We start from the raw sequence: 110941 nt of genomic DNA, 5'->3' as shown, positions 1-110941 counted from the left end.
AGGTCCGGTCCCGGACCGCCGTCTAGTCGGGCCTTCCCGGCCGCCATGGCCCCGCCCGCGCCCTGCCGCCATGGCCCCTCACGCGCCCCGCGGCCACGGTCCCGCACGCGCCCCAGCACCGCCGTCCCCGCCACCCCGCCGCAGAGCGCAATGATCTTGGAGAGTCCTCGTATGTCGCTGCCCCCTCACCTCGTGGCCCCGGGTCTCGTGCCCGAGCAAGAGGTCAACAACGCCAGCGCCGTCTACTATCCGGTCTCCGACACCCGGATGGTGGCCGGTGAGGGCATCTACCTCTACGACTCCGACGGCCGCGGTTACATCGACTGCGCGTCCGCCACGTTCAACCTCAGTCTCGGCTACCGCCATCCCGCCGTGGTCCAGGCCATCAAGGACCAGGCCGACCAGCTCATCCACGTGACGTCGGGCTTCCAGACCGCCCCGATCAACGCCCTCGCCCACCGGCTGGTGCGGCTCGCCCCCAAGACCATCAGCAAGGCCCATCTGAAGGTGGACGGCGGCTCGGCCGCGAACGAGGGCGCCGTGAAGATGGCGCAGCGGACCACCGGCCGCCGGGACGTGATCACCCTGTTCCGCAGTCACGTCGGACAGACGGTGATGATGGCCAGCCTGTCGGGCAACGCCTTCCGCAAGCAGCCGCTGGCGCAGCTCTACCACGGTGGTCTCCAGGTGCCTGACCCGTACTGCATGCGCTGCTTCTACGGCCAGGACCCGCGCTCGTGCAAACTGATGTGCGTCGACCGGATCAACGACTTCCTGGAGTACGCCAGCAGCGGCAGCGTGGCGGCCGTGCTCGTGGAGCCCATCTCGGGCAACGGCGGCAACATCGTGCCGCCGGACGGGTACTTCGCGGCGCTGCGCGAGCTGTGCGACACGCACGGCATGAAGCTGATCTTCGACGAGGTGCAGACGGGCATCGGCCGTACGGGGCGCATGTTCGCGGCCGAGCACTTCAGTGTGGACCCGGACGCCATCACCCTCGCCAAGGGGCTCGGCGGCTCGGGCGCCCAGGTCGCGGCCATTCTGACCAGCGACGAGCTGGCCGGCCTGCCGACGAACGATCACTCCTTCACGTACGGCGCCAATCTGCTGGCCGCGGCCGCGGCGCTGGCGACGCTGGACGTCATCGACGACGCCGCCTTCCTGGCCAACGTCCGTACGACGGGCGGGCACATCCTGAAGCGTCTCGAGGCCCTGCGCGGCGCCCACCCGCAGATCGCGGACGTGCGCGGAGTGGGTCTGATGATCGGTGTCGAGATGGTCGACGAGGCGGGCCGGCCGAGCTCGGCGCTCACCAACCGGCTGGCCGAACGCGCCCTGGACCACGGGCTGGTGATCCGGACCTCGCGCTACGGGCACGGCAACGTCCTCAAGATCCGGCCGCCGCTCGTGCTGACGCTCGAAGAGGCCGACGTCATCTGCGACCGGTTCACCGAACTGCTCGTCTCGGAGGGCATCTGATGGATCCCCGCTCGGCGCAGCCCGTCGTGGACAGTGACATCGCCTTCGTCGGGGGCGGCTTCCGCACCACCACGTTCCTCTCGTCGGCCCCGGCCCTGCTGCGGCACCGTGTCCGTGTCTACGAGCGCGGTCCCGGCGTGGGTCCCGGCGGCTTCGCCCGCTACGGCATCACCACCACGTCGATCGGGTCCCGCTTCTTCAAACACCTCGACCTCAAAGGCCCGTTCGCGCCCCTGGCCGAGGCCCCGGAGCTGATGGACGTCGCCCGCGCGGAACAGCCGGTGGCCATGCGCCGGCTGGCCGCCGCTCTGAGCACGCTCGGACACACCCTCCAGAACGCCCTGGGGACGGACGGGACGCGGCTGGAGAGCACGGTCGTCGCGGTGCGCGCCGACAGCGCCGGGCACCGCGTGGAGGTCCAACTCGCAGACGGGACCACGGAGTCGGCCCGGCACGTGGTGCTCGCCACCGGCCGCACCGAGCGCCCCCATCCTGAACTGGCCTCCTGGCGGGCGAAGGTGCTGTTGTCCGGGTCCGTGATCGCCACGGCCCGCCGGTCCGAGATCAAGGACCGGCTGCTGGCGGCCGGGGGACGTCCGGTCGTCGTCGCGGGCAGTTCGCACAGCGCGATGTCCGCTCTTCAGATCCTGCTCGACCTGCGGGCCGAGCTGAGCGCCGAACACCCCGGTGCGTCGCTGCCCTCCGTGCACGTCGTCCGCCGCGGTCCTGCCCGGCTCATGCACGACAGCGCGGACCTCGCCCTGCGGGACCAAGTTCCGGGCCGGGAGAGGCCGTTCGACGCCGTGCGGGATGTCTGTCCCGCGACCGGGATCGTGTACCGCGACTCGGGTCTGCGCCACCAGTCGCGCGCCCTGTACTGCGCCCTGTGGGCGGGAGAGCTGCCCGGCGCGACTCTCGTGGACGCGGCCGTCCTCGCCGACGCGTCCGACCGGTTCGAGGAGGCCGCGCTCGTCGTGCAGGCGCTCGGGTACCACGGACAGGCCCCGGACCTCTACGTCGACGGTGTGCTGGTGCGCCCCGGCGACTCGCCGGACCGGCTCCTCGCGGACGACGACGGAGCGCTCCTGGTCTCGGGAACCGCGCATCCGCTGCTGTCCGTTCTCCGGGTGGAGCCCACCCCGCTCGACCGCCGCGACAACACCGCGTACGCGAGTGACCTCTACCGACGGCTGGCCGCCCGCCTGGACCACCTGGCCGCCCCCGTCGCGGAGGTGAGCGCATGAGCGACGAGCCCGTACTCGACGCGCTGGCCGCCCTGTTGGCCGCCCGACGTGCCACCGTGACCCGCCCGTTCGTGGTCGGCGTCACCGGTGTCGACGCCTCGGGCAAGTCCCAGCTCGCCGAACGGCTGCGCGCCGTGCTCCATGCGCGGGGCGTGCCCGTCTCCGCGGTCCACGTGGACGACTTCCACCGCCCCCGCGCCGAACGGTACGACCCGTCCCTGTCGGCACCCCGTCAGTACTACGAGCGCAGCATCGACTTCGCCCGGCTGGCCGCCGAGGTGCTGGTGCCGCTGCGGAGGGACGGCGGGCTGCACCGTTCCGTCGCCGCGCTCGACCTGCCCTCCGACACGTGGGGGACGGTCCGCCACGACATCGGTCCCGACAGCGTGGTGATCCTCGAAGGTGTCTTCCTCTACCGTGCGGAGACCCGGCCCCACGTCGACTTCTTCGTCCATCTGGACGTCGACGAGGACACGGTGCTGGAACGCGCCCGGCAGCGCGACCTGCCCACCCAGGGCGCGGAGGTCATGGTCAAGTACGCCGACAAGTACCTGCCGGCCCAGCGTGCCTACCTCGCGCAGCACCCGCCGCGGGCCATCGCCGACGTCGTGATCGACAACTCCCGCTGGGAGGAACCCGTCGTGCGGATGTGGCCGGGCGAGCCCCGGGCCGTGCTCTTCGACCTGTGGAAGACGCTGGTGCCGCTGTCCGAGGAACTCAAGCGGCGCACCTTCGAGGCCACCGCCGCGGCCCTCGGGCAGCGCCCCGAGGACCTGGCCGACGCGTGGAAGCGCACCAGGGAGGTGCGCGAGACCCGTTCGTTCGCGACGTACCTGGACTGGCTGCGCGACCACGTGGGAGGCAACTGGTCCGCGGTCCAGGGCCGGGACGCTGCGGCCACACGGCGACGGCTGCACTGCGAGGCGTTCGCCACCCCGCTGCCCGGCGCGGTCGAGGCCGTGGCGCTGGCGAGGCGGCTCGGGCTGCGGACCGCTCTGGTCTCCAACTGCACGTCCGACGTACGGGAGATGGTGCGGGACTCCGCCTTCGCGGGCCGCTTCGACGAACTGCTGCTCTCCGGAGAGGCCGGCGTCATGAAACCGGATCCCGAGCTGTTCCGCACCGCCGCCGACCGGCTCGGGGTGCCGCCGGGCGCCTGTCTCTTCGTCGGTGACGGCACCGACGGAGAACTGGCCGGCGCCGCCGCTGCGGGGATGACCGCCGTCCTGGTGGAGTGCGGCGAGCCGCGCTCGTGGGACGGGCCCCGGATCGCCTCCCTGCCCGAACTGACCGACCACCTCATCGCCGTCCTCGCCGAAGGGTGACCCTGCCGCCATGCACATACACCAGAAGGTCCTGCTCGTTCCCATGCAGCCGACGCCCAACGGCCGCATGCACATCGGCCACGGCGGCGGCACCTATCTCCGTGCCGATGTCATCGCCCGCGCGCTGCGTGCCCAGGGCCATGAGGTCGCGGTCATCACCGGCAGTGACGTGTACGAGGACTGGGTGGTGGCCGCCGCCCACCGCGAGGGCCGTTCGCCCGAGGAGACCTGCCGGGACCACCACGCGGGGATCGCGCGCGACCTCGCCCACCTCTCGGTCGAGCTGGACGCCTGGATCGACCCTTCCGGGGATGAACACCGGGACGCCTACCGGCAGTTGCACGAGGACGTCCTGAACCGGCTGCGGGCGACGGGGGCCGCCCGTCTGGAGAGCGAGCGCATCCCGTTCGCCGAGGACACCGGCCGCGCGCTGGTCGGGCCGTGGCTCGCGGGCGAGTGCCCCAACTGCGGGCGCTCGTGCGGTGGCAGCACCTGCACCTACTGCGGGGAGTACTTCGTCCCCGAGCAACTGGTGCGCGCCCGTTCCCGGATCGGCGACAGCCCGGTCCAGTGGCGTACGGAACAGAACTGGTTCGCGACGGCCGACGATCCGCACGCCATCGCCGAACGTCATCGCGCGGCGGGGCTTCGGCCGGTGTTCCTGGCTCCGCTGCTGCGCGCCCTGGACGGGCACGGTGGCCGGGTCCGGCTCACCGGTCAGGGTGAGTGGGGTATCCACAGCCGGGCGCTGCCCGCCGACAAGGTGATCAGCAACGGTTACTTCCTCTACAGCGTCTACTGCGGTGAGGTCCACCGGGCGTCGACGGGGGCCGCGGTCAACCCGTTCACGCCCGGCAGCGGTGTCACCACCGTCGGCCTGTTCGGCAGCGACAACTCCACTCCCGGGCTTCTGGTGCCGGACGTGATCGCCCAGGGTTCGAAGGGGACGCTGGCGCCGTTCGACGCCACTGTCGTCAATGGCATGTTGCAGTTCGAGGGCCACAAGTGCTCCACGAGCAAGCGGCACGGCATCTGGCTCTCCGAACTGCTGGAGGGAACGTCCGTGTCCGCCGACGAGCTGCGCTACGCCCTGCTGCACGCCCCCCTCGACCACGGCCCGGCCGACCTGTCCCTCGGGGCGCTCACGGACCACGTCAACGCGCTGCGCGCGTGGCGTACGGCGGTGCTGCACCCCGCGCTCGCCGATGTCCGGGACCAGCGCCGCCCCGTACGGCGGGCGGAGCAGGCGCTGAAGACGGCGGCCGAGCAGTACGCGCTGCTGACCCCCTACTCCCCCGACCTGACAGCGGCCGTGCGGGTCTTCGACGACTGGATCACCGGCGCCCACGCCCTGGACGCGCAGTGGCTCGTCGGCGTGGCCCTGCTGGCCCGCCCGCTGCTCCCGGAGCTGGCCGACGAAGTCTGGACCCACCTGGGCTTCGCGGCCGAGCCCACCCTGGACCAGGCCGAACACCAGGAACCACTCCCCCGCCAGTCCCCGCCCCCCACAACCCCGCCCCCGACCCCACTGGACCCGGCGACGTTGCGCTCGTACGTACACATCCAGGACCCGGAATGACCGGAGGCGGGACCCTCGACGGACGCGACCGCCCGGTACCGAAAGGCCTTTGACGCGGCGGCGGGCTCGGACAGGCCATCGCTCGCGGTCAATGATCCGAGTGCTCACTCTCGGGCTCGTGCGCGGCTTCCGGTACGAACCGGCTCAGGCGGTAGGCGGTCGGGTGGACGAGGCGGCCGCAGAGCATGTCGATGCGCATCATCGACTCGGCCGTTCCGGTCTTCCGGAGGTGGATCGCGTGCTCGCGCAGCTCTGTCTGGTCGTAGGTCTCGAAGACCACTTCCCAGTGTCCCGCGTCCGACGCGGTGCGATCGGCGATCCGTCGCCTCTCGGCCTCCTGCCGCCGCTTCCTCTTCCTCTGTCCTGGCACCGGTCCAGGATCATCGGTCGAGGTCGCGGCGGCAAGGCGATTACCACGGGCACGCGTCTCCGCTCGGAGAGCATGTGCCGTACGGGGGCTAGCGGTTGACGGACCGCATGCCCGCCTCGTCGTAGCGCTCGCCCGATGCCTCCGGCAGTTCCGCCTCGATACGGGCCAGGTCGTCCTTGGTCAGCGTGATGTCGACCGCGGCGGCGTTCTGCTCGAGGTACGTGCGGCGCTTGGTGCCCGGGATCGGCGCCAGGTGCTCGCCCTGGGCCAGCACCCAGGCGATGGCCAGCTGGGCCGGGAGCACGTCCTTCTCGGCGGCGATCTCCTTCACCTTCGCCGCGAGCCGCTGGTTCGCCTCCAGGTTGGCGTCCTGGAAGCGCGGGTTCTGGCGGCGCCAGTCGTTCGCGTCCAGATCGTCCGGCGAGGCGAACCGGCCGGCGAGGAAGCCGCGGCCGAGCGGCGAGTACGGCACGAAGCCGATGCCCAGCTCACGGCAGGCGGGCAGCACCTCGGCCTCCACGTCCCGCGACCACAGCGAGTACTCGCTCTGCACCGCGGTGACCGGGTGTACGGCGTTGGCGCGCCGAATGGTCTCCGCACTCGCCTCGCTCAGGCCGATGGCGCGCACCTTGCCCTCGGCGACCAGTTCGCCCAGCGCGCCGACCGTCTCCTCGATGGGTACGTTCGGGTCGACCCGGTGCTGGTAGTACAGGTCGATGTAGTCGGTCCCCAGCCGCTGGAGGGAGCCCTCGACCGAGCTCCGGGCGTGTTCGGCCGAGCCGTCCTGCGGGCCGACCGTGCTGATGTCGCCGGGTACGGCGTCGTCCATCCGGTAGTTGAACTTCGTCGCGATCACATACTCCTCGCGACGCCCCCGGATCGCCTCGCCGACGAGCGACTCATTGGTGAGCGGCCCGTACATCTGCGCGGTGTCGAGGAAGTTCACCCCGAGGTCGAGGGCGTGCCGGATGGTCGCGATCGCCTCCTCGTGATCCGTGGATCCGTAGAAGGCGGACATGCCCATGCATCCCAAGCCGATGGCCGATACCTGGAGGTCCCGCAGACTGCGCTTCAGCATGTCCTCTCCCAGCTCTTCTCTGCACACTCGTTCGTCGTTCACCGTTCTCGGAGAGCACGACGGCTTTCCGAGGCATCTGCGACGCTATGGCCTGGAGCGCACTCCAACGCAAGTCGACGCTCGGAGCCGCAGCCGTCCGGACCGTACGACCGGTCGGCGCCCCAGGGCGCGTTGCTAACGTGGCGGCATGGGACGTCGTCGGCATCGGCATCTGGTCATCGGCTCCGAGCGGTTCCGGTGGTGGGTCAGTCATCGGCATGTGCCGCTTCCGGACCCCGGCGGTGCGGCCGGAACCCTGTGCCAGGAGGTCCTCGTCGTCGCGCGCGAGGGATCTCCCGGAGTGATCCGCATCTTCTTCGACGCGGGTCCCGATCGCGTGGTGGGCGGCGGCGGTTGGGGGGCTCACGAAGGCGGCGTCAGCCGCGTACGGGGCGGCTACCTCAACCTCCACCGGCCCGCGGCCGTGCGCGGCCTGCTCGAAGCGGCCCTGGCGGACGGGCAGCGTTTCGGGCACGCCGCCCAGGTCGACGGGTGGCGGTTCTTCGACGCCGTGGCCGCGCGGGTGCCGGCGGAGCGGGGGGAGGCGTCGGCCGAGCCCTCGGCGTGAAGCGGTCCCCGGACCACCGGTCCTACGATCGTGCCGGTCGACGAGCCGTACCATCGGTTGAGGCCACGACGCGAAAGGCAGCGACATGGTGCAGTGGCAGGGGACCAACTTCACCGTGGACGGACACGAGCCGACCAGTGCCGAGGAGTACTACCGGATCGGCCTGCACTGCTGGAACAGCGGGCAGCACCCCGGTGCGGAGGTCCACTTCCTGGAGACCGCGGCGTCCACCGGTCACAGCGCGGCGATCGAGCTGCTGGGGCACATCGACTACACGCAGGGGCGGTACGCGAGCGCCGTACCCCGGCTGCGGCACAGCAGCGGTTCGCCGCGGGCGGCCTTCTATCTGGCCTCGCTCTACCACCGCGGCTGTCCGCAGGCGGGCATCGTCGAGTCGCTGGACGAGGCCGCCCGCTGGTACCGCGCCTCGGCCGAACTGGGCGAGCCCGAAGCCATGCTCGTCCTGGGCGACCTCTACCTGGAACGGCTCATTCCGATCACCCGGAGTCCCGCGGAACACGCCCTTGAGCAGTTCCTCGCGGCGGCCACACGCAACCACCCCTACGGCCAGTACCGCGCAGCCGAGATCTACCGCACCCTCTACCAGGACAACGAACGCGCCGCCGTGATGTACCAGTCCTGCGTGGACAACCCGATGACCAAGAACCACGCGCTGGGGTCGATGATGCTGCTCCAGAGCCAGGCGCACCTCCGCGAGATCGCGGCCTTCAGGGCCGCCCGCCGGCTCCAGCAGCGCCGTGACGACGTCAACCCGGTCCAGCGCCGGGGCGACTTCTACTGACGTCGCGGCCCTCGCACCTCATGTTCTACCGTTGATGACGCCTGCGCGACTCCCCGGTTCCGCCGCGGACGAGCGCGGAATCTCGACGAGGGAGCCGTTCATGACGGACAGCATCTGGGGCTACCACCCGACCGCCGGGCACGTCGCGGGCACGGATCTGGTCGGCTACAGGGTCGAGGCCACCGACGGCGCCATCGGCAAGGTCGACAAGCACGCGGACGACCTCGGCTCCTCGTACCTCATCGTCGACCTCGGCGTATGGATCTTCGGCAGACATGTCATGCTGCCCGCCGGAACCGTACGGCGGGTCGACCGCGCCGAGCGGAAGATCCACGTCGCGCTCACGCGGGAGCAGATCAGGGAGTCCCCCGAGTTCGACCGGGCCAGGCATGTCGGCGACGTCGACTACCACGAGCTGGTCGGCGGCTACTACCAGAGCCACCGCGGCTGACCCACCGGCACACCAGGGCAGGGGACCGCTGCCCCCCACCGGCACACCCGGGGCAGGGGACCGCTGACCCACCGGCACGCCTCGGCAGGGGGCCGTGCCGACTCCCTCCGGCCGGCCCCTGACCCGGGGAGAGTCCGGTCGGTCCACGCCCCCTCGCCGCCCCTGAGACGGGCTCAGCCCTGGGCCAGCTCCGCCACCGACTGCCACTTCTCCCAGGACGACAGGCGCTGCTCGTAGTCCGCCTTGGCGATGCCCAGCGGCGCCGCACCGAAGAAGCAGCGCAGCGGAGGTTCGTCCGCGTCCACGATCTCCAGCACCGCCGCGGCGGAGGCACGCGGGTCGCCCGGGGTGCCCACGCGCTTGCGCCGCTGTTCCTGGACCTCCTTGTGGAACTCGGCGTACGCCGGAAGCTCCTCGGACCTGCTGGACGAGGAACCGGCCCAGTCGGTGGCGAACCCGCCGGGTTCGATCAGGGTGACCTTGATGCCGAACGGCGCGACCTCCTGGGCCAGCGCCTGGCTCATTCCCTCCAGCGCCCATTTCGAGGCGTGGTAGATGCCGACCAGCGGGAAGGCGCTGATCCCTCCGATGGAGGAGACCTGGAGGATGTGTCCGCTTCCCTGCTCGCGCAGGAACGGCAATGCCGCCTGGGTGACCCACAGGGCCCCGAACAGATTGGTCTCCAACTGGGCCCGGGCCTCGTCCTCGGTGATCTCCTCGATCATCCCGAAGTGTCCGTAGCCGGCGTTGTTCACGACCACGTCGAGCCGTCCGAACCGCTCGTGCGCCAGCCGTACGGCGGCGAAGTCGGCGTCGCGGTCCGTCACGTCGAGCTGAAGGGGCAGCAGCCGCTCTCCGTACGTCTCCCGCAGATCGCCCAGGGTGGACAGATCGCGTGCCGTCGCGGCCACCGAGTCGCCCCGCTCCAGTGCGGCGATCGCCCACTCCCGTCCGAAGCCGCGGGAGGCGCCGGTGATGAACCAGGTCTTCTGTGTCATGGAGTGCTCCTCGTGGAACGTGTCGTCCGCTCGGTCACCGCGTCTCCACGGTGCCACTCCCGCCACCCAACACCTTCGAGTGCGCTTCAGGGCAAATCCCGCACCCATCCGAGGTGCCTCTACGGCCTGTTGGAGGCGTCTCGGACGGGTGTCGCGCGCGGCGGCGGGCGCAGAGCCGTCACGCCTGTACGAGCTGCGGTTCGGGCTGCTGGACGAGCGCGGGCCGCGGCTTCCACTGGTTGGTGGTCCGCACGTATCCGTAGATGACGGAGGACAGCGCCAGCAGCAGGGTCGGCCCGAACACCCAGGGGTGCCTGGCCATGTCCACCGGCAGGTAGCGGTAGGACAGCAGGAGCGCGGTGAACACCGTCGAGCCGTAGGCGACCAGCGTGAATCCGGACCGGTCCCAGCCGCGGTGGAACGAACGCATGGACGCCTCGATCGTGAGCGCGAACACCACACCCGCGATGAGATCCGCGCCGTAGTGGTAGCCGAATCCGAGGGTTGCCGTGAGCGTGCCGACGAGCCAGAACGTGCCCGCCCAGCGCAGCGGCCGCGAACCCTCCCGGGTGTGGATGAAGAGGGTGGTGGCCCAGGCCGTGTGCAGGCTGGGCATGCAGTTGCGAGGCGTTATCTCGTCGAACAGTCTGGGGTGCGGGGCGCCGATCGGCAGCGGGGTGTGGGGCCACAGATTGGCCGCCGCCCACTGACCGCCCTCGGCACCGTAGGCGAAGACCGGTCCGACGACCGGGAAGATCATGTAGATGGCGGGCCCGACCAGGCCTATGGCCAGGAAGGTGCGCACGAGGTGGTGTCCCGGGAAGCGCCGCTCCGCGGCCACGTTGCGCAGCTGGTAGAGCGCGAAGACGGCCGCCGCGAGCGGGAGCTGGCCGTAGACGAGGTGCAGGACGTGGAAGCCGATCGGGCCGGTGGCGTCGACGACCCGGCCCATCACCCACGACGGGTTGCCCAGCGCGTGATCGGCGGTGGCCACATAGGCGTCGAGGACGGACGGGCGGGTCTCCGATGTGATCATCAGCCAGGTGTCGCCGGTCTTGTGGCCGGCCACCAGGAGCAGGCCCAGCCCTACGCCCTTCAGGAGCAGGACGCGCTCCTTGCCCGTGCGACGCGTGACGGCGATGAAGGCATAGCCCAGGATCACCCACAGCGCGCCGTTGCCGAACATCAGGTCGGAGTCGAGCGTCCAGCGCACCACGAGGAAGACGACGTCGATGCCTGCGGCGATCCCCAGCGCGATGAACCGTTGCCGCCAGGGGAGAACGACCATCATCAACGCGAGGCCGGCATAGAGCAGCGGCCCCGAAGTGGGCGTGAGGATCACCTCGCCCACCTGATTGGTGATCGGCCCCGGCATGTCGTAGTGCCGCGCGACGATCTCCATCGTGACGAGGAATCCGAGGGTCACGACACCCGCTACGGCCCACAGGATCACCTGTGGCCGACGCCGCTCATCGAAGTCAATTATGTTGTTTATTCGTGAAATTACTCGGGATGCTATAGATATCAACTGTTTGGCCGATTTGTTTGGTGTTGGTCATATAGCTCACCCTTCGCGCTAGACAGCGTGTTCTTCTAGTGAAGGACGGACGATCAGGGCAATCGTCGTGAGTTCGATCATGCTATGAGCGTTACAGGTGCGTTTCAAGGGTCACAGCCGGTGCAAAGGTGGGCGGATCCTGTGTCCGGCGATCTGCCGAGGCGCCCGAAAACTGCCACTCTGGCTGTAAATCGCTCTCCGATCGTCAGGGGCTTTCATGGTGCGGACAGACAGGAGACCCATCGCGGGCTCATGGCCGGGGAGCCGGACATGAACAGCTCTCCGGCCTCCGGCGGCCATTATGGAGAAGTTCTGTTCGAACCGGAGCATCCACAGGAATCCGAACGCATCGACGCGGCCGCGCTGATCTACGATCCGGTCACCACGAGCCGTCTGCGCGCGCTGAACCCGCGACCGGGTGGCCGCTGCCTCGACGTGGGGGCCGGAACCGGGACCGTGGCCCGCTGGCTCCTGGAGGAGGCGGGAGCGGCGGAGGTGGTCGCGCTGGACCGGGACACCGGCGGCCTGGACACCCTCGCGGATCCGCGACTGCGGGTGATCACCGCCGACCTCCGGGACGAAGACCTCGATCCGGGCACCTTCGACCCCATCCATGCCCGGTTCGTCCTCATGCACCTGCCCGAACGCCGTCGGCTCGTCACCCGTCTGGCCCAATGGCTGAATCCGGGCGGCTGGCTGGTACTCGGCGACGCCGTGGAGGTCCAAAACCCCCTGGACACCTCTTCGGCCTACCGGCGCACCATGGACGCCATGTGGCAGGCGCTCCGGTCGACCATCGGCACGGACACGTCGGACATCCCGGCGTATCCACACTTCCTGCGCGAGGAGGGGCTCCGGAGCGTCGCCGGTGAACTGGTCTGCCCGCCGCTGGTCGCGGGCGGTCCGCTGGCCCGGTTCTGGTCCGAGACGTGGAACCGGATGCGACCCGCCCTGGAGGAGACCGGACGCGTGGACTCCACCATGATCGACGAGGCGCTGGACTATCTGGCCTCGCCCACGCTCGCCGAACTCGGCCCCGGGATGATGACGGCGTGGGGTCAGAGGCCCTGAGCCCGGCACGCGGCCGCCCTCACGTCTGCTGGGAGGGCTCGTACGTCTCGGCGGCGAGCCCGAACGTCCATGCCACGCCCTCACGGGCCGTACGGGTCGTCGGCGGGACGCGCAGCCAGTACGTACGGTTCGTGCCGTCGGGCTCGGGTGTGGAGTTGACGACCTCGACCATGACCACGTCCTCGTCGCCGGCCAGTTCGACCCGCCACAGCACGCCCGTCTCGTCGCGGTGGACGGGAACGGCACCCGACTCGTCCAGATACCGGTCGTAGCCGTAGTGCTCCAGCATCACCCGCCGCAGCTCGGCGTTCTCCTCGCCGCGTATCCGCTCGGGCGTCAGCGCGGTGAGCTCGTCGAGGAACGTGCTCGGGACCGGCATCCCGCGCCAGGCGTAGAGCTCGAAGCCGTCTCCGTAGCGCAGGGCCGGGCCGTCTCCCCGGTCCAGGCGTCCGGCCTCGTCGCGGTGCAGGCTCAACGGCCGCTCGCTGACGACGGCGACCTTCTCGTACGGCCACCACCAGCCCGCTTCGCGCGCCACCGCCGCTATTCCGGCCAGGGGACTCGGCTCGTCGGTGTCGAAGGCACACAGCCAGGCCGCGTCGTGCTGGCCCCGGGTCGCGTCCAGGAGCAGCAACCGCACCCGGCTCTCCTCGCGCCGGTCGCCGGCCAGGTCCTCGACGATGCCCGCGCGCACCCGCTCGGCGAGGGTGCGGACCGATTCCCACAGGGCCGCTCCCGTGGCCCGCCAGTGTCCGCTCCACCCCTCCGGTCCGAGCCGCTCGTGCGCTCGGGCGCGCTCCGTCGCCCAGGGGCCCGCGACCACGGCGTCGCGGACGCTGGGGCCCGTGTCCCCGAGTTCGGGTCCTCCGACGGGCGCCGTGCCCATGAGCATGCGTACGGCTTCATGGGGCGAGCGGGCCCAGACGACGCGCTCGGGTTCGTCCAGTCCGGCCTGCCGATAGGCGAGCCTGACGCCTTCCTCGGCCGCCGTCCCGTCGCCCGCGCCCGTCCGGGTCGCGGTGGCACGCCAACTGTTTTGCTCCATCACACCGTTCCTCTCCCATGTCCCCTGTTCCCGAGCGGCACGCCCCCTCGGTGCCACCCGGTCCTGCCGTCGAACTCGCCCTTCACGGGCCGGTGTTCACCGCGCCTCTGCCGGAGCCGGGACCGCCGGCGGACCCGTCAGTCGGCGACGATCCGCACCGAGCCCGGTACGTACTCCCGCTGGCGGATCACTCGGTACCAGCCCTTGGGCAGCGAGATCGCCGCGTGTTCCTCGTGAACGACCCGCGCTCCGTCGGGCACGTGCAGAAGCATCGGTCCGAACACCCCGCCGTCGCGTATCAGGCGTCCGGGACCGACCACCGCGTGGGCGTGCCCGGTGACCTCGCCGAGGGCCAGCACGAGCCGTCCGCGCCCGTCACGGGGCTCGGAGGCCGCGTCGACCGCGTGGTCCGGCACGGCCTTCTCGTCCAACGGCACGATGAGCACGTCTCCTTGACGGAACATGGGTCTCCCTCCCGGCACGGCACGAGGTGTGCCATGGAAAAACCGTAGAGGCGACCACTGACAATCGGCCTCGGGACCGGGCGCGTACCCCCGCTGACCAGGCGTCATGCCCGCGGTGAGCGAACGGTGCACACCGGTCCGAGCGGGTCCGGCCGGGCGCCCGCAGGCCACTCCCCCACCGGCTGTCCCCAGGTGCCGACCCCTGTTCGCCGTGATGTCAGTGGGACTTGGTAGAACTCGTCTACCGGGTGCGGTCCGCGCGCTCCGGGCTCTCCACCACGACCGTCGATCCACCGCACGAAGGAGTGGGCGCGCATGACCATCAACAGGCACCTCGAGGAGTTCCACGGCCTGCCGGCCTTCACCTTCCCGGACGCCGACGACAAGTCGCCCCGGGCCACGTCCCTCCCCTCGCCCGAGTCCGTCGCCTGGCGCGTCGCCGTGGACTCCTACGACAGCGAGGAGGAGTGGGAGGACGCCTTCGCCCGCTTCCTGTCGGCCGTCGACACCGAGCGGGTGGAGGCACTGATCGTCGGCGCGTGGAGCGAGGCGTACGACTCGTCCCCCAGCTCGGTGATCACGGCGCTGGTGGCCGCCCGCGACCGGCTGCCCGCGCTCCGGGGACTGTTCCTCGCCGACATCGTGGTGGAGGAGTGCGAGATCTCCTGGATCGTCCAGGGCGATGTCTCGCCGCTGCTGGAGGCCTTCCCCGGCCTGGAGGAGTTCGGCGTCCGGGGCGGCAACGGACTGGTGTTCCCCGCCCTGCGGCACGAGCGGCTGCGCACGCTGACCGTCGAGACCGGCGGTATGCCCGTCGCGGCGGTGCGCGGTGTCGCCGGCAGCGATCTGCCCGCCCTGGAGGCACTCGACCTGTGGCTGGGTACGTCCGAGTACGGGGGTGACGCCGATGTCGCCGACCTGGAGCCGTTCTTCGCGGGGACGCGGCTGCCCTCGCTGACCCGTCTCGGTCTGCGCAACAGCGAGATCCAGGACGACATCTGCACGGCGCTGGCCTCGGCTCCGGTCGTGGCCCGCCTCACGCACCTCGACGTCTCCATGGGTGTCCTCACCGACGACGGTGCCACGGCCCTGCTGTCGGGCCAGCCGCTGACCCACCTCACCGAACTCGACCTGCACCACAACTACCTCAGCGCGGAGGTGCGCAAGCGCCTGCTGGAGACGCTGGAGCCCGCCGGCGTCACGGTCCGCGCCGACCAGGACGACGCGGAGTCCGACGAGGAGGAGGACGGAACGGTCTGGCGTTTCGTCGCGGTCGGCGAGTAGCGGCGGAACGGAGAACGAGGAGGCGGGATGGGCGGGTTGCGGCCGAGGGGAGCGCCGGTGAAGTGGGCGGTCGTGGCCAACGGGGAGAACCGCCGGGTGGCCCTGTTCGGAGCGGCGGCCGAGGCGGCAGGCTTCGGCACGCCCAGGGTGGTCGAGTGGCGGGACGTCCTGCGCGACGGCGGGCACGACTTCGCCGACGACGAGGTCGTCCGGCTGGACTCCCCCGGCGAGGACGCCGAGGTGGACCGGCTGCTGCGCGGGATCGGCGAGCCGACCCGGGTCGAGGGCTCCGCACGCTGGTACGCGCGGTTCATGGACTGCGTGGGCTCGCTGCGCGGCGGTCTGCGGCTCGACGACCCGGCCGAACTGGCCGTGCTCTTCGACAAACGGCTGTGCCACGCCCGTCTCGACGCGGCGGGCGTGCCCGTACCCCCGTCCCCCACCTCCGGGGCCCGCGCGGCCGTGGACGGCTGGAGCGGCGTCCGGGACCTCATGGCGCGGGCCGCGCTGCGGCGCGTCTTCGTCAAGCTCGCGCACGGCTCGTCCGCGTCGGGTGTCCTGGCCGTCGAGACGACCGCCTCCGGACGGATCCGGGCCACCACCTCCGTCGAACGTACGGCGGAGGGCGACCTCCACAACTCCCTGCGGATCCGCCGCTACACGGAGGAGGCACAGATCGCCGCCATCGTGGACACGCTCGCTCCGGACGGACTGCACATCGAGCGCTGGCTGCCGAAGGCCTCGCTCGGCGGCAGATCGGCGGACCTGCGCGTGGTGGTCGTGGCCGGGCGCGCGACCCACGCGGTGGTCCGTACGAGCCGCTCTCCCCTGACCAATCTGCATCTGGGCGGGGCGCGCAGCGATCTCGCGGCCGTGCGCGCGCTGGCCGGTGACCGTTGGGCCGAAGCCCTGTCCGTCAGCGAACGGGCCGCCGCCTGCTTCCCCGGCACGCTGTGCGTGGGCGTCGACCTGCTGCCCGCCATCGGCTGGCGCCGGTTCGCCGTCGGGGAGGTCAACGCCTTCGGTGACCTCCTCCCCCGTCTCACGGGCCTGCCGGGCAGCGGCGCCGAAGGTCTGGACACCTATGCGGCGCAGATCGCGGCGTTCCGTACGCTCTCCACCGACCGGTTCCCCCCGCGGCCGTCACCCCCGCTCGACACCTCTGCCAGGACAGCACATGCACCAGCCTGACCCCGACCGCACAGCGGCCCCGACGCCCCCCGCCCCCGGACCGTCCGGGACGCCCGACATGAACGAGGTGGTGGGCCGGGACGACCTGCTCCTGCTCACCCTCGACACCCTGCGGTACGACGTGGCCGTCGAACTCGCCGCGGCCGGCAGGCTGCCGAACCTCACCGCGCATCTGCCCGGCGGCACCTGGGAGCGGCGGCACGCGCCGGGGAACTTCACCTACGCCTCCCATCAGGCCATGTTCGCGGGGTTCCTGCCCACCCCGGCGGCACCGGGACCACATCCGCGGCTGTTCGCGGCACGGTTCGCGGGCAGCGAGACGACGGCGGGCCGCACGTTCGTCTTCGACACCCCGGACCTGGTGTCCGCTCTCGCCGCGCACGGCTATCGCACGGTGTGCATCGGGGGCGTCGGCTTCTTCAACAAGCAGGGCGCGCTGGGGAGCGTGCTGCCCGGGCTGTTCCAGGAGAGCCACTGGGAGCCGGAGTTCGGGGTCGCGTCGCCCACCTCGTTCGAGGCACAGGTCGCCCGCGCGGAGAAGACGGTCGCCGAACTCCCGCCGGAGCAGCGGCTGTTCCTGTTCCTGAACGCGTCGGCGCTGCACCAGCCGAACTGGTTCCACCTGCCCGGCGCCACCCGTGACGCGGGCGACAGCCGCGCCACGCACGCGGCGGCCCTTGAGTACATCGACGCCCATGTCGGACGGCTGTTCAGCGCGATGAGCTCGCGCCGCCGCTGCTTCGCCATCGTCTGCTCCGATCACGGCACGGCCTACGGAGACGACGGCTACACCGGCCACCGTCTCGGTCACGACTGCGTGTGGACCGTGCCCTACAGCCACTTCTTCCTGGAGCCGACCGTATGACGCTCGCCCCTGCGGCCGCCCCGACCGGCCTGCCGCGCCCGTACCAGAGCTACACCTACGCCTATCCGCACAAGACCGCCTACCGGCCCCTCGACCCCCGCCCCGCGCTGAAGGACCTGTGGGCCGGCGAGTCACGGCGGTCGCTGTCCCTCTATCTGCACATCCCGTTCTGCGAGATCCGCTGCGGTTTCTGCAATCTGTTCACGCGGATCGGCGCTCCCGGCGACCTGACGGGACGCTATCTGGACGCGGTACAGCGGCAGGCCGCCGCGATGCGCGAGGCGCTGGGCGACGAGGAGACCCCGCGTTTCGCCAACGCCGCGTTCGGGGGCGGCACACCGACGTTTCTGGAGGCCGCCGAGCTGGAGCGGCTGTGCGACATCGCCGAGCGGGAGATGGGGGCCGATCTCCGCGCGATCCCGCTGTCCGTGGAGGCCTCGCCGTCCACGGCCACCGCCGACCGGCTGGCCGTGCTGGTCGACCGGGGCGCCACCCGGCTCAGCCTCGGGGTGCAGAGCTTCGTCGAGGAGGAGTCCCGTGCCGCGGTGCGGCCGCAGCGGCGCTCCGAGGTGGAGGCGGCGCTCGCGCGCATCCGCGACGCGGCCGTCCCCGTCCTCAACATCGATCTGATCTACGGCATCGACGGCCAGACCGCGGCCAGTTGGCGCCATTCGCTGGACGCGGCCCTGGCCTGGAGCCCCGAGGAGATCTACCTCTACCCCCTCTACATCCGCCCGCTCACCGGCCTCGGCCGGAACAGCGACGCGCGGACGGCCGATCTGGAGTGGGACGAGCAGCGGCTGCGCCGGTACCGGGAGGGCCGCGACCACCTGCTGGAGAACGGCTACGAACAGGTGTCGATGCGCATGTTCCGGCGCGCGGACGCACCACCGCAGGGACCGGACGACTACGCCTGCCAGACCGACGGGATGATCGGCCTCGGCTGCGGCGCCCGTTCGTACACCTCGACGCTGCACTACTCCTTCGACTACGCGGTCTCGATGCGGGAGATCCGCGGGATCATCGACGAGTACACCGCCACCGAGGACTTCTCGAACGCGCTGCACGGCCGACGGGTCGACGAGGACGAGGCACGACGGCGGCATCTGCTCCAGTCCGTCCTCCAGGCCGAGGGCCTGCCCGTGGCGGACTACCGGCTGCGCTTCGGGGCGGATCCGTACGACGACTTCCCGTCGGAGATCAGGACGCTCGCCACGCGGGGATGGCTCTCGCACCACGACGAGGACCGGCTCCGCCTCTCCGCCGAGGGACTCGCGCACTCGGACGCGATAGGCCCCGAGTTCTTCTCTCCGGTCGTGCGGGACGCCATGGCCGCCTACGAGACGAAGTGAGGCCCGGTGGACCTGACGATCCTGTACCGCGGCCCCCTGGCCTCCTGCGACTACGACTGTCCGTACTGCCCGTTCGCGAAGCGCCGTGACTCCACCGCGCAGCTGCGGGCGGACCGCGCGGCGCTGGAGCGGTTCACCGCCTGGGCCGGTGAGCAGCGGGAGGACCGGCTTTCGGTGCTGTTCACCCCGTGGGGCGAGGGGCTGGTCCGCTCCTGGTACCGCCGCGCCCTGGTGGAGCTGTCGCACCGGCCCCACGTCGAGCGTGTGGCCATCCAGACGAATCTCAGCTGCCGCACCGACTGGCTGGAGGCGGCGAACCGGGACAGCGTGGCGCTGTGGTGCACATACCACCCCGGACAGACACCGCACGAGCGGTTCGTCGCCAAGACCCGGGAGCTCGGCGAGCTGGGCGTCCGTTTCAGTGTCGGCATCGTCGGCCTGCCCGAGCACCGGGAACCCGCGATCAGGCTGCGCGCAGAGCTCCCGGAGCACGTGTACCTGTGGGTGAACGCCGCCGAGGGGCACACGTACACGGACGAACAGGCCGCCGAATGGACCGCGCTCGACCCGCTCTTCCCCTTCAGCCGCCATCCGCACCGGTCGGCGGGCCTGCCCTGCCGCACCGGCGAGTCCGTCATCTCGGTGGACGGCGACGGAAGGGTGAGCCGCTGTCACTTCGTACAGACGGAGCTGGGCCGTCTGTACGACGGTTCGTTCCGCGCCGCGCTCGCCCCGCGGCCCTGTCCCCTGACCGTGTGCGACTGCCACATCGGCTATGTGCACCTGGAGACTCTGCCGCTGTACGACGTGTTCGCCGGCGGCGTGCTGGAACGCGTGCCGCGTGAGCTGCCGGGCCGGACGTCGCTTCCCGTGGTCCCCGTGACCCGCTCCGCTTGAGAGCCGGGCCCGGTCGGTCCCGCGGTCCGGCACCCGTCCGGGTCTCGGACCGCGGGCCCCGGGTGCTGTCAGCCGTCGCGCCTTCGTGCCAGGTAGACCGTGTTGGCGGAGGTCCCGCCCTGAAGCGGATTGTCGAAGTCCACGACGTGTGCCGCGGTGTCCGTGAAGACCTCCGCGAGCACCGCGCCGAACTCCTTGTCCGGCGGGTCGTTCGACCACAGGGCGAACACACCGCCGGGCTGGAGCAGTTCGGCCAGAGCGGTCAGCCCGTCGTGTGTGTAGAGCACCGCGTGGGCGGGGTGCAGCACATGGCGGGGTGAGTGGTCGACGTCCAGGAGGATCGCGTGGAAACGGCGGCCGGGGCTGTCGGGGTCGAGGCCGCGCGGCCCGTCCCCGGTGGTCATCGCGAAGAAGTCCCCGCGCACCAGACGGCACCGGGGATCGGACGCGAGGCCCTCACCGAGGGGTACGAGCCCCCGCCGGTGCCAGTCGATCACCTCGGCCAGGGTGTCGACGACGATGAGCGAGCGCACGCGTGGGTCGTCCAGAGCCGTCCTGGCCGTGTACCCGAGACCGAGTCCGCCCACGACGACGTCGAGCGGGCCCTCGGACACCTCCGCCAGGCCGAGCCGGGCCAGTTCGATCTCCCCCGTGGTGAAGAGACTGGACATCAGGTACTCGTCGCCGAGCTTCACCTCGTACACGTCGTCGCCCGACAGCGGATCCCGCCGACGGCGCAGGCTGATCTCGCCCATGGGCGTCGGCCGCCAGTCGATCTCCTCGAAACGCGCGCTCATCCGCTGCCTTTCTCCCCGGTCTCGGCCCACCCTCGCGGTCGAGGGGGCGGTCACCGGCACCGGGCGCCCCCGCCGGGGCGATGCGGGCACGAGAGGCACCGCACCGTCCGGCTCGGGCCCGACGCTGTGGAGGATCTTCACATGGGAACGCGGTCGGCGGGTGGCCAAACGGTCGTACGGCACCAGATCGGGTCGGGGCCGGTCGGATCGGGTCCGGTCGGGGACGGTCGGATCGGGTCGGATCGGGTCGGGTCGGGTCCGGTCCGGTCCGGTCGGGGGCAGGCTCGTCGTGCGCGCGCCTCACCCCGTCAGGATTTCGCGGCGGCCTCGCCGATGTCCCGGTGCAGATGGCCCATGAGTTCGCCCATCTCGCGAACGTCGGCACTCGGCGACTCGGCGTTCTCCGCCGCGCCACGCAGCCAGTCGGCGGTCGCCAGGGAAAGTGCCACGGCGTCGTCCACACGGTCGTCGCCGAGGAGTTCCTCGACCCTGAAGGCGAGGCTGCCCAGGGTCTCGGCGTTCGTCTCCGGCACCAGATAGCCGCGCAGACCGACGGGGAAGGGGTCCTGGGCTCTGGCGTGCCGGACGGCCTCCAGAACCGCAGGGTCCTCGCTGTACTGGTCGAGATGGCCGAGCAGCACGTAGATCCGCGCGATCAGCCGCGGCCGGCCGGGGTGGTGGTCCAGCCATGCCATCAACTGCTGCTGTCCACCGAGGTGGTCGACGACCGGGGTGAGCGCCTCCACCGACTTGGTGGGCATGTCCCAGTGATGCGGAAGCAGCCGGGCGATCTCGTCGGCCAGGCTCGCCTCGTCCTCGGTGCTGAGCGTCCCGGCGACGAACCCGCTGACCTTCGCGCTGTCCAGGGTGAATCCGTCGGGCAGCCGCGCCTGGCGATCGCGGCCCGACGAACCGTGCCGTCGGCGCAGCAGCTCGCCGACGCTCTTGAGGAGCGGCATTTCGTGCACGAAACCTCCTGATGAACGCGCTCAAGGCCGCCTCAGGTCCGGGACGGCACCCGAGGCCACCGACGCGACGGTCCTGACGGTGACTCCGTCGCTGCTCCGGGCGTCGACAGGATCACCCTGCCGCCCGGCCGCCGGGTCCGCGCGCCCGGTGACCCGGACGGGTGCGGGGCCGGTACGTCCGGGCGGCGGGGTGCCGCCGTCGACCGGACCTGGCTCGGTAGGGTTGCCGCGAGGGTCAGGCGTCCGCCACCAGGAGCCGGTAGCCGACGTCGAAGGTGTCGAGCGCGAGCAGGTCGGACTGCCGGCGGTGCCAATGGCCCGTCGCGAGGTCGTCCGTGAGCGCCGCGAGGCCGGGGGCGACGGTGTCCTCTCCCGTCTGCGCGAACATGGAGATTCCGGCGCGCACCTGGGGGTCGAGGTAGGCGTGGGGTCTGCGCCAGTACGCCGCGCCGAACCCGTCCGTGCAGTCGTGCGGGACGTGAACGGCCTCCTGGTGTGCCCCTCCGAGCAGGGTGGCGAGCCGGTCCATCGGGACGGCCCGGCTGTCGTCGAAGGCCGCGGCCTGCGGGAGGTACTCGCGTACGAGCCAGAACCGCTCGCGGAATATCTCCTGGTCCCAGGTCAGGATGACGATACGGCGGCGCGCGACCCGGCGGAGTTCGGCGATGCCGGCCACGAGGTCGGTCCAGTGGTGGACGGTCAGCAGTGCCATGACGGCGTCGGCGGCGTTGTCGCGCAGAGGAAGGCGTTCGGCGACCGCGCAGACGGCGGGCGCGGACCCGCGCGGGCGCTGGTCGATCATGATCTGGCTGGGATCGACGGCCAGCACCGTCTGCCGCGGCTCGTAGGAACCGGTGCCCGCTCCCACGTTGATCACGGTCCCGGCGTCCCCGAGCGCCGCGTGCACCTGCGCTGCTATCCGCGGATCCGGCTGCCGGGTCCGGCCGTACGTCGCGCCGAGCGTGTCATAGATGGCCATGTTTCCCAGTATTACGAAGGAGCCGTCCTCCGTGGGACCGCTCCGCACGCCGGACTCGGCCGGGGCGGGATCGGCCGGAAGGTATCTTGTGCTGCCCCGGCTCCGCACGGACGAGCGGGTGCTGCCGGGCCGGCTCAGGAGGTCGTATGCGCGAGGCGTACTCGCCCGTCCCCGAACTGAACCTGCTCAAGGAGTTCGAGGACCGGCTCGGTCCCGTGTTCTACGCGGAGGGCTTCGAGCTGTACGAGTTCGGCGGGGACGCCGGCCTCCACACCTGGTCGGAGGATCCCGGGTTCCTCGGCAGGTTCATCCCCTTCGCGAAGGCCAACGGCTCGGGCTCGGACTACGCCCTGTGGCGGTGCGACGATCGCGCCGAACTCGCCACCCTGCCCGTCGTGTTCGTCGGCGACGAGGGCGACCTCTATGTGATCGCGCGTGACCTCAGGGAGCTGTTCCGGCTTCTCGCTCTCGACCGGGAGCCTGTCGCGGAGGGCTTCCTCGGCGCCGGGCAGGGCGAGGAGGACACCGGGGAACACAGCCAGGGGCACGCCGAGTTCCTCACCTGGCTGGACCGGACGTTCGGTCTGGGGCCGCCGGAGGATCCTGACGCGCTGTGGGAGGCGCGCAAGGAGCACGACGACCGCTTCAGGTCCTGGGCCGGGCGCTTCGCCGATCTGGGCGAGGGCTGACGGAGATCAGCTGTCGGCGGCCACCGGGGAATCGCCGGTGCCGTACAGGCGGGAGTAGGTGTCGTGCACGGCGGTGCGCCCGGCCTCCAGGGCGCTCTCCAGGAGGTCGCCCTCGCGCGCGAGACGGCCGACGACCGGGGACTCCGGGGCGGGGCGGACCGAGACGACGGCCGCGTGGTCGGCCAGCCGGGCGTCGTCCTCGGCCAGCCGTGTCTCACGGTCGAGGAACACCTGGCGCAGGGCCTGGGGTTCGCGCCGCAGCACCGTCCTCGCGATGAGCGCGGCGGAGCGCGACGGCCGGGCGGCGTCGATCACCCGCCGTGAACGCAGCACCATGACATGGGTCGCGCCCTGGGCCAGCGCGGTTCGGTACGGCACGGATTCGGAGACCCCGGCGTCGTAGAAGCGGCGCCCGCCCAGCGTCACGGGCCGGCCCGCGAGGAGCGGCAGAGAGGCGCTGGCCCGCAGTGCGCGACGCAGCTCGGCGGCGTCGCCGATGACGGGCCGCAGGTCGGTCGACTCCCCGGTCTCGGCGTCGGTGGCCAGCGGGTGGTACTCGATGTCGCTGGCGAGGATCGAGGCGAAGTCCATCGGCGCGCAGTCCTGGTCGCCGTAGCGGTAGAGGACCTCGTAGAAGGCGTGCAGGTCCACGAGCGGCTTGCCGCGCAGCGGGTTCGAGCGCCGGATCAGGGTCCTGGCGTACTTGGGTACCGCCCAGAAGCGCAGCGACTGCGGGCTCGTGCTCAGCAGCCAGGCGCCGGAAGCGGCGCCTGCGGAGGCGCCGTAGACGGCGTCGAAGCTGTTGGTGAGTCCGAGTTCGTGCAGGGCCAGGGCCATCCCGCCGGCGATGATGCCGCGCATCCCGCCGCCCTCGATGGCCAGGGCGACCCGGTGACCGTCGGTGCGTGCGCCGGGGCGGCTGCCGGTCCTCGCCCGCTCGGTGAGCACCCGCCAGACCGGATGCGGCTCCGCGGACTCGGGCGTGCCTGCGGAGTTCGTGGCGGTCGTCGTCATCGTGGTCAGGCTCCAGGGGACAGCTCGGGGGTGGTTTCGCACGCGGAGCCCAGCGGCGGGACACGAGCGCGCCCGCCGTCCGGGACCATGGCCTGGCTCCCGCGGGTCGGCCGGCCACCGGTGGCCGGGTGGGCGGCGAGACCTCCGGCCGGGTGCGGCACAGTGTGACGGCACCCCGCCCGCGCCGTGCCTTCAGCGGCCGCTGGTGACAAGCGACTGAAGAGTAACTTTACCCGTGCGGTCCGGCGGCGGGCGGTGCGGTCCGACGGCAGGCGGTGCGGTCCGACGGCAGGCGGTGCGATCCGGCGGCAGGCGGTGCGGTCCCCCTGGCGGGCCGGACCCGCCTCAGAGCTGGGCCGCCGGTTCGAGGGCTTCGACGGCCGCTGCCGCGGCGGCGGAGTCACGGCCGTAGAAGATGTCGATGTCGACCTCCTCGCCGCCCATGGTGAGGGTGTCCCAGGCACCGCTGAGCACCAGCATGCGAAGAGTCGTGCTCTCCAGGGTCCCGAGCCGTTCCAGGATCGCCTCGTCGTCCGGCATGCCCTCCATGCGGGTCGCCAGCCGCGTACGGATCCCGCGCAGCCGCTCCAGCAGCGTCGCGGTGTCGGCCTCGCGATCCGGTTCCTCGGCGATGCCGTCGATGCCGTGCGCGATGATGTCCTTGATGGCCCAGGTGGCGCCCGTGTCGTCGGTGGTCACCATCGCCTTCCAGGCGCGGCTCTTGTGGCGGTACTGGAGCATCGACATGGCCGCCTCGTGGCGCAGGAAGTCCGCGTCCCGGAAGGGCTTGCCGTTCCACGCCCCGTTGAGGGACCGCGCGAGCGAGATCGCCGAGGCGAGGCCGCTGTTGAGACCCCGGCCCGGCCAGAAGTGGATGGCGTTGGCGGCGTCGCCCAGGAGGAAGCCGTACGTCCCGGTGGAGTTGGCGGTGGGCGGCAGCAACTCGGCGGTGAATCGCGGGCGTTGGACCATGTCGAGGCGGAACGAGGTGACCGCGCTCAGTGCGCCCGGCTCGACGCCGAACAGCCGCAGCCCTTCGCCGACCCGCTTCCACAGGGCGGAGCCCCTGATCAGGGCCGGCAGGAACAGGGTGCTGTGCGTGGAGCAGCGGTAGTCGCCGTGCTCGTCGCGCCCCATGAGGCAGGGACGGGAGGCGATGCACTCCTCGAAGACGCGGCGCACCGGATCGATGCCGACGACCTCCGCGATCTCCGCGTCCGTGAGACGCATGTTGAGGAAGCCCTCGCCGCGCAGGGAGTTCAGCAGGAAGCGGTTCTGTCCGACGGTCAGCAGGACCGCCATGGGGTCGGCCAGACCGGATTTCACGCGCAGGCCGAGGACGACGTCCTGGAGGTGGCGGCCGTCCAGCGAGTAGATGGATTCGTCCGCCTTGCCGAACTTGGCGGCGAAGTGTTCGCGCGTGTGCGACCGTCCGCCGTCGCAGATGGCGAGGACCTGCTGATCGGCCAGGGTGTCCAGCTGCTCCTCGACGCTGAAGCGGGCGGGTACGAGCCGGATCCGGCTCCGCTTCTCGTTCGCCACCTCGAGGAGCCGGTCCTCGATGTAGGCGATCCGCAGGTTGCGCGGGTGGTGGTCGCCGATGGAGTCGGGGCCCGAGGGCCACATCTCGGTGTAGCTGTCCGGGTCGAAGAGCCGGGCCTGCACCTCCTCGGGCAGACTGAGGTACTGGCGGCTCTGTACGGTCACCACCTGCTGGCGCCGTACGTTGCCCTGGCTCTCGTCCTTCCAGACGATCTTGCGGCCCTGCTTGCGCCACCGGCCGTCGTAGACGGTGATGTTCACCTGGGCCCCGAGGAAGTGCTCCAGGAGCAGCGCGAGGGACAGGCCGACGGGGCCGCCGCCCGCTATGGTGACCCGCAGCACGGGCCCGTGTTCGGTCTCCTCCTCACCGCAGGTCAGTGACCTGGGCAAGGAGAGCGCCATGATGGTCTCCATGGCGTCCGCGACCTCGAAGCGGAACTCCTGGTCGCCGATGCTGATGTCGTCCCCGGCCTTGAGGAGCCGGGAGTCGATCTCCTCGCCGTTCACCAGCGTGCCGTTGCTGCTTCCGCAGTCGCGCAGCACATAGCCCTGGGTGTCGTCCAGGACGATCTCCGCGTGGAAGCGCGAGACGCTCGGGCTGGAGAGCACGACGGTGTTCTCGGGGTTGCGCCCGAACGTGGCCCGGGTGCCGATCACCGGTATCCGCTCTCCGGCCAGCAGTCCTTCGCGTCCAACAAGCACCGGCGCCACTGGACTTCCTCCCCAGGCTCGACGACATTGCTGCTGCCGCGGCGCCACTCCCGTGCACGCGCCCGCGCGGACGTGACCGGGCGGACGTGCGACGAAGGGGCGGGACGGCATTCGCTCGACGTACGGGAACGGTGAACGGTTCAGTCCGACAACGGTGTTGGGTCGCTCGACCGGTACGGATGCCCCATCATGCCCGATTCCGGAGGCTTTCGGGAGAGGCTGTCGGGCGTCGATCGCAGGGACAATGGCCGGGCCCGGTGGGGCCGCCCGGCAGCGTCCTCCGCGGCGTCCGGGCGACAGCGAGCCGCACATGTGTCAGGCGATGAGGAAGTCCGCTCGCCCTTCCTTGGCGGCGCCGACGAACTCGGCGAACACCGACGAGGGACAGATGAGGGCCGGGCCGTCCGGGTCCGTCGACTGTCTGACGGCCACGACGCCGCCGCCGAGATTCTTGATCTCGACGCAGCCTCCGTCACCGCCGGCGCTCCAGGGCATGCTCCACCCCTGGGTTCCCAGCTCTTCGGCGGCGTTCACGGCGTGCTTCATCGTTCCGTCTCCTTGCGGAGGTCCACCAGCGACTCCCTGGTGGACCGCGTCGTACTCACGTCTCACGCCTCATCGACCCCCTGGACGCGGAGCAGTCTGTCATGACCTTCCCCCTCGGGGACAGGTCTGCCGATCCCCCGCGCCACCATGCGCGGCCCCGAACTCCGCGCGCGCCCACGGGAGTTGTCCGGTGTGACCGGTGTTCCTCGACGCCGGCCCCGCACATCGGCCAGCTCCGCACGCCCCGGCCCGGCGGGCCGGAGATCAAGGACGACTTCCCGGTGCCGTGGCGATGAACCAGCCCGTCCCGGGAAGCGAGACCGCACCCGTGGCGGAATCGACGGAAGCATCACCCGCGACAGAGGTCCACTCGGCGGCCGGAAGTCGGGCGGCGGCCGGGGCGGGGCCGAAGTTGAGGACCACCGCGAGGGTGGGGCCGCCGTCGGGCGCGCCCAGGGTGTAGCCGAGGACGGTGTCGTCGAGCGAGTGGATCCGGGTCCTGGCCCGTACGAGCCAGGGGTGACGGCGGCGCACCCCCACCAGGGTCTGGTGCAGCCGCTGCACGTCCAGCCCCTCGGCACCGAGGTCCGACGGGGAGGCGGGAAACGCGGGACGGATGGCGTCGTCCCCGCCCGCGCGGTCCTCCTTGACTCCCTGACGGGCCCGCTCGTCCCCCGCGTAGACGGACGGTGTCCCCCCGACGGTGAACAGCACGGCGAGCGCGAGGGCCAGGTGCCGGGGCTCCTCCAGTCGGCTGGCGAGACGGGTGACGTCGTGGTTGCCGACGAACGTCTGCGGCGCGAACGTGTCGATCATGGTGTTGTGGCGCTTGAGCGCCCAGGCCAGTTCGTGCGGATTGCGGTCGTTGAGCGAGCTCCAGATCGCCTTCCACAGCTCGTACTGCGTCACGGTGTCCAGGCCGCCCTCGACGACGTACGCCGTGTAGTCGCCGTGGATCACCTCGCCGCTGAACCAGGCCCCGGGGTGACGTGTCCTGACCCGGTCCGTGACGGTGCGCCAGAAGGGCAGGGGAACCGCGTAGGCCGCGTCCAGCCGCCAGCCGTCGACGCCCCGGTCGAGCCAGTGGTCAAGGGCGTCGACGACATGATCGGCGACCGCGGGCGATGCGTGGTTCAGCGTGACGAGACGCCGGTGCCCCTCGAAGGTCCGGAAGTCGTCGCCCTCGGGGACGAACCAGTCCGCGTACGGGGAGGCCGAACCGCGCCGTTCCACGTCGGCGAACGGCGCGAAGGATCTGCCGACGTGGTTGAAGACGCCGTCGAGCAGGACGCGGACCCCGCGCGACGCGGCACGGTCGACGAGTTCGGCGAGATCGGCCTCGGTGCCCAGGCGGGGATCGACGCGGAAGTGGTCGGTCGTGTCGTAGCCGTGGGTCTCGGACGCGAAGACGGGCCCCAGGGCGAGCCCGTTGCAGCCGAGTCCGACCAGATGGTCCAGCCAGTCGCAGAGGACCGGCAGCCGGTGCCGCACGGGCTCGCCCGCGGGCAGGGCGTCCGGCTCCGCGCCGAGGAAGGTCAAGGGATGGACGTGCCACCAGATGGCGTGGTCGGGCCAGGACACGGGAGCCTCCGTCAGCGGGGTCGGGTCGTGGAGCCGGGCACGGCGGTCGGGGAGTCGGCGAGGCGGTTCATCAGGCGGGCGGCGAGCAGGAGCACCTGGCGCTCCGTCTCGGTGAGATCGACGAGGGCGATGTCGAGCCAGGCGTCGCGCTGAGCCATGTCACGGGCGAGGGCGGCGCGGCCCTCCTCGGTCAGCCGCACCACGCGCTGCCGCCCGTCCTGCGTGTCACGCGTCCTGCTGATCAGGCCTTCCTGTTCGAGGTCGGCGAAGACCCGGGTCAGGGACTGCGGCTGCTGGTGGTCGGCGGCGGCGAGGGCGCCGGCCGACATCGGGCCGTTGCGGCGCAGGTGACCGAGGATGCTGCTCTTGTTCAGGCTGAGGCCGTCCGCGGGGCGCTCCGCGCTGAGCCTGCGGGCGAGCCGGATGACGCCTTGACGGATCTCGGCCGACGCGCGGCCGTCCCGCCGCGCGGCCCCGGACGGCTCCGCCCGCTCCGCGTCCCTGTCCTCGTGCTCTGTCCACTCTCCCACCACATCGCTAAGGTATCACTTACGATTCGACGGGCGAACGAGTTTCAGGATGGCCTTTTTCAGCACCTGTTTCAGCAGCTTCTTGGCGGTGATTCTACGTGGTGCGTAGTTTTATGGGATCGACACGCCGTGCGCTGCACTTCGATCCGCGTGGCACGTACCTGCGTACGACTGCCGTCAGCATGGCGACGGTGCTGGGTGTGTACGGCCTCGCGCTGCTCGTCGAGCACGAGGCCGGGCTGCGGGTGGACAGCGTGGTGCGGGCCGTGGTGATCGCCTCGGCGCTGGGCCGCGTCCAGCGCCTCTTCGACCGGACGGACCGGCTGGTGGCCTGTGTCGTGCTGCCGGGCGCGGCAGCGGCGGGCGCGGAGCTGAGCACCCTGATCGAGCGCCACCACCTCGCGGGTGACACGGCGTTCGTCGTGGGAGTCGCGGGGGCGATCTGGGTGCGCCGGTTCGGTGCCCGCGCCGCGCGAGCGGGCACGCTCGTCGTGCTGCCGCTGATCGCGGTGCTGGTGGTGCCCGCTGGGGCGGTGCAGGTGGGCGGCCACGAGCAGACCGCCTGGGCAGCCGTGACGGCGCTCGCGGCTGTCGTCTGGGGAACCGTGGTGACCTGGGCGGCGCAGCGCGCCGGATGCGTGCCCCGGCCGCCGTCCGCGAAGGTGACCACGGCACCCGGCGCCCCTCGGCACGGCCCGGCCCCGAGCACCCGGATGGCCGCGCAGACGGCGGCGGCGCTGACCGCCGCGTTCGCGGTCGGCCGGAATCTGTGGCCGGACCACTGGACGTGGGTCGTCCTGACGGCGTTCCTGGTGTGCGGCGGCGCGCGCAGCCGGGGCGACGTCCTGGTCAAGGGGGCCTGGCGCACGCTCGGCGCCGCGGCCGGCACCGTGGTGGCGACGGCCGTCTCCGGCCAGTTCGGGCCAAGGTCGGACACCGCCGTGGTCGTCATCTTCGTCGTCCTCGCCGTGGCCACCTGGCTGCGTGAACTCAGCTACGCGTACTGGGCGGGCTGCGTCACCGCCGTGCTCTCGCTGCTCTACGACTGGTTCGGAGAGAGCCCCGGGGACCTGCTGCACACCCGGCCGGCCGGGATCGCGGTCGGCGCGGTCCTCGGCGTGGCGGCTTCCTGGCTCGTCCTGCCCATACGGACGGAGGCGGTGGTACGGGCCCGTACGGCGGCGGCGCTCTCGGGGCTCGGCGAGTTGATGGAGGCCGACTGGCACGACGGTCAGGCGGTCCGCAGGGCACGGGCCCGATTCGCCTACCGCGTCGAGCAGTTGGCGACCGCGACGGCTCCCCTGCGGATCCTGGCCGCGGCGCCCGTCCCCCGGGCGCTGTCCGACCGGTGGCATCCGGCCCCCTTCGCGTTCCGGTCCCTGACGGCGCTACGGGGCTGCGCCGACCCGGTCGACGACCTCACCGAGGCCATCGCATCGGCCCCTGCCGCGCTGACCGCCGACCCCGCCGTCACCCGGGGCCGCGCCCGGATCGCGGCGCACACCCTCACCGTACGGCGGTCGATCGGCCGTCGCCCGACACCGGCGGACGCCACGGAACCGACCGCGCGCCGGCGCTTCCGAACACCCGAGCCGCCCACCCCGGCCAACCGCTTCGTCCCACCCACCCTGGCCGCCCTCGACACCATCGAAACCCAACTGGAGCTGATCGGCGCCCTGTTCGGCCCGCCACCGGCACACACCCCGGAGACGCCGACGACGGCGGCAAGGACCGGCTGAAGGCTTTCACCCACCGGGTGGGACTTCGCCCGCGTGTTCTGCGACGTGCTCCCGCCGTCCGGCTGGAACATCGACCGGGAGGGCCGCCAGGACACCAGCGATGAGTTTCGTCGCTCGCGGTGGTCCCCGTCATGCAGGGTGGAGCGAGCGGAAGCGAGGGCGAACGTGTTTGTCTTGGTTCCAGGGGCCGGGGGTGCGGCCTGGTACTGGCATCGTGTGGTGGCCGAGCTGCGGGCGAGGGGGCACGAGGCCGTCGCGGTCGACCTGCCCGGCGCCGACGAGTCGTCGGGACTGCCCCAGTACGCCGACGCCGTGGTCGAGGCGATCGGCGATCACCCCGATGCGGTGCTGGTCGCGCAGTCGATGGGCGGTTTCACGGCGCCGATGGTGTGCGCCCGCGTTCCGGTCGGGCTGCTGGTGCTCGTCAACGCGATGGTGCCGCTGCCGGGTGAGACGCCCGGACAGTGGTGGGGCGCCACCGGCTCGGAGCGGGCCCGCGTCGCCGCCGCCGAAGCGGGCGGATACGGCACCGAGTTCGATCTCGACACCTACTTCCTGCACGACGTCCCGCCCGAGATCGCCGCCGCAGGGGCCGAGCATCAGCGGCCGGAGGCCGACGTCGCCTTCAACCAGCCCTGTGACATCGAGCGTTGGCCCGACACCACCACACGGGTGCTCGCCGCGGCCGGGGACCGGTTCTTCCCCGTGGACTTCCAGCGCCGGGTGGCCCGGGACCGCCTCGGGATCGAGGCCGAGACGATCCCCGGCGGACACCTGGCCGCGCTGTCGCACCCCTCCCAGCTCGTGGACCGGCTGGTCGAACGGCTGCCGTGAGGCCGGTAGGTTCGATCGTCCCCCGCCGCTCAGCGGGTACGGGACTCACGCACAGGGAGCTGCTCGCATGGCCTCGGTCCACCGCACGACGATGACGCCCACCAAGCTCGACCTGCTCACCCGCTGGCTGCCGAGCCGGAGTTGGTACGCGGGCGGCGCCGAGAAGCCGGAGCTGGTGAAGGCGGGCGGCTTCCGGCTCGACGATCCGGAAGGTGAGGTCGGGATCGAGTTCATGGTCGTGGTGGACACCGGCCCGGCGGACCCGGTGACGTATCTCGTGCCTATGGGCTACCGCGGGGCGCCGAGGGAAGGCGCCGCCGAAGAGACGCTGATCGGGACCTCCGAACACGGGGTGCTGGGGACCCGGTGGATCTACGACGGCGCGCACGACCCGGTGGTGACGGCCCGGCTGCACGCGCTCCTGCGCGGTGAGGCGACGCCGCAGCACCAGTCCGAGAGCGACACCCCCGACCCGACCGTCACCGTGCGCGGAAACGCACCCGGATACGCCCACGGAGCCGGTACCGCGCTCGACGTCGGCCTCGTCCGGGTCCTGCGACCGGAGGAAGAGGCGCCGTCACCGTCCTGGTGCCTGGTCGCCGGGTGGACCCGGCCCGACGGGACCTCGGTGCGCGGGGTGTTCGCGACCGCCGCGCCCCGGCACGAGGCCGTCCCGCGGGGGTAGCCGTACGGTCCCGTGGAGCCGTGGTTTCCCGGCCGAGCGGCGAAACGTATCCCCCCGGCAGGAAGCTCGTTGAAGTGGTCAGCGCGCAAACGCCCCCGACGGATGCGCGACACGTGAGGGCCCGAATCCCTGCCCGGTCTCGGGCCCTCACCCCCCTCCCCCACCTCCTGTCGCCCGCAGGGCGAGGCGTCCGCCGCCGGGACGTGCCATGATCCGGACCCATGAACTCGTCGCATCCGCCCCTGGTCCGGGCCGCCGCCCGCAACAACGCCGAGTGGTGTGCGGCGATGAGCCGATCCCACGGTGTCGAGGGCGAGTCGAGGGAGCAGGCGTGGGCCGCCCCTGCCCGCACCCCGATGTACTACCCGGACGCCGTGACGCTGGTGCCCGGCGCCGATCCGGCCGCGCTCCTCGCCCGGATCGACACCGCCGCACCCGGCGCCTCCGTCAAGGACAGCTTCGCCGACCTCGACCTGACGGACGCCGGCTTCCGGGTTCTGTTCGACGCGCGGTGGATCCACCGCCCGGCGAGCGAACCCGCCGGACCCGCCGATCTCGACTGGTCCGTGGCAGGCGACACCGACACCCTGCGGGCGTGGGCGCTCGCCTGGGACGACGGGAACGGGGACGCGCGTCTGTTCCGCCCCGAACTGCTCGACGACCCGGCCACGTTCGTGCTCGCGGGACGCTCCGCCGACGGTCGGACGGCCGCCGGAGCGGTCGCGAGCCTCGGCGATCACGTGGTCGGTGTCTCCAACGTCTTCGCGCGCGACGGGGGCCCGGACGCGGCATGGCCGGGCGTGCTGCACACGGTCCACTCGCTGTTCCCCGGCCTGCCCGTCGTCGGCTACGAGCACGGCGACGACCTGGCGGCCGCCCTGCGCCACGGCTTCGAACCCATCGGCCCGCTGCGCGTCTGGATCCGTCCGGGACAGAACTGACCCAGACGGTACGGACCTGGGCGGTACGGGCTGGCCGGTACGGGCCTGAACGCTGCGATCCTGACTGGCGGGACCCGGCTGGCCGGTACGGGCCCGAACGCTGCGATCCTGACGGCCGGACCCGGGCGGGACCCGGCCGGCCGGTACGAGTCTGGACGGTGCGAGCCGGACTGATGGGACCCGGGCGGGACAGCCGGATCGCCGCGGCTACGAAGCCTCGCCCGCCAGCCGCTGCGCCGCCCGCTCCCCGCGCCGCTCCACCGGCTCGACCCCCCAGGCCTCGCCCAGACCGGTCGGCGGCATGTCGACGTAGACCGATTCGTACGAACCCGCCGGGACGATGTACGTCTCGTGCCAGATACCGACGCTGCCGTTGCTGTTCCGCAGTCGGCGGTTGAACTCCGCCCACGCGGGACGATGCTGCCCAGCCTGGTCGGAGGCGTAGGCGAGCAGCTTCTCCCGCGACTCCCAGTACTGAACGACGGTGAACACACGCGGACCGCCGCTCAGCCCCCGGTATCCGAGGAACCCGCTGTCCTTGTCGATCGAGAGCTCCTTGATCATGCGCGGCATCGCCTTCAGCGTGGGGAGCCAGTGGCGGACGGCCCGCCAGCGGTTGATCCGCATGCCGATGAGAAAGACGACGATCTCCCCCTCGGCGGCGGCCGTCACCCGTCGCCCGGATGTCGGTGCATTACCCATGAGATTCCCCGTTCCCGTGTTGGATAGTGGCACGATCCATGCTTGGATAGTGTCACTGTCCGATGGAGGGTGCAAGAGCATGCGGCTGGCGGAGCTGAGTGAGCGCAGCGGGGTGTCCACCGCCACGATCAAGTACTACCTGCGCGAAGGACTGCTCCAGCCCGGACGCCGGATCTCCGCCACCCAGGCCGAATACGGCGAGGACCATCTGCGGCGGCTGCGCCTGGTGCGGGCGCTCATCCAGATCGGCGGGATCTCGGTGTCCGACGCCCGCGAGGTGATCGCCGCCGCGGAGGACGAGTCGCTCGACCACCACCTGCGGCTGGGCGCGGCGACCCGCTCACTGCCGTGCGCCGAGCGGCCTTCGGAGGACGATCCGGCGGTGGCGACCGCCTGCCGCTCGGTGGAGGCGCTGCTGGAGCGGCTCGGCTGGTCCTGCGACCCCGGCGTGAATCTGCTCAACCCCGCCCACCGGCGGCTCATCGACTCGGTCGCCGCGCTGGTCCGGCTCGGCTATCCCTGCGACACCGAGCAACTGCTGCCGTACGGGCGGCTGGCAGCTCAACTGGCCGTCACCGATCTGGATCTGATTGAGAGTCAGCCGACCGCGACCGAGCAGATCGAGGCGGCCGTCGCGCTCACCGTGCTGTACGAACCGGTGCTGCTGAGTCTGCGCCGGATGGCCCACGCGGAGGAATCGGCCCGGCGGTTCTGAGGGACCCCGCGACGCGAAAGGCCGCCGGGACCCCGGCCGGCCCCGCCAAGGGGCTCGGCCCGCCGGGACCCGGCGGCCTTCGACACGACGGTACGTCGGTCACTGCGCGGCGCCGTCCCGGCGCCGTCGCCCCGCGCGAGCACCGGGGCGAACGGCGGTCGGCGTGCGCTCAGTTCAGCTTGCGGCACAGCAGCGCCGCCGGGCCCTGACTGGAGCCGAAGCGGGTCGTGAAGGCGATTCCGGCGGCGTACTCGTCGTCGGCGCACTGGCCCTTGTAGTCGCCGTTCGCGAAGTCGCCTCCGGCCGCCCCGGCGGGCCGGGTGTCGGAGCGGTCGAACCAGACGGTCCGGCCGGCGCCCGCGAGCGATGCCCTCGCCGGAACACACAGGGCCGCGGACGTCCGGCCGCCACGACGGCTGTACCCGATGAGGAAGTTCCCGGCGGGACACTGCAACTTGGTGTACCCGGAGGCCCAGTCGCCGCCGGAGGGAACGTAACGCTCGTCGGTGACGACCGTCTGGGCCGTGGCGGTGGAGCGGAGGTCACCGGTCGAGACATCGGTGCACAGCGCGCGGACCCCGCTGTGGCCGAGTCCGATCAGCCGCTCCCCGTCGGGACACGCGGCCTTGGAGGCGCCCGAGTCCCAGTCGCCGCCCGAACGCACCCGCAGGGACTGCACATAGTCGCCGTGATCGGTGGCGAGCATGTTCCAGCCGGGCACGGAGGCGACGGAGCCGGTGCGGGTCGGGGCCGTCATGAGCCGGTTCCAGGCGGTGCCGCGCCAGTCGGACCCGTCGAGGATCCCGGACCGGTTGCCGGCCGTGTCGTAGCGCAGCAGCGACCAGTCGTCGTGACCTTCCCAGGCGACCAGGGGCCAGTAGGCGAAGTCGACGTCGTGGTCGGCGAAGTAGTCGGTGATGTTGCCGAACCAGGTCCGGGCCGCCGCGCCCGTCTCACCGGCGCCGATGCCGAACTCGCTGATCCAGACGGGCGCGGTGAAGTGCTGGTTGGCCTCCGAGGAGACGAAGAAGGCCTGGTCGTTGAGGACTTGGTAGAGCTGGTCGCGGGTGAGGTCCTGGTAGCGGGCGTCGTGGGTCTCGCCGATTCCGGTCGCTCCGCTGTGGTTGGGGCCGGTGTATCCGTAGAAGTGGGCGGAGTAGACCAGCTTGTGGGAGGCGACGAGGGTGTGGGACAGGTGACGGACGGGGGTGAGGGTGGGGCGGCCGTGCGGCAGGCCGTCCACGGGCAGACCGGTCCAGTTGATCCCCTCGATGACGATGAGGAGGTTCGGATTGGCCTCGGAGAGGATGCGGTCCCCGGCGAGCTGGGCGGCCGCGTACCAGTCGTGGGCGTCCCCCAGGCCCCAGTTGGGGTCGTCCAGTACGTCACGGCGTACCTCGTTGTAGAGGTCGGCGCCCACCACCCGCGGGTCACCGGCGTAGCGACGGGCCATGAAGACCCAGTCGTCCGCCCACTGCTGCGTGGACTGGCTGCTGTTCCACCGCTCGTTGCCGTCGACACCGCAGCACCAGCGTGAGGTGTTGGTGTGGTTGTTGAGGATGACGGCGAACCCGCTCCCGGTGAGGGCGGAGACCACGGCGTCGTAGACCTGAAGGGGTGTCTTGCCGCGCAGCCCTGGGTTGGCCGTGACCGCGACGTCCGGCACGGGTGTCGTCGCATGGATCATGGCGTTGGAGAAGGGCAGCCGGATGCTGTTGATGCCCAGCCGGTGGAAGTCGTCGAGGAGTTGGGGCAGCGACGCACGGTCCAGACCGAGCGGGATGCCGTAGGAGTCCTGCCCCGCGTGATGGTTGGCCGGGTCGTCGATGCTGCTGCTGCCCGTCCAGGAGCCCTGTGCGCCGTCCCAGTTGGCCGACTTGAGCCGGAACCGGTTGCCGTCGGCGTCCACGATGTACCGCCCGCGGGTGGACAGTGGCGCCCGCCATGTCTCGGCCGCGGGAGCGGCGACGGTGGCTCCCCGCGCGCCTTCGGCGGGATCGGAGGTGGCGGCGACCGCTCCGGGAGCCGTGGCCAGCAGCAGGAGAGCCGCTGTCGCTAATGTCAGGTACTTGCCAAATCTGAGGGTGGGCATCGGACCTCTGTGAGGGGTGTCGGTACGCGAACGTGCGGGTCGGTTCACGCTGACCTGCTCCGAACGGGGTGGACCCAGGGCTCGTGACCGTGACGACGCACGACGGCCGTCACGGGCGCTTCATCCCTCCCGCTGACCGCAGGCGGAGACCTGAGACTAGCGCCAAGGCGGACCCCGGGCGATGGTTCCGGTCAGGCGTGACACTCGGCACAGCCGGCACCCGCGCCGAGCCATGAACAACCCTGCCGTCAGAGGTGGTTCATGGCTCGACCGCGCGGCCGCCCGATCACACCGTCACCTGGTCACGTGGTCGGTCCAGTCCGTCAGCGGACCCGGATGAACAGCACGTCGTACCCGCTGTTCGTACTGCGCGTCTTGACGTAGACGCCGTCCGAACCGCCGTTGGGGTTGCCGGTGTTGCCCTCGACGGTGGTGAACCCGGCGCCGCCGCTGACCGTTCTCACGATGCCTATGTGCTCATGGCCGCCGGTGTAGTCGTTGCCCCCGTTCCAGTCGAACGCCACGATGTCGCCCGGCTGCGGGTTCGTCGTCACCGAGAGGTGGTAGTTGCCGGCCCTCGCCTGCTTGACCCAGCCCGAGACATAGGTGTTGCGGTAGGAACTGGCCCCGGTCTGCTTGGCCACCCAGCTCACGAAGGTCGCGCACCAGGCGTAGTTGCTGGTGGACAGCGACAGACCCACGGCAGATCCGTAGCTGTTGGCGCGAGCGCTGCCCTCGACCGTGCCGACCTCGGCGGCGGCCACATCGAGGATCTTGCCGTAACCGCCGCCGGGCGCGGGCGAGGACGGCGGGGTGACCGCACCGTACAGCGCGGCCTTCGTGTTCGGGCCCACCTGACCGTCGACGGACAGGCCCTTCTCGGCCTGGAAGTCGCGGACCGCGCTGTCGGTCAGCGTTCCGAAGTCGCCGTCGACGGCGAGATCGGCTCCGTGGTGGTTGAGCAGGCTCTGCAACTCGGTGACGCAGCCGCTGCGCTGGCCCTTCACGATGGTGCCCGGACACGAGCCGGAGTTGAGGTTGATCGGTGCCGGTGCGCCGCTGCCGCCACCCGTGCTGATGTTGGAGTACAGGGCGGCCTTGGTGTTCGGGCCCACTTCTCCGTCGACGGAAAGGCCCGCCGAGGTCTGGAACGCCCTGACGGCCGTCAGGGTCAGAGGACCGAACTGGCCGTCCACGTCGAGATGCTGCCCCTTGCCGTTGAGCAGGGCCTGGAGCGTCGCGACACAACCGCCGCTCTCCCCCTCCACGATGTCCGCCGGGCAGGAGGCGGACCGCAGATCCAGGGCGGTGGACGGCGACTCGTCGGTGTCGTACAGCTCCCGCTTGGTGTTCGTGCCGACCTGGCCGTCGACCGACAGGCCGTGCGTGGACTGGAAGTCACGGACCGCGCTGTCCGTCGCCGGACCGAAGTCGCCGTCCACGTCGATCGCATGGCCGAAGTGGCGGAGCAGTCGCTGGAGTTCGGTGACGCAGCCGCCCTTGTCACCCCGGACGATGTTCGCAGGGCACGAGGAGGAGGTGAGACGGACCGGCGCCGGGGCCGAGCCCCCGGTCGCGTACAGCTTGGCCTTGGTCTGGGGGCCGACCAGGCCGTCGACGGCGATCGCGGTGGAGGACTGGTACTCGCGCACCGCGTAGAGGGTGTTCGCCCCGAAGTCGCCGTCCACCACCAGGCCCGCGCCGTGGGCGTTGAGCAGGATCTGCAACTCGGTGACGCAGCCGCTCACTTGGCCCCGCTGGATCACGCTGGGACAGGACGCGGAGGTCAGCCTGATCGCCGCGGGTGCCGCCGACGCCGGACCGGCACCCAGCAGGATGCCCGCCGAGAGCAGCGCCGTCGTGGCGGCGAACACGCCGGTTCTCGTTCTCCAGCCGGGCCCGGCGCCGATGCCGCCTCGCCGCCGACTGGGCGCTTTGTCGGTGTGACCACGAAATGAAATCTTTCCCATGACCGCGAAACGTCTCCTTCGCTCCGTGTGCGGATTGCTCTCGGAGATCGTCCGAGCCGAAACCGCACACCGTCGTGATGTGTCATTTACGGAAGGTTTCGCCCGCCCGGAAGGCGCCTGCCTCAGGCCTTCGTCCGGCATAAGGAGGGGAAAATGGCATTTTGGCCAGGTCGACATGATTGCCGAACAACACGCCTGCTCAGCAACGCAGTTGAGGTACATCCGCACACCATGATCGGGCTGTTCATTCCGCGCATGACGGTGACAGTTCACGCCTGAGCAGACAATGCCTGATGACACAGTGGCTTGATTTAATTGCTGTCGGAGGCCGGAAAAACGCATGTGTGACAGCCTCTGAATGTTTAGTGCTTTTCGGCTGCCTGTCTCATTGAGGTGCTTCCGACCTCATTGCGGGCGGGCCAAGGGAAAGGCGAGGATCGCGGCCCGGCGAGCCATCGAGGGCACACGGAAAAGGCCCCGATGCGGCATCGGGGCCTCGTGTGTCGATCCGGCGTCTCAGGTTCCGTTCGGGCGTTCCCGTACTCGGGCGGCGAGGACGACCGGGGCGGCGCGTGCTGGGCGCACCGGCACGTGACGGCGTACAGCGGGGTCCGCTCCCCCACGACGAACAGGGCGCCCGCCACCTCCTCGGAACCTGATACGGGTTCCGGGGGCCGGACGCCCCGCCACCTGCCAGGAGGTCAGCTCGCCCGGTGCCCGACGGCAGCGGCGGTGTCCTGCGAGCGCTCGTGTTCCACACGGGCCGTCTCCAGGAGGTGCAGCCAGGACGTGACCGTCGGCCGGCGACGCAGCAGTGCGCGGCGCTCGCGCTCCGTCATGCCTCCCCAGACGCCGTGCTCGATGCGCTGGTCCAACGCGTAAGCGAGGCATTCGGTGAGGACGGGGCAGCCGATACACAGCATTTTGGCCCGGTTCTGTGCCGCGCCCTCGACGAACAGGTCGTCCGGGTCGGCCGTGCGGCACAACCCTCGATCGCTCCAGTCGGTGCTCGTCATCTCGTGATGCCGTCCTCTCCCCTGGCCCCCGCCTGCGAGTTGCCCGCCTGCCCTGGCAACAGGCATATGACACTACGCCTTTCGAGGACCGCAACTCTATCTGCCGTACGGCACCACACCTTCGAGTGAGCGCAGCTTGCCTACCGCGCGCGGCAGCGCTATGGAGGTGTCTCGACGGTTCAGGGTCCGAGGCAGCGCCATCGAAGCGCGGTGCGCCCGTCGTCCCCCGCTTCCCCGTCCCCCTTCCCCCACCCTCGCCGGAGAGCAGGAGCCATGTCACGGAACAAGCAGACCGTCGAGACCTATCTGGACGGCTTCCGGAAGAACGATCACGCACAGATCCTGAGTTGCCTCACCGACGACATCGAGTGGACGGTCTTCGGCGGCTTCCATCTGACCGGCAAGGAGGCCTACGACGCCGCCATCGAGGGCCCCGGCTTCGTCCCGCCGCCCCGGCTCGACGTCGTCCGCATGGTGGAGGAGGACGACGTGGTCATGGCCGAACTCACGGGCACGGTGAACCGGGACACGGGAGAACCGATGCGCATGTCGATGGCCGAGGTGTTCCGCATGCGCGACGGGAAGATCTGCGAGCGCCGCGCGTGGGTGGTCGAGCTCAAGCGGAACGACTATCTCTGACCGGCCGAGGCGGTTCGGCGGCGGGCGGGGCGGTTCGGCGCGGGGCGGGGCGGGGCGGGGCGGTTCGGCGGCGGGCGGGGCGGTTCGGCGCGGTTCCGGGTCAGCCGAGGCGGAGCGTGGTGGCGGCCTTGTAGGTACGCAGGACCGGCGCCGTCTCGATCCGTGTGACGGCGTCCCAGGCTACCCTCCGCGTCAGATAGTGGTGCAGGGCCGCCGCGTCGCCGCACAGGGCGTGGGCGACGAGGTTGGTCGGACCGGTCGTCGCCGCGACCACCGCGAGTTCCTCGTGGCGGGCCAACTCTGTCGCCACCGTGTCCAGATGGGCGGGGGCCACCTCCATCCACAGCAGCGCCGACACGGTCACGCCCAGCAGCGCCGGATCGATGTCGATGTCGAAGAACAGCGCGCCGCGCGCCCGCAGTTCCGCCAGCCTGCGGGCCACGGTGGACGCGGTGGTACCGGTGGCGGCGGCCAGTTCCGCGTAGCTGAGGCGTGCGTCCTTGCGCAATGCCGACAGCAGTCGGCGGTCCGCGTCCTTGAGGAGATGGGCCGCGGCGTCGGGGGCGTTCCGGGTGTCCGGCCCGTCCGCGGTGGGCGACTCGGCGCGCAGCCGTGCCTCCTGGTCCGCGTCGAGGGCGCCGATCCGACCGCGCCAGGCGGTCGGACCGCCCAGGTACATGTGCAGCATCTGGTGCGCGGACACGGCGGTGATCCCGGCGGTGCGGGGGATGTCCCGCAGCAGCAGCGCGTGCGCGTCCTGACCCGCGGGCGGGGTGTGGATGATCGCGACGATCTCCGTACCGCCGGAGGTCAGCCGCACCCAGGAGGTGTCCGGGCGCCGGGCGAGCGCCGTCGCGATGTCGTGTGCGCTGCGGGTCGCCGCGGTCAGTCGTACGAACCACTGGTTCGTGCCGGAACTCCGTGGCGTGGGGAGGGCGACGACGCGCAGGCCCGCCAGGGCGTACAGCCGGCGGTAGCGGCGGACCACCGTCTGCGTCGAGCAGCCGAGGACCTCGGCGACGAGCGTGAACGGCGCCCGCGCGTCCACATGCAGGGCATGGATCAGACCCCGGTCCAGCTCATCCAGTACGAACATGTTCGGCAAACCTAGCCGACCCCGATGGAAGAAATCACGGAAGTCCGCCGAGAAGTTGGAACCGGCCGGACGGACGGCGGCACGGTGGTCACGGGCCGCTCGCCGCGCGGCTGCCGCGCCGGACGCTGTCCGGCCGCGGCTCCTCCGCCGTCCACTTCGGCGGCCACCCGCAGATCCGTGCCGTACCTGGGGGGAGACCCATGTCCCGCGTCACGAAACCCACCGCCGGCCGCGACCGGCCCCTCGCCTTCGCCCCGCCCGACTCCCGTCGCCGCGGACTGGCGCTCGCCGCGGTGCTCACCGCGGAGGCCATGAATCTCCTCGACGCCACGATCGTCCAGGTCGCAGGACCCGTGATCCACGCCGACCTCGGCGGCGCGCGGGCGACGATCCCCTGGTTCAGCGCCGCCTACACCCTCGCGTTCGCCCTCGGGCTGCCGACGGGCGCCCGGCTCGGCGACCTCGCGGGCCGCAGGCGGGTCTTCCGCGTCGGCGTCGTCGTGTTCGCCGCCACGTCCCTGGCCTGCGCCCTGGCGCCCGGCGCCGCGGCCCTGATCGCGCTGCGTGCGGTGCAGGGCGCGGCGGCGGCCGCGATCATCCCGCAGACGTTCGGGCTGATCCGCGCGATGTACCGGGGCGGCGAACTCACCCGGGCTCTGGGCATGATCGGTCCGGTCATGGGCCTGTCCGCGGTCCTCGGCCCGGTGCTCGGCGGCGTGCTGACCCATGCCGATGTGTTCGGGTCCTCGTGGCGCGCGGTGTTCCTCGTGAACCTTCCGCCGGCCGCAGCGGTCCTGGCCGTGTCCGTGTTCCTGACCGAGGACCGCGCGCCGGTACGGCCCCGTCTCGACCCCGCGGGCACCGTTCTGGCCATGCTCGGCACCGCGCTCGTGGTGTGCCCGCTGACCGCCGGGAACCCGGGACCCGCCCGCTGGGCCGTCGCCGCCTCGGGGGCCATGGTGCTGGGCGCGTTCGTGGCCCATCAGCGGCGGGCCGGGCGCTCCGGCCGGGCCCCGCTGATCGAACCCGCCCTGCTGCGGGGGCGGGCCTTCCCTGCCGCCCTGGCCACCTCGACGCTGTTCTTCGCCGTCATGAACGGCGTCATGATCACCGTGGTCCTGCACCTCGAACTCGGCCTCCACGACGGCCCGCTCACCGCGGGTCTCACCCTGCTGCCGTGGTCCGCGGGCCTCGCGGCGGGTTCCTGGGCCGCCGGTACGCATCTGGTCACGCGGTACGGGACCCGTGTGCTGCACACCGGGATCGGCGTCCTCGCGGCCGGTCTGGTCGCCGCTTTCCTCGCCTACCGGAGCGCGGACCCGGAATCGTATCCGCGCCTGCTGCCCGCGGCGCTCGCCGTCGCGGGGCTCGGCACCGGGCTGTTCACCCCGCCGTTCTTCAGCACGGCGCTCGGCGGTGTCGGTCCGCAGGAGACCGGTTCGGCCGCCGGCCTGCTGAACGCCGTGCAGCAGCTCGGCGGCACACTCGGTGTCGCGGTCGTCGGCGGCGTCTATCTGGGCGCGGCCGGAGACGCGCGTGCGGCGGCCCAGCAGGCGCTGGGGGTCACCGCGATCGTCCTCGCCGCCGCGGCGGTGGCGGCCGGGGTCATGACCACGCGCCGCACCGGCCGCTGACCAACGGCCGCCGCGGGCCCGCCCGGCCGACCCGTCGATCGGCCGACCACCCCCGCGTCCCGCGACCGACTCCGGTCGCGGGACGTCGGTTTGGCCGGCTCAGGCCTCCGCACGCCTCGGCAGGCGCCAGTTGGGACGTACGAAGTGGCAGGTGTAGCCGTCGGGGTAGCGCTGGAGATAGTCCTGGTGCTCCGGCTCCGCCTCCCAGAACGGGCCGGCCGGCGCGACCTCGGTGACGACCTTCCCCGGCCACAGCCCGGAGGCGTCCACGTCGGCGATGGTCTCCTCGGCGACCCGCTTCTGCTCGTCGTCGACGTAGAAGATGGCGGACCGGTAGCTGAGACCGATGTCGTTGCCCTGGCGGTTCTTCGTCGACGGGTCGTGGATCTGGAAGAAGTACTCCAGGATCGTCCGGTAGTCCGTCTTCGTGGGATCGAACGTGATCTCGATCGCCTCGGCATGCGTGCCGTGATTGCGGTACGTCGCGTTCGGCACGTCGCCGCCGCTGTACCCCACCCGCGTGTCCAGAACACCCGGCAACGTCCTGATCAGATCCTGTACGCCCCAGAAGCAGCCGCCCGCCAGCAGCGCCTTCTCCTCGTTCCCGCTCATCACACGCACCCCATCTTCCTAGTCCTCGTCGGACTCGCACGGGCGGCGATTCACGCGCCGCCCGCGGTCCCTCAGCCCCGTCCTCACACGAACGTGGCACCGCCTTGCACAAGGCCGGAAGGGCCCGTCGAAATTCCCGGCCCGGGCCCCCGGACGGCACGGACATCCGGACGCCGCAGGGCCGCGGAACGCGGGCTCCGGCCCGAGATCCATAACGATCGCGCAAGTTTCAATCAACATCGGCTTGAGAATTTGCTATCGCTACCAGGAAACGTGCTCAATGTCCTTCTTAAGTCAGCAGTAAAGCGTTAGGGAGCGGATGAACGGCACGATCGACGGCTTCAGTTACGGGCTGGTCACCCCGGTGGCCGCCTACGTCATGGCCTGTGTGGGCTCGGCGCTGGGGCTGCGCTGCGTGGTGCGCACGGTGCACCACGAGCCCGGATGGAGGCTGGGCTGGCTCGCCCTGGGGGCCAGTGCCCTGGGCTGCGGCATCTGGACGATGCACTTCATCGCCATGACGGGCTTCTCCGTCGCGGAGACCCCCATCACCTACGACGTCCCGCTGACCGTGCTCAGTCTCCTCGTGGCGATCGTGGTGGTCTCCGCGGGCGTGTTCATCGTCGGGCACCGCGGTGCGACGCGCGCCGCCCTGACCGTGGGCGGGTCCATCACCGGCCTCGGCGTCGCGACGATGCACTACCTCGGCATGTTCGCGATGCAGCTCAACGGGGACCTCCGCTACAACGCGTTCACCGTGACCCTGTCCGTGGTCGTCGCCCTCGTCGCGGCGACCGCCGCGCTGTGGGCCGCCGTCTCCGTGCAGGGCTTCGTCCGCACCCTCGGCGCGAGCCTCGTCATGGGCCTGGCCGTCACCGGCATGCACTACACCGGCATGGCCGCCGTGAGCGTCCACCTCCACAACACCATCGGTTCGGCCGTCGCGGGCCAGGAGGGAAGCTCGCTCCTCCTGCCGATGCTCCTGGGCCCGATCCTCTTCTTGATCCTCGCCGCGGCCATCGTCATGTTCGACCCGGTCCTGATCCTCGGCGACAAGAACTGGGACAAGCAGACCAAGACGCGGTCCAAGGTCGTCGCACGCGGAAACACCATGCCGGTGCAGGTGTCCGGGATCCAGGACGCTCCCGCGCCGATGGCGCACAGCGCGCCGGCGGCCGGCAACTGGCAGTCGGCGCCGGCCCAGTGGCCCGCCGCCGACGAGCGCGCGCAGTACAGGGACACGGGCGCCGGTGACCCCTACGGGGCCCGGTACGAGGGGGAGTAACCCTCCCGCCCCGCTCTTCGACGGCCCGGCCGACGCGATCACCCTCGCGCTCGTGCCGGGCCGTCGCCGTCCCCGCCCCCGTTCCCTCCCCGTCGCCGTCCCCGTCCCAGGCGGGACGCCTTTGGCGGGCGGCTGCGGCGGACGGCGTCGGCGGCGGGCCTCGATGCGCGGCCTCGGCGCACGACCTCGCTTCGGACCCGTTCCGATGATCTTGTGACTAGGGTGCCTGGCATGACTTCCACAGCCGTGCGCGGTACGACGCTCCACTACGACGACACGGGCTCCCCGGCCGGGCTGCCCGTCCTGCTCGTCCACGGGCATCCCTTCAACCGGACCCTGTGGGCCCCTCAGGTCGAAGCGCTCGTCGCGGCCGGACACCGGGTCGTCACCCCGGACCTGCGCGGCTACGGAGCCAGCGGGGTGGAGCAGGGCACCGTTCATCTCTCCGGGTTCGCCGACGACCTCGTGGCGCTCCTGGACCATCTGGAGATCGAGCGTGCCGTGGTGGGCGGGGTCTCGATGGGCGGGCAGATCGCCATGGAACTCCAGCGCGGCCACGCCCACCGCGTCCGCGCGCTCGTCCTGTCGGACACCTCCGCGCCCGCCGAGACGGCCGAGGGCAAGGCCCTCCGCAACCGGATGGCAGACCGACTCCTCGCCGAGGGGATGGACGGCTACGCGGACGAGGTCATCGGCAAGATGCTCGCCGACTACAACGTCACCGCGATGCCGGACGTCGCCGAGCACGTACTGCGCATGATGCGCGCCACCGATCCCCGCGGAGCCGCCGCGGCCCTGCGCGGCCGGGCCGAGCGTCCGGACTACCGGGACACCCTCGCCGCCGTGCGGTCCCCCGTGCTGATCGTCGTCGGCGCCGACGACGTCTTCACGCCGGTGGCGGACGCCGAGGCCATCAAGGCGCTCGTCCCGCACGCGGTGCTGACCGTCGTCGACGGTGCCGGTCACCTTCCCGGCGCCGAACAGCCGGAGCGGTTCAACGCCGCGCTCCTCGACTTCCTGGCCACCCACGTGAGCACCCGGAGCTGAGCGCTCCGCCCGGTCGACGGGACGGGCGAGGTCGAAGCCGGCGTTCGGCGGCTGCTACGACGGGGTCTCCGTCGGCACCTCGAACCACATGGTCTTGCCCGTGGGCGTGCACGTGCTGCCCCAGCTCTCGGCGAGCAGGTCGAGGAGTTCGGTGCCGCGACCGCCCTCGGCGTCGGCGTCCGCCTCCCGGCGCACGGGGCAGACGGGGTCCGTGTCCTCGACCTCGCACACGAGGCGGTCGCCGCGCAGGCACAGGTTGAGCCGCAGGGGGCCGCGCGTGTGGCACAGGGCGTTGGTGACCAGCTCGCTGACCAGGAGTTCCGCGGTGTCGGCCAGCTCCTCCAGATCCCACTCGTCCAGCTGGGCCGTCACCAGACGGCGGGCCCGGCGGGCCGAGGTCAGCTCCCGGGACAGCGGCCAGGAGGCCTCCCAGGGGGTGACGCTCGCGCGGGGTGCGTCGAACGGGCGGATCGGTTGCAGGACACGCGACCAGAGAGCCATGTTCCTGGCGAGCCACGAGGTGGGTGCAGCCTCCACGAATGCCTCGGCCTCCTGATCGCGTCTCGTGACGTCCTCGCGCCCCGATACCTCGGGCCGGCGGTAGAGCCGTGCGAAGCGCCCCCGGCGAGGTGTCGCCAGGAGGTCTATGGCCCCCGGGGCCATGGGAATCAGTCCCTTCTGCACTGCCGGCGACCACACCGCCCGAGCGGCACGGACCCGTCGACGACCGGTCCGGACATGTGTCAGGTCACGCGTTCCCGTAACGCCCGTCACGATAACAAATATACATGTAGCACTTGCTACGGTAAGAATCCATCCCAAGGGTACTCATCAGACATATGGACTGTGTGAGGTGTCACACGCACCCCCGCTCGATCACGTCCGCGACCGCGTCGGCACGACGCCGCGTCCCCACCGCGGCCACCGGGAGCCTTCATGTCACGACCGTCCGACCAGGTGAAACGACGTGAGCTGACCGACCGCGTCCGCGCGTACCTGGTGCGCAACGGTCTGGCCGGGCTGTCCCTGCGCCCGCTCGCCCAGGCCCTGGGGACCAGCGACCGCATGCTCCTGTACTACTTCGGGAGCAAGGACGCCATGGTCGCCGAGGCCCTGGCCCTGGACGAGAGGCGACCGCTGCTGCGGGCCCGGGACACGCTCGCCGCCGAGGCCGCCCCGCGGGACCCGGCGGGAATCCGGCGCTTCATGGAGGAGACCTGGCGGCAGTTCGGGGCGCCCGACCTGCGCCGGGCCCTCCCCCTGTACCTCGAGATCATGGCCGCGAGCCTGATCGACCCCGACCGGTACGGGCCCGTCCTCAGTGACGTGCTGGCCGAGTGGAGGGACCTGCTCGCCTCCGCCTTCCGCGGCCTGGGCATGGCGGAGGGCCGGGCCCGTACCGAGGCGGGCCTCCTGGTCGACACGACGTTCGGCCTGGTCGTCGCCTCCTTGACCGAGGGCGGCCGGGAGCGGGCGGACGCGGTCTTCCACGCGCTCCTCGACCGGCTCGAACCCGGCTGGCACGTCACCTGAGACGCGGCCGCCCCCACGGTGCGTGCCTGAGACGTGCCGACCCCCGAGCTGCGTCCGGTCCGGCCACGAGCGGCGGCTCCCCGGCGGGGGAGGCGGCGCCCGGCCTCACAGCTTCGCCCCGAAGTCCTGGGTCCACCAAGGGCCGCCCGAACCCCGGTGCACACCGACACCGATGTTCTTGAACGAGCAGTTGAGGATGTTCGCGCGGTGCCCCGGGCTGTTCATCCAGGAGTCCATCACGGACTGCGGGGTCTGCTGCCCCATGGCGATGTTCTCGCCGTACGTGGACCACTGGTATCCGGCGGCGGTGATGCGCTGCCCCGGATCGGCGCCGTCGGGGTTGGTGTGCTCGAAGAAGTTCCGGGCGGCCATGTCGTCGGAGTGGGCCTGAGCCGCCTTCTCCAGCTGCGGGTCCTCCGTGACGGGACCGCAGCCCGCGGCCGCCCGCTCCTTGTTCACGAGCGCGACCACCTGCCCCACCGTCGTCGTCGGTGCCGACTGCGTCTGCGGCACGCCGGACGCCCTCCGCGTCGGCGCGGCCGAGGTCGCGGCGGCCGACCTGGTCGGCACGGCGGGACGACGCGACGCCCTGGACGCCTTCGGCTTTCTCGACGGGGACGCGGACGGCGAGGGGGAAGGCGAGGCGGTGGCCGTCGCGGAGGAGGTGCCGGAGGCGTCCGGTGCCGAGAGGTCCACGACGGGGGTGTCCGCGGCCCGCGTGGGACCGGCGTCGTCCGTCCGCGATCCGGGCCCGAGGTCGAAGTACCAGAGTCCGCCGCCCGCCACGCAGACCGCCACGAGGGCACCGCCCAGGGCCCGGCGTCGTGCGCGCCGGCGCCTGCGCGCCTCGCCGCGCGAGGCCGCCCGTCCGCGGGGCGCCCGGCGCCCGTGCCCCGCCGAACCCGTCTCCCCGCGCCCCGCCGCGGCCGGGGTGCGTGATGCCGAACCCGTGGCCGCCATCCCTCCCGACGCGCTCCGCAGCGCCGCGGTCAGCCCCGGCGCCACGGCGACGAGCGCCAGTCCGGCCAGCAGCCCCTCCGCGGGCATCAGTCCGCTCCACAGTCCGGAACAGCGGACACAATCGCGGGCGTGCCGGGCGATCCGCTTGCGCCACAGCGACGAGGGCCGGCCGTCCCACGAGGCGAGGACACCGCGCAGTTCCTGACAGTCCGGACCGGCGGCGAGGGCTCGTACGACCACTCGTGCGGTCTCCAACTGCGCCTTCATCCGCTGCACTTGGACCGCCGCGTGCTGTGGCGAGAGTTCCAGCGCCTCGGCCACCTCGGTCCGGGTCAGTTCACCGGCGCACTCCAGCCACCACAGGGAGAGCACGCCGCGGTCGTCGGGTTCGAGCCAGCGGGTCGCGAGCGCGGTCTCCCGGCGCTGGCCCGACAGCTGGAGCCGCACCATGGTCAGGTCCACGAAGTCGGCGCCCGGGTCCGCGAGGTCCTCCGCCTCCTCCACCCCGTCCGGGGCGAGCAGGCGCTCCCGCCAGTGCCCGCGGACCTGGTTCATCGCGATCGCCACGAGCCAGGAGCGGAAGTTCTCAGGACAGCGCAGGCCCTCAAGCCCGTCCAGGGCACGGAGCATGGTGTTCTGCACGACGTCGTCGACGTCCACGGAACCGTTCAGCGCGCGTCCGACGATGTTGTAGACCAAGGGGAGATAGGCGCTCACCAGGGCGTCCTGAGCCGCCGGGTCGCCCGACCGGGCGGCAGTCACCAGTGCCGCCGGATCCACCGGGTTCTGTCTCCTCATAAAACTTCCCTGTCCTCGACTCCGAACGATGCTGCCGTTGTCTGGGAGACCGCCCGCGGAACCTCGAATAACAGTTCTTCGGAGACTCGTTGCGCAGATGCTTGCCACACCGGGGCACCGATCGCAAGGAAGCAGGTCACATCGGCGGGGTCCGGCGGGCGGCCGGACCCCGCCGCGCCCGGGGCCGCTGGTAAAATGGGGGGCACGCTTCGAAGTCACCGGGGCCCGTGCCGAGGGGTACGGGCCCCGGGGCGTTCCCGGGCGTCCAACTGAGGAAGGTTCCCCATGAACGCGAAGCCGCCGGCCCCCGGACGATCCGACGCCGGCGGGCAGCACCCGGCGCCGCGGGGCGGCTCCCGGGCGGCGCCGTCCGGACCGGGCACCGGCCTGCCTCCCGCCGCTTCCTTCGACGCGCTCGGCCTGCCGGCGGCACTGGTGGCCGAGATGACCGGGCTCGGGGTGACGGAGCCCTTCCCGATCCAGGCCGCGACCCTGCCGAACGCCCTGGCCGGACACGACGTCCTCGGCCGGGCCAGGACCGGCTCCGGCAAGACGCTGGCCTTCGGACTTGCCCTGCTGGCCCGGACCGCCGGTCTCCGGGCCGAGGCCAAGCGGCCCCTGGCCCTGGTCCTGGTGCCGACCCGCGAGCTGGCCCAGCAGGTGAGCGACGCGCTGGAGCCGTACGCGCGGACCCTGAACGTACGGCTGGCGACGGTGGTGGGCGGTCTCTCGATCAACCGGCAGCAGGCACAGCTGCGCACCGGCGTCGAGGTGCTCATCGCGACGCCGGGGCGGCTGACCGATCTGGTGTCACGCCGGGACTGCCTCCTGAACCAGGTGCGGATCACGGTGCTGGACGAGGCAGACCAGATGTGCGACCTCGGCTTCCTGCCCCAGGTCTCGGACCTGATGGACCAGGTGCGTGCCGACGGGCAGCGGCTGCTGTTCTCGGCGACGCTCGACCACAACGTGGACCAGCTCGTCCGGAAGTACCTCCACGACCCGGTGCTCGCCTCGGTCGACCGGGTCGAGGGCTCGGTCGCCACGATGGAGCACCACGTACTGAACATCCACGGCGCCGACAAGTACGCGACGGCGACCGAGATCGCCGCCCGTGACGGCCGGGTGCTGATGTTCCTGGACACCAAGGCGGGCGTGGACCAGTTCACCCGTCACCTGCGGGCCAGCGGTATCCGCGCCTCCGCCCTGCACAGCGGGAAGTCGCAGCCGCAGCGCACGCACACGCTCGCCCAGTTCAAGAACGACGAGATCAACGTGCTGGTGGCCACCAACGTCGCCGCGCGGGGCATTCACATCGACGCGCTCGACCTCGTCGTCAACGTGGACCCGCCCGCCGACGCCAAGGACTATCTGCACCGCGGCGGGCGCACCGCCCGCGCCGGCGAGTCCGGGAAGGTGGTCACCCTGGTCACCCCCGACCAGCGCCGTGACGTGAACCGGCTGATGTCCGAGGCGGGCATCCGGCCCACCGAGACACAGGTGCGCTCGGGCGAGGCCGCGCTGAGCGCCATCACCGGGGCCAGGCGCCCGCCGACGGGACCGAAGACGAGTACGGGCAACGCGCCGTTCCGCGGTATGGGCACCCGTCCCGGACGCGCCGGCAAGGAGTCGCGCAAGACCGCGGACGCCCGCAAGGCGGCGGAGGCCCGCGCGGCGGCCCGGGTGCGCAAGGGGCGCTGAGTCCGGGCTCACGGTCCTGCGGGCAGCCGGACCGTGACGAGGAGACCGCCCTCGGGGCGGGCGAGGAGTTCGAGGGTCCCGTCGTGGGCGCGGACGACGCCCGCCACGATGGCGAGTCCGAGGCCCACGCCCGCGTGCTCGTCGGTGCGGACGCGTTCCGTGCCCCGCCGGAACGGTTCGGTCAGGGTCGGCAGCAGTTCCGGCGCGAGCGGCCGGCCGGTGTTCTCGACGCGCAGCACGCTCGTGTCACCGTGCGCCTCCGTGTGGACGGTCACGGTGCCGCCGTCGGGGATGTTGTGGACGACGGCGTTCTGGACGAGGTTCGCCACCATCCGCAGCAGGAGCTCCGCGGAACCACTGGTCCGGGCCGCCTCGCCGGTGACGTCGAGCGTGATCCGGCGTTGCTCGGCGAGCGGGAGCAGCGTTTCGGCGGCCTCCTCGGCGATGAGGGAGAGGTCGACGCTCTCGCGGGGGAAGTCCCCGCGATCGCTGCGGCTGAGCAGCAGGAGGGCCTCGGTGAGGTCGATCGCCCGTGTGTTGACGGCGTGCAGCTGCTCGATGAGTTCGTCCCGGTCCCTCGTGGGGTCCTTGCGGGCGACGTCCAGGAGCGTGCGCGAGATCGTCAGCGGGGTGCGCAGTTCATGGGAGGCGTTCGCGGCGAACCGTCTCTGCTCGGCGACATGGGACTCGAGTTGTTCGAGCATCGAGTCGAAGGCGTCGGAGAGTTCGCGGAACTCGTCCTGGCGGCCCTTCATGCGGATCCGGTGCGACAGCGATCCGTGCGCGGCCGTCCGCACCGCGCCGGTGATCCGCGCGAGCGGCGAGAGCATCCGGCCGGCGAGGATCCATCCCCCGAGCAGGCCGAACGCCAGCAGGAAGGCCAGCGCGACGCCCGCGGCCGGGGCGAAGCCGCGCAGGAGGTCGGTGCGGCTCGGCCCGACGATGATCACGGCGCCGTACGTCTTCTGGAGGAGCCGGGGGTCGGCCGTCGGCAGCCAGCGCAGCACGAACACCCACATCACGGCCAGCAGGAGGGTGCCGGCGACGAAGAGGAACCCGGCATAGCTGAGGGTGAGCCTCAGCCGGGCACTGTGCCCGGGACGTCTATTCACCGCGGGGGTCCGAGGTGCCGGTGCCGGTGTCGATCCGGTAGCCGACGCCTGGCACGGTGGCGATGATCCAGGGCTCGCCGAGTCGTTTGCGCAGTGCGGAGACGGTGATGCGGACGGCGTTGGTGAACGGGTTGGCGTTCTCGTCCCAGGCCCGCCCGAGCAGCTCTTCGGCGCTGATGACACCGCCTTCGGCGGCGACGAGGACTTCGAGCACGGCGAACTGCTTCCGGGTGAGGGCGACATGACGTCCGTCGCGGAAGACCTCCCGGCGGAACGGGTCCAGCCGCAGGCCCGCGATCTCGCGGACCGGCGGCCGGGCGTACGCGCGCCTGCGGTCGAGCGCCCTGAGCCGCATCACGAGTTCCCGCAGCTCGAAGGGCTTGGTCAGGTAGTCGTCGGCGCCGAGTTCGAAGCCGGACGCCTTGTCGTCGATCCGGTCGGCCGCGGTGAGCATGAGGATCGGGATGCCGCTGCCGGAGGCGACGATGCGCCGGGCGACCTCGTCCCCCGAGGGGCCGGGGATGTCGCGGTCGAGGACCGCGAGGTCGTAGGAGTTGACGCCGAGCAGTTCCAGGGCGGAGTCGCCGTCGCCCGCGATGTCGGCGGCGATCGCCTCCAGCCGCAGACCGTCACGGACGGCCTCCGCCAGATAGGGCTCGTCCTCCACGATCAGTACGCGCATGCCCGAAGCCTAAGCAGGACGGCATATCGCCGTCGTATGCGGCGACGCGGGCACGCCGGTCAGCGGGCCCGCACCGGCTCGGGCTGCCGGGGCCGGTCCGCGTGCGCCTGGTCCCGGGTGCGCCACCAGCGGCGCGACGCGAGTCCGGCCAGGACCGCGCCGGTGGCGTTGACCAGGACGTCGTCCACGGAGGACACCCGGTCCAGCCACAGGACGTACTGCGCGACCTCGACCAGGACCGAGCAGCCCGCCCCCAGCGCCAGGACCCTCGGCACGGACGCAAGGGACGCGAACCGCATGGGGGCGAAGAATCCCAGCGCCGCGAAGACCAGCAGGTTGCCGATGATCCCGCCCGCGCCCATCGTGACCAGATCCCGCAGGGGTACGAGACTGACGCGGCGGGGAGCGACGCCGGGCGCCAGGCCGGGCATCATCGTCAGCCACAGGAACGGCACCGTCCCGTGGACCATGCCCACCTCGGCCAGCGACCGGCGCCACGCCCAGGTCGAAGTGGCACCTCGGGCCTGCCGCCAGGACGCGAGCGCCCACGCGATCAGCACGGACAACGGCACCGCGACCAGCGCCATGAGCACCACACCGTTGAACGTGTCGTAGCAGCCGTGCCAGTGCCCGGCCACGCACCGCGGGGCGGACATCATGAGCGGCCGACGTATGACGAACAGGGCGCCCGCCAGAACGAGGACCGCGAGGCCGAGGAGCACGGTCCCGCGCGCGCGGCGGGGAGGTGCCGACAGGGGTGCGTTGTGACTCATGCGGCCAGTCAAGCGGAGCACCGGTTGCGGCGGCGTATGCGGTTTCCGATACGCCGGCGATACACGGGGTTCCGGGGGATCAGCGGCGTCGCAGCGAGGGGTCGAGGAGCGCCGGCGGGGTGTCGAACTTCTCGTGCGGGGCGAGGTCCGTGCCGGGGGCCACGATCGCGTCGACGGCGTCGAGGATGTCGGCGGGGAGCACGGTGTCGGCGGCGGCGAGCTGCGCGTGCAGGTGGTCCGTCGTGCGGGGTCCTATGAGCGCGCTCGTCACGGCCGGATGCGCGGTCACGAATCCGAGCGCGAGCTGGATCATGGTGAGCCCCGCCTGCTCGGCGACCTCCGCCAGCTTCTCCACGGCGTCGAGCCTGGCCCGGTTGAAGTCGGCGCCGATGTCGAAGCGCTGCGGCATGAGCCCCGAGCGGCTGGTGGTGATGTCACGCCCCTTCCTGACCGCGCCGGACAGCCAGCCCGAGGCCAGCGGGCTCCAGGCCAGGACACCGAGGCCGTACTCCTCGGTCACGGGCAGGACATGGGCCTCGATCCCCCGTTGCAGGATGGAGTAGCTGGGCTGTTCGGTGACGAAGGGCCTCAAGTGATGCTCGCGGGCGGTCCATTGGGCCTGCACGATGCGGTGGGCGGGGTAGGTGGACGAGCCGAAGTAGCGGATCTTTCCCGCGCGTTGGAGGTCGGTGAGGACCGCCAGGGTCTCCTCGTCGGAGGTGGCCGGGTCCCACCGGTGGATCTGGTAGAGATCGACGTGGTCGACCCCGAGCCTGCGCAGGCTGTTCTCCAGTTCGGTGATCAGCCAACGGCGTGACCCGCCGCGGTGGTTGCGCTCGTCGCCCATGGGCAGGCCGGCCTTCGTGGCCAGCACGATGTCGTCGCGGCGGCCGGCGATGGCCTTGCCGACCATCTCCTCCGACTCGCCGTCGCCGTACATGTCGGCGGTGTCGATGAGGTTGATCCCGCCGTCGAGAGCCGCGTCCACGATCGCGGTGGCCTCGTCCTGGGTGGTGCGCCCGATCCTGCCGAAGTTCATCGCGCCGAGTGCGAGGGAGCCGACCTGAACACCGGTGCGGCCGAGTGTGCGGTACTGCATGACTGTGTCTCCTTCATCGCGGGCGAGCCGCTGCGAGGGCTTCGCGGGCGAGCCGCGGGTTGGTCGCCGGGTCCCCCGTCTGCCATCATGAACAAACGGAACGGCGTCCCGTTTTACGATACGGAACAGTGTCCCGCTTCGCAAGCCGATACGGAACGGTGTCCCGTTTAGTGCTGCGAGCGGGCCGGGGCTTCGCGGCGGGTGAGCCCCGGCGGGGACGGACACGGAGGGAAGGGCGAACGATGAGCGACAGCGACGAGGCCACGGGACAGGCGGGCCGCCCCCGACGGGCCGACGCCCGGCGCAACCAGGAGATCCTGCTCGACGCAGCCGCCGCGATCTTCGCCGCGTCCGGCGTGGAGGCACCCGTGCGCGACGTCGCCGCCAGGGCCGGCGTCGGGACGGCCACGATCTACCGCCACTTCCCGACGCGGGCCGACCTCATCGTGGCCGTCTACCGCCACCAGGTCGAAGCGTGCGCCGAGGCGGGGCCGGTCCTGCTGAGCGAGAGCGGTTCCCCGTACGAGGCGCTGTCCCGGTGGATCGACCTGTTCGTCGACTTCCTCGCCACCAAGCACGGACTGGCCGCCGTACTCCAGCCCGACAACACGGCGTTCGAGTCGCTGCACACCTACTTCCTTGACCGCCTGCTCCCCGTGTGCGGCCAACTCCTGGACGCCGCGGCCGAGTCCGGCGAGATCCACCCCGGCCCGACGGCGTACGAGCTGATGCGCGGCATCGGCAACCTCTGCATCGGCGCCCACAACGACCCGCGCTACGACGCGAGACGACTGGTCGGCACGCTCGTCGCGGGCCTGCGCCGACCCGAGCAGCCGACCGCTTCCCGCTAGAGGGCCACCAACCGGCCGCTGCGGCCACGGAGTCGGACGGAGGCGACGGATCCGCAGACCAGCGCCACGCCGAGCAGCGTGCCGCAGGCTTCGGCCACCGTGGACGCGTCGCCGGACAGGGCGGCGCGTATGCCGTGAACGGCCCAGTAGCCGGGCGAGGCCGGGGCGACGTCCGAGACCCAGACCGGCAGGGCGGCCAGTGGGACGAGCGCGCCGCCGACGCTGCTCAGCAGCATCCCGCCGATGTCGAAGGCGGCCGAGAGCGCGCCCAGGCTGCCCACCAGCACGCCGAACAGGGCACCGAGTCCGAGGAGCGTGCAGCTCCAGCTGAGCAGAACGCCCAGGAGCAGGAACGGGTGCGGGACACGCAGGCCGAAGACGCACACGGCGAATCCCACGATGAGGAACTGCTGGGCGAGCAGGGCCACGAAGGCCGGGACGGCCTTGCCGACGAGCAGTTCGGCGGGACGCAGGGTGGTTCCGCGCAGCCGGTCCCAGGTCCGGCCGAGCCGTTCGGTCAGGATCGCGCCGCCGCAGATACTGAGCGCGAGCAGCGAGAAGGTGACCAGCGTGCCGACGACCGCCTGTTCCGTGCCGGCCGTACGGCCCTGCCCGGTGATGTAGAGCGGGCGCAGCAGCGTGATGAAGACGAGCGGAAGGATCATCCGGCTCAGCACCGGGCCGGGTTCGCGGGCCATGAGGAGCACGTTGTGGCGCACCAGCACCCACAGTCGGGCGGCGGACTCACGCGGCATCGCGGACCTCCGTGGGCGTCGCGGTTCCGGCGGTCTCCATGGAGCGGTAGAGGTCGTCGAGTCCGGGGCGGCGTACGTCGACGGACGCGGGGGTACGGCCGGAGGCGAGCAGGGCCGCCAGATCGGCACCGGGATCCGTGGTCGGCCGGCGCAGCTCGGGTTCGCCCGGGTCGGCGAAGGTGACCCGGAGTTCGCCGGGCAGATGACGGGTGAGTTCCTCCTGGGTGCCGCGCGCGATGATCCGGCCGGACCTCGCGAGTGCCAACGTGGCGTCGAGATCGACGAGTTCGGGCAGGTAGTGGGTCGTGTAGACGACGGCCGCACCCGCCTCGGCGCGGGCCCTGACCGCGCTCAGCAGGGCCGAGCGGGTCTCGGGGTCGGCCCCGGCGGTCGGTTCGTCCAGCAGGAGCAGCGGCGGTGATCCGACCATGGCGGTGGCCGCCTGGACCCGGCGGCGCTGCCCGCCGGACAGGGCGGCCACGGGCCGGTCCGCCACGGCGGTCAGGCACAGTTCGTCCAGGACCCGGTCGATCTCCGTGGCCCCGCGCCGCCCGCGGAAGCCCGCGAGTCCGGCGAACAGCCGCAGGTTCTCCCGCGCGGTGACGCCTCCGTAGAGGGCGAGCTCCTGCGGGGCCACTCCGAGGAAGCGCCGCGCGGCCCGGCCCTCCCGCAGCGCGTCGAGCCCCGCGATGGCGACGCGGCCCGCCTCGGGTCGTACGAGACCGGCGACGATCTCGACGAACGTCGTCTTGCCCGCTCCGTTGTGGCCGATCAGCCCCACGATCTCCCCGGCGGGCACCGTCAGGTCGAACCCGTCGAGCGCGCGGCGTGAGCCGTACCGCTTCACCAATCCCTCTGCGACCAGCATCATCCGTCCTTCACAAGGTCTACGCCGTACACGTCTACACTGTATACGTCTACACTGTAGACCCATGAGTGGGAGACGGGAAGAGATCCTGGACGCCGCCGTGGAGATCGCCGACGAGCACGGGGTCGACGCCGTCTCGATGCGCGCCCTGGCCGACCGCGTCGGGGTGACGCCGATGGCGCTGTACCGGCACGTCAAGGACAAGTCGGCACTGCTGGACGGCATGGTCGGACGGCTGCTCACCGCGTTGCTGCCGCCGGACCCCGCCGAGCACCGCGCCTGGGACGAACGGCTCCGCGCCCTGGCGCACGCGGCCCGTAAGGTGACCCAGCGGCACCCCTGGGCCGCGCAGCTGCTCTTCTCGCGGCCCGCCGTCACCCCGGACGGCCTGCGCGCGGTGGACATCATCTACACCGCGCTCATCGAGGCCGGGGTCCCCGAACCCCAGGTGCCCAGACTGGAACGCCTGATCAGCACCTTCGTCATCGGCTTCGCCGCCTCCGAGGCCTCGGGCCGCTTCGCTCCCGGCGCCGGCGACCCGCGCAGCCGCCGGGGCGGACCCGACGACACCGAACTGCCCGGCCACAGCGCGCTCGGGCCGTGGCTCGACCTGCCCCTCGACCTCACCGCCGAGTTCGAGGCCGACCTCGCCGACATCACGCGCCTGGTCGAGGCGGTCGCGCACCACGAGAAGTGATCCGTCCCCGGCACCGCGAGAGATGATCCGCACCCGGGCACCGCGCGGGAGGTTCCACGCCCGGGACGCGGGGAGCGGACGGCCCGCTCAGTCGGTGAGGCCCAGCGCCCCCGCCGCCTGGATCGCCAGCCAGACCTCGGCCAGCGCCGCCGTCGACGTCAGATCACGGTCGGCGAGCGCGCCGAAGCGGCGCAGCCGGTAGGCGAGGGTGTTGGGGTGGATGTGCAGCGCGGCGGCCGCCGTCTCGGTGCGGCGGTCGCGCTCCATCCAGGTGCGGGCGGAGACCAGGAGCTGCGAGTCGTGGCTCTCGTCGTAGCGCAGTACGCCGCCGAGCACGTGCTCGACCAGCGCCGTCAGGACGGCGGGGTCGTCGGGCAGCCACCGGCCCGCCCCGTCGTCGCCGTAGTGGACGACGGCACGGCCCGACTCGACGGCCTTGGACACCGCCCACTGGGCCTCGCGCTGGGCGACCTTCAACGCGGCCCCCGGCGCGAAGGGGCGGCTGGCCCCGGCCGCCACGGCGGGCAGCTCACCGACGGCCGCCGCCAGTTCCGGTGCCCCGAGGACATAGCGGTCCTCGCCCCGGGTGAGCAGCAGATGCGGCCGGTCCTCCAGACAGCGCAGCAGCGCCTCGTCGGTGGTGCGGCGCACGATGAGCAGCACCGCGTCGCCCTCGATCGCGTGACGGGCCAGCCGTCGGCGCGCCGCCTCCGGGTCGAGCACCTCCTGGAGCAGTTCGGCGAGCGTCTCGGCTCCCTCACGGCGCAGTGTCTCGCGTTCGTTGCGCACCATCGCCAGCCGCAGCGCCGCGACGGTGGCGATGTGCTGGACGACGGCGAGTCCCGAGGGCCGGGCGCCCGGCCGCTCGTACGCGACGAGAAAGCCCGCGGGGCCGCCGGGCGCGGGCACCGGGAGGACGAATCCGCCGGGGATGCTCGGCGGGGCGTCGACGGAGGCGGGCAGGACGGCGGGGTCCGGAACGGGGACTCCGGGCAGCAGCGGGCGCCCCTGGGGCGTGCAGAGGAACACGTCGTAGCCCGACAGCCCTTCGAGGCGCCTCAGGAGTGTCGGCGTGTCCAGGTCCTCCGTGACCAGCCAGCGCAGCGCGCCGAACACCTGGAGCTGGGCGCCGAGCCGGTGCCTGGCCTCCTCCTGGGCCGAGGCCGCGACCTCCTGGGCGACGGCGATGAAGGGGACGGCGAGCGGGACCTCCAGGACCGGGAAGTCCCGCTCCCGCGCGGCCCGGAAGAACGCGTCGTGCAGCGGCGGCATGTGCAGCTGCGCCGAGAGCGCGAGACCGGACGCCCCCGCGTCGTCCAGGCGCTCCAGATAGGCGCGCTGTTCCGCCGCGCTCCTGGGGATGGCCAGGCCCGCGGTCATGATCAGCTCGGCTCCCATGAGCCAGGGCGTCGGGTCGACGAGCTCGCTGGCGTGGGCCCAGGAGACGGACCGGTCCAGGCCGCCGCCGGCCTTCAGCGTCAGCTGGAGGGCGGGCGAGGAGAGCAGGTCCTGGATCGTCAGTTTGTTGCCGGCCACAAAAGACATCGTACGCATCTGTGATGCCCACCATTGTCGCAGGTCACCGGGGGCCTCACACTGTGGGTGCCGATATTTGAGTGGTGTACAAAAATAGATGGGAGGGGCCGTGACGACATCGGTCACCGAGATCGAGACATACGGCGTCGAGCGGATCCCTGACGAGGACCGCACGGCCCGGCCGATCGACCTGTTCCGGCTCGCGTTCGGCGGCGCCAACACCTTCGCGACCTGTGTGCTGGGCGCCTTCCCGATCCTCTTCGGCCTCTCCTTCTGGCAGGGGCTCGCGGCGACCGTCCTCGGCCTGGTCGCGGGTGCGCTGCTGCTGGCCCCGATGGCGCTGTTCGGTCCCGCCAACGGCACGAACAACGCCGTGTCCTCCTCCGCGCACCTGGGTGTGCACGGCCGGGTCGTCGGTTCCTTCCTGTCCCTGCTCACCGCGATCGCGTTCTTCTCGATCTCGGTGTGGTCCTCGGGCGACGCGCTCGTCGGCGGCGCGCACCGGCTGGTCCACGTCCCCGAGTCGGACGTCACGTACGGCATCGCGTACGCGATCTTCGCCGGGCTCGTGCTCGTCGTCTGCGTCTACGGCTTCCGTTTCATGCTGCTGGTCAACAAGATCGCGGTGATGGCGGCCTCGGCCCTGTTCGTGCTCGGCGCCTTCGCGTTCGCCGGTGACTTCGACCCCGGTTACCCGGGCGCCTTCGCCTCGACGCACGACGCGCTGTTCTGGCCCTCGTTCATCGGCGCCGCCCTGATCGTGCTCTCCAACCCGGTCTCCTTCGGCGCCTTCCTCGGTGACTGGTCGCGCTACATCCCGGCGAACACCCCGCGCCGCCGGGTGATGGGCGCCGCGTTCCTGGCCCAGATCGCCACCCTGCTGCCGTTCCTCTTCGGTCTCGCCACCGCGTCGATCATCGCCTCGAAGGCCGCGAAGTACGTCGACCCGGCCGCCCCGAACTACGTCGGCGGACTGCTGGCGATCTCCCCCGGCTGGTACTTCCTGCCGCTGTGCCTGATCGCCCTGATCGGCGGCCTGTCCACCGGCACGACGTCCCTCTACGGCACGGGCCTGGACTTCTCCAGCGTCTTCCCGCGCTTCAACCGCGTCCAGGCCACCTTCTTCATCGGCGTCCTGTCCATCGCGTTCATCTTCATCGGCCGCTTCGCGCTGAACCTCACGCAGTCCATCTCCACCTTCGCCACGCTGATCATCACCTGCACGGCACCGTGGATGGTCGTCATGGCGCTCGGCTTCGTCACCCGGCGCGGCTGGTACGACGCGGAGGACCTCCAGGTCTTCAACCGGCGTCAGCGCGGCGGCCGCTACTGGTTCGCGCACGGCTGGAACTGGCGCGGCATGGGCACCTGGCTCGTCAGCGCCGTCGTCGCCCTGCTCTTCACCAACCTGCCGGGCCAGTTCGTCGGCCCGCTGGGCAACCTGGCGAACGGCGCGGACATCTCGCTGCCGGTCGGCCTTGCCCTCGCGGTCGTCCTCTACTTCGCCGCGCTCACGCTCTTCCCCGAGCCGCGCGCCGTGTTCGGCCCCGAAGGACCCCGCTTCGTCCCGTCGACCGACGCCGCGATCACGCCGATCACCGGTGGCGCCGAGGAGAGGGCGGCCGAGCCCGCCGCGGCCGTCTGACCCTCCGCTGCCACCCCCACCGACCGGGCGCCCGGCCCTGACGCCGGGCGCCCCTGTCAGGAGCCGTGCATGAGCACCACCACCGTCCAGGAGATCGAGACGGCCGCGGACGCGCTCGTCGCCGCCTTCGCCGAGGGCCGCCTCGACGACTACTTCGGCGCCTTCGCACCCGAGGCGACGTTCGTCTTCCACACCACGCCCAAGCGTCTCGGCTCCACCGCCGAGTACCGCGCCCTGTGGCAGGAGTGGGTCGAGCAGGACGGCTTCCGCATCCTCGACTGCACCTCGTCGGCGCAGCTCGTCCAGCCCTTCGGCGACACGGCCGTCTTCAGCCACGACGTGGAGACCCGGGTCGCCACCAACTCCGGCGAGGAGACGGTGCACGAGCGGGAGACCATCGTCTTCGCCCGCTCCGAGGACGGCGCCTGGCTCGCCGTGCACGAGCACCTGTCCCCCCGTACCGCCGCCTGACCAGGAGAGACGTTCCATGAGCAGCACATTCCGCAACTACATCGACGGCTCGTTCGCGGATGCCGCCGACGGCCGGACGCTCGACGTCGTGGACCCCACCACGGGTGACGTCTACGCGACCTCCCCCCTCTCCGGGGCGGCCGACGTCGACGCGGCGATGGCGGCCGCCGCCGCCGCGTTCCCCGTCTGGCGCGACGCGACGCCGTCCGTGCGGCAGCGTGCGCTGCTCAGGATCGCCGACGCGATGGAGGCCCGCGCCGAGGAGCTGGTCGCCGCCGAGAGCCGCGACACCGGCAAGCCGCTGCACCTGACCCTCAGCGAGGAACTCGGCCCCGCGATCGACCAGGTCCGCTTCTTCGCGGGCGCGGCCCGGATGCTGGAGGGCCGCTCGGCCGGCGAGTACATGGAGGGCATGACCTCGATCATCCGCCGTGAGCCGGTCGGCGTCTGCGCCCAGGTGGCACCGTGGAACTACCCGCTGCTGATGGCGGTGTGGAAGTTCGCCCCGGCGCTCGCCGCGGGCAACGCGGTCGTCCTCAAGCCCTCGGACACCACGCCGGCCTCCACGGTGCTGATCGCGGAGATCATCGGCGGGGTCCTGGAGGAGCTCGGTCTGCCCCAGGGGATCTTCAACGTGGTCTGCGGCGACCGCGAGACCGGCCGTCTGATGGTGGAGCACCCGACCCCGGCCATGGCCTCCATCACCGGCTCGGTCCGGGCCGGCATCCAGGTCGCCCAGAGCGCGGCCAAGGACGTCAAGCGGGTCCACCTGGAGCTCGGCGGCAAGGCCCCGGCCGTGGTGTTCGAGGACGCCGACCTGACGAAGGCGGTCGAGGACCTGGTGGTCGGCGGCTTCTTCAACGCCGGCCAGGACTGCACGGCCGCGACCCGCGTCCTGGTCCACGCCTCCGTCCACGACGAGTTCGTCGCGGCGCTCGCCAAGGCCGCGGCCGGGACCAAGACCGGTCAGCCGGACGACGAGGACGTGCTGTACGGGCCGCTCAACAACGCCAACCAGCTCGCCCAGGTCAGCGGCTTCGTCGAGCGTCTGCCCGAGCACGCGCGGATCGAGGCCGGCGGTCACCGGGTCGGCGACAAGGGCTACTTCTACGCCCCGACCGTCGTCTCGGGCCTGAAGCAGGACGACGAGATCATCCAGAACGAGGTCTTCGGCCCGGTCATGACCGTCCAGTCGTTCACGGACGAGGACCAGGCCGTCGCGTACGCCAACGGCGTCGACTACGCGCTGGCCTCCTCGGTGTGGACCAAGGACCACGCGCGGGCGATGCGCATGTCGAAGAGGCTCGACTTCGGCTGTGTGTGGATCAACTCGCACATGGCACTCGTCGCCGAGATGCCGCACGGAGGGTTCAAGCAGTCCGGCTACGGCAAGGACCTCTCCGCGTACGGCTTCGAGGACTACACCCGGATCAAGCACGTCATGACGTCGCTCTGATCGGTCGCTCCACGACGGAGGGGTGGGCCCGGCATCGCGCCGGACCCACCCCTCCGTCGTGTCCGCCGGCCCCTCAGCCGTGCGTGACGTTCAGGCCGTAGAAGGCGACCCGCGCCCCCTTCGTGGTGCTCCCGGAGGACGACTGGTTGTACGAGCCGGCCTTGAAGTACTGCTTGTACGGGAAGAACGACGACGGGATCGCGTAGTGCGTGGTGCTGCCGTCGACGGTCAGGTCGATGGTGTTTCCGCCCGAGACGGCGATCGTGTACGTCCACGTCTTGCCGACCGCCACATGTCCCACCGTGTGGGTCGTCTGCCCGCCGGACGGCGCGTTCTCGGTGCCGACGACGATGTCGCCGCTCGCGCGGTAGTACAGCTCCACCAGCGGTTTGGTCGACGATCCGCCGGAGCCGAGATGGATCTGGCCGACGCACACGTTCGACGTGACCGACACGACGCGCAGGGTCGCGCTCAGCCGGTGGCTGCCGCTCAGTGACCAGTCCGCCGCGCTGCCACTGCGGTTCATCTCGCGCAGTTCGGAGCGGGCGTAGGAGGAGTTGGGCGTCGTGACGCCCTTCTCGGGTGCCCAGAACGTCATCGCGCCGTCGCGGGTGTCGGTGTAGAAGTACGCGTCCTGGTAGCCGTTCGCCCCCTGGAGGCGCGCGGAGGAGATGGTGGTGGGCGAGCCCGGCGAGCCCACCGGCTCCTGGAGTTGCCAGACCGACAGGTCGAAGTTGCCGCCGGGCGCGACCTTCGGGTCGGCCGCGTCGGCGCCGGCGGTCCCGAGGACGGTGACCGCGGCGACGAGCCCCGCGACGGTGGCCGCGGTCAGCAGGCGGGGCGCGGCAAGTCCGCGGCGCACGGCGGATGTTCGGGTATGTGGTCGCATGTTCGGCATGACGGTCACGGCCTTTCGTCTGGTCGTGCGGAGCAGACGGTGGGGGAAGGCGAGTTCACATGAATGAACGTTGAGTTCAATTGTGAACTTCGTGTGCCGTGACGCTAAAGGTCTGCACCAGCTCCGTCAAGAGGTCGCGCGGACAAGGCGGTTGAGGATCGCGGCCAGGAGGACCGGGCGGCGCGGGCGTGCGCGGGCGTCCGGCCGACGAGCCCCAGCAGGAAGCCGGCCGGAATCGTCACCAGCCCCGGTGTCTGGAGCGGGAACCAGCGGATGTCATGACCGGGGAACACCGCGAACGACGTGCCCGACACCCCGGGCGAGCCCGCGAGCAGCAGCACGATCAGCGGCAGCGTCCCGTACACGGTCCAGCGCACGCCGGTGGCCGAGTGGCCCGGCAGGAAGAGCGCGTACAGCAGGACCGGGGCGATCACCGAGGCCGCGACCGTGAACGACAGGGAGATCAGCGTCAGTCTGCCGCGGTCGCCGAGGACCGCCGACAGGGCGACGGCCGCGGCTCCGACCAGGACGATGCCCAGCCGCGCCCGGCGGATCTCCGCGGCGGGCGCACGCCCTCGGTCCCCGTGGGCGGGGCGGGCGCCGAAGTCGCGGGCGAGGCTGGAGGCGGCCGCCAGCGTGATGCCCGCGACGGCCGCGAGGGTGGTCGCGAAGACGGCGCAGGCGACGACCGCGAAGAGCATGCTGTGCCGGGCGCCCCCGGCGACCGGGTCGAGCGCGCCCGTCACCATCAGCAGGGCGGTCGCTCCCCCGGGATCGGCGGCCCGCACCGGGCCCCGGCCGATCAGGGCGCAGGCACCCAGCCCGGCCACCACGACCCCGGCGCACACGAGCGCGACCGGACCGACGGCCCAGCCGATGGCGCGCCGGGCGGTACGGGCCTCCGCGACCGGGTGCAGTCGCATGGTGAGGTGCGGCAGACAGGCCGCGCCGATCAGGAGGGTGGCCTCGAAGCCGATCAGGTCGAGTCGCCCGGCGGCCGACCGGCCGAAGTGCAATCCGGGGCGGCCGTATCCGGCGCCCGCTCCTGATCGGTCCCGGGCGGCGTCGAACAGGGCCGCCGGTGACCATCCGTACCGGGCGAGGACCACCCCGGCGAGGAGCAGCATCGCGGTGAGGGCCACCCCGACCTTGAGGATCTGTACGTACCCGATGCCGCGCATCCCGCCGAAGGCCGCGTAACAGACCATCAGAACGCCTCCAGCGACGGTGCATCCGGTGAGCGCGCCGTCAGGGAGCCCGAACATGGCCGCCATGACGCGCCCTGCGGTGGAGAGTTGCACCAGGAGCAGCGGGGTGAGCACGACCAGGGTGGCGACGCCGAGGGCCCGGCGTACGGAGGGCGCGCCGAGGCGGTCGGCGAGGAAGTCCCCGAGGGTGAACACACCTGTACGGCGCAGGGGTTCGCCGAGGATCCGCAGGACCAGGTACAGCGAGACGACGGTGGCGCAGGCGAAGAGGATGCCGTCCGCCCCGTCGAGGGCGACCGCGCCGGTGGTGCTGAGCAGGGTGGCGGCGGAGATGTAGTCACCGGCGATGGCGAGCCCGCCTCCGACCGGACCGAAGGCCGCGCTGCCACCCGCGTAGAAGTGCTCGGGGTCGTCCAGGTCGGCCGCCGCGAGCCCGCACAGCAGCAGCGATACGGCGACGAAGCCGAGGAAGACGACGACGGCGAGCGACTCCCCGTGCCCGGCGCTCATCGGCGGCACTCCGCCGGCGGAGCCGCGTACGGGCGTGTCGGTGCGCCCTGGGGACGAGGCGGCGGAGGTGCGGGTGCCGCGGGCTCGGTGGGTGCGGGTGCGGCGGGTGGTGCTGCGGGAGACATGCGGGGCATGGCATCAGCCGTGCGGGGGCGCGTACAGGGGACTCCGTGTTCGGGCGGCGGACGCACAGCGATCGGCGTCGGGGTCTGTGCGGGGGCACAACGCGTTTGATCCATTGGAATGAATCACCGGCGCGGCGGGGTGAACGCCGGACCTCCTGGGCCCGCTTGGCCGGTCACCGGTCCCCCGCGGTCACTAGCGTGGCTGCCTGTGTCGATGAGCTATGCCTTTGTGAACCTGAAACCCGGAGTGGGCAAGACGACGAGCGCGGTGTGGTTGGCCCACGCGCTGCACGAGTCGGGCTACTCACCGCTGCTGGTGGACAGCGACCCCGCGTCCTCGGCGCTGCGGTGGAGCGAACTGGCCGGAGGTTTCCCCTTCCCGGTGTTCTCCCTCCCGGTGGGCGATGTGCACCGGCGCGTGAACGACTTCCTGGGCGACCGGCAGGCGGTGGTGTTCGACGCCCCGCAGATGGAGGACCACGCCCACATCGCCCGGAGCGTCATGCGGTACGCGAGCGAGTGGATCGTGCCCGTGACCCCGTCCCCGATCGAACTGGACCGGATGGCGCCCATCGGCCGGGAGATGGGCGACGTCCAGTCGCTGCGGTCACGGCCCGCCCGCTCCGCCGTGCTGCTGAACCGTACGAACCGTCCGGACGCGACCCGCACCGGCCCCGACTCCGACGCCCGCGAAGCGCTCACGGAACGCGGCTTCGACGTGCTGTCCACGCACATTCCCCGACTCGACCTGTACTCCCAGTCGTTCGGCAGTCCTGTCACGGTCAAGGGATCGGCGTACATGGACCTCGCGGACGAACTCATCAAGCGTCAGGACGCGATGTGAACCAGCGCAAGGACACCTACCGAGCCGCCCTGCAAAGGGAACCGGTCGCCGCCGCGCCCCGTCAGGCCAAGGTCGCTCGGCTGCACACACGTTACGTCCGGGTGACCATCGAGCTGGACCCCGAGCTGCCGCGTGAGCTGACCCGGTGGGTGGGGCCGCCCGTGTCCGCGCTGCTGCGGGTGGGCGCCGCCGCACTGCGACCGCTGACGAACACCCCGTAGCAAGGGCTCAGGTGTCGAGCGGGTGACCGCCGTCGCCCTCGACGACGACCCGGTCGACGCCCGGCTCGTCGCCGCGCTCGACCATCGTCAGGTCGACCTGCCCGTCACCGGTGGTGTCGAACTGGTACAGATCGGCCTTGCCGTCACCCGTGGTGTCCGTCATCCAGACGTCCGTCTTTCCGTCGCCGTTGGTGTCGGCGCTGAGGACGACGTGGTGCTCCTCGCCCTGGGTCTCGATCACTTCGTCCGTGCCCTCGTTGGTCTCCATGACGGCCGGTTGCCCCGGCCGACCGGTCCGAAACAGGGGCCCGTCCGGCCCCGGGGGCTCCCCGGGGCCGGACGGGCGATGCCTGGCCCGCGGCCGATGCCTGCCGGGGCAGGGGGCCGGTGCCCGGTCGGCGGCCGATGCCTCGCGGGTAGGGCAGGATGGATCTCATGACCGAGATCCGCACCCCCCGCCTCCTCCTCCGCCGCTGGTACGACGACGACCTCGCCCCCATGGCGGAGATCAACGCGGATCCCGAGGTCATGCGCTGGGTCGACGACGGCTCGGTCCTCGATCTGGACGCCACGGCCGAGGCGATCGAGCGGTGGGAGGAGGACTGGGACGAGGAGGGTTTCGGACTCTTCGCCGTGGAGCTGCTGGGCTCGGGCGAGCTCGCCGGATTCACGGGACTGTCCGTGCCCGAGTTCCTGCCCGAGGTCATGCCCGCCGTCGCGATCAGCTGGCGGTTCGGCTCACAGTTCTGGGGCCAGGGCTACGCCTCCGAAGCCGCCCACGCCACACTGGAGTTCGCGCTCCAGGACCGCGGCCTCGACCGTGTCATCAGCATCGACCGACCGGGCAACGAAGCCTCTCGGAACATCGTGCAGAAGCTCGGCATGGAGCCGGCCGGCGAGGCGACCCACCCGGTCCACGGCTTCCCGCTGACCATTCACGCCATCGACCTCACCGAGTACCAGGCCTGAACTCCCCGTCCCGGCGCGTGAGCCCGCTTCGGTGGGCCTCAGCCGGACTCCGGTGACCTCAGCCGAACTTCGGTGACCTCAGCCGGACTCCGGTGGCCTCAGCGGGACTCCGGTGACCTCAGCCGGACTCCGGTGAGCCGTTCGTGCCCTCCGGCCCCTCGGGTCGGCCCGGCACGGTGCGGCGGAGGGTTTCGGCGACCGCCGTGTTCGCGACCACGACGACCGCCATGACCACGGCGGCGACGGGGTGCCCGACTCCGTACAGTGCCGCCGCGCCACCGCCGAGCACCACCGCCTTGACGACGAGCACGAGGGGCAGCCCGGGCCGCAGTCGCGCCTTCGGAGCCGCGAAGAGCGACCAGAGCACGACGGCCGCCAGGGGCACCCCCAGGCCGAACACGATGTGAGGCAGCACGCCGTGGCCGACGGTGAATCCCCACCAGCTCAGGCAGGCGAGCGCGACGAGCTCCACCACGAACGCCAGGATCTCGTTGGCCGCGAACCAGGGATGCTCGGCGAACTGACGGGTGGTGCCGGGGTCCGTGGGCATGAAGTCCTCTCGGTCTGCGTGGGCGGCCGGCCTGACGTGCACGCGGGAACACTACTGCCCCGCACGGCAGTTGACTCCGAAGTCATGGTCGCCGCGCGGTCCTTCCAGGGCTCCGGCGCCCCCGTTTCGCCCGAACGAGGAAGAGCGGTGATCACAGGATGAAGGCGGTCCGGTTCCACGAGTACGGCGGGATCGACGTGCTCCGGGTGGAGGACGTGGAGCGGCCTGCGCCCGGCCCCGGGGAGGTGCTGGTCGAGGTCCGCGCCGCAGGGATCCAGCCCGGTGAGGCGATGATCCGCGAGGGCGCGCGGCACCAGCGCTGGCCGGCCGTCTTCCCCTCGGGGCAGGGAAGCGATCTGGCCGGAGTCGTGGTGGAGACCGGTCCGTACGTCCGGGGCTTCGCGGTGGGCGACGAGGTCCTGGGCTTCACGCACGACAGGGCGAGTCACGCCGAGTTCGTCGTGGCGGAGGACGTGAAGCTGGCGGCCCGTCCGAAGGGGCTCTCCTGGGAGGTGGCCGGGTCGCTGTACGTGGCCGGCACGACCGCGTACGCGTCCGTGTTCGCGGTCGACCCCGGACCGGCCGACACCGTCGTGGTGTCCGGCGCGGCGGGCGGCGTCGGATCCCTCGCCGTGCAGCTCGCGCGGCGGCGCGGTGCCACGGTGATCGGGCTGGCGAGCGAGCGGAACCACGCCTGGCTGAAGGAGCAGGGTGTCGTCCCGGTCCACTACGGCGAGGGCGTGGCCGAGCGGATCCGGGAGGCCGCGGGCGGGACGGTCGACGCGTTCGTCGACACGTTCGGCGACGGATACGTGGACCTGGCCGTGGAGTTGGGCGTGCGGCCCGGCCGGATCAACACGATCCGCGACTGGGAGGCGGCGGCCCGGGTCGGCGCGCACACGTACGGCGAGGGCGCGGCGGCCTGCGCGGTGGTCGTCGGCGAACTGGCCCGGCTCGCGGCGCGTGGAGAACTGGTGGTGCCGATCGCCCGTACGTACCCGCTGGAGCGGGTCCGCGACGCGTTCCGCGAGCTGGAACTGCGGCGGACCCACGGGAAGATCGTGCTCCGGCCCTGAGAACCCGCCTCCGGGACCCGGCGGCCCGCCCGCGGTCAGTCGGCCGGCTTCTCCCAGACCGAGACATGCCGGCGGCTCTCGCTCGCGAAAGGGTCCCGGGTCCAGCCGTCCCACCGCTCGCGCAGCCGCAGGCCCGCGAGCTGGGCCATGAGGTCGAGTTCCGACGGCCACACGTACCGGAACGGGATCGATCGGTACGTGCCGCGGCCGTCGACGACCTCGACGTAGTTCGAACTCGTCGCCTGGGTCGCGACGTCGTAGATGTCGAACGCCCAGCGTGTGGGACTCACTTGGAAGGGCACGACGTTCTGGCCCGCCGGGAGTCTGCGCAGTTCGGGGACCGCCACCTCGATGACGAAGCAGCCCCCGGGCTCCAGATGGGCCGCCGCGTTGCGGAAGCAGGCGACCTGTTCCTCCTGCGTCGTGAGGTTCATGATCGTGTTGAAGACCAGGTAGACGACGGAGAAGGTCCCGTCCGCCTTCGTCGTGGCGAAGTCACCGATCGTGACGTCGATCGCGTCACCGTCCGGCTTGGCACGCAGCCGGGCGACCATCGCCCGTGACAGGTCGATGCCGTGGACCGCGACTCCGCGTCGCACCAGCGGCAACGCGACGCGTCCCGTCCCGATGCCCAGCTCAAGGGCCCGGCCACCGTCGGCGAGACCCGCCAGGAAGTCGGCGGTCGCGTCGATGACGCCGGGCTCGAACATCTCCCCCGACGACTCGTCGTAGGCTGCCGCGACCCGCTCCCCGAAGTATCCGTCCGCCTCGTCCATCGCCAGACCGTACTGCGGGAGCGCTTCGCGGCGCGCGCCAATTGTTCCGGCCCGATCGCGAGCGGCCCAGCAGGGCGTCACGCCTCCGCGGTCACCGCTCTCAGCCCGGCCAGTGACTCCCTTATGAACTGGGCCAGTTCCTTCTCCCCGGTCTGGTCGACCCAGCGCCGGAAGGCGAACTTGAAGACGGCGATCCCGACCTCCGCGGCGAGCCCCGCGGCGGCCTCGTCGACACCGCGCTGCCGCAGCGCGTCCCTGAGCGTCTCGGACAGCGACGCGAGTTTGATCAGCTCGCGTTCCCGCAACTCGGTGTTGGCGTCGATGACGTACTGCCGCTGCCGGGCGTGCTCCTTGCGTGCCTCCAGCACGGCTGCGGCACCTTCGAGGGCCAGCGCCACGGCATCGAGCGGGGTGGCGGACTCGGGGGCCTGCGCCACGGCACCGGCGAGCACGTCCCGCAACTCGCTCGAACCCGCGAACAGCACCTCGCGCTTGTCCGCGTAGTGCCGGAAGAACGTGCGCTCCGTCAGCCCCGCCCGCTCGGCGATCTCCGCCACCGAGGTGCGGTCGAAGCCGCGCTCGACGTAGAGCTCCAGTGCCGCCTTCGCGAGGCGGCCGCGCGCGTCCGGCTGCCATCGACCCATGCCCGGCATCGTACTCGACGGCAGTGACTGACATCGTGGCGAACGGTTCGATGACAGTCACTGACATCGCGGCTGGCGATTCGATGACAGTCACTGACATCGGGTGCTACGTTTGATGACAGTCACTGACATCGCTACGTGGCCTCCACGCGCTCTCCCGGCGCGCGGGCGGCCACTCAGGCTGGAGGCTTTCTCATGCGTGTTTTCGTCACCGGGGCATCCGGATGGATCGGCTCCGCGCTGGTACCCGAGCTCATCGGAGCCGGGCACGAGGTGGTCGGGCTCGCCCGCTCGGACGCCTCGGCCGCGGCCCTCACCAAGGCCGGGGCGGACACGGTGCCCGGCACCCTCGACGACCTCGACGTCCTGCGCGAGGCGGCGAAGGCGTCGGACGGCGTGATCCACCTCGCGTTCAAGCACGACATCGCGTTCTCCGGCGGCTTCCAGGACGCCGCAGACGCGGACCGCCGTACCGTCGAGCTGTTCGGCGACGCGCTCGCGGGTTCCGGGCGGCCGCTGCTCATCGCGTCGGGGCTGATCGGGCTGGCCACGGGCCGCCCGAGCACGGAGGACGACGGAAGGACGGCGGACGAACTGTCCGCGCTGCCGGGCGGCCCCAGGACGCGGATGGGCACCGCCCAGGTGGCCCTCGCCCTCGCCGACCGGAACGTCCGCTCGTCCGTCGTACGGCTCCCCCCGACCGTGCACGGCGACGGTGACAACGGCTTCATGACCGCCCTGATCGGCATCGCCCGCGACAAGGGCGTCTCCGGATACATCGGCGACGGCACCCAGCGCTGGACGGCCACGCACCGCGACGACGCCGCCCGTCTGTTCCGACTCGCCCTGGAGGGCGCGCCGGCGGGATCCGTCCTCCACGCGAGTGCCGAGGGCGGCGTTCCGATCCGCTCGGTCGCCGAGGTCATCGGCCGCCACCTCGACGTGCCCGCCCGCTCCGTCCCAGCCGAGGAGGCACCGGAGCACTTCACCTGGCTGTCGGGCTTCCTCGGCCTCGACAGCCCGGCCTCCAGCGAGCGGACCCGCGCCCTGCTGGGCTGGAACCCGACCGGGCCGGGCCTGATCGAGGACCTGGAGATGGGGCACTACTTCCGCTCGGGCGGGGAGTAGGCAGGCCGCTCGGGCGGGGTTTTCGGGCCGTACGTAGGGTCGTACGGGCGGGCGGGGCCGTACGCGGGGCGGGCGGGGTCGTGCGTGTGGTCGGGCGGTGCTGGACGCCCGCACGGACGGGCGGACGGCGTCGCGGGTACGCGCGGGCGGGGTCCTGCGACCGTACGGACGGGCAGGCAGGGGCGCACGGTCCGATACGGGCGGGCAGGGTCGGGTCGCACATACGGCCCCGCCCGTCCGCCAGATGCCACCCCGAACCCCTTCCGGTGCTGCCACTCTTGCGAAATCGGGGCAGATTGACCGCTATGCCCCTTTCGCTGCACCACATCGTCATCGACGCGCACGACCTGCCCTCACTGGCCCGGTTCTGGGCCGAGGCGCTGCGCTGGCGGATCCTCTCCGAGCGGGAGCGGGAGGTGGTGATCGGGCCGGACGAGACGGCGCCGGTGGGCATCTGCTTCATGCCGGTCACGGATCGGAAGGCCGTCAAGAACCGGCTGCACCTCGATCTCACGTCCGCGGCCGAGGACCGGGAGGCGGAGATCGAACGCGTCCTGGCCCTCGGGGCCCGCAGGGCGGACGTGGGGCAGAGCGGCGAGGAGTCGTGGACCGTGCTGGCCGACCCCGAGGGGAACGAGTTCTGCGTCGTACGCCCCAAGGCGACGCTCGTCAGGTGAGGCGCTCGGACGCCGAACGGTGTCGGGTATCGGGCACGCAGACTTGCCGCATGATCGCACGATCACCCGCGCCCTGAGGCACTCAACCCGCCCTCATACGTTCGGGGTCAGATGGCAAGTCCGCCCTCCGGATGATCGTCGATCCAGCACAGGCCCCCCAGATCCAAACGCTGACGGGTACGCGTGACCGCCACATAGGCGAGGCGGGCCTCGCCGTTATCGATCGGACCGGGAATGGGTCGCCCGTTGTCGTCCGTCTGATCACTGTCCTTCGGCGGGGTGAAGTCGTCCGCGATCCTCACGCGGGCCCATTCCCGCCCTTTGGCCTTGTGGGCCGTCGAAATGCTGACTTCGGCGGACTCTTCGGATACGAACTGGGCAACTGCGGCAAGGATGGCACCGGTGCCATGAGTGTCGACCAGGTCGACCAGCGGTTGCAGGTCACGTCCTTCCGGGTCGTGAAGCGTAGTCCTCCAGCTCTCCCCAGGGGGCGAAGAGGACGAGTTCCGGGTGGATGGCACGGCGTCCGTCTTTTAGATCCTGGGCTGCCAGTGCCAAGGCGCGCAAATTATCTCCTCCCCCAACCACCCCGACCTGTTGCCCTTCGGCGAGGAGGCGCATCGCCTGCGCCATGGCACCGACGTCGCGCCAGGTCAATCGGCACACATGATCTTCCGTACTACTGGTCCCTGGACCGCGAAGGGGCGGGATCCTTCGCATGGCCGCCGACACGGCGGCTGAACAGGGCTACTGCTGTCAGTGCATCAGGGAGTGCAGTCCGAATACCAGCAGAACGACACCCACGATCCCGAAGTGGATTCGCATGCCGGCAAAACTCCGCCAGGGCGTTCCGTACCGTGTCCGCCCCTTCGTGAACACCACATCAGCCCAGTCCCACACCCAGACGTCGACACCGGGGTAGCCGTACGCCACCACCATGAACGCACTGCCCACAAGCAGGGCAACCACTCCCCGAAAAACTAGCGATGTGCTTGCAGATTCTCGGCGTGATCAGTATGACCGGCAGTGATCGATCCGGACCAGCTTCGCTCCGGAGGCGGGGCCGTCAGTCGGTGGCGATCAGAAGTTCTCCTCCGTCGTCGCGCCAGCCGATGCCCACCGCGCCGTCGGTTACGTCGCCGATGACGAGCTCCTCGTAGTCGGCGGTCTCGTCCGCCGTCATGGTACGCAGGCCCGCCACGATGCGGTCCTGGGCGTCGGGCGCGACGTGCGGCGTGGTCAGCTGGGCCCGCAGGTGGTCCGAGCGGTGGTCGACGGCGATGCCGATCCCGCCGCCCAGCAGACCGAAGAACGCAGTTCCGAAGATGGTCACGCCGCGCCCTCCGGGGCGAACCTTCCCTGGTCTGTCGAATGCGTGGCGGCGGGCTGGGCGCGGGCGGCGGGCGCGGATGGTGGGCGGCCTGGCTCCACACGGGGGAAGGGACGTCAGCAGACAGGGGCGCGCTGCTTCAGAAGCAGCGCGCCTCTGTGGGTTGCTCGGGGGCCGGCCCCGTCGCTACCTCACGTCGACGGAATCGCCCGTGGCCGCGACGGCCGGTGTGGTGCTCGTGCCCGCGAAGTAGTAGCGCCAGGTGCCGTCGGTGGAGGCGGTGACCGTGGTCTTCAGGTTGCCGCTGCCGTCCGTGGTCACGGTCTTGACGGTGCTGTACGTGCTGGTGCCCGCCTTGCGGAACTGCAGCTTGACCGGCTGCCCGGCGTATCCGTGGTACTTGCGGTCATCCCAGTTCGCCCGGGTCAGCTTGCCCGTGACGGTGATCGTCCGGCCCTTGGTGACCGGCTCCGGCGAGGCGTTGACCGTGAGCTTGGAGTAGCGCTGCACGTGGAAGGTGCCGAGGTTCGTGCGCTTCGCCGAGTCGCCGTCCTTGGCCTTCGCGTACGCGCCGAAGTGCCAGGTGCCCGCGAAGGCGTTGTAGTGCAGGTCGTACTCGGGCCAGATGTTGTACGTCGACGTGCAGGTGACGGTCGTCCCCGAGGCGCACACGGTTTCGCTGGGCGAGTCCTGGGTCCAGAAGGCGTCGGGGTCGCTCCAGGTGCCGTGGTACAGGTACGTCTGCCCGGAGGCTATGCCGGCCGGGTCGGAAGCGGTGAACGTGACCTTGAAGGTCACCTTGTTCGTCGTGCCGACGACGACGTCCTTTCCGCCGTTCACCACCACGTTCGAGACCTTGGTGTCGCCCACCACCGTGTCCGCGTGAGCGGCGGGAACGGTGAGGGCCATGAGTGCCAGCGCGCCGGACGAAGCGACGCCGATGGCGAGTCTGCGCATGTGTTTCCCAACGAAATGAGGCCTGTCACCCGAGTGGGTGTCCGGCGGGTGAACGAACTGTAGAGGATGGCCTCACCCCTGCCGGACACCTGTTCCCGTACGTCGGCGGCCCGAGTGCGGCCGCCGGGCCTCAGGCCGCCGTCGCCGAGTCCTTGGAGGCTGCCCGGCGGGACGTCGTGCCGTCCAGATCGTGTCGAGGGCTGACCGACAGGGTGTTGGAGTGTGGGAGTGGTGCAGGTCAGATGGGGTGCTCCGCACGGCGCGGCAGGCGCCTTCTAAGCGCTCGTTCCAAGCCCAGTACGACACCTAGGATCCCAGCCATGGACCGAACCGTGCACTCCTTCGACTGGCTCCAGCGGTGGTACGCCGAACAGTGCGACGGTAATTGGGAGCACTCCTGGGGCATCGAGATTGGACCGCTCGACAACCCAGGGTGGACAGTTGCCATCGATCTTGAGGAAACCTCACTGGAAGACAAGGAGTACTCGGCGGAGTGCGTTCGGCGCAGCGAAACCGACTGGATCTTCACGCGTGTCCAGGAACGACGCTTCGAAGCCTCATGCGGACCAGGCAACCTCACCGAAGTGGTCACGATGTTCCGTCTATGGGCCGAAGGCTCATAGACGTACAACAGTGGAGTACCGCAACCACAGCAACCGGCCCCGACCGAAGGCGTACCTAAGGGACCTGGGTAGTGACCGGTCCGTCCCTCGCTGACCGCTCCGCATAGAGCTACGGATCAGAAGGTCACGCCGCCCACGAGGCGAGTCAGCAACTGGCCGGACCGTCTCAGTTTCCGTCTCATTCAGCGTCATTCACGGCCGTTCAGGAGGGAGCCGGCGAAGATGGCCGCCCCCACAACCGGCCGCCATGAACGCCGGCAGACGACCCTAACCGGAAATCCAAGCCCCACCAACACAGTTGGAAAGCGTGCGCATCAAGGAGATGCGCCGGATGTCCTGCCCGCGTGCGCGTGGGCCCGAGCTGCCGCCGGCCGTGCGCCCTCCCCTACATCTGCACGGTCACGCACGCTGGTTGTCGACAAGTGAGCTGGACTACCCGGGGGGGGTGGACGGTGGGCGAGTGGAAGCAAGGGAAGTGCGGCTGGCCAACGGCGGCCGGCGGACGCTGCCAGAACAAGACCGTGAAGGGCACATCGCGCTGTCACCTCCACCAAGGTGACTGGACGAAGCGCGGCCAAGCCGAACTGAAGAAGAGGGCGAGCAGGCGCCGCAAGAAGTGAGCCAGAGCCGCAGGGCCGAGTGTCTAACTGCGTGACAACGCCGACGAACACCGGTGGACGTCCGCGAACGTCTGTGGATCATCGGCGCAGGTGAGAACCACACCAGCCCAAGGCGGCACGCGCGTACAAACGACGACATGGGTGGTCCCCGGCGGCGGGGTGCTGCGACCCGGACGAACACGTAGACGGTGAAGACGAGGAAGAGCAGGCTGAGGTATCCGGCAGCCGCGTTCACCGCCACCATCAGGGCACCCGCCACCGCGGCCACCCCCGACCGCTCGCTCCACCCCGCGCTCGACCAGCAGACCACGACATCTCGATCAACAGAGCGGACCTCAAGAGGACTTCACGAAGACGAATGAAGATCGCCAACCGCATTCCAAATCAGCGACAGAGCCCACGAAGTGGGCCAGAGCCGTTGCGGCACTGGCCGTCCCCGAGCACCTGGTCGAGATCGAGCCACCGTGATCCTCGACTGAGCAGATGCCCTTCGCGCACTGAGCGCCGAATTGGCAAACTACGGCGCTCAGCGGCTGGCCAGCGGGGTGTGACGGCCCATCCGTGATGGCTATGACTGGAGGAGGACGCGGGCTCTGAGCAGAGTGAAGGAGACCACGAACAGAGCCTGTTCGAGTGGTTCGCGGTTCGTCGACGATTCCGCCGTCGCGGTCGACTCGGTGGACCTGTTCGTCGCGTCACCCGGACACCGGTTCGAGCGCCGTGGCCGAGCAGGTCCTGCTCGGCCACGGCCGCGTTCGCACGAAGACGGGCGACGCACGAGGTACCGGTAATCGGCGTGACAGCCGGTCGGTACCGCAACAGTGGGCCAGAGGGGCATCCCGTCGCGGATGGGAAGTGGAGTCGGTTGAACTGGAGGCGGAGGTTCTGGGACGGTTTCAGGCTACCGTTCGGAGGTTCCCGAGCCGGGGAAGTGGTGCTCGCCCAGGGTGGTGGTGCGTACGCGGAAGGTGCCATCGGGGGCTGTTTCGGAGCGATCCCGTACAGTCCCGGCGATCGTGCCGGGCCACTTGGTCGTGCTGGACCAGACCGCCTCCGCGAAGTCGGCACCGTCGGTGCGGGTTCCACTCAGGTCGGCGCCGACCAGGTCCGCGCCGCGCAGCCGGGCTCCGACCAGCTTGGCCCCTCTGAGGCGCGCTCCGGTCAGCTGGGCTCCGGCCAGGTCCGCGTGGGTGAGGTCGGCGCCCGTCAGCTTCGCGTTGTACAGAAAGGCCAAAGTGAGCCTGGCCCTGATCATCTGGGCCTGGGAAAAGTCCGCGGCGAAGAGGTGGGCGCAGGTCAGGTCGGCTTCGGTGAGGATGGCCTTGGTCAGGTCGGCCTCACTCAGGTCGGCGGAGGTCAGCTGGGCCCGCAGGAGCTTCGCGCCGCGCAGGTCCGCCTTGTCCAGGGCGACATCGGTGAGGTCGGAGTCGGTCAGGTCGGCCCCCGTCAACTTCGTCCCCGAGAACAGGGCGCCAGTCAGGTTCGTACAGGTCAGGCGGGCACCGGACAGGTTCGCGTCCACCAGATAGACGTCCGCCAGGTTCGCGCCGGTTAGGATCGCCCCGGTCACGTCCGCGCCCACGGTGTTCGCTCCAGCCAGGTTCGCGCCGTTCAGCTTGGCTCCCGACAGGTTCGCCTGCGTCAGTCGTGTTCGAGTCAAGTCGGTCCGGCTCAGGTCGGCGCCCGTCAGGATCGCTTTCGTGAGGTCGGCCCGGCTGAGATCCGTTCCGGCGAGGCTCACACCCACGAGATCGATACGGTGCAGCTGCGCGCCTGACAGGGAAACGGCTGTGCCGGACTTCAACGCACTCCTGAGGCCGGCCCGCCCGACCGGTCTGGCGGGCCGGAAAGCCCGCGTCTCCTTGCCGTGGCCGACGTCACCGGCGCGGAGCGGCCGGAACGCCGGGGCGGCATCGCAGAAGGCGATCAACAACCTTTGAAGGAAAGGAGGTTGACCTTTCTCCTTGGACTTGTAGGGCTCGGGCGACCAGCCGTGCAGGCGGTACACGTCATCGAAGAGCTGCTCCGAATCGTCCCGCATTCGGTCGGCCAGCCCGATGGGCCAGACAGTCTCCGAGGTCCACCGCGCCCCGGCCAGGTTCGCGCCCGTCAGCCCCGCGCCGCTCAGGTCGGCACCCGTCAGGTCGGCCCGTTCAAGACACGCCTCGGTCAGGTCGGCACTGGTGAGGTTCGCCCGAACGAGCATCGCCCCACCCAGGTCCGCTCCGCGCAGCCGTGCTCCCGCGAGGTCCGCGTCCAGCAGGTCCGCGTGCGTCAGGTCCGCTCCGGTCAGGTCGGCCTCTGTAAGCCGTGCCCGGACCAGCATCGACGAGCCCAGCTCCGCTCGGTCCAGGCGAGCCCGCGTCAGGTCGGCGCCGATCAGATTCGCCACACGGAAGAAGCTCCGGGACAGGTTCGCCTCCCGAAGGCACACGCCTGGCAGCGTGCCCAGTTGCGCGTGGACCCAGGGCAGATCTACCCCGGTCAGGTCCGCCCCGCTGAGGTGGGCGCCTTTCAGGTTGACCGGCCGGGCCACCTCCTGCGCGCGGATGCGCCGGGCCAGTTCGTCGGCCCATGGGTACGGTGCGTCGGTGGCCACGGGAGGGTGACCGGGCGGCGTGTACCAGTACCGGCGGTCGGTCAGCCGTATTTCCGTTCCCTCGTCCAGGGCATCGGGTACCAGGATCCGGAGCGCGAGCCGGCCGGCCGGCTTGAACACGATCGGGGCGACGACTCCCAGGACCAGCGCGATAAGGGACCTGACCGCATTCGCCGCCCCCGCCGTCTCGGCCAGAGTCGCCGCCGTACAGCCGACCGCCGCACCCACGAGCGCGTGCAGGCACAGGCCTGCGACGAGGGCGCCGACGCCAGGCCCGTTGGGGTAGTCCCACCGCCCGTACCGGTGCGTGAACGGGTCTTCGTCGCGCAGGAGAGCAGCCCGGACGATGAGACATCTGTACAGGGCGGCACCGACCAGCCCCCACACCGCATATGACCACATGAGGTAACGATATGGGCCGGGCGTCGATCACCAACAGGACGATTCCACAGGCTGGTTGACGCCGCACCGGGTGACGGACCGGGGTTGCTTCACGGCGCCCGGGCCGGCCGCGACGGGTCGCTCCCGATAACGTGGTCTGATTGGCGCCGTCCACGAGGCGGATCTCACCGCGTGGAACGGACGCGGCCATCGCAGTGCAGGGCATCGAACGAGCATCAGGTCTCGTACCGCTCTCTCGCAGCGGGTGGTTCGGCAGGGCTGACGTCCAGAACCGTCACGCCCAGCACGAGCATCGGCTCGACGCTGACCTCCAGCAGCACTCGCGTCATGATGAACGACGAGCCGGAACACGTGTGTTCCTCCCCGTGGGCCCTCCAGCGGATGCGGCTGGGCACCCACAGCCTGTCGTCAACCTGATAGGCCAGAGGTCTGCCGAGCCGGCCGTCAAAGGCCAGGAGCCCCGTGCCGGGCACCGGGAAGTCCGGGGCGAAAGGCCGCGCAGGCCCCGTGATCACGGCCCGCACCTGCTGCACAACCGACTCCGATCGCACCAGAAGGTCCAGGTCCTGGGCACTTACCGTCACTTTGGTACCCCATCGCTTCAACAGCGCGGGAATGCCGTCCTTAATCAGACCCAGGAAAAGTGACCTGTCGGTGCCCAGACGCTGTTCTGCTTCTGCACGCAGATCGGGGTGAAACGCGGAGCGCGCGGCGAAGTTCTGGTTACCAGAGAGAAACCAGAGCATCTGGTTCCGGTCTTCGAAAGCGGCGAGCAGGGTCAGCCAGACCACGGTGTCCCGGATGCTGTGGGCTTCGGCCTTGCCGACGTCTCCGTCGACCGATGCGGCTCGGGCGGGGAGGCGGCGTTCGGCCACTCGGTCCAAGGCCTCCTCCGCGGCGCCTTCGGGCGTCGGCAGGATCGTGAAGAACGCGTGGAGAGCCTCACGCCAGCGGCGGGCAGCGTCTTCCGATGAACGCCCTGTCAGCTGCTGGGCCTCGAAGTGGCGGTGCGCGAGGTGCTCGATCGCCACCGTCTGGGGCACCGCGAGGGTGTGCCCGTGCAGGTCGGCCGTCGTGTGCAGCATCCTGAACACGCCCCCGTCAGGGAAGCCGGCCAGTTCAAGCTGGTCGGTGTCGAGGACGATTAGTGCTCCTCGGTCCGTGTCCGGCAGATATGGGTTGGACATACGTCCCATCGACCAGATCCCCTTCCCTGCCGCAGTCGCGGCCCGTTGTCCACCAGGCCCTGCCATACGAGGACGAAGCGGGTGTCCTCCGCAGCGTCGAACGCTTGGGCAAGGTCGCCGCCGACGGCTGCCAGGAGCGCGACTCGCACGTTCCGCTTGCTTGATCGGCTAACCTCGCGCTTTCACGAAGCGGGCTGTCCAAGGCTTGATCAGAAAAGCAGAAAGCACTCCTGACCTGCAACGATAGGACTTGCTGAGGGTCCTGTTAGTTGCGATGAAGGAAACAACTCCCAGGTGAAGAAGCCTAGTACTCCAGCCGTAGATCGTGATTTTGCTAGTAGCAGCGACCACGGCCTCCATGAATCCCTGTTAGTACCAAAGAGTGAGCCCGACCGCGCCGACTCCCGTGCGCGCCGCGTGACGTAGCACCCGAAGTGGGCCGTCGATCAGCTCGTCGATGTCGCAGTTCGGGTCGTCCGCCATCTCGTCTAGCCACTGCCGGATGCGGGCGGTCACGTGGGCCCGGCGCCGCGGGGGGAAGGTGAGCGCTCGTTCGGCCGCTGGAAGGGCGGCCTGCACTTGGGCAGCATCGAATAGGAACTGCCCGCAGCAGCCTGGGATGCGAAGCGTCGTGTCGCGGCCGAGCCCCCACATGAGCGCCGCCGCGCCGTCGCCCCTGGGTACGGCGGAGCAGAACATGCCTTCGCTCTCCTGCTGCGGGACCGCGTGAAGCAGGTAGTCCTGGAACTCGTCCACCTCGGTCTCGTCGTTCCGGACTCTGTAGACCGCGTCGGCAAAGCGCACGATATCGTCAATGCGCGACGGCTCGGGTGTCCCATCGAGCAATTCCGCGGGCTCGAGAGGCTCGCACCACTGGCTTACGTCGACGGACGACGCCGGCCACGTGCCGTGGGCGCCTGCCGCGTCCGGGAATCGGCGACGCGCGTCCTCAATGGCATCGTCCGCTACTGCGCCGACCACCCAGACCCCCATCCCGCCCATCCGCGCTCCTTACATCCACGTCGCTCAAGACCGGCGATGGGGAAAGCCAGTGCCGTGACCGGGAAGGTTACCGTTGGAGGGCCTCGCGCTGGTAGTGGCTGCTGCGCGCACGGGCCTGATGTCGTCGGCGCCAACGCGACCAGCCGAGTCGGTGCGCCAGACTCCGGGGCTGTGGTGCTGTGAAAGTGGCGAAGAGGCGTTGAATCTCGCCGCAGGTCAGCGGCGCGAGCCCCGGTGTGGTCGCGGCGGTCCGTTCGATGGCGGCCGTGACCACGAGGAAGGCGTGCGCGAGCATGGCCAGGGTGGTCCAGCGGTGCCAGGAGGTCCAGCGCCGGACCTGGTGCTCGTCCAGTCCGGTCAGGCCTTCGCGGACTGGAAGATCTCCTCCACGGTCCAGCGGCGCCCGGCCACCCTGACCAGGGTGCTCAAAGGAACGGGTCCAGCCGAGTACCTGCGGTAAAAGGCGAGTTCGCCGGTGCGCCGGTGGCGTCGAATGAGCAACGACCGGTGACCGGTGTTGCCGGACGGGCTGTCGATCTCTACCTGGGCCCAGTCGTAGAAGCGGTGACCTTTGGCACCGTCTCCGGCCGAGAGTTGCTGCCAGGCAGACTTCGGGAGGCAGTGCGCCAGCATGCCGGCCGTGAAGACGCCTGCGCGGGTCGGGATCGGTCGCTTGCGTGAAACGGCCAGCACGTAGCCGACCTGACGGCGCTCCAGCTCGGCGCTCAGGTGCGGGTCGCCGCCGTAGACCTCATCGCCGGTGACCCATGAGGCCGCACATCGGCGTCCAGTGCCTGGGCGATCATCTCGGTGGCCAGGGCGGGCTTGGTGGCGAACCCCGTGCCGTCGGGGATACCGGCCGCTCGACACCGGTCGGGGTCCTGGGTCCAGGAGCGTGGGATGTAGAGGCGCCGGTCGACCGCAGCGTGCCCCACCGGGGTGGAGTAGACGAGGTAGACGGCCACCTGGGAGTTCTCGATTCGCCCCGCGGTCCCGGTGTACTGGCGTTGCACCCCGACGCTCGCAGTGCCCTTCTTCAGGTCGCCGGTCTCGTCCACCACGAGGACGGCGTCCCGGTGGCCGAGGTGCTCGACCACGAACTCCCGTATGTCGTCGCGGACTCGGTCGGCGTCCCAGGACGCACGGCTGAGCAGGTGCTGCATCCCGGCCGGACTGCTGTCACCGGCGTGCTCGGCGATCGTCCAGCAGTTCTTCCGCGGCAGCTCAGCCAGTAGGCCCAGCACGAACGCCCGTGCTCTGCGACGCGGCTCGACCCGGGCGAACCGCCCTGCCACCCTCGCCATCAGGCTGTCGAACACCGGCTGCCACCGGGCAGGTTCTACGCCGTGGCCCACGACTATCGGCTGATCTTCGTCTGTCCACACAATCGACGATGATCAACGGTGGCCGTGCCGTTTCTACGCCACCCAGCAGTACAGGCCCTCGGCTTCCTCGCCGATGGTCCGAGTCACGTTGGCCAAGCCGCTCAGGATCCACACGGCGATCTCGGGATCGAAGACCTCGCCCTCTGCCGCCCGCTCGGCCACCCACATTTGGCTGACCTCAGCGAGTCGGTCCTTGCCGGCGGCGCTCAGGGCGGCTTGAAGGGTGCGGGATACGGCGAGGACGAGCGGGCCCTCGCCGTCGTCCGGGTCGGCAACAGTCTCGGGGACATCGTCGTCAAGGACTTCCTCAAAGCTCCGACCGGTGAAGATGCTCTCCCACTCGATCAGAGCCTCCTCAACATCGAAGTTGCCGAACGTCAGCGACTCGAAGACCCCGTCGGGACCTCCCTCGGCGACACCAGCGGCGGCTTCGTGGTCCGGTGCCACGAAGAACTTGATGACGGTGCTCACCGGGGCATAGTGCCTGCCCAGCCCGTCCCGGTCTACCTGCCAGCGGCCAGCAGAAACCGAGCTACCGACCCGAGATGCTCTCCGCCCACAGACCGAGATCAAGATCTACAGCTGGAGTACTAGCTGGTCGTACCCGCCTGTCCGAGTCGAGGGCAATTGGCTCCCCGAAGACGTACTGGACGGCTGGCCCAAGGGCATGCGGCTGATGATCCGCAGGTCGCTGCGGCTCGTGGGAAGAGCGTCCGGTCGGCGTGTGATGTTCAGTCACGGCCCATGGGGGCAGGGCGGCCAGTAGAGCAAAGACGGCGGCGTCAGCCTCATGTGGCAGGTCTCGGTGCGCGCGGGTGTCAGCGTCCGCGCGGCGGTGATCTGCGAGGAGCAGGGCCAGCGGTCCGGCGGGGAGGAGGAACCGGCCGTCGTGCACGGCCTGAAGTGCCTCGGCCATCGGCCACCACGACAGCTTGAAGTCCTTTTCCGTCTCGGTGAGTTCCTGGGCGCCGAGTGTCAGGATGCGGGCCTCGTACATGTGGACGCGTGCTGAAGAGCTCAGGGTGATCGTGTGTGAGCCCAATGGCAGCCACTGCGCGGCGCTCACTCCGGCTTCCTCGCGCGCAGGGGCGGTCTGGCGGGGAGGACCCGGCCGACGTACGCGACACAACATGCCGACAGGTGCGTCGGCAACATCCGATAAGATGCTGACATTCACGTCGTCAAGTTTAGGTAAAGAGGCGACGTGGCCAGTCAGTCGTGTCCTCATTCCTTCATCGCTCGGAGAGCTCCGTGTTCCTTGCCCTACGCGATCTGCGCTTCGCCCGCGGTCGCTTCGCCCTGATGGGCGCGGTGGTCGCGCTCATCGCCGTACTCGGTGTCCTCCTGTCCGGGCTTGCCTCCGGTCTGGCGGACGCCGGCATATCCGGCCTGCGCGCGCTGCCCGTGACCCACATGGCCTTCGACGAGAAGGCGACCAGCGAGCAGTTCTCCCGCTCGACCGTGGAAGAGAAGGATTGGCAGACATGGTCCAGGGCCCCAGGCGTGGAGCGCGCGGAGCCGTTCGGGAACACCCTGGCCAATGCCCAGGTGACCCAGGGCGCCAAGAAGGGCGAGCAGCTCAACCTCGCCGTCTTCGGTATGACGCAGGACTCCTCCCTGGCGCCCCGCCCCAGCAAGGGTGAGGGCCTGAAGAAGGGCGGTGCGGGCATCCTGATCACCCGGGAGATCGCCGATCTCGGGGTGGAGATCGGCGATGTTCTGACCGCGGACCGGAGCGGGGTGCGGATGAAGGTCGTGGGCCTGGTCGACGAGACCGTCTCCTACGGTCACATCGGCGTCGTCTACGCGGACCTCGACACGTGGCGGCATCTGCATTACGGCCTGCCCGGCGACCTGCCCGAGGCCGCGAGCCGCCAGGCCACCGCGGTGGCCCTGACCCTGAAGCCGGGCGCCGACGTCGCCGTGGTCGAAAAGGCAACCGGGACCCTCGCCGAGACCAAGGAGGCCACGTTCGACGCGTCCCCCGGCTACGAGGCCGAGTCGAGCACCATGGCCCTGATCAAGGGATTCCTGTACGTCATCTCCGCACTGGTCGTCGGCGCGTTCTTCACTGTCTGGACCGTCCAGCGCAAGCCCGAGATCGCCCTGATGAAGGCACTGGGCGCTCCCACCGGGTACATCCTGCGCGACGCGCTCGCCCAGGTCGTCGCCGTGCTCGTCGGAGCCACGGCCCTCGGCACCGCCGTAGGCCTGGCCCTGGGCAGCGCGATGATCGGTAAGGCCCCCTTCTCCCTCTCCGCACCGGCCATCGCCACCTCCTCCGGCCTCCTCATCGTCCTCGGGACCGTGGGCGCCGTCGTCGCCGTCCGCCGCATCACCGCCGTCGACCCCCTCACCGCTCTGGGAGCCAACCGATGACCACACCCGCCACCGACCACCAGGCCACCGCGGACACCGACCGCTCCGGCGGGCTGCGCCTGGACGACGTCACCCTGACCCTCGGTGACGGCGATACCGCCGTCACCGCCCTCGACCACGTCGGCCTGACCGTCGCCCCCGGTGAGTTCGTCGCCGTCGTCGGCCCCTCCGGATCCGGCAAGTCCAGCCTCCTCGCCGTCGCCGGCGGCCTCCAGCGCCCCACCTCGGGGACCGTGCACATCGCCGGCACCGAGCTGACCGCCCTCTCGGACAAGGAACGCACCGCCGCCCGTCTTCGCCACATCGGCTTCGTCTTCCAGCAGTCGAACCTGCTGGCCTCCCTCACCGTCAGGGAACAGCTCCTGCTGCCCCTGCACATCGACGGACGCCTCGACACCACTGCCCGGGCCCGCGCAGACGAACTCATCGAAGCCGTCGGACTGACCCACCGCGCTGGCTCCCGTCCGCACCAGCTGTCGGGCGGCGAGCGCCAGCGCGCGGGCCTGGCCCGCGCCCTGATGACCTCCCCCGCCGTCCTGCTGGTGGACGAACCCACCTCGGCATTGGACCGGGTACGGTCCGCCCAGGCGGTGCGGCTGATCGCCGAACAGACCCATGAGCGCGGAACGGCCACGGTCATGGTTACCCACGACACGGCGATAATGGACGCTGCCGACCGGGTATACGAGATGGTCGACGGCCACCTGTCCTGACGGGGGGCCGCCAACCGGTGCCGCATTCCCGGCCCTGTCACCCCTCCAGGAGCCCGCCCGCATGCCGAAGATCAACGCCTCCACCGTCGCCGAGCACCGCGCCCAGCAACGCGAGGCGCTGATCGGGTCGGCGATCGACATCCTGGTCAACGAGGGCGCCGCCGCCGTCACACCGGCGGCGGTCGGCGCCCGCGCGGGCCTGGCCCGCTCCAGCGTCTATCAGTACTTCGACTCCTCGGCAGCCCTTCTGGCCACCATCACGGAGGAAGCCTTCAGGCGCTCCAACGAGGCACTCACCCGCGCCATAGCCACTGCGGAAGGCCCACTGGAACGCGTCGAGGCGTTCTTCGGGGAAAGCCTCCGCCTGGGCGCCGAAGGCGCACACCGGCCCGCCGTCGCCCTCATGAACGCCGGCCTTCCTCCGGCCTGCCAGCAGCGGCTGATGGAACTCCACCTGGACCAGGTCGAACCGTTCCGCGCCGCCGTCCGGGAGCTCGGCGCTCCTGAGCCCGCGCTCACGGCCGACCTGATCGCCGGAATGCTGCACACCGCCTTGGCCGCCGTCGAGAACGGCACCCCCCTCGATACGGTCACACAGCGCACCCTCGCACTCGTGCGCCGCTGCCTCACCCCGGCCGGCAGCACCGCCCGCGCACCGGAGGAAGGGGCCTGAAGCCCTCGTACCGAGGCGCCGAGACCGTCTCCAAGGCCACCCGTGGCTTTGCGCCGGGAAAAAGATCAACGGACGCAAGAGACGCCGTGCTTGGTCTGGGCGGCGCCCTGATCCTGGTGGGCATCACGCCGCAGCCGCTCACCATCACCGAGGGCCTTACCTTCAACTACCTGGGCAAGCAGGTGCGCGGGCACTACGGCGGCACCCCGGAGTCCGTCACCGAGCTGGTGCGGCTGGCCGCGGGCGGCCGTCTCGACCTGGCCCCCTCCATTACGGACCACATCCCGCTGGCCGACGCGGCCGACGCGGTCAACCGGCTGGAGAACAAGATCGGCGACCCGATCCGTCTCATCCTCGTCCCCTGACATCGGAACAGAACGTTCCGCCAAGCCACCTCGGGCAGGGGTGAGTGGGCGCCGGTGCTCGAGGGAGCACCGGCGTCCACGGCTCACCCGGATCAGGTGAGGTCGGGCAGGGGGCGCCGGGTGACCTCGTGGGCGTCGTCCGCAGGGACGCCGAGCATGCGCAGGACCATCTCGGCCAGGTCGGAGGCGGCCTCGTCGCCGTCGAGGTCGGGGCGGGCCAGTCGCAGTGCGACGAGGGACATCAAGGTCCCGCCCACGGCGGAGAGGGCGGTGGTCGCGCTGGTGCAGGTGAAGCGGCCCGAGGTGATGCCGATCTCCAGGTCGCGCAGCGCTCGTGGGGCGAGGCCCCGGTCGGAGTGAATGTGGGCCAGACCGCGATCGCGCAGGATCCGCAGGAGTTCCGGGTGGGAGTCGGCCATCCGGGCGGTCAGCCGGAAGCCCGCCGCGACGAGCTCGGCCGGGTCCTCGATCCCTCGTACACGCTCGTCGATGACCTGCCCGAACTCCTCCAGGGCGTCCGCCACCGCGGCGTCGAACAGCTCCGTCTTCGACTCGAAGTGGTTGTAGAAGGAGCCGAAACCCACGTCCGCGCGCGCGGCGATCGCCTGGATGCTGGCACTGGTGTCCCCGGTCTCCGCGAGGACCTGCCGGGCCGCGCGGACGAGCGCCTGACGGGTCTCGGCGCGGCGCCGCTCGAAGCGGTTCCTGGGCGGGGCTGACGTCGGCATACGGCGAGTCTAGCAACGGTGACGATGAGTCCCCCATGACTGATGGATTTATCAATTCTCTGACCTCAACCTATTGACGACGAGAGGCGTCAAAGTTGATGATTTCATCATTACGGCAATGTTGCTTGGAGGAAACCATGCCCCACACCCCCGTTGACAGGGCCGATCCCCAGACACCCCACCAGGACCTCCACAGCGAGCAGGGCGCCCTGCGCGGTGAGCACCCCGGGCGCGCGCGCAATCCCGTGATCAAGGTGGCCGACCTGGCCTGGCTGGAGTTCGAGAAGCCTGATCTGGACCGGGCCGCGGTGTTCGCGTGTGACTTCGGGTTCGCGATCGCCGCCCGCACCGAGCGGGAGCTGTGGCTGCGCGGCACGTTCGCAGGCTCACCCTGCATGGTCATCCGGCGCGGGCAAACGTCACGTTTCATCGGGCCGGCGTTCCGCGCGGCCGAGCGGAGCGACCTGGACCGGCTGGCCCGCGCCACCGGCAGTGCCGTCCGGGACATCGGTGTACCCGGAGGCGGACAGTCCATCGCCCTGCTCGATCCCTCGGGCTTCCCGGTCCGGGTCGTCCACGGTGCCGAACAGCTGCCCGCGCTGCCCGAGCAGCAGCCCCTGCTCCTCAACTCCGGCACGGAGCACCGCCGTACGAACGCCGCCCAGCGCCCGCCCCGTGAGCCCTCCCGCATCCAGCGGCTGGGCCACGTGGTGCTGGAGACACGGCTGTTCGCCCGCGCCCTGGACTGGTACCTGAACACCCTTGGAATGATCGTCAGCGACTTCCTGTTCCTGGACGGACAGCGCGAGCGCGGGCCGACGATGGCGTTCATCCGCTGTGACCAGGACGGCCTGGCCGTGGACCACCACACGCTGGCCATGCACCTGGGACCCGGCAACGGCTACGTCCACTCCGCCTACCAGGTCACCGACCTCGACGCGATCGCCGCCGGTGGCGAGTACCTCGCCGAGCGCGGCTACCAGCGCAGCTGGGGAATCGGCCGGCACATCCAGGGCAGCCAGCTCTTCGACTACTGGCGCGACCCCGACCGCTTCATGCTGGAGCACTTCGCCGACGGCGACCTGTTCTCCTGCGACATCGAGCCCGGCTGGGCACCGATGTCGGCGAGCGGTCTGGCCCAGTGGGGCCCGCCGGTCACCCGTGACTTCCTGGGCACGAATCCGTCCCCCGCCAAGCTCCGCGAGGTCATGACGGCCCTGCGCGGCGACAACGAACTCGACCCCGCGCGCCTGCTGGGCCTGATGAAAGCGATGAGCTCATGAGCACCAACGTTCTGCGCACCACTGGGGGCACCTCACGCTCGGGCGGAGCGGGGAGCGGGGGAGGCTGGTGGGTCGTCCGGGGCGAGCGCGCCGTCCGCATCGAGACCAAGGCGGACACCACCGCCGAACTGCTCGCCGACCGCGACGCGGTCCGCGAGGCCGCGGCCTCCGCCGAGAGCGGCACACCCGTCGCCGACCTGGTGGCCCTGCCCCCGGTCACCACCCCGTGCCGGGTGGTCGCCCAGATGGTCAACTACCGCAGTCACGCCCGCGATTCGGGATTCACCGGCGAGATCCCGCCGACCTTCTTCCGCAAGGCGTCCGGCTCGGTCAGCGGCCCGCACGAGGCGATCATCCGCCCCGCGCACGTGAAGTTCCTCGACTACGAGGTCGAACTCGGCCTCGTCATGGGCGCAACCCTGCCCGTGGGCACCGTCGTCCAGGAGCGGGACCTGCCGCGCTACGTCGCCGGACTCGTCCTGACCAACGACGTCAGCGCCCGCGACGTCCAGCTGACCAAGACCCAGTTCTACGAGAGCAAGTCCTACCCGACCTTCACACCGACCGGACCGTATCTGGCCCTGCTGGAGCCCGAGGACTTCGCCCATCTGCTCAACCTGCGCCTGCGGCTGTCGGTCAACGGCGAACCGCGCCAGGACCGCACGCTCGCCGACATGATCGTACGGCCCGCGCAGGCGCTCACCCTGCTCGCCCGCTTCCAGACCCTGGATCCGGGTGACCTGCTGCTGACCGGCACCCCCGGCGGCACGGCCCTGAAGGCCCCGCCCAAGCCGGTCGAGAAGATCGGCGCACTGCTGCCGCCCGCACTGAAGTGGAAGGCGTTCTTCAACAGCCAGGCCAAGAACCCCCATTATCTGCGCGACGGCGACCTCATCACCGCCACGATCGCCACGCCTGACGGACGGATCAACCTCGGCAAGCAGCAGACTCCTGTGACGGACGCGTCATGAACGCCCCATCCCGGATACCGGTGGTGATCATCGGTGCCGGACCTGTGGGAGTCACGGCAGCCCTCCTGCTCGCCCGCCACGGAGTGCGCAGCATCGTCCTGGAACGCCACCGGGACGTCTACCCCCTGCCGCGCGCCGTCGCCATGGACGACGAAGTCCGCCGGATCCTGCAGAGTGTCGGCGTCCACGAGGAGTTCGCCGCCCTCGCGCGCCCGGCGCGCGGGCTGCGGCTACTGGATCCCCGGCACCGCTTGATCGCCGAGTTCCCGCGCTCCCCGCACGGGCCCCACGGCTTCCCGCAGACCAGCATGTTCGACCAGCCCGAGCTGGAACGCCTGCTCCGCGAGGCACTGGCGCGCCGCCCGGAGTGCGAGCTGCGGGGCGGCGTGGAGGCCGTGTCCGTCACCCAGGACACCGACGGAGCACACGGCTCGACGGGTCCGGTCCGGGTCGAATTCCGCCGCGACGGCAGCGACGAGGTGGAGCACGTGTGGGCCGATGCCGTCCTGGGCTGCGACGGCGCGGGCAGTCTCACCCGCGACACCATCGGTGCCGTATGGGAGGACCTGCACTTCGAGGAGAGCTGGAGAGTCATCGACGTGCGCACCAGTCGCCGGGTGCGCACCTGGGAAGGCGCAGAGCAGATCTGCTGCCCGATCCGGCCGGCCACCTTCATGCGCGTCGGCGAGGACCGCTACCGCTGGGAGTTCCGGCTGGCCGACGACGAGCCCCTGGACGGCCCGGAGGGGCTGGACCGCCTGCGCGAGCTGCTCGCCCCCTGGGTGGACCTGCCGCGTGACGCCCCGCCTGGCGACGACTTCGAGGTGGTCCGGCAGGCGCAGTACACCTTCCGGGCCCGCCTGGCCGACCGGTGGCGCCGGGGCCGTGTCTTCCTGCTGGGAGACGCGGCCCACCTCACCCCACCCTTCATCGGGCAGGGTCTGTGCGCGGGACTGCGCGACGCCCACAACCTCACCTGGAAACTGGCCCGCGTTCTCCAACAGGGCGCGGACGACGCACTGCTGGACACCTACGAGCGCGAACGCAAGCCGCACGCCCGCCACCTGATCCGCGTCGCGGTCGCCGTCGGCTGGGCCATGACCGGCGGACAGGACCGCGGCGCTGCGATCCGCCGGGCCGTCGTGAGCAGGGCCTGCCGCATCCCAGGCGTGACAGCGGCGGTGGGCCGCGATCTCAGCCCTGCCCTGGCCGCCGGTCCACTGGTACGGCGCCGCTCCCGGCTGGTCGGCCGCGTGCTGGCCGGCACCTTGTGCCCGCAGCCGTGCGTGATCGTCGACGGCAGGCGAGTACGCCTGGACGACGTCCTCGGGGATTCCTTCGCCGTCCTGACCACCGTGCCGCCCACCCCGCAGGTGACGGCCGTGGCCACGGCACTCGGAGCGCGCACGATCCGCGTGGACGACCTGGGCGACGACGGCGCCCTCACCGCCTGGCTGGCACGCGGCCGGGCCGATGCCGTCCTGCTGCGTCCCGATCGCGTCGTGCTGGACACGGTCCCCGCCCGCAGCGGCGACTTCACCGGCACCGCCGTCTGGGCGCCGCTGCTGCACACGGCCCGCCGCCCCGCCGGGGGCCGGCCGGCCCCCCTGCCGAGGAGCACCACACGATGAGCACCCCGCACGCCACGCCGTATCCGGAACCCTTCCTCACTCCCGACCCGCAGGCGGCCGCAGGCAGCCGCATCGCGGACTTCGCCCGATGGGCAGCCCGGCGCCAAGGCGCCGAAGGCGTTCAGGACCCCATCGACTACCAGGCCCTGCACCGCTGGTCGGTCACCGACCTGGAGGGTTTCTGGGCTGCGGTGTGGGAGTACTTCGCCATCGACGCGGCGACGCCGTACGAGCGTGTACTGGCTCAGGAGACCATGCCGGGCGCCCGCTGGTTCCCCGGCGCCACCCTGAACTACACCCACCACGCACTGCGCAACCTTCAGCCGCACTCTCCCGCGATCACAGCGCTGGACGAGACCGGCTCCGGCTACGAGATCACGGGCCGGCAGCTGCGCGCCCTGGTCGCCTCCGTCGCCGCCACGCTGCGTGACCTGGGCGTCGAACAGGGCGACCGGGTGGTGGGCTACCTGCCCAACACCCCCCACGCCGTCATCGCCTTCCTCGCCACCGCCAGCCTGGGCGCGGTGTGGTCGGTGTGCGGCCAGGACTACGCCCCCAAGGCCGCCGCCGACCGCTTCGCCCAGCTCGAACCCACGGTCCTCATCACCGCGGACGGCTACCTCTTCAACGGCACCAGGCACGACCGCCGTGCCGCCTCGCTCGAACTGGCTGACGAGCTGCCAACACTGACGGCCACGATTCTCGTGGACCACCTGGGCCTCCCCCGGCCCGAGACCCGGCACCCGGGGCTGACGGTTCCCTGGGAGGACGCCGCAGCCCGCACCGAGTACCTCACCTTCGCGCCGGTGCCGTTCGACCACCCGCTGTGGGTCGTGTTCTCCTCCGGTACCACCGGCCTGCCCAAGGGCATCGTCCACGGCCACGGCGGCGTCCTGCTCGAACACCTCAAGATCCTCGGCCTGCACACCGATCTGGGCCTCGGGGACCGCCTGCTGTGGTACACTACCACCCACTGGATGATGTGGAACCTGGTCGTCTCCACCCTGCTGACCGGCGCCACCACCTGCACCTACGACGGCAGCCCGGCACCACTTGCGCGACCGGACATCCTGTGGGAGCTGGCGGGCCGCCACAAGGTCACCGTCTTCGGCACCAGCCCTCAATACCTGCTGGCCATGGCCAAGCTGGGCATCGAACCCTCCGCGCACGACCTGTCGGCCATCCGCGTCATCGGCTCCACCGGATCGGCTCTGCCCGCCTCCGCCTACCCATGGGTCCGCGACCACGTGGGCACCGGCGTACAGCCGGCCTCCACCAGTGGCGGCACGGACATCGTCTCCGGCTTCGCCGGCTCCGCACCCACGACCCCCGTCTGGGCGGGGGAGCTGTCCGCCCCCAACCTGGGCGTGGCGCTGGCCGCATACGATGCCCACGGCACCCCGGTCCTCGACCGGGTCGGCGAGCTGGTCGTCACCCGGCCCATGCCGTCCATGCCGCTGCACTTCTGGAACGACCCCGACGGCAGCCGCTACCGCGACGCCTACTTCGGCGCCTACCCCGGCGTGTGGCGGCACGGCGACTGGATCACCCTCACTTCCCACGGTTCGGTGATCGTCCACGGCCGCTCCGATGCCACCCTCAACCGCAACGGCGTACGCCTCGGCAGCGCCGACATCCACGAGATCGTCGAACGCTTCCCCGAGATCACCGAGGCCCTCGTCATCGGCGCGGAGGAGCCGGACGGCGGCTACTGGATGCCCCTGTTCGTGGTCCCCGCGCCCGGCGTGACCCTGGACGACGTGCTGCGCGACCGGATCCGCGACGCGATCCGCGCCGGCGCCTCACCCCGCCACGTCCCCGACGAGATCCTCTCCGTGCCGGCCATCCCGCACACAAGGACCGGCAAGAAGCTCGAAGTTCCGGTCAAGCGCCTGCTCCAAGGCGTCCCTGCCGAGCAGATCCTCACCCCCGCGGCGGTCGACAACCCCGAACTCATTGACTTCTACGCCCAGTTGGGTGCGGAGCGGAGCAAGCGGGCAGCACACCGCACATGACCGTCGGCCAGGGGCGGCCAGGCCTGAGTGACAGCACCGGGATGGGCGCCCCGCCCGGCTCCGCAAACCCCGTCCCGCCGACTGGAACCGGGCGGAGAGCCCGTCCCAACACCACACCCTCCGCACACCGGAGCAAGAGAGAAACCGTGACCATATCCGACCGCGAACCGCAGGCCCTCGATGTCCTGGACGACGCCGGGCGAAAGCTGTTGTTCACAGAGGCCCGCACCGCAAACACCTTCGCCGCGACGGCTGTAACCGACGGCGAACTCGCCATGATCTGGGAACTCGCCCGTTGGTCGCCGAGCGCCGCCAACAGCCAGCCTCTGCGTGTGCTCTTCGTGCGCACCCGCGAGGGCAAGGAGCACCTGGTCCGGCACCTGGACGAGGGCAACAGGGCCAAGACGCTCAAGGCGCCGGCCGTGGCGGTCCTGGCGTACGACACCGACTTCCACGAGCAGATGCCGACAGTCTTCCCGGCCCGCGGCGACATGCTGCGATCGGCTTTCGCCGACCAGACCGAGAAGCGCGAGAGCATCGCTGCCTACAACTCGTCACTGCAGACCGGGGTCTTCCTGCTCGCGGTGCGCGCGGCGGGGCTCGCGGCCGGTCCCATGGCGGGCTTCGACGAGACTGGCGTGAACAAGGAGTTCTTCGCCGGGACCAGCTGGCGTTCCCATCTGGTGGTCAACATCGGTCACCCCGGTGCCGACCCATGGTTCCCGCGGCTACCCCGCGTGCCCGTCGAGGCCGCCGTCGCCTGGGCCTGACGGCATTGCTGGCTCATGGTCGCGCGGGACGCGGCCACCTCTTCCAATGGTCAATGGTCACGCCGATACGGGCCACATGACAGGCGATGGCCTCGGTGATCCGGTGCCCGTGCTCGGCCGTGCCCTGGTGATCGGTGCGCAGCGCCACGGTCCGCCTGTCGGAGGCGAGCCTGCTGCAACTACTGGCGGGGTAGCGGCCGGTGAGGCTCCGAGGAGGACGAGATCGGCTACCGCCGAGGGCAGGTGCGAGAGGCCCGATGGGCCGGGCGGGTGAGAGTGCCGCCGCTGGAGGTTCGTCTGATAGGCGCTGCGTGGCACGGTGGGGTCGTCTCGCAAAGCCGTGGACGCCACCCAGGCCCGCTAAAACCACGGGCCGTTCCCGCCTGGGCCCCGACGGCGCCCACTCCCCCACTCCCGGTGCAACCGACGCTGCACGTGCACGCTTCACCCCGCAGCCGACTGCCTGAGCCCGCGGTCCGGCCCAGGCAGCACAAATCCCGGCAGCCAACAGGCTGCCGGGATCAGGAGTGCTGTGAGCCTACTTGGGCCGGACGGCGTCCTTGGCCTTCTCCTTGGCCGCGCGCAGGTCGCCCTGGGACTCCTTGGCGTGACCCTCGGCCTTCAGGGACTCGTTGCCCACCGCGCCGCCGACGACCTTCTTGACCTTGCCCTCGACCTGCTCACCCTTGGCCTGAGCCTTCTCGTCCGCAGCCACAACCACTCACTCCTGTCTCACTCGGAAACTCACGTACGCCATCCGTGTCACCACGTATTGCATCCTCAAACCAGTCGAGGACCACAACGTATTCGCAGCGCGGACCGTCTAAGAAATACATAAGGCTGGCAGGAGTGAAGATCGGACCGCCGGGCACACGAGGGTCCGGAGGTTGATAACTATGGTTCCTATTCTTCTTGTTCTTCTGCTCGCCCTGATCCTCTTCGGTGCCGGTTTCGCACTGAAGGCACTGTGGTGGATCGCCGTCATCGTCCTGATCGTGTGGGTCCTCGGCTTCGTGATCCGGCCTGCGGCAAGCGGCGGCAAGCGCGGCCGCTGGTACCGCTGGTAGACAGCCACAACAGCAGCACAATCATGGGTGGGGCCCGACACCGTGGTGTCGGGCCCCACCCATGTCCCGTCCCCGTGATCCCAGGACGGAAGTGGTGATTCCTCCGGTTCGGGGGTAGCTGGAGGTTCATGGCCGGAGGCGGCCGTGACGCCAGGAACCATGGCCCTCCAGCACGACGCCTCCGGCCATCCACGAGATTCACAGCGAGTGCGGGATCAGGGGTATGCGCACGCGCAATTCTGACGGAAGGTCACCGGATTCGATGACGCCTGAAGAGTCATCGCAGTTCGGCTGGGCAAGCACAATTCAATGAGGGAGCCGCGATGCTGCAGAATCTGCGGACTGGGAGGCGCTGCGGTATTCGTCGTTGATGCGCCGGGCTTCTTCGAGCTGGTCTTCGAGGATGACGATGCGGCAGGCGGCCTCGATCGGTGTGCCCTGGTCGACAAGTTCCCGGGCACGGGCGGCGATGCGCAGCTGGTAGCGGGAGTAGCGGCGGTGTCCGCCCGCGGAGCGCAGCGGGGTGATGAGGCGGGCTTCGCCGATCGCGCGGAGGAAGCCCTGGGTGGTGCCGAGTATCTCGGCGGCCCGGCCCATCGTGTAGGCGGGGTAGTCGTCGTCATCGAGTCGGCCGAACGAGTCGTCTGCTGTCATTGCACCTCTCTCATGAAACGCGTGGAGGGGCCCTGGCGCCATTGCGCCAGGGCCCCGAAGGAACTGCTACACCATCTGCCGGCCCTGATACTGCACCGGCCTTCTGTTTCCGCACGAGCTCACGGGGGGTGAGAGCGTGTGCGGGGATCGCGGTTGCTCGACCGGAGACCACCTCACTATCGATGTCCTGCGGTACCCGGGCTCAGCCATTTCGCCCGGGCGATCCTGATGGCGCCTCGCTCCTCCGTTCTTTCCCTCTTGACCAACCATTACCAAAGGGGGGACTGCGTAATGCTGGCACTGCTCTACTGCGTGTTGCGTAGCGACCTGTGGAAGCGTCGCTCTTCGGCAGCCAGCCCCGTCGCCCGTCCTGCATCTGCTCTGGCTTAGAACCCCGCTGCCGAACCTCCCGGTGCGCGCGCCCGCAGCCGACGCCTTCACCGAGGTACTACTCACACACCTTCACTGCTGGATACCGCGAACTGCACTTGCGAGTACTTCACCTGCGGTCCTACTCACGGCGGCCCCTGATCACTGCGGGCCACCCGGTCCGGTCGTCAGCCCCGTCGCCGACCTGCGACAACCTGGCTTCGAAACTCCACCACCGCACCGTCCTGCCAACTGCAACTACCGGTACCACTGCCCGGCAGTTCGTGTCTGCCGGGCCCTGCTGATCTCGACTACGAGAGAAACCATAACCAGGCGATCTCTCAATGTCTACTCTGACCAACACAGATTTTTGTGCGTCAGGCAGAGAGCAAGTCGACCTCGAACAACGACGATGGACGGCCCCGGCTGGGCTGGCGACTGCGGCCGGGGCACAAGCCACGTCACACGCCCGGGCGGTGGACTCCAAAGGGGCTTGCAGCGCGCCAGGTGGCCCTGGCCGCAGCCAGGGAAGGGAGCCGCCGTGCCGCGGCACACCCTGATGCCGCGGTGCCGGACGTGCCCGCCCCAGGGGGAGGCAGCACGGCATCCCGACGAGCCGGCACGTCCCCGAGCCCTATGTCGCACCTCAGGTGCGGTGGGCTAACCTCCCTTCCGCCTTCACTCCTGCGGCGGAATACCGGAGTGGCGGAACCACCGTGAAATCGTGTGGCATGCATGCCCCAAGCGGGGGTACACCGTCTCCGGCCGCCCAGGAGCAGGCTGTGAACGAGGCTGGATCACGCAGGAGGGGATGAGCATGACAGCGACCGAGACAGCCGGGGTACAGACCGTCGTGCTGCCGGAGATCAGCGACCCGTCGCAGATCACGCCGAAGGACGCCCGCGAGCTGTCGAAGCTGTTCTTCGACCGCCTCGGCGTCCTGGAAGAGGGCACGCCCGAGTACCAGTACGCGCGCAACACCCTCATCGAAATGAACATCACCCTCGTCCAGTTCGCGGCCTCGCGGTTCCGCAGCCGCGGCCAGGACGAGATGGAGGACATCGTCCAGGTCGGCACGATCGGCCTCATCAAGGCCATCGACCGGTTCGAACTCACCCGCGAAGTCGAGTTCACCTCCTTCGCCGTCCCCTACATCGTCGGCGAGATCAAGCGCTTCTTCCGCGACACCACGTGGGCCGTCCATGTCCCGCGCCGCCTACAGGAAGCCCGGGTAGCGCTCGCCAAGGCCACCGAGGAGCTCCGCAGCCGGCTCGGCCGCATGCCCACGACCCGGGAACTGTCCGAGCTGATGTCCCTGTCGGAAAGGGACGTCATCGAGGCCCGGAAGGCCGCGAACGGCTACACCTCAACCTCGCTGGACGCCGCCATCACCTCCAGTGGAGACGGTGAGGCCGCCCTCGCCGACTTCATCGGCGTCGACGACACCGCCCTCGAACTCGTCGAGGACTTCAACGCGCTCGCCCCCATGATCGCCCAGCTCGACGACCGCGAACGCCGCATCATCCACATGCGGTTCGTCGACGAACTCACCCAGGCACAGATCGGCGAACACCTCGGCATCTCCCAGATGCACGTCTCCCGCCTCCTGGGCCGCACCCTCGCCAAACTCCGCGAAGGCATGCTCACCACCAACTGAGCACACGCGTCACCACAGCGCCGGCGGCGTTCCTCTGCCGTGTGGAGCCCTGTGGCGTGAGCCGACGGTACGGGGAGTTGGCCGCCCGCTGCCCGCCTTCGACACCACCCTTCGCCGTTGAAGAGCGTTTTGTCCCGGCGGGGTTGTTTGGTTCGGGGTTCAGGTCCTTGTTATGGCGTGATCGTTCGTTGAGCCGTTCATGGCGGATTTGGTTAAGCGGCTGGTGCCGGATGAGTTGTGGGTGTTGCTCCGGCGGGTGGTGCCACCGACCGAGGTGGTACGCCCACGACCGTGCGGCCCTGGCCGCGGTCATCTTCGTGGCGACTTCCGGCTGCACGTGGAGGCAGCTTCCGCCGGTGTTCGGGCCAAGCTGGCAGACGGTTTACCGGCGTTTCGCACAGTGGAGCCGGGCCCGTGTCCGGGTGAGGCTCCACCGCGTCGTCCTCGACGAACTCGGCGCTCTCGGAGAGCTGGACTGGAACGCGGTGGCCGCGCTGGCCGCGGGCGCGGCCCTGGGCATCCCGGCCGCCGGTCAGACTGGAGCCCAAACGGTGAGGGAGCAGACCTCACCGCGGTGTCCCGCAGCGCGATGGCTCGCGACTCCAGTACCGGCCTTGCCCGCGACAACCCCACCTCACCCTGACAAGCCGAAGTGACGTCGGGTGGGTGGGCTGACCACTCCCCCGGCGAGTTCGGTCAGCGGTGGCGCAGTTCCTCAGCCCGTTTCCGGAGCTGGTCTTCCAGGACCAGGTTTCGCCGCGGGCCACGGTCTGGAGCAGTTGGGCACACAATCGCTTCGGCGGCTTGCTGCCTGGCTACACGCCTGTTGGCTGTCTTGCGTTGACGCAAGGTCTTTCAAGGACTCGCCCGGCCGGTCGGAGGGGGTGGCTGCTCGCGGGTCGGCTTGTTGCGGGGCAGGCTGGAGGCGTGACTGCCTTCTCTTGGTCGGCTGTGCTGGTCGTGGGGACTGAGCAGGCCGTGGTGGGGGTCGAGCTGGGCGAGCTGACGCCGGCCAAAAAGCCCTGAGTGGGGCGGCCTGCTACGGGGCGTGCCGGTACGGCTGGCGGCCGAGATGCGGCAGGGTGTTCCGTCCCGGCTGCGCTTGGCCGACGGGCAGGAACGCAGCGTGCGGCCGGTCGGAGTGCCGTGGATGGGCGATCAGGGATTTCCTGATCGTGGCCTTCCTGGGCGAGGGAACAGCCCCGACCGGATGATGCCGCTGACAGCCTTTGCCCAGCCATGGAAGACACACGGCTGTGAGCCGACGGGGCGGGTGACGCTTCGGGGTCGGCAGCACGGGACCAGCCGTGGGCCTGCATGGTCTCGGATTCCCATTCCTCGAACAGCTGGAGCGGCGCCTTCAGGTCGCGGCTGGGGCCGCGGTACCACTGCCGCACACGCTTGACGCGTGGCGCGTCACGACGGGGCGTAGCGCGGGTCAGTAGTACTGGGCCAGGCAAAATTCGTGCTCTTCGGGATCGGCCATCACAACGACCACACCCTCCTCGTAGTCATGCCGTTCGCCGGTGAACCGGCCGCCGAGAGAGGTGACTTGGGCAATGCCCTCGTCGATGTCGTCGACGACGACGTCGAGGTGCAGGCGTACCTTGCCGTGCTTCGGCTCGGCCACCGGCTGGAAGACGAGTCGGGGCAGCGGGTCGTCGCGGTCGCCGAGGTAGACCCAGCCAGGCCGGGACGGCCCCGGCCGACGATCCAACAGGGCGCTCCAAAAGGCCGCCACCTTTTCGACGTCGACGCAGTCGATGGTCACTCCGGCCCAACGGTTCGGCATGTTGTCTCTCTCCTGCGTCATGGCGTGGGTGGTTGACGGTCCCCAGCAGACCGATCCTCAGTCAACTACGGGGACGCGACCGCGGGTGTGGTCCGGTGAGTCCTGGCCAGGTGGAAGACCTCGCGGAGCGTGACCGCTCTGCCATCGATCCGCGCGGCCAGCCGCTCCTCGGATTCCTGACGCAGTTCGACCCCGGTGGCGTGGATGGCCTCCGGCACTGACCACCACGTCCGGCGCCCACAGGATGCCCACGCGCCGCGAGGACGAGGACGGGGTGTTCAACAACGTCGTCGCAGGTGAGGTCTACCGCGGTGAGCACCTCGGCGACCTGCTCAGCGTGATGGGGCAGCTGCTGCCATGACGTCCACCGCGAGCTGCACCGGTTCCACGTCACGGGCGACCTCGTCACGATAGAGCTGACGATCGAGGGCACCTTCGGCGGGCCGTTCCCGACGCCCGCCGGCGTCATCCCGCCCAACGGCGCCAAGCTGTCCATCCCCACCGCGGACTTCTGGTACCTCAAGGACGGCAAGATCAAGGAGTCCAACTGCTACGTCGGGGTCAGCGTCATGCTCGCCCAGCTCGGCGTCCAGCCCGACTTCGCGGGCGCCGTCGCCGCCGCGACCGCCTCGAGCTGAGGGCCAACCCCGGCGTCGTCCACCCCGGGCTCGCCCAGCGTATGAACATCGGCACCGGAATCAAGCACTCGGAGAAGAACGACTCCTGACGCCTGGGCGCACCAGTCCCACCCCAAGCTGGTGCACCTGATCCAGATGTGGGTCGTCCCCGGCGCGGTGGGGCATGAACCGCCTGGTTTCCTGCGGTCAGCCGAACAGCAGCAGCGCAAGCGCCAGCGCCGCGTTGACGACGAGCAGAGCAACGCCCACGGGCCGGCCCCTGTCTGCGGGAGCGCTGTGCCCGGTCGGCCGCAGAGCGGGATCGGCTTGCAGGGCGCGGATACCGTCGACCGCCCGCAGCGCCTCCGGTCTGCGGCGGAAACGACGGCTGAGCCAAGCCGGGGCGACCACACCAAAGATCTCCGCGCCGCGGGCGCCCTCGCCGACCCGGTCGATTCTGAATCCGCGGCCCCACAGCCAAACTTGGCTGAACTCGTCCCAGGGTATGTGCCGGACCCGGCGTACCCCGACAGCCCACAGGCCCGCACTGTCCGCCGTGACGCGCCAGCTGAACTGCGTCGCGATCAAGAGGGTGCTGCCGAGGATGAAAAGCGCAGGGAACACGCGTTGCCCGAGCGACATGCCGCCGATCACGGTCAGGTCGCCCACCACAAAGGCCATCAGGGCGCCTTGGGTGAGGACGGCGCACCATCTGCTCCCGGTTCCTGGCCCCCAGCTCAAGGGCACCACGCCGGGGGCCGGTGTCTCGGGCCGGCTGTCGGGATACTCCTGACGCGCCGGTCCGATGTCGTATTCGGTGCACGGGCGGGGTGCTTGCTGTCCGTCGGACGAGACGAGGACGAGCCCGCCGCCGGGATGCGGCGGGCCGAACAGCACGGCCTCACGCAGCCGGTTGTGCACGGGAATGCGGGACTCACCGAGGGCGACCCGGGTGTAGCAGCTCAGGAGCGGGCGGCGCCCTTCGATGTCGTCGGCCGCGAAGACGTAGGTACGCCGGTCGTTCCCCCCACCCCCTTCGCGCACGAGCACACGCAACACGGGCACGGGCCCTTGGCGGAGCGCGGCGGCACGCCGTCGGTCCCTGACGTAGTACGCCAGGCTCAGCGAGCCGATGATGGTGCCGAAGAATGCCAGCGCCTGCCAGGTCTCGGTGTCCATCCACGCGGTGACGCCGAGCGGCCCGAGAACGAAGGCGAGGACGGCGACGGCGATCATCACGATGCCACAACCGGGCCGCTCGCCCGTGTCGCCCGGGCGAGTTCTCAGCCCTTCGGGCAGCGAATGCCACCCGCGGCCGGCGACCTCCTCTGCCAGCCGACGCTGACGGCGTGCGGCGGTGAGCCTGTGCAGACAACCGAGACACGCGTAGCAGGCCGCGACCGTCAGGCTGATGCCCGCCGCGATGGGAGTGCGCGGGTCAAAGAGCGCCCAGAGGGCCACCAGAGGGAGCACCGCTGCGGTGGCCAGAGGCAGCAGTCTGACGCCCCGGTAGACAATGGCGTAGACGAGCGCACCCATGGCCGTAGCGAGCCAGTCGGGAGTGCACGACCCTTGGCCTGAGCAGAAGTAGGCGTCCTCCGGGGCCAGCCGGAGGACAGCCATGCTCGCGAGCACCAAGGCCAGACCCGTGGGGATGGGATGCGCCCAGCGCCCGGGCCGCAGCGCACGCCAGCGCTCCGCGTCGGAGGAGAGCCAGTCAGCGATATCCGCCGGAACCGACTCGGGCACCAGGGGTACGGGGGCTTGGTCCACGACCGGCATTCTCAGGCCTAGCCCCTGACGACCCACCCGCACCAGCCGACAAGAACATGAACAGATCGGAACGGTCGGGCAAAAGCCGGCAGGAGCGCAGCCGCCAGGCGTGGGTCAGCATCCTGGATGCCGGGGTGGAACTGCTGGAGGAAGGGGCTACGAGCGTTCACCATCACCGCGGTCTGCACCCGGGCCCAGGTGCCTCCCAGGGCTCTGTTGGCACGACTTTCAGGAGTCCGACTGCGCCGCCCCGGGGAGCCGTCACCGGGGTGATTGCATGACCTGGCAGCTGTCGCAAGTGGTAACGCCGGCCTGCGACAGCTGCCAAGTGACACCTGTGCCGTACTGCTCAGCGGTCCACGGTTGCGCTGCTGGCGGCAGATCCGAAGCTGCCGTCCGGTCCGATGAGGGCCTTGCCGTCGGAGTGGGTGCCCGGCTCGGCTTCAGGGAGAGTCATAGGCGTGAAGGTGTAGATGACGGGTTCCCTGTCGGTGGCGGGGTCGTCGTTCAGATGCAGGTCGGCCTGCACTGTGACCGTGCGGCCGTCGTCTGTGGTCGTGGAGGTCAGGTTGCCTGTCCGGTGCGGGCTGACCGTGTAGTAGCCGTAGGACACGCCGCCGGTGAAGCGGAGGCCGGTGGGTGCGGTGAACGTCTGTTCCACCTGGCGCGCGGTGAAGGGGGATTCTCTGGGGTCGAGCCAGATGTTGACCGTGGCGGACTGGCCCGGCTTCAGCGTGGGGACGGCTTCCTGCGTGACCGCGAGCGGCTCGCCGGTAGTGACGACATCGAGGCAGCCCGCGCCCCGTCGCGGAAGCGGCGGAATGCGCCGGTGCGGGTGACGGAACGCGGAGCGCCGGGCACGTACCGGGTGGCGCGGTGTGCGGCCGGTGTAGTCGCATACCGCGCGGTTCGCGCCGACCAACGTGCCGTGAGTGACTGACTGAGCGTTTCAGAATGGGAAACGCCGTCGTCTGGCCTCCATGGTCAATGGTCCCGGCCGTAGCCACTCCCTGGGGGCCTCGGGGGCTGACGTTGGCTCACGCCCACTCCGTCTCCAGCCCGAACCGCTGTACGTGCTCCGCGCCCAGGAACGAGGTGAGGCCTTCGACGAGCTCGCCGCGCAGGGTCAGCACCGTGATCGACCACGCGAGGTGCGGGGCCGACCGGCTCGTGCCCACGTAGAAGGCCACTGCCGGTTGGCCGTTCGCCGAAGTGAGGTGGTAGCGCCAGCTCGGGCAGCGGGTGAGCGGGACCTCAACGGCGAAGTCCATGACGGCGGCCCGGCCCCGGTACCACTGGGCCAGCGGCGGCATCGACCAGGCGACGTCCTCGGTGAGCAGGGCGACCAGGGCGTCGGCGTCGCCGCTTTCCAGGGCGGCGGCGAAGGCGGTGACGGTCTCGCGGACCCGGGCGTCGCCGAGCTTGCGCAAGGCCTGCTGCTGCGAGCGCGCGGGGACCCGCTCGGCGAGCAGTCGACGGGCGCGGGCCAGGGCGGAGTTCACCGAGGTGGTGGAGGTGTCCATCATGGTGGCGATCTCGGCGGCGGAGAAGCCGAGCACGTCGAACAGGAGCAGCGCGGCCCGCTGGTTGCCTGACAGGTGCTGCATGGCCGCGACGAAGGCGAGTTCGACGGCCTCGCGCTGCTCGTACCGCGCGGCCGGTCCGGCCGGGCCGGCAGGCAGACCCGCGTCGGGGTAGGGGCCCAGCCAGGCGACCTCGGTCAGCGGGGTGGCGTCGACCACCGCGTGGTCGCTGGCCGGGCCGAGGTCGATGGGCATCGCCCGCCTGCCGCGCCGGTCGACGGCGTCCAGGCAGGTGCGGGTGGCCACGGTGTACAGCCAGGCGCGCAGTGAACTACGCCCCTCGAAGCGGTCCAGGCCCCGCCAGGCCCGCAGCAGCGCCTCCTGTAGTGCATCGTCCGCGTCGTGGGTCGACCCGAGCATCCGGTAGCAGTGCGCGTGCAGCTCCCGGCGCAGCGGCGCCACCAGGCGGGTGAACGCGGCGTCGTCCCCCTCGCGCGCCCTGGCCAGGTCGCGCGTCGCGGATCCCGCCGAAATTTCCTCGCCCATGAGGGACGATTCTGCCCCACTCCGGGAGTCACCTCTTCGAACGATCGTTTCCGACACCCCGAGGAGACCCCGATGAGCAGTGCCGCCTGGTTCGACATCTCCACTCCCGACGCGCTGCGCGCCCGCCGCTTCTACCAGGAGCTGTTCGGCTGGCCGGTCCACGTGCTGGACGACACCTACGCCCTGGTCGGCGACGAGGACGGCCGACCGACCGGCGGGGTCGGCCAGGCGGGCCCGGACAGCCCGTACACCGGGCTCGTCGCCTACTTCCCGGTCGACGACGTGGATGCCGCGCTCGCCCGCGCCGAGCTGCTCGGCGCCACCCGAATCCTCTCCCCGACCGACACGCCCGCCAGCCGCATCGCCGTCTTCACCGATCTCGACGGCAACCACGTCGGCCTGATCAACCGTTGACCGGTCCTCTGCCCGCCCGACCACCGCACAGGAGCATCACCCCCATGACGACACCCGCCACCGGAACCTGGCCACTGATCCACACCGAGCGGACCGCCCTGGCCGCCGACCTCGCGCAGCTGACCGACCATCAGTGGGCCACCCCTTCGCTGTGCGAGGGGCTCACCGTTCGTGAGGTGCTCGCGCACCTGACCTCGGCGGCCGGCCTCAACCCGGTGCGGTGGATGGCGGGCGTGATCCGCTGCCGCTTCGACTTCGACAAGCAGGTCGCCATGCGGCTGGCCGAACAGCTGGGCGCTACCCCTGCCGAGACGCTCGACCGGTTCCGCCGAGTGGCCACCCGCACGACGAAGCCGATCCCCTCGACCGCGGCCATGCTCGGCGAGACCATCGTTCACGGCGAGGACATCCGCCGGCCGCTCGGCATCGAACGCGACTACCCCGTGCGCACGTTGACCACCCTGGCCGACTACTACCAGCGCACCGATCTGCCCGTCTTCACCAAGACCCGCATCCGCGAACTGCGCCTGACCGCCACCGACAGCCCCTTCACCACCGGCGAGGGGCCACGCGTGTCCGGCACGACCCTGGCCCTGATCATGGCGATGGCCGGTCGCGCGTCCTACCTCGATGCGCTCGATGGAGACGGCGTTGCCATCCTTCGCGAGCGCCAGGCACAACCACGGGCATGACGTCCTGTATCGAGGTGGCGGGGCTGTAGCCGGCCTTGGTGAAGGTGTGGCCGTAGGTGGTCTTCGCCCTGGGGTCGATCTTCTTCGGGGCGATCACGGCGGTCTTTGGGTCGACGCTGCCGCTGGCCGCGCTGTCGAGGGTGTGGCCCTGCGGGAAGCGGACCGTGGCTCGGGTACCGCCGCCGGAGGTGGCGGAGAACTTGACGGCGACGCCCCTGCCTTGGCCGGTGGTCGCCGCCTTGGAGAGGGTGGACTTCTCAATCCAGTTGGCGGAGTTGGTCTTGAGCGGCATCTGGTATTTGACGTTGAAGTCGGCGGTGCCCTCAAGGACCGGGCTCCCCTGGTTTCCACCCGTGACGAAGGGTCACTGGCGCACGATGACACATCCCAGTTTCACGGAAATCCAGCCGGGGCCGCGTTCACAAGTATGCCGACAGACCGGGCCCAGACCCGTCCCACGCCATGTCGGGACGTCCCAAAGACCTTTGGGACGGCTGAGACGAGGCGGCAAAAGCCGTCCCTGCTAGCTTGCGATTGCCGAGGGCGACGAGCCCCGGCCCCCCTTCATCGGCCTCGCCTATATAAACCGGAGACCACCATGTCCAGCGCCGTCCAGCGCATCACTTTCAAGCGAATGTTGGCCACACTCGGCAGCGCCGCTGTGCTCACCGCCGGACTCCTTGTAGGCGGCGCGACAACCGCGCAAGCCGCCATCCCCACCTGCACCACCTCCACCCAATACGTTGACCATGCGGGTTACTACGCCATGGTCCCCACTATCGGCCACGCCGGCACCAACTTCTGCAGCCTGCGCCGCGGCGACAGCGGCGAGGCCGTCTACCAGCTCCAGCAGACTCTCTGGCACTGCTACGGCTACCTCGTAACCGACGAGCAGTTCGGCCCTGCAACCGAGGCGCTCCTCAAGAAGGCCCAGGCATCCGCCGGTGTAACGGCCGACGGTGTCTACGGACCCAACACCCGCGACAACATCAAGCACATGTTCTGGCAGTGGGAGAGCGGCACCTGGCGCTGCCTTAAGCTGACAGACGCTCCCCAGCCCCTGGTCGTGGGCAGCTGATGAAGTGGCTTCCAGCGGTGGTGTTCGGCGATCTGCGGCTTGAGCCGGTTCAGGTCCTGCGGGCGGCCATAGGGATAGGGGCAGAAGCAGCCGGTGACGTCTCGGCTCTCAAGTAACCCGAGACCGTACGGGCCCGGTTGTTGGTCGCGATGACCAGCCACGCGCCAGGACGGGATCGGCGGATCCTCGTACGGGGCCGGCCAGACGAAGGGCACCGCCTTCAGAGCTCCTGACGAGTGAGGCGTTCCTCCAGATCGCTGTGCAGATGGCACCGATGGAGGCCGATCAGCAGGCCCGTGTGAACCCGCTCCCCCTCCGTCAGCAGTCCCGCGGGCTTTGGCGTTCGAGCTACTTTCCAGGGCCTTCACCATGTTCTCCACCAGGCACCCCGCGAACAGCGGACAGATCGACCCGTCGAAGTCGAAAAGCGCGAAGTGAGCACGTTCCATCACCTACAGCAGGTTTTCGGTCTCCGCCGCAGTTCGGCGAGGACTCGGGAACGACCACGGGCGGACGAACAAGCTGTGCCTCAGAAGAGCGGCAACCGTCCCGGGGCGCTCTCCCCCGGCACTTCGAGCTGGGCGAGAGCGCGAGCGAGCTGCGAGGAGATCGACGACCACCGCGGTGCAGGCGTGGACGGTACCGACCGCGCCCCGAACCCGGCCGCGATCTGGGCGAACGTCTCGTGCTTACGCAGGTACCCCCGGGGCGACCGGCGCACGCTGACGCGGGGGGAGCCTGCAACGACAGTCACTCGCACGGATGGCGATGAGCAGGGTGACCCACTCGACCAGAGTGTGCGGCAGGTCGAGTGCGGCAGGACAGGAGACCAACGAGGTTCCTGCGGCAACGGGTTGAGACGTCGAACACCTCCCTCGGGCACGGGAGCCCCGTGCGTTGCGGCCACTCACTCAGCCGCCGCCTGCACCTGATCGGTGGCCACGCCGATCTGCGACATAAGACCGGTCAAGGTTCGTTCACGCGGCACCAACGATTGACGGCTCGGATCCCTGCCTCGTCATACCGCTCACATGCCGCCTCGGGCAGCTCCGCCTCGATGCGGGCTCAGGGGCCAGGTCCTGCTCGGTCAGCGCGATGCCGACCGCACGGAGGCACCGCCTCAGCCGTCGACACGCGAGTCCGGGATCGGCACACCCTGACAGCCGACGACCTCCGCGCCAGGATTTCGGCGCGGAGGTCGTCGATTGCTCAGGTGGCCGCGTCATCCCGGGGAAGGCCGGCCTTGGTCGATGGCGGTCGCCGTGCAGATCATTCGGCCTGCGACGTCGACAGGTACGAGCGTGCCCGGCCGAGCCGGACCGTGGGGCCGACGACCTCAAAGGTCGCGCGTGCGCGGATGTCGTCCGACGAGGAGCCGACGAGCACGTCGACGGGGCCGGGCTCCATGACGAAGTTTCTGCCGTCGAGACCGAGGTAGGCGAGCTGGCTCATCTGCACCGAGAAGGTGACCTTCTGGACGGCGCCGGGTACGAGCGTGATCCGACGGAACCCGACGAGCTCCTGTGCAGGTCGCGCAAGGCCCGTCGCGACGTCGCTGACGTAGAGCTGCACAACCTCGTCGCCCTGTACGGTCCCGGTGTTCTCGACCGTGATGCTGATGTCGATCGAGCCGGCCGTGTCGACGGACGACTCACTCAGCGTCAGGTCGCGGTAGCCGAACGACGTGTAGCTCAGGCCGTGTCCGAACGCGAACAGCGGTGTCGCGGGCAGGTCGCGATAGCCCTTGTCATGTCGGACTCCGTGCGACGGTAGCCGCTGCCCGTGTGCTGCCCTGCATGGATCGGGACCTGCCCGGTGTGCCGCGGCATGCTGTAGGGGAGCTTGCCACCGGGGTTCGTGATCCCGAACGGCGCCTGCGCCACCGCGCGTGTTCCTTGCTGGCCGCCGCAGTAGGCGTGCACCAGGGCGGACAGCGACGGAAGGGACTCGCTGAGCGCCATCGGCCGCCCGGTCGAGAGGACACCGACGACAGGGGTGCCCGTAGCGGCCACGGCGACGTGCGAGCCGTCGATCGCCGCGTCGTCCATGTCCAGCAGGCCCGCGGCCCGCAGCTCGGCCGGCAGCACCTCGTGCAGCTGCGGCCAGACCCCCGCTTCCGTCCAGTCCCGCCAGCTCACGCTCTTGCACAGCACATAGACGATGCCACGCAGCGCAGCCCGGTCATCCACAGGCAACCGCCCGGGATACCGATGCCGCCTGGCCGGACGAGCCGGCAACAGCGGTGCCACCCGTTCCCACAGATCATCAGGCACAAGGTCAGCAGGTACCCAACAGATCCTGCCGACCCAACACTCAACTGCCAATTCTCACAACGAACTTCATTCTGAAACCATCAGTAACGCGATAGTCGCTCTCCCGGTCCGCACCCGAAGCCGTTCTGGGCTTGGACCATCCTGGGTCTGCTTGAGTAAACCAGCCGGTTCTTTGGCGTCAGGGAGTGGATCCCTTTCGTTGTCAGAGGCTCCGGGTGCTCAGACGCTTGCCATTCTCGGCGGTGACAATCAGGTTCCACGCGGTGGCGTTGTCCCCGTCGTCGCCGTCCCACCAGGCCGCGAACACGGCGGCCAACCGCTTTACGTCGAACTTGGGACTCTTGTCGGTGTACGTGGTGGCGATTTCGACGTCGTAGTCCCGGTCCCCGAGACGGACGAGAACCACTTGGCCGATATGGAGCGCGACCTGCTTCGCTCCGTTCGCACCGGCCCAGGTCCGGAACCGGGCAAGAAGGTCCGGATCAGGCGCGCGGTGAGTCACCGGCTTCCCAGGCGGATGACGGTCCGTTCCTGTTCCGACGGCCTCCTTACAGCCCAGCACCCAGGCCCCGCGGTCCTTCTCCACCACGTTCCGCGGCTCGGCGGTGAGGGACCGACGGACGCATCCTCCCCACACCACTTCGCGAACTCCCGCGCCCTTGCCGCCGTCCTTGAAGAGTTGCTTGCCTTCGCGCCATCCGGCGTCGTAGGCCATCGCGTAGCCGTGTCCGGCAGCAGGACGGGACGCCGGCGACTTTGACGCGGTGCTGCCCCCGCTGCCGCAGGACACGGTGATCAGGCCGAGCAAGGCCGCCACGAAGCCAAGCCGAACGAGCCGTGCTTGTGCAGGAGCGCACATGCCCCGTTCTTCCTTCTCGATGCCTCTGGCCCTCCGGTCAAGTAGAGCCCCTTCAAGGGCACTTGGTTGCTCCCCTTTGGTTGTTTCATTGCCTTTCCGTTGGATGGGACGAACGCCGACGGAGCTTGCGCGGAGAGGCGGATGACGCGGATCACGCGCCGTGATACCAACCGCCTCGGTAGGTATTGCCGGTAGCGTGATCGCTACCGCATGGAATGGCCATGCGTCCGGCCGCCCCATGCGAGGGATTCCGGTGGCGAGCGATGGGACCGCGATGAGCGAACTGACGAAGCCCGAAATCGAGATTCCGGAGGGTGACGCGCCCACCGAGCTCACGATCCGGGACCTCGTGGTCGGGGACGGCCCCGAGGCGAAGCCGGGCAGGGTCGTCCAGGTTCACTATGTAGGGGTCACGTTCGCGTCCGGAAGAGAGTTCGACTCCTCCTGGGAGCAGGACCGGCCGTTCAAGTTCGCCGTGGGCGGCGGCCGGGTCATCAAGGGCTGGGACCGGGGAGTAAGGGGAATGAAGCGCGGCGGCCGGCGCGAGATTATCGTTCCCCCGCATCTCGGTTACGGCAAGCAGTCGCCCTCTCCGTTGATCCCGGCGGGCTCGACGCTGATTTTCGTCGTGGACCTGCTCACAGTCGTGGGCGGGCCTGCTGGAGCAAGGCCCGGCTCGACCGGCTCGGCCTGAACCTGGCGCTCTTGAGGGACCGCTCGTCATCCCGGTCGACTCCAGACCGTCAGGCTGTGCGCACGGCCATCAGCAGTCCGCTTGCCCATGCCATGCGCACGCATCGGAAGTCCTCGCGTTCGTCCAGTTCGGCCAGAAGGCGTTTGACGGATGCTTCGTGGCCCTCCGGCCAACCGGGCTGGGGGAAGAGGTCGTCGATCAGGTAGATCCCGCCGGGAGCCACGAGTTCCAGGGCTCGGTCGAGGTGGGTGAACTTGCCTGGCCAGGTGTCCGCGAAGACGAGGTCGAAGGGGGCGTCGTCGAAATCTTCCAGCCATGCCCCGCCGTCTCCGGAGACGAACGTCACCCGCGGGTCGGCGCCCAGCTGTTCTTGGGCGAAAGATTGGAGGGCGGGGTCGAGTTCGACGGTGGTCAGACGGGCATCGAGGTCCATGCCGCTGAGGAGCCAGGCGGTGCCCTCTCCGACTCCGGTGCCGAGTTCGAGGATCCGGCCCGCGGGCCGGGCGGCGGCCAGGGCTGCCAGAAGGCTTCCTGTGCGGTCTTCACTGGACATGATGAAGCCCGCTTCGCGCGCCTTGGAGCGCAATGCGGGCAGGGCGGTCGGGATGCGGCTCGGCGTATCGTCCATGCGGAGATGATGTGGCGCTTGCGTCATCGCGGGCAAGGTCAATCCTCGTCCCGGCCGTTGGTGGCTGACCGCTCCCCGGCGTCCA

The 110941-nt window shown here is 70.5% G+C and carries 106 protein-coding genes and 6 pseudogenes (1 of these 112 cut by a window edge); 54 read left to right on the top strand and 58 right to left on the bottom strand.

Translation table 11 applies throughout. The features are described 5' to 3' along the window. From WJM95_RS31505 to WJM95_RS31485, 5 genes are all read left to right on the top strand, one after another. Nucleotides 1–26: the 3' end of a hypothetical protein gene (locus tag WJM95_RS31505; protein ID WP_339133908.1), read on the top strand. The gene continues 787 nt to the left of window position 1, outside the view; 26 of the gene's 813 nt are visible here — the last part of the coding sequence; its start codon lies off the left edge, out of view; it ends in the stop codon at nucleotides 24–26. 145 nt (nucleotides 27–171) lie between these two features. Continuing rightward, nucleotides 172–1479 (top strand): aminotransferase class III-fold pyridoxal phosphate-dependent enzyme, encoded by a 1308-nt coding sequence (locus tag WJM95_RS31500; RefSeq protein WP_339133906.1) that lies wholly within the window; start codon nucleotides 172–174, stop codon nucleotides 1477–1479. Further along, nucleotides 1479–2723 carry a hypothetical protein gene (locus WJM95_RS31495; RefSeq protein ID WP_339133904.1) on the top strand — a complete coding sequence of 415 codons (1245 nt, stop codon included), beginning with the start codon at nucleotides 1479–1481 and terminating at the stop codon, nucleotides 2721–2723. Before WJM95_RS31500 ends, WJM95_RS31495 begins: the two co-directional genes overlap by 1 nt. Further along, nucleotides 2720–4048, top strand: a complete 1329-nt coding sequence (locus WJM95_RS31490; protein WP_339133901.1) for an HAD-IA family hydrolase — start codon at nucleotides 2720–2722, stop codon at nucleotides 4046–4048. The genes WJM95_RS31495 and WJM95_RS31490 overlap by 4 nt, the downstream gene beginning before the upstream one ends. 10 nt (nucleotides 4049–4058) lie before the next feature. Further along, nucleotides 4059–5627 (top strand): class I tRNA ligase family protein, encoded by a 1569-nt coding sequence (locus WJM95_RS31485; protein WP_339133899.1) that lies wholly within the window; start codon nucleotides 4059–4061, stop codon nucleotides 5625–5627. Between the two features lie 88 nt (nucleotides 5628–5715). Here the strand turns inward: WJM95_RS31485 and WJM95_RS31480 are convergent, their stop codons facing one another. Together WJM95_RS31480 and WJM95_RS31475 are read right to left on the bottom strand one after the other, a co-directional pair. Beyond that, nucleotides 5716–5997 (bottom strand): hypothetical protein, encoded by a 282-nt coding sequence (locus WJM95_RS31480; RefSeq protein WP_339133897.1) that lies wholly within the window; start codon nucleotides 5995–5997, stop codon nucleotides 5716–5718. 88 nt (nucleotides 5998–6085) lie between these two features. Next, on the bottom strand, nucleotides 6086–7075 hold the full coding sequence (locus WJM95_RS31475) for an aldo/keto reductase (RefSeq protein WP_339133895.1): 990 nt from the start codon (nucleotides 7073–7075) through the stop codon (nucleotides 6086–6088). Between the two features lie 187 nt (nucleotides 7076–7262). Here WJM95_RS31475 and WJM95_RS31470 point away from each other — a divergent pair, with 187 nt between their 5' ends. The 3 genes from WJM95_RS31470 to WJM95_RS31460 all read left to right on the top strand — a co-directional run bounded on the left by WJM95_RS31470 (nucleotide 7263) and on the right by WJM95_RS31460 (nucleotide 8935). Then, on the top strand, nucleotides 7263–7682 hold the full coding sequence (locus tag WJM95_RS31470; RefSeq protein ID WP_339133893.1) for a hypothetical protein: 420 nt from the start codon (nucleotides 7263–7265) through the stop codon (nucleotides 7680–7682). 85 nt (nucleotides 7683–7767) lie between these two features. Then, entirely contained in the window at nucleotides 7768–8484 is a 717-nt protein-coding gene (locus tag WJM95_RS31465; protein WP_339133891.1) for a hypothetical protein, read from the top strand. A 100-nt stretch (nucleotides 8485–8584) separates the two neighbouring features. Continuing rightward, on the top strand, nucleotides 8585–8935 hold the full coding sequence (locus WJM95_RS31460; RefSeq protein ID WP_339133889.1) for a PRC-barrel domain containing protein: 351 nt from the start codon (nucleotides 8585–8587) through the stop codon (nucleotides 8933–8935). A 173-nt stretch (nucleotides 8936–9108) separates the two neighbouring features. Here the strand turns inward: WJM95_RS31460 and WJM95_RS31455 are convergent, their stop codons facing one another. Continuing rightward, nucleotides 9109–9933 carry an SDR family oxidoreductase gene (locus WJM95_RS31455; RefSeq protein WP_339133887.1) on the bottom strand — a complete coding sequence of 275 codons (825 nt, stop codon included), beginning with the start codon at nucleotides 9931–9933 and terminating at the stop codon, nucleotides 9109–9111. Nucleotides 9934–10111: 178 nt separating this feature from the next. Continuing rightward, nucleotides 10112–11383 carry a phosphatase PAP2 family protein gene (locus WJM95_RS31450; protein ID WP_339135976.1) on the bottom strand — a complete coding sequence of 424 codons (1272 nt, stop codon included), beginning with the start codon at nucleotides 11381–11383 and terminating at the stop codon, nucleotides 10112–10114. A 378-nt stretch (nucleotides 11384–11761) separates the two neighbouring features. On the opposite strand from WJM95_RS31450, the gene WJM95_RS31445 reads away from it, so the two are divergent. Continuing rightward, nucleotides 11762–12562, top strand: coding sequence for a class I SAM-dependent methyltransferase (locus tag WJM95_RS31445; RefSeq protein ID WP_339133885.1), 801 nt, complete (start codon nucleotides 11762–11764; stop codon nucleotides 12560–12562). A 19-nt stretch (nucleotides 12563–12581) separates the two neighbouring features. Here WJM95_RS31445 and WJM95_RS31440 read toward each other — a convergent pair whose 3' ends face one another. Both WJM95_RS31440 and WJM95_RS31435 read right to left on the bottom strand, forming a co-directional pair. Next, nucleotides 12582–13610 (bottom strand): DUF6745 domain-containing protein, encoded by a 1029-nt coding sequence (locus WJM95_RS31440; protein WP_339133883.1) that lies wholly within the window; start codon nucleotides 13608–13610, stop codon nucleotides 12582–12584. A 134-nt stretch (nucleotides 13611–13744) separates the two neighbouring features. Then, entirely contained in the window at nucleotides 13745–14071 is a 327-nt protein-coding gene (locus WJM95_RS31435; RefSeq protein ID WP_339133881.1) for a hypothetical protein, read from the bottom strand. Nucleotides 14072–14386: 315 nt separating this feature from the next. Between WJM95_RS31435 and WJM95_RS31430 the strand changes: the two genes are divergently transcribed. Genes WJM95_RS31430 through WJM95_RS31410 form a run of 5 tightly spaced genes read left to right on the top strand, consistent with a single transcriptional unit; the run spans nucleotide 14387 to nucleotide 19660 of the window. After that, nucleotides 14387–15355 (top strand): STM4015 family protein, encoded by a 969-nt coding sequence (locus WJM95_RS31430; RefSeq protein WP_339133879.1) that lies wholly within the window; start codon nucleotides 14387–14389, stop codon nucleotides 15353–15355. 27 nt (nucleotides 15356–15382) lie between these two features. After that, on the top strand, nucleotides 15383–16546 hold the full coding sequence (locus tag WJM95_RS31425; RefSeq protein WP_339133877.1) for an STM4014 family protein: 1164 nt from the start codon (nucleotides 15383–15385) through the stop codon (nucleotides 16544–16546). Nucleotides 16547–16604: 58 nt separating this feature from the next. Next, complete coding sequence (locus tag WJM95_RS31420; RefSeq protein ID WP_339133875.1) at nucleotides 16605–17411, top strand: STM4013/SEN3800 family hydrolase; 807 nt, start codon at nucleotides 16605–16607, stop codon at nucleotides 17409–17411. Further along, nucleotides 17408–18763: an STM4012 family radical SAM protein gene (locus WJM95_RS31415; RefSeq protein WP_339133873.1), complete on the top strand. Its 1356-nt coding sequence runs from the start codon at nucleotides 17408–17410 to the stop codon at nucleotides 18761–18763. Before WJM95_RS31420 ends, WJM95_RS31415 begins: the two co-directional genes overlap by 4 nt. 6 nt (nucleotides 18764–18769) lie before the next feature. Further along, nucleotides 18770–19660, top strand: coding sequence for an STM4011 family radical SAM protein (locus WJM95_RS31410; protein ID WP_339133871.1), 891 nt, complete (start codon nucleotides 18770–18772; stop codon nucleotides 19658–19660). 68 nt (nucleotides 19661–19728) lie between these two features. Here WJM95_RS31410 and WJM95_RS31405 read toward each other — a convergent pair whose 3' ends face one another. From WJM95_RS31405 to WJM95_RS31395, 3 genes are all read right to left on the bottom strand, one after another. Further along, complete coding sequence (locus WJM95_RS31405; RefSeq protein ID WP_339133869.1) at nucleotides 19729–20457, bottom strand: spermidine synthase; 729 nt, start codon at nucleotides 20455–20457, stop codon at nucleotides 19729–19731. A gap of 308 nt (nucleotides 20458–20765) precedes the next feature. After that, on the bottom strand, nucleotides 20766–21416 hold the full coding sequence (locus tag WJM95_RS31400; protein ID WP_339135974.1) for a hypothetical protein: 651 nt from the start codon (nucleotides 21414–21416) through the stop codon (nucleotides 20766–20768). A 244-nt stretch (nucleotides 21417–21660) separates the two neighbouring features. Continuing rightward, on the bottom strand, nucleotides 21661–22404 hold the full coding sequence (locus tag WJM95_RS31395) for a methyltransferase domain-containing protein (RefSeq protein WP_339133867.1): 744 nt from the start codon (nucleotides 22402–22404) through the stop codon (nucleotides 21661–21663). Between the two features lie 146 nt (nucleotides 22405–22550). Between WJM95_RS31395 and WJM95_RS31390 the strand changes: the two genes are divergently transcribed. Continuing rightward, nucleotides 22551–23093 carry a hypothetical protein gene (locus WJM95_RS31390; RefSeq protein ID WP_339133865.1) on the top strand — a complete coding sequence of 181 codons (543 nt, stop codon included), beginning with the start codon at nucleotides 22551–22553 and terminating at the stop codon, nucleotides 23091–23093. A gap of 6 nt (nucleotides 23094–23099) precedes the next feature. On the opposite strand, the gene WJM95_RS31385 is transcribed toward WJM95_RS31390, so the two are convergent. From WJM95_RS31385 to WJM95_RS31365, 5 genes are all read right to left on the bottom strand, one after another. Further along, nucleotides 23100–24107 carry a patatin-like phospholipase family protein gene (locus WJM95_RS31385; protein ID WP_339133864.1) on the bottom strand — a complete coding sequence of 336 codons (1008 nt, stop codon included), beginning with the start codon at nucleotides 24105–24107 and terminating at the stop codon, nucleotides 23100–23102. A gap of 345 nt (nucleotides 24108–24452) precedes the next feature. Further along, complete coding sequence (locus WJM95_RS31380; protein ID WP_339133862.1) at nucleotides 24453–26351, bottom strand: FHA domain-containing protein; 1899 nt, start codon at nucleotides 26349–26351, stop codon at nucleotides 24453–24455. 324 nt (nucleotides 26352–26675) lie between these two features. Further along, nucleotides 26676–26906, bottom strand: coding sequence for a DUF397 domain-containing protein (locus tag WJM95_RS31375; protein ID WP_339133860.1), 231 nt, complete (start codon nucleotides 26904–26906; stop codon nucleotides 26676–26678). A gap of 264 nt (nucleotides 26907–27170) precedes the next feature. Further along, nucleotides 27171–28487 carry an alpha-amylase family protein gene (locus WJM95_RS31370; RefSeq protein WP_339133858.1) on the bottom strand — a complete coding sequence of 439 codons (1317 nt, stop codon included), beginning with the start codon at nucleotides 28485–28487 and terminating at the stop codon, nucleotides 27171–27173. A gap of 11 nt (nucleotides 28488–28498) precedes the next feature. Then, entirely contained in the window at nucleotides 28499–29017 is a 519-nt protein-coding gene (locus tag WJM95_RS31365) for a MarR family transcriptional regulator (protein ID WP_339133856.1), read from the bottom strand. 113 nt (nucleotides 29018–29130) lie between these two features. Here WJM95_RS31365 and WJM95_RS31360 point away from each other — a divergent pair, with 113 nt between their 5' ends. The 4 genes from WJM95_RS31360 (at nucleotide 29131) to WJM95_RS31345 (ending at nucleotide 33216) form a co-directional block, all read left to right on the top strand. Next, a complete protein-coding gene (locus tag WJM95_RS31360) occupies nucleotides 29131–30756 on the top strand; it encodes an FUSC family protein (protein WP_339133854.1) in 1626 nt (541 codons plus the stop codon). A 138-nt stretch (nucleotides 30757–30894) separates the two neighbouring features. Next, on the top strand, nucleotides 30895–31590 hold the full coding sequence (locus tag WJM95_RS31355; protein ID WP_339133852.1) for an alpha/beta hydrolase: 696 nt from the start codon (nucleotides 30895–30897) through the stop codon (nucleotides 31588–31590). Between the two features lie 67 nt (nucleotides 31591–31657). After that, nucleotides 31658–32275 (top strand): 1,4-alpha-glucan branching protein, encoded by a 618-nt coding sequence (locus tag WJM95_RS31350; protein WP_339133850.1) that lies wholly within the window; start codon nucleotides 31658–31660, stop codon nucleotides 32273–32275. A gap of 221 nt (nucleotides 32276–32496) precedes the next feature. After that, entirely contained in the window at nucleotides 32497–33216 is a 720-nt protein-coding gene (locus tag WJM95_RS31345) for a hypothetical protein (protein WP_339133848.1), read from the top strand. A 207-nt stretch (nucleotides 33217–33423) separates the two neighbouring features. On the opposite strand, the gene WJM95_RS31340 is transcribed toward WJM95_RS31345, so the two are convergent. Further along, on the bottom strand, nucleotides 33424–33918 hold the full coding sequence (locus tag WJM95_RS31340; protein ID WP_339133846.1) for a DUF4188 domain-containing protein: 495 nt from the start codon (nucleotides 33916–33918) through the stop codon (nucleotides 33424–33426). Nucleotides 33919–33997: 79 nt separating this feature from the next. Here WJM95_RS31340 and WJM95_RS31335 point away from each other — a divergent pair, with 79 nt between their 5' ends. Beyond that, nucleotides 33998–34633 carry a MerR family transcriptional regulator gene (locus WJM95_RS31335; RefSeq protein ID WP_339133844.1) on the top strand — a complete coding sequence of 212 codons (636 nt, stop codon included), beginning with the start codon at nucleotides 33998–34000 and terminating at the stop codon, nucleotides 34631–34633. Between the two features lie 169 nt (nucleotides 34634–34802). Here the strand turns inward: WJM95_RS31335 and WJM95_RS31330 are convergent, their stop codons facing one another. The 3 genes from WJM95_RS31330 to WJM95_RS31320 form a co-directional block, all read right to left on the bottom strand. Beyond that, nucleotides 34803–36725 (bottom strand): cellulase family glycosylhydrolase, encoded by a 1923-nt coding sequence (locus tag WJM95_RS31330; RefSeq protein ID WP_339133843.1) that lies wholly within the window; start codon nucleotides 36723–36725, stop codon nucleotides 34803–34805. A gap of 323 nt (nucleotides 36726–37048) precedes the next feature. After that, a complete protein-coding gene (locus WJM95_RS31325; protein WP_339133841.1) occupies nucleotides 37049–38599 on the bottom strand; it encodes a peptidoglycan-binding protein in 1551 nt (516 codons plus the stop codon). 797 nt (nucleotides 38600–39396) lie between these two features. Continuing rightward, nucleotides 39397–39711, bottom strand: coding sequence for a WhiB family transcriptional regulator (locus tag WJM95_RS31320; protein WP_339133839.1), 315 nt, complete (start codon nucleotides 39709–39711; stop codon nucleotides 39397–39399). A 273-nt stretch (nucleotides 39712–39984) separates the two neighbouring features. On the opposite strand from WJM95_RS31320, the gene WJM95_RS31315 reads away from it, so the two are divergent. After that, nucleotides 39985–40350, top strand: coding sequence for a nuclear transport factor 2 family protein (locus WJM95_RS31315; protein ID WP_339133837.1), 366 nt, complete (start codon nucleotides 39985–39987; stop codon nucleotides 40348–40350). A gap of 100 nt (nucleotides 40351–40450) precedes the next feature. Here WJM95_RS31315 and WJM95_RS31310 read toward each other — a convergent pair whose 3' ends face one another. Then, entirely contained in the window at nucleotides 40451–41446 is a 996-nt protein-coding gene (locus WJM95_RS31310; protein ID WP_339133835.1) for an AsnC family transcriptional regulator, read from the bottom strand. Nucleotides 41447–41646: 200 nt separating this feature from the next. Here WJM95_RS31310 and WJM95_RS31305 point away from each other — a divergent pair, with 200 nt between their 5' ends. Then, nucleotides 41647–43080, top strand: coding sequence for an MFS transporter (locus WJM95_RS31305; RefSeq protein ID WP_339133833.1), 1434 nt, complete (start codon nucleotides 41647–41649; stop codon nucleotides 43078–43080). A 99-nt stretch (nucleotides 43081–43179) separates the two neighbouring features. Here the strand turns inward: WJM95_RS31305 and msrA are convergent, their stop codons facing one another. Then, entirely contained in the window at nucleotides 43180–43692 is a 513-nt protein-coding gene (gene msrA, locus WJM95_RS31300) for a peptide-methionine (S)-S-oxide reductase MsrA (protein ID WP_339133831.1), read from the bottom strand. A 319-nt stretch (nucleotides 43693–44011) separates the two neighbouring features. On the opposite strand from msrA, the gene WJM95_RS31295 reads away from it, so the two are divergent. Beyond that, nucleotides 44012–44977: an MHYT domain-containing protein gene (locus WJM95_RS31295; RefSeq protein ID WP_339133829.1), complete on the top strand. Its 966-nt coding sequence runs from the start codon at nucleotides 44012–44014 to the stop codon at nucleotides 44975–44977. Between the two features lie 231 nt (nucleotides 44978–45208). Further along, on the top strand, nucleotides 45209–46024 hold the full coding sequence (locus tag WJM95_RS31290) for an alpha/beta fold hydrolase (protein ID WP_339133827.1): 816 nt from the start codon (nucleotides 45209–45211) through the stop codon (nucleotides 46022–46024). Between the two features lie 54 nt (nucleotides 46025–46078). On the opposite strand, the gene WJM95_RS31285 is transcribed toward WJM95_RS31290, so the two are convergent. Continuing rightward, nucleotides 46079–46561, bottom strand: coding sequence for an ATP-binding protein (locus WJM95_RS31285; RefSeq protein ID WP_339133825.1), 483 nt, complete (start codon nucleotides 46559–46561; stop codon nucleotides 46079–46081). 399 nt (nucleotides 46562–46960) lie between these two features. On the opposite strand from WJM95_RS31285, the gene WJM95_RS31280 reads away from it, so the two are divergent. Beyond that, nucleotides 46961–47557, top strand: coding sequence for a TetR/AcrR family transcriptional regulator (locus WJM95_RS31280; RefSeq protein ID WP_339133823.1), 597 nt, complete (start codon nucleotides 46961–46963; stop codon nucleotides 47555–47557). 105 nt (nucleotides 47558–47662) lie between these two features. Here WJM95_RS31280 and WJM95_RS31275 read toward each other — a convergent pair whose 3' ends face one another. After that, nucleotides 47663–49315: a sigma-70 family RNA polymerase sigma factor gene (locus WJM95_RS31275; protein WP_339133821.1), complete on the bottom strand. Its 1653-nt coding sequence runs from the start codon at nucleotides 49313–49315 to the stop codon at nucleotides 47663–47665. A 285-nt stretch (nucleotides 49316–49600) separates the two neighbouring features. Between WJM95_RS31275 and WJM95_RS31270 the strand changes: the two genes are divergently transcribed. Continuing rightward, entirely contained in the window at nucleotides 49601–51016 is a 1416-nt protein-coding gene (locus tag WJM95_RS31270; RefSeq protein WP_339133819.1) for a DEAD/DEAH box helicase, read from the top strand. An 8-nt stretch (nucleotides 51017–51024) separates the two neighbouring features. On the opposite strand, the gene WJM95_RS31265 is transcribed toward WJM95_RS31270, so the two are convergent. The 4 genes from WJM95_RS31265 to WJM95_RS31250 all read right to left on the bottom strand — a co-directional run bounded on the left by WJM95_RS31265 (nucleotide 51025) and on the right by WJM95_RS31250 (nucleotide 54682). Beyond that, nucleotides 51025–52128: a HAMP domain-containing sensor histidine kinase gene (locus WJM95_RS31265; protein WP_339133817.1), complete on the bottom strand. Its 1104-nt coding sequence runs from the start codon at nucleotides 52126–52128 to the stop codon at nucleotides 51025–51027. Then, nucleotides 52121–52810 (bottom strand): response regulator transcription factor, encoded by a 690-nt coding sequence (locus WJM95_RS31260; RefSeq protein ID WP_339133815.1) that lies wholly within the window; start codon nucleotides 52808–52810, stop codon nucleotides 52121–52123. Before WJM95_RS31260 ends, WJM95_RS31265 begins: the two co-directional genes overlap by 8 nt. A 59-nt stretch (nucleotides 52811–52869) precedes the next feature. After that, on the bottom strand, nucleotides 52870–53583 hold the full coding sequence (locus tag WJM95_RS31255) for a VanZ family protein (RefSeq protein ID WP_339133813.1): 714 nt from the start codon (nucleotides 53581–53583) through the stop codon (nucleotides 52870–52872). 79 nt (nucleotides 53584–53662) lie between these two features. After that, nucleotides 53663–54682 (bottom strand): aldo/keto reductase, encoded by a 1020-nt coding sequence (locus WJM95_RS31250; RefSeq protein WP_339133811.1) that lies wholly within the window; start codon nucleotides 54680–54682, stop codon nucleotides 53663–53665. 242 nt (nucleotides 54683–54924) lie between these two features. Here WJM95_RS31250 and WJM95_RS31245 point away from each other — a divergent pair, with 242 nt between their 5' ends. After that, nucleotides 54925–55533, top strand: a complete 609-nt coding sequence (locus WJM95_RS31245; protein WP_339133809.1) for a TetR/AcrR family transcriptional regulator — start codon at nucleotides 54925–54927, stop codon at nucleotides 55531–55533. Here the strand turns inward: WJM95_RS31245 and WJM95_RS31240 are convergent. After that, nucleotides 55530–56288 carry an ABC transporter permease gene (locus WJM95_RS31240; protein ID WP_339133807.1) on the bottom strand — a complete coding sequence of 253 codons (759 nt, stop codon included), beginning with the start codon at nucleotides 56286–56288 and terminating at the stop codon, nucleotides 55530–55532. The genes WJM95_RS31245 and WJM95_RS31240 overlap by 4 nt on opposite strands. Continuing rightward, nucleotides 56278–57156 carry an ABC transporter ATP-binding protein gene (locus WJM95_RS31235; protein ID WP_339133805.1) on the bottom strand — a complete coding sequence of 293 codons (879 nt, stop codon included), beginning with the start codon at nucleotides 57154–57156 and terminating at the stop codon, nucleotides 56278–56280. Before WJM95_RS31235 ends, WJM95_RS31240 begins: the two co-directional genes overlap by 11 nt. Before the next feature lie 64 nt (nucleotides 57157–57220). Here WJM95_RS31235 and WJM95_RS31230 point away from each other — a divergent pair, with 64 nt between their 5' ends. After that, the gene (locus tag WJM95_RS31230; RefSeq protein ID WP_339133803.1) at nucleotides 57221–57853 is read left to right on the top strand and encodes a TetR/AcrR family transcriptional regulator; all 633 of its coding nucleotides are present in this window, start codon (nucleotides 57221–57223) and stop codon (nucleotides 57851–57853) included. Between the two features lie 87 nt (nucleotides 57854–57940). Here the strand turns inward: WJM95_RS31230 and WJM95_RS31225 are convergent, their stop codons facing one another. Beyond that, complete coding sequence (locus WJM95_RS31225) at nucleotides 57941–59398, bottom strand: PucR family transcriptional regulator ligand-binding domain-containing protein (protein ID WP_339133801.1); 1458 nt, start codon at nucleotides 59396–59398, stop codon at nucleotides 57941–57943. Nucleotides 59399–59498: 100 nt separating this feature from the next. Here WJM95_RS31225 and WJM95_RS31220 point away from each other — a divergent pair, with 100 nt between their 5' ends. The 3 genes from WJM95_RS31220 (at nucleotide 59499) to WJM95_RS31210 (ending at nucleotide 62961) form a co-directional block, all read left to right on the top strand. Beyond that, nucleotides 59499–61034: a cytosine permease gene (locus WJM95_RS31220; RefSeq protein WP_339133799.1), complete on the top strand. Its 1536-nt coding sequence runs from the start codon at nucleotides 59499–59501 to the stop codon at nucleotides 61032–61034. Between the two features lie 69 nt (nucleotides 61035–61103). Continuing rightward, nucleotides 61104–61505, top strand: a complete 402-nt coding sequence (locus WJM95_RS31215) for a nuclear transport factor 2 family protein (RefSeq protein WP_339133797.1) — start codon at nucleotides 61104–61106, stop codon at nucleotides 61503–61505. Between the two features lie 16 nt (nucleotides 61506–61521). Next, a complete protein-coding gene (locus tag WJM95_RS31210) occupies nucleotides 61522–62961 on the top strand; it encodes a gamma-aminobutyraldehyde dehydrogenase (RefSeq protein WP_339133796.1) in 1440 nt (479 codons plus the stop codon). 73 nt (nucleotides 62962–63034) lie between these two features. On the opposite strand, the gene WJM95_RS31205 is transcribed toward WJM95_RS31210, so the two are convergent. Both WJM95_RS31205 and WJM95_RS31200 read right to left on the bottom strand, forming a co-directional pair. Beyond that, nucleotides 63035–63796: a polysaccharide lyase family 7 protein gene (locus WJM95_RS31205; RefSeq protein WP_339135972.1), complete on the bottom strand. Its 762-nt coding sequence runs from the start codon at nucleotides 63794–63796 to the stop codon at nucleotides 63035–63037. Between the two features lie 167 nt (nucleotides 63797–63963). Then, entirely contained in the window at nucleotides 63964–65577 is a 1614-nt protein-coding gene (locus WJM95_RS31200; protein WP_339133794.1) for a cation acetate symporter, read from the bottom strand. A gap of 339 nt (nucleotides 65578–65916) precedes the next feature. On the opposite strand from WJM95_RS31200, the gene WJM95_RS31195 reads away from it, so the two are divergent. Next, entirely contained in the window at nucleotides 65917–66546 is a 630-nt protein-coding gene (locus tag WJM95_RS31195) for a ParA family protein (RefSeq protein ID WP_339133792.1), read from the top strand. Beyond that, entirely contained in the window at nucleotides 66543–66767 is a 225-nt protein-coding gene (locus WJM95_RS31190) for a hypothetical protein (RefSeq protein WP_339133790.1), read from the top strand. Before WJM95_RS31195 ends, WJM95_RS31190 begins: the two co-directional genes overlap by 4 nt. Nucleotides 66768–66774: 7 nt before the next feature. Here the strand turns inward: WJM95_RS31190 and WJM95_RS31185 are convergent, their stop codons facing one another. Then, nucleotides 66775–67035 (bottom strand): hypothetical protein, encoded by a 261-nt coding sequence (locus WJM95_RS31185; RefSeq protein WP_339133788.1) that lies wholly within the window; start codon nucleotides 67033–67035, stop codon nucleotides 66775–66777. A 167-nt stretch (nucleotides 67036–67202) separates the two neighbouring features. Here WJM95_RS31185 and WJM95_RS31180 point away from each other — a divergent pair, with 167 nt between their 5' ends. Further along, the gene (locus WJM95_RS31180; RefSeq protein ID WP_339133786.1) at nucleotides 67203–67736 is read left to right on the top strand and encodes a GNAT family N-acetyltransferase; all 534 of its coding nucleotides are present in this window, start codon (nucleotides 67203–67205) and stop codon (nucleotides 67734–67736) included. Between the two features lie 118 nt (nucleotides 67737–67854). On the opposite strand, the gene WJM95_RS31175 is transcribed toward WJM95_RS31180, so the two are convergent. Beyond that, on the bottom strand, nucleotides 67855–68286 hold the full coding sequence (locus WJM95_RS31175; RefSeq protein WP_339133784.1) for a YrdB family protein: 432 nt from the start codon (nucleotides 68284–68286) through the stop codon (nucleotides 67855–67857). A 158-nt stretch (nucleotides 68287–68444) separates the two neighbouring features. Here WJM95_RS31175 and WJM95_RS31170 point away from each other — a divergent pair, with 158 nt between their 5' ends. After that, a complete protein-coding gene (locus WJM95_RS31170; protein WP_339133782.1) occupies nucleotides 68445–69362 on the top strand; it encodes an NADP-dependent oxidoreductase in 918 nt (305 codons plus the stop codon). A 35-nt stretch (nucleotides 69363–69397) separates the two neighbouring features. On the opposite strand, the gene WJM95_RS31165 is transcribed toward WJM95_RS31170, so the two are convergent. Continuing rightward, nucleotides 69398–70138 (bottom strand): class I SAM-dependent methyltransferase, encoded by a 741-nt coding sequence (locus WJM95_RS31165; protein WP_339133780.1) that lies wholly within the window; start codon nucleotides 70136–70138, stop codon nucleotides 69398–69400. Between the two features lie 77 nt (nucleotides 70139–70215). Beyond that, nucleotides 70216–70782: a TetR family transcriptional regulator gene (locus tag WJM95_RS31160; protein WP_339133778.1), complete on the bottom strand. Its 567-nt coding sequence runs from the start codon at nucleotides 70780–70782 to the stop codon at nucleotides 70216–70218. Nucleotides 70783–70977: 195 nt separating this feature from the next. Between WJM95_RS31160 and WJM95_RS31155 the strand changes: the two genes are divergently transcribed. Then, nucleotides 70978–71910: an SDR family oxidoreductase gene (locus WJM95_RS31155; protein WP_339133776.1), complete on the top strand. Its 933-nt coding sequence runs from the start codon at nucleotides 70978–70980 to the stop codon at nucleotides 71908–71910. Between the two features lie 305 nt (nucleotides 71911–72215). After that, nucleotides 72216–72587: a VOC family protein gene (locus WJM95_RS31150; RefSeq protein WP_339133774.1), complete on the top strand. Its 372-nt coding sequence runs from the start codon at nucleotides 72216–72218 to the stop codon at nucleotides 72585–72587. 107 nt (nucleotides 72588–72694) lie between these two features. Here WJM95_RS31150 and WJM95_RS31145 read toward each other — a convergent pair. From WJM95_RS31145 to WJM95_RS31135, 3 genes and pseudogenes are all read right to left on the bottom strand, one after another. Next, nucleotides 72695–73232: pseudogene (locus WJM95_RS31145) on the bottom strand (3'-5' exonuclease); the annotation flags it as partial. A gap of 421 nt (nucleotides 73233–73653) precedes the next feature. After that, nucleotides 73654–73920 carry a hypothetical protein gene (locus tag WJM95_RS31140; RefSeq protein WP_339133772.1) on the bottom strand — a complete coding sequence of 89 codons (267 nt, stop codon included), beginning with the start codon at nucleotides 73918–73920 and terminating at the stop codon, nucleotides 73654–73656. Between the two features lie 183 nt (nucleotides 73921–74103). Further along, on the bottom strand, nucleotides 74104–74874 hold the full coding sequence (locus tag WJM95_RS31135; protein ID WP_339133770.1) for a calcium-binding protein: 771 nt from the start codon (nucleotides 74872–74874) through the stop codon (nucleotides 74104–74106). Between the two features lie 320 nt (nucleotides 74875–75194). Between WJM95_RS31135 and WJM95_RS31130 the strand changes: the two genes are divergently transcribed. Next, nucleotides 75195–75497, top strand: a complete 303-nt coding sequence (locus tag WJM95_RS31130) for an immunity 53 family protein (RefSeq protein WP_339133768.1) — start codon at nucleotides 75195–75197, stop codon at nucleotides 75495–75497. 1521 nt (nucleotides 75498–77018) lie between these two features. Here the strand turns inward: WJM95_RS31130 and WJM95_RS31125 are convergent. The 6 genes and pseudogenes from WJM95_RS31125 to WJM95_RS31100 all read right to left on the bottom strand — a co-directional run bounded on the left by WJM95_RS31125 (nucleotide 77019) and on the right by WJM95_RS31100 (nucleotide 83758). Beyond that, nucleotides 77019–79118: a pentapeptide repeat-containing protein gene (locus WJM95_RS31125; RefSeq protein WP_339133766.1), complete on the bottom strand. Its 2100-nt coding sequence runs from the start codon at nucleotides 79116–79118 to the stop codon at nucleotides 77019–77021. A 215-nt stretch (nucleotides 79119–79333) separates the two neighbouring features. Then, a complete protein-coding gene (locus WJM95_RS31120) occupies nucleotides 79334–80314 on the bottom strand; it encodes a hypothetical protein (protein ID WP_339133764.1) in 981 nt (326 codons plus the stop codon). A gap of 360 nt (nucleotides 80315–80674) precedes the next feature. Further along, nucleotides 80675–81307, bottom strand: coding sequence for a hypothetical protein (locus tag WJM95_RS31115; RefSeq protein ID WP_339133762.1), 633 nt, complete (start codon nucleotides 81305–81307; stop codon nucleotides 80675–80677). 67 nt (nucleotides 81308–81374) lie between these two features. After that, nucleotides 81375–82611, bottom strand: a pseudogene (locus WJM95_RS31110) (IS701 family transposase). Between the two features lie 114 nt (nucleotides 82612–82725). Then, entirely contained in the window at nucleotides 82726–83163 is a 438-nt protein-coding gene (locus tag WJM95_RS31105) for a hypothetical protein (RefSeq protein WP_339133760.1), read from the bottom strand. A gap of 61 nt (nucleotides 83164–83224) precedes the next feature. Beyond that, a complete protein-coding gene (locus tag WJM95_RS31100; protein ID WP_339133758.1) occupies nucleotides 83225–83758 on the bottom strand; it encodes a hypothetical protein in 534 nt (177 codons plus the stop codon). A gap of 185 nt (nucleotides 83759–83943) precedes the next feature. Between WJM95_RS31100 and WJM95_RS31095 the strand changes: the two genes are divergently transcribed. The 4 genes from WJM95_RS31095 to WJM95_RS31080 all read left to right on the top strand — a co-directional run bounded on the left by WJM95_RS31095 (nucleotide 83944) and on the right by WJM95_RS31080 (nucleotide 86822). Next, entirely contained in the window at nucleotides 83944–85071 is a 1128-nt protein-coding gene (locus tag WJM95_RS31095) for an ABC transporter permease (RefSeq protein WP_339133756.1), read from the top strand. Further along, nucleotides 85068–85784 carry an ABC transporter ATP-binding protein gene (locus WJM95_RS31090; protein WP_339133754.1) on the top strand — a complete coding sequence of 239 codons (717 nt, stop codon included), beginning with the start codon at nucleotides 85068–85070 and terminating at the stop codon, nucleotides 85782–85784. Before WJM95_RS31095 ends, WJM95_RS31090 begins: the two co-directional genes overlap by 4 nt. A gap of 61 nt (nucleotides 85785–85845) precedes the next feature. Continuing rightward, nucleotides 85846–86457: a TetR/AcrR family transcriptional regulator gene (locus WJM95_RS31085; protein WP_339133752.1), complete on the top strand. Its 612-nt coding sequence runs from the start codon at nucleotides 85846–85848 to the stop codon at nucleotides 86455–86457. A gap of 86 nt (nucleotides 86458–86543) precedes the next feature. Next, nucleotides 86544–86822, top strand: coding sequence for a hypothetical protein (locus tag WJM95_RS31080; RefSeq protein ID WP_339133750.1), 279 nt, complete (start codon nucleotides 86544–86546; stop codon nucleotides 86820–86822). A 92-nt stretch (nucleotides 86823–86914) separates the two neighbouring features. Here the strand turns inward: WJM95_RS31080 and WJM95_RS31075 are convergent, their stop codons facing one another. After that, a complete protein-coding gene (locus WJM95_RS31075) occupies nucleotides 86915–87550 on the bottom strand; it encodes a TetR/AcrR family transcriptional regulator (protein ID WP_339133748.1) in 636 nt (211 codons plus the stop codon). 137 nt (nucleotides 87551–87687) lie between these two features. Here WJM95_RS31075 and WJM95_RS31070 point away from each other — a divergent pair, with 137 nt between their 5' ends. The 5 genes from WJM95_RS31070 to WJM95_RS31050 all read left to right on the top strand — a co-directional run bounded on the left by WJM95_RS31070 (nucleotide 87688) and on the right by WJM95_RS31050 (nucleotide 94220). Continuing rightward, nucleotides 87688–88833, top strand: coding sequence for a VOC family protein (locus WJM95_RS31070; RefSeq protein ID WP_339133746.1), 1146 nt, complete (start codon nucleotides 87688–87690; stop codon nucleotides 88831–88833). Next, on the top strand, nucleotides 88830–89804 hold the full coding sequence (locus tag WJM95_RS31065) for a fumarylacetoacetate hydrolase family protein (RefSeq protein WP_339133744.1): 975 nt from the start codon (nucleotides 88830–88832) through the stop codon (nucleotides 89802–89804). The genes WJM95_RS31070 and WJM95_RS31065 overlap by 4 nt, the downstream gene beginning before the upstream one ends. Next, complete coding sequence (locus WJM95_RS31060) at nucleotides 89801–91435, top strand: bifunctional 3-(3-hydroxy-phenyl)propionate/3-hydroxycinnamic acid hydroxylase (RefSeq protein WP_339133742.1); 1635 nt, start codon at nucleotides 89801–89803, stop codon at nucleotides 91433–91435. Before WJM95_RS31065 ends, WJM95_RS31060 begins: the two co-directional genes overlap by 4 nt. Next, on the top strand, nucleotides 91432–93450 hold the full coding sequence (locus tag WJM95_RS31055) for an acetoacetate--CoA ligase (protein ID WP_339133740.1): 2019 nt from the start codon (nucleotides 91432–91434) through the stop codon (nucleotides 93448–93450). The genes WJM95_RS31060 and WJM95_RS31055 overlap by 4 nt, the downstream gene beginning before the upstream one ends. A gap of 152 nt (nucleotides 93451–93602) precedes the next feature. Continuing rightward, entirely contained in the window at nucleotides 93603–94220 is a 618-nt protein-coding gene (locus WJM95_RS31050) for a malonic semialdehyde reductase (RefSeq protein WP_339135970.1), read from the top strand. A gap of 538 nt (nucleotides 94221–94758) precedes the next feature. On the opposite strand, the gene WJM95_RS31045 is transcribed toward WJM95_RS31050, so the two are convergent. Next, nucleotides 94759–94935 (bottom strand): CsbD family protein, encoded by a 177-nt coding sequence (locus tag WJM95_RS31045; RefSeq protein ID WP_339133738.1) that lies wholly within the window; start codon nucleotides 94933–94935, stop codon nucleotides 94759–94761. 181 nt (nucleotides 94936–95116) lie between these two features. Here WJM95_RS31045 and WJM95_RS31040 point away from each other — a divergent pair, with 181 nt between their 5' ends. Then, on the top strand, nucleotides 95117–95287 hold the full coding sequence (locus tag WJM95_RS31040; protein ID WP_057605601.1) for a hypothetical protein: 171 nt from the start codon (nucleotides 95117–95119) through the stop codon (nucleotides 95285–95287). 306 nt (nucleotides 95288–95593) lie between these two features. On the opposite strand, the gene WJM95_RS31035 is transcribed toward WJM95_RS31040, so the two are convergent. Further along, nucleotides 95594–95941 carry a MerR family transcriptional regulator gene (locus WJM95_RS31035; RefSeq protein WP_339133730.1) on the bottom strand — a complete coding sequence of 116 codons (348 nt, stop codon included), beginning with the start codon at nucleotides 95939–95941 and terminating at the stop codon, nucleotides 95594–95596. Nucleotides 95942–97127: 1186 nt separating this feature from the next. Between WJM95_RS31035 and WJM95_RS31030 the strand changes: the two genes are divergently transcribed. Together WJM95_RS31030 and WJM95_RS31025 are read left to right on the top strand one after the other, a co-directional pair. Then, on the top strand, nucleotides 97128–97967 hold the full coding sequence (locus WJM95_RS31030) for an RNA polymerase sigma factor SigF (protein ID WP_339133728.1): 840 nt from the start codon (nucleotides 97128–97130) through the stop codon (nucleotides 97965–97967). Nucleotides 97968–98166: 199 nt separating this feature from the next. Then, nucleotides 98167–98467: pseudogene (locus tag WJM95_RS31025) on the top strand (transposase); the annotation flags it as partial. A 938-nt stretch (nucleotides 98468–99405) separates the two neighbouring features. Here the strand turns inward: WJM95_RS31025 and WJM95_RS31020 are convergent. The 5 genes from WJM95_RS31020 to WJM95_RS31000 all read right to left on the bottom strand — a co-directional run bounded on the left by WJM95_RS31020 (nucleotide 99406) and on the right by WJM95_RS31000 (nucleotide 104218). After that, nucleotides 99406–99759: a VOC family protein gene (locus tag WJM95_RS31020; RefSeq protein WP_339135968.1), complete on the bottom strand. Its 354-nt coding sequence runs from the start codon at nucleotides 99757–99759 to the stop codon at nucleotides 99406–99408. A 65-nt stretch (nucleotides 99760–99824) separates the two neighbouring features. After that, nucleotides 99825–99977, bottom strand: a complete 153-nt coding sequence (locus WJM95_RS31015) for a hypothetical protein (RefSeq protein ID WP_339133726.1) — start codon at nucleotides 99975–99977, stop codon at nucleotides 99825–99827. A 606-nt stretch (nucleotides 99978–100583) separates the two neighbouring features. After that, nucleotides 100584–102149: a hypothetical protein gene (locus tag WJM95_RS31010; protein WP_339133724.1), complete on the bottom strand. Its 1566-nt coding sequence runs from the start codon at nucleotides 102147–102149 to the stop codon at nucleotides 100584–100586. Nucleotides 102150–102498: 349 nt separating this feature from the next. Next, nucleotides 102499–103071, bottom strand: coding sequence for a hypothetical protein (locus WJM95_RS31005; protein ID WP_339133722.1), 573 nt, complete (start codon nucleotides 103069–103071; stop codon nucleotides 102499–102501). A gap of 115 nt (nucleotides 103072–103186) precedes the next feature. Then, nucleotides 103187–104218, bottom strand: a complete 1032-nt coding sequence (locus WJM95_RS31000) for a sigma-70 family RNA polymerase sigma factor (RefSeq protein ID WP_339133720.1) — start codon at nucleotides 104216–104218, stop codon at nucleotides 103187–103189. Nucleotides 104219–104290: 72 nt separating this feature from the next. Here WJM95_RS31000 and WJM95_RS30995 point away from each other — a divergent pair, with 72 nt between their 5' ends. The 3 genes from WJM95_RS30995 (at nucleotide 104291) to WJM95_RS30985 (ending at nucleotide 106402) form a co-directional block, all read left to right on the top strand. Then, complete coding sequence (locus WJM95_RS30995; RefSeq protein WP_339133718.1) at nucleotides 104291–104632, top strand: VOC family protein; 342 nt, start codon at nucleotides 104291–104293, stop codon at nucleotides 104630–104632. A 44-nt stretch (nucleotides 104633–104676) separates the two neighbouring features. Further along, nucleotides 104677–105324, top strand: a complete 648-nt coding sequence (locus WJM95_RS30990) for a maleylpyruvate isomerase family mycothiol-dependent enzyme (protein WP_339133716.1) — start codon at nucleotides 104677–104679, stop codon at nucleotides 105322–105324. A gap of 598 nt (nucleotides 105325–105922) precedes the next feature. Next, nucleotides 105923–106402, top strand: a complete 480-nt coding sequence (locus WJM95_RS30985) for a peptidoglycan-binding domain-containing protein (RefSeq protein ID WP_339133714.1) — start codon at nucleotides 105923–105925, stop codon at nucleotides 106400–106402. Nucleotides 106403–107031: 629 nt separating this feature from the next. On the opposite strand, the pseudogene WJM95_RS30980 reads toward WJM95_RS30985, so the two are convergent. The 5 genes and pseudogenes from WJM95_RS30980 to WJM95_RS30960 all read right to left on the bottom strand — a co-directional run. Next, nucleotides 107032–107235 (bottom strand): annotated as a pseudogene (locus WJM95_RS30980) (IS5/IS1182 family transposase); the annotation flags it as partial. Nucleotides 107236–107671: 436 nt separating this feature from the next. Then, a complete protein-coding gene (locus WJM95_RS30975; protein ID WP_339133712.1) occupies nucleotides 107672–107974 on the bottom strand; it encodes a fibronectin type III-like domain-contianing protein in 303 nt (100 codons plus the stop codon). A 119-nt stretch (nucleotides 107975–108093) separates the two neighbouring features. After that, a pseudogene (locus WJM95_RS30970) lies at nucleotides 108094–108405 on the bottom strand (glycoside hydrolase family 3 C-terminal domain-containing protein); the annotation flags it as partial. Nucleotides 108406–108417: 12 nt separating this feature from the next. Continuing rightward, nucleotides 108418–108699: pseudogene (locus WJM95_RS30965) on the bottom strand (transposase); the annotation flags it as partial. A 178-nt stretch (nucleotides 108700–108877) separates the two neighbouring features. Continuing rightward, nucleotides 108878–109390 carry a hypothetical protein gene (locus tag WJM95_RS30960; protein ID WP_339133710.1) on the bottom strand — a complete coding sequence of 171 codons (513 nt, stop codon included), beginning with the start codon at nucleotides 109388–109390 and terminating at the stop codon, nucleotides 108878–108880. 418 nt (nucleotides 109391–109808) lie between these two features. On the opposite strand from WJM95_RS30960, the gene WJM95_RS30955 reads away from it, so the two are divergent. Continuing rightward, the gene (locus tag WJM95_RS30955) at nucleotides 109809–110228 is read left to right on the top strand and encodes an FKBP-type peptidyl-prolyl cis-trans isomerase (protein ID WP_339133708.1); all 420 of its coding nucleotides are present in this window, start codon (nucleotides 109809–109811) and stop codon (nucleotides 110226–110228) included. Nucleotides 110229–110277: 49 nt separating this feature from the next. Here WJM95_RS30955 and WJM95_RS30950 read toward each other — a convergent pair whose 3' ends face one another. After that, a complete protein-coding gene (locus WJM95_RS30950; protein WP_339133706.1) occupies nucleotides 110278–110856 on the bottom strand; it encodes a class I SAM-dependent methyltransferase in 579 nt (192 codons plus the stop codon). Between the last annotated feature and the right edge of the window lie 85 nt (nucleotides 110857–110941).

This window comes from Streptomyces sp. f51, assembly GCF_037940415.1.
Taxonomy (GTDB): domain Bacteria; phylum Actinomycetota; class Actinomycetes; order Streptomycetales; family Streptomycetaceae; genus Streptomyces.
Note: the sequence above shows the minus strand (reverse complement) of the source record. Positions and strands in the feature narration are given on the sequence as shown.

What these genes read in the sequence shown, in the direction of transcription:
- WJM95_RS31260 (WP_339133815.1), bottom strand. Translation starts at nt 52,810, where the DNA reads ATGCGCGTACTGATCGTGGAGGACGAGCCCTATCTGGCGGAGGCCGTC.
- WJM95_RS31435 (WP_339133881.1), bottom strand. Translation starts at nt 14,071, where the DNA reads ATGTTCCGTCAAGGAGACGTGCTCATCGTGCCGTTGGACGAGAAGGCC.
- WJM95_RS31275 (WP_339133821.1), bottom strand. Translation starts at nt 49,315, where the DNA reads ATGAGGAGACAGAACCCGGTGGATCCGGCGGCACTGGTGACTGCCGCC.
- WJM95_RS30950 (WP_339133706.1), bottom strand. Translation starts at nt 110,856, where the DNA reads ATGGACGATACGCCGAGCCGCATCCCGACCGCCCTGCCCGCATTGCGC.
- WJM95_RS31475 (WP_339133895.1), bottom strand. Translation starts at nt 7,075, where the DNA reads ATGCTGAAGCGCAGTCTGCGGGACCTCCAGGTATCGGCCATCGGCTTG.
- msrA (WP_339133831.1), bottom strand. Translation starts at nt 43,692, where the DNA reads ATGAGCGGGAACGAGGAGAAGGCGCTGCTGGCGGGCGGCTGCTTCTGG.
- WJM95_RS31385 (WP_339133864.1), bottom strand. Translation starts at nt 24,107, where the DNA reads ATGACGACGACCGCCACGAACTCCGCAGGCACGCCCGAGTCCGCGGAG.
- WJM95_RS31125 (WP_339133766.1), bottom strand. Translation starts at nt 79,118, where the DNA reads ATGTGGTCATATGCGGTGTGGGGGCTGGTCGGTGCCGCCCTGTACAGA.
- WJM95_RS31180 (WP_339133786.1), top strand. Translation starts at nt 67,203, where the DNA reads ATGACCGAGATCCGCACCCCCCGCCTCCTCCTCCGCCGCTGGTACGAC.
- WJM95_RS31255 (WP_339133813.1), bottom strand. Translation starts at nt 53,583, where the DNA reads ATGAGTCACAACGCACCCCTGTCGGCACCTCCCCGCCGCGCGCGCGGG.
- WJM95_RS31485 (WP_339133899.1), top strand. Translation starts at nt 4,059, where the DNA reads ATGCACATACACCAGAAGGTCCTGCTCGTTCCCATGCAGCCGACGCCC.
- WJM95_RS31310 (WP_339133835.1), bottom strand. Translation starts at nt 41,446, where the DNA reads ATGTTCGTACTGGATGAGCTGGACCGGGGTCTGATCCATGCCCTGCAT.
- WJM95_RS31280 (WP_339133823.1), top strand. Translation starts at nt 46,961, where the DNA reads ATGTCACGACCGTCCGACCAGGTGAAACGACGTGAGCTGACCGACCGC.
- WJM95_RS31360 (WP_339133854.1), top strand. Translation starts at nt 29,131, where the DNA reads ATGGGATCGACACGCCGTGCGCTGCACTTCGATCCGCGTGGCACGTAC.
- WJM95_RS31495 (WP_339133904.1), top strand. Translation starts at nt 1,479, where the DNA reads ATGGATCCCCGCTCGGCGCAGCCCGTCGTGGACAGTGACATCGCCTTC.
- WJM95_RS31135 (WP_339133770.1), bottom strand. Translation starts at nt 74,874, where the DNA reads ATGCGCAGACTCGCCATCGGCGTCGCTTCGTCCGGCGCGCTGGCACTC.
- WJM95_RS31085 (WP_339133752.1), top strand. Translation starts at nt 85,846, where the DNA reads ATGCCGAAGATCAACGCCTCCACCGTCGCCGAGCACCGCGCCCAGCAA.
- WJM95_RS31170 (WP_339133782.1), top strand. Translation starts at nt 68,445, where the DNA reads ATGAAGGCGGTCCGGTTCCACGAGTACGGCGGGATCGACGTGCTCCGG.
- WJM95_RS31320 (WP_339133839.1), bottom strand. Translation starts at nt 39,711, where the DNA reads ATGACGAGCACCGACTGGAGCGATCGAGGGTTGTGCCGCACGGCCGAC.
- WJM95_RS31160 (WP_339133778.1), bottom strand. Translation starts at nt 70,782, where the DNA reads ATGGGTCGATGGCAGCCGGACGCGCGCGGCCGCCTCGCGAAGGCGGCA.
- WJM95_RS30985 (WP_339133714.1), top strand. Translation starts at nt 105,923, where the DNA reads ATGTCCAGCGCCGTCCAGCGCATCACTTTCAAGCGAATGTTGGCCACA.
- WJM95_RS31165 (WP_339133780.1), bottom strand. Translation starts at nt 70,138, where the DNA reads ATGGACGAGGCGGACGGATACTTCGGGGAGCGGGTCGCGGCAGCCTAC.
- WJM95_RS31200 (WP_339133794.1), bottom strand. Translation starts at nt 65,577, where the DNA reads ATGAGCGCCGGGCACGGGGAGTCGCTCGCCGTCGTCGTCTTCCTCGGC.
- WJM95_RS31225 (WP_339133801.1), bottom strand. Translation starts at nt 59,398, where the DNA reads ATGTCTTTTGTGGCCGGCAACAAACTGACGATCCAGGACCTGCTCTCC.
- WJM95_RS31465 (WP_339133891.1), top strand. Translation starts at nt 7,768, where the DNA reads ATGGTGCAGTGGCAGGGGACCAACTTCACCGTGGACGGACACGAGCCG.
- WJM95_RS31415 (WP_339133873.1), top strand. Translation starts at nt 17,408, where the DNA reads ATGACGCTCGCCCCTGCGGCCGCCCCGACCGGCCTGCCGCGCCCGTAC.
- WJM95_RS31245 (WP_339133809.1), top strand. Translation starts at nt 54,925, where the DNA reads ATGAGCGACAGCGACGAGGCCACGGGACAGGCGGGCCGCCCCCGACGG.
- WJM95_RS31405 (WP_339133869.1), bottom strand. Translation starts at nt 20,457, where the DNA reads ATGAGCGCGCGTTTCGAGGAGATCGACTGGCGGCCGACGCCCATGGGC.
- WJM95_RS31430 (WP_339133879.1), top strand. Translation starts at nt 14,387, where the DNA reads ATGACCATCAACAGGCACCTCGAGGAGTTCCACGGCCTGCCGGCCTTC.
- WJM95_RS31445 (WP_339133885.1), top strand. Translation starts at nt 11,762, where the DNA reads ATGAACAGCTCTCCGGCCTCCGGCGGCCATTATGGAGAAGTTCTGTTC.
- WJM95_RS31070 (WP_339133746.1), top strand. Translation starts at nt 87,688, where the DNA reads ATGCCCCACACCCCCGTTGACAGGGCCGATCCCCAGACACCCCACCAG.
- WJM95_RS30995 (WP_339133718.1), top strand. Translation starts at nt 104,291, where the DNA reads ATGAGCAGTGCCGCCTGGTTCGACATCTCCACTCCCGACGCGCTGCGC.
- WJM95_RS31055 (WP_339133740.1), top strand. Translation starts at nt 91,432, where the DNA reads ATGAGCACCCCGCACGCCACGCCGTATCCGGAACCCTTCCTCACTCCC.
- WJM95_RS31295 (WP_339133829.1), top strand. Translation starts at nt 44,012, where the DNA reads ATGAACGGCACGATCGACGGCTTCAGTTACGGGCTGGTCACCCCGGTG.
- WJM95_RS31335 (WP_339133844.1), top strand. Translation starts at nt 33,998, where the DNA reads ATGCGGCTGGCGGAGCTGAGTGAGCGCAGCGGGGTGTCCACCGCCACG.
- WJM95_RS31150 (WP_339133774.1), top strand. Translation starts at nt 72,216, where the DNA reads ATGCCCCTTTCGCTGCACCACATCGTCATCGACGCGCACGACCTGCCC.
- WJM95_RS31340 (WP_339133846.1), bottom strand. Translation starts at nt 33,918, where the DNA reads ATGGGTAATGCACCGACATCCGGGCGACGGGTGACGGCCGCCGCCGAG.
- WJM95_RS31270 (WP_339133819.1), top strand. Translation starts at nt 49,601, where the DNA reads ATGAACGCGAAGCCGCCGGCCCCCGGACGATCCGACGCCGGCGGGCAG.
- WJM95_RS31210 (WP_339133796.1), top strand. Translation starts at nt 61,522, where the DNA reads ATGAGCAGCACATTCCGCAACTACATCGACGGCTCGTTCGCGGATGCC.
- WJM95_RS31390 (WP_339133865.1), top strand. Translation starts at nt 22,551, where the DNA reads ATGCGCGAGGCGTACTCGCCCGTCCCCGAACTGAACCTGCTCAAGGAG.
- WJM95_RS31395 (WP_339133867.1), bottom strand. Translation starts at nt 22,404, where the DNA reads ATGGCCATCTATGACACGCTCGGCGCGACGTACGGCCGGACCCGGCAG.
- WJM95_RS30955 (WP_339133708.1), top strand. Translation starts at nt 109,809, where the DNA reads ATGAGCGAACTGACGAAGCCCGAAATCGAGATTCCGGAGGGTGACGCG.
- WJM95_RS31000 (WP_339133720.1), bottom strand. Translation starts at nt 104,218, where the DNA reads ATGGGCGAGGAAATTTCGGCGGGATCCGCGACGCGCGACCTGGCCAGG.
- WJM95_RS31155 (WP_339133776.1), top strand. Translation starts at nt 70,978, where the DNA reads ATGCGTGTTTTCGTCACCGGGGCATCCGGATGGATCGGCTCCGCGCTG.
- WJM95_RS31425 (WP_339133877.1), top strand. Translation starts at nt 15,383, where the DNA reads ATGGGCGGGTTGCGGCCGAGGGGAGCGCCGGTGAAGTGGGCGGTCGTG.
- WJM95_RS31090 (WP_339133754.1), top strand. Translation starts at nt 85,068, where the DNA reads ATGACCACACCCGCCACCGACCACCAGGCCACCGCGGACACCGACCGC.
- WJM95_RS31460 (WP_339133889.1), top strand. Translation starts at nt 8,585, where the DNA reads ATGACGGACAGCATCTGGGGCTACCACCCGACCGCCGGGCACGTCGCG.
- WJM95_RS31060 (WP_339133742.1), top strand. Translation starts at nt 89,801, where the DNA reads ATGAACGCCCCATCCCGGATACCGGTGGTGATCATCGGTGCCGGACCT.
- WJM95_RS31375 (WP_339133860.1), bottom strand. Translation starts at nt 26,906, where the DNA reads ATGAAGCACGCCGTGAACGCCGCCGAAGAGCTGGGAACCCAGGGGTGG.
- WJM95_RS31315 (WP_339133837.1), top strand. Translation starts at nt 39,985, where the DNA reads ATGTCACGGAACAAGCAGACCGTCGAGACCTATCTGGACGGCTTCCGG.
- WJM95_RS31490 (WP_339133901.1), top strand. Translation starts at nt 2,720, where the DNA reads ATGAGCGACGAGCCCGTACTCGACGCGCTGGCCGCCCTGTTGGCCGCC.
- WJM95_RS31185 (WP_339133788.1), bottom strand. Translation starts at nt 67,035, where the DNA reads ATGGAGACCAACGAGGGCACGGACGAAGTGATCGAGACCCAGGGCGAG.
- WJM95_RS31305 (WP_339133833.1), top strand. Translation starts at nt 41,647, where the DNA reads ATGTCCCGCGTCACGAAACCCACCGCCGGCCGCGACCGGCCCCTCGCC.
- WJM95_RS30960 (WP_339133710.1), bottom strand. Translation starts at nt 109,390, where the DNA reads ATGGCCTACGACGCCGGATGGCGCGAAGGCAAGCAACTCTTCAAGGAC.
- WJM95_RS31345 (WP_339133848.1), top strand. Translation starts at nt 32,497, where the DNA reads ATGAACTCGTCGCATCCGCCCCTGGTCCGGGCCGCCGCCCGCAACAAC.
- WJM95_RS31420 (WP_339133875.1), top strand. Translation starts at nt 16,605, where the DNA reads ATGAACGAGGTGGTGGGCCGGGACGACCTGCTCCTGCTCACCCTCGAC.
- WJM95_RS31330 (WP_339133843.1), bottom strand. Translation starts at nt 36,725, where the DNA reads ATGCCCACCCTCAGATTTGGCAAGTACCTGACATTAGCGACAGCGGCT.
- WJM95_RS31350 (WP_339133850.1), top strand. Translation starts at nt 31,658, where the DNA reads ATGGCCTCGGTCCACCGCACGACGATGACGCCCACCAAGCTCGACCTG.
- WJM95_RS31115 (WP_339133762.1), bottom strand. Translation starts at nt 81,307, where the DNA reads ATGGGCGGGATGGGGGTCTGGGTGGTCGGCGCAGTAGCGGACGATGCC.
- WJM95_RS31195 (WP_339133792.1), top strand. Translation starts at nt 65,917, where the DNA reads ATGAGCTATGCCTTTGTGAACCTGAAACCCGGAGTGGGCAAGACGACG.
- WJM95_RS31250 (WP_339133811.1), bottom strand. Translation starts at nt 54,682, where the DNA reads ATGCAGTACCGCACACTCGGCCGCACCGGTGTTCAGGTCGGCTCCCTC.
- WJM95_RS31235 (WP_339133805.1), bottom strand. Translation starts at nt 57,156, where the DNA reads ATGCTGGTCGCAGAGGGATTGGTGAAGCGGTACGGCTCACGCCGCGCG.
- WJM95_RS31400 (WP_339135974.1), bottom strand. Translation starts at nt 21,416, where the DNA reads ATGCCGCTCCTCAAGAGCGTCGGCGAGCTGCTGCGCCGACGGCACGGT.
- WJM95_RS31020 (WP_339135968.1), bottom strand. Translation starts at nt 99,759, where the DNA reads ATGCCGAACCGTTGGGCCGGAGTGACCATCGACTGCGTCGACGTCGAA.
- WJM95_RS31215 (WP_339133797.1), top strand. Translation starts at nt 61,104, where the DNA reads ATGAGCACCACCACCGTCCAGGAGATCGAGACGGCCGCGGACGCGCTC.
- WJM95_RS31065 (WP_339133744.1), top strand. Translation starts at nt 88,830, where the DNA reads ATGAGCACCAACGTTCTGCGCACCACTGGGGGCACCTCACGCTCGGGC.
- WJM95_RS31455 (WP_339133887.1), bottom strand. Translation starts at nt 9,933, where the DNA reads ATGACACAGAAGACCTGGTTCATCACCGGCGCCTCCCGCGGCTTCGGA.
- WJM95_RS31040 (WP_057605601.1), top strand. Translation starts at nt 95,117, where the DNA reads ATGGTTCCTATTCTTCTTGTTCTTCTGCTCGCCCTGATCCTCTTCGGT.
- WJM95_RS31500 (WP_339133906.1), top strand. Translation starts at nt 172, where the DNA reads ATGTCGCTGCCCCCTCACCTCGTGGCCCCGGGTCTCGTGCCCGAGCAA.
- WJM95_RS31470 (WP_339133893.1), top strand. Translation starts at nt 7,263, where the DNA reads ATGGGACGTCGTCGGCATCGGCATCTGGTCATCGGCTCCGAGCGGTTC.
- WJM95_RS31175 (WP_339133784.1), bottom strand. Translation starts at nt 68,286, where the DNA reads ATGCCCACGGACCCCGGCACCACCCGTCAGTTCGCCGAGCATCCCTGG.
- WJM95_RS31290 (WP_339133827.1), top strand. Translation starts at nt 45,209, where the DNA reads ATGACTTCCACAGCCGTGCGCGGTACGACGCTCCACTACGACGACACG.
- WJM95_RS31240 (WP_339133807.1), bottom strand. Translation starts at nt 56,288, where the DNA reads ATGCCGCGTGAGTCCGCCGCCCGACTGTGGGTGCTGGTGCGCCACAAC.
- WJM95_RS31075 (WP_339133748.1), bottom strand. Translation starts at nt 87,550, where the DNA reads ATGCCGACGTCAGCCCCGCCCAGGAACCGCTTCGAGCGGCGCCGCGCC.
- WJM95_RS31035 (WP_339133730.1), bottom strand. Translation starts at nt 95,941, where the DNA reads ATGACAGCAGACGACTCGTTCGGCCGACTCGATGACGACGACTACCCC.
- WJM95_RS31130 (WP_339133768.1), top strand. Translation starts at nt 75,195, where the DNA reads ATGGACCGAACCGTGCACTCCTTCGACTGGCTCCAGCGGTGGTACGCC.
- WJM95_RS31120 (WP_339133764.1), bottom strand. Translation starts at nt 80,314, where the DNA reads ATGGGACGTATGTCCAACCCATATCTGCCGGACACGGACCGAGGAGCA.
- WJM95_RS30990 (WP_339133716.1), top strand. Translation starts at nt 104,677, where the DNA reads ATGACGACACCCGCCACCGGAACCTGGCCACTGATCCACACCGAGCGG.
- WJM95_RS31230 (WP_339133803.1), top strand. Translation starts at nt 57,221, where the DNA reads ATGAGTGGGAGACGGGAAGAGATCCTGGACGCCGCCGTGGAGATCGCC.
- WJM95_RS31030 (WP_339133728.1), top strand. Translation starts at nt 97,128, where the DNA reads ATGACAGCGACCGAGACAGCCGGGGTACAGACCGTCGTGCTGCCGGAG.